The sequence below is a fragment of the Streptomyces sp. NPDC056169 genome (assembly GCF_042268445.1).
In the GTDB taxonomy this organism is placed as follows: Bacteria; Actinomycetota; Actinomycetes; order Streptomycetales; family Streptomycetaceae; genus Streptomyces.
Map to the genome: position 1 here is coordinate 227,448 of NZ_JBHJUO010000009.1, position 115,343 is coordinate 342,790.

General features: G+C 71.2%; 78 protein-coding genes and 2 pseudogenes (2 of these 80 cut by a window edge). 44 read left to right on the forward strand and 36 right to left on the reverse strand.

From position 1 onward, the window contains the following. The 4 genes from ACFC0G_RS16920 to ACFC0G_RS16935 form a co-directional block, all read left to right on the forward strand. Positions 1-196, forward strand: partial view of a phosphonate ABC transporter ATP-binding protein gene (locus ACFC0G_RS16920; protein WP_376403765.1) — the 3' end only. It extends 518 nt beyond the left edge of the window; 196 of the gene's 714 nt are visible here — the last part of the coding sequence; the start codon falls outside the window, past its left edge; its stop codon occupies positions 194-196. Further along, positions 193-1,065 carry a phosphonate ABC transporter, permease protein PhnE gene (gene phnE, locus ACFC0G_RS16925; RefSeq protein ID WP_376403767.1) on the forward strand — a complete coding sequence of 291 codons (873 nt, stop codon included), beginning with the start codon at positions 193-195 and terminating at the stop codon, positions 1,063-1,065. Before ACFC0G_RS16920 ends, phnE begins: the two co-directional genes overlap by 4 nt. Before the next feature lie 22 nt (positions 1,066-1,087). Next, a complete protein-coding gene (locus ACFC0G_RS16930) occupies positions 1,088-1,741 on the forward strand; it encodes a phosphonatase-like hydrolase (RefSeq protein WP_376403769.1) in 654 nt (217 codons plus the stop codon). A 217-nt stretch (positions 1,742-1,958) separates the two neighbouring features. Then, a complete protein-coding gene (locus ACFC0G_RS16935; RefSeq protein ID WP_376403771.1) occupies positions 1,959-3,236 on the forward strand; it encodes an extracellular solute-binding protein in 1,278 nt (425 codons plus the stop codon). Positions 3,237-3,380: 144 nt separating this feature from the next. Here the strand turns inward: ACFC0G_RS16935 and ACFC0G_RS16940 are convergent, their stop codons facing one another. Then, positions 3,381-4,580 (reverse strand): S8 family serine peptidase, encoded by a 1,200-nt coding sequence (locus tag ACFC0G_RS16940; protein ID WP_376403773.1) that lies wholly within the window; start codon positions 4,578-4,580, stop codon positions 3,381-3,383. 292 nt (positions 4,581-4,872) lie between these two features. Then, the gene (locus tag ACFC0G_RS16945) at positions 4,873-6,306 is read right to left on the reverse strand and encodes a tetratricopeptide repeat protein (protein WP_376403775.1); all 1,434 of its coding nucleotides are present in this window, start codon (positions 6,304-6,306) and stop codon (positions 4,873-4,875) included. Positions 6,307-6,454: 148 nt separating this feature from the next. Here ACFC0G_RS16945 and ACFC0G_RS16950 point away from each other — a divergent pair, with 148 nt between their 5' ends. The 4 genes from ACFC0G_RS16950 (at position 6,455) to ACFC0G_RS16965 (ending at position 9,967) form a co-directional block, all read left to right on the forward strand. Then, positions 6,455-7,432 carry a hypothetical protein gene (locus ACFC0G_RS16950; protein ID WP_376403777.1) on the forward strand — a complete coding sequence of 326 codons (978 nt, stop codon included), beginning with the start codon at positions 6,455-6,457 and terminating at the stop codon, positions 7,430-7,432. 684 nt (positions 7,433-8,116) lie between these two features. Next, a complete protein-coding gene (locus ACFC0G_RS16955) occupies positions 8,117-8,473 on the forward strand; it encodes a hypothetical protein (RefSeq protein WP_376403779.1) in 357 nt (118 codons plus the stop codon). 121 nt (positions 8,474-8,594) lie between these two features. Beyond that, positions 8,595-8,978 (forward strand): BlaI/MecI/CopY family transcriptional regulator, encoded by a 384-nt coding sequence (locus ACFC0G_RS16960; protein WP_376403781.1) that lies wholly within the window; start codon positions 8,595-8,597, stop codon positions 8,976-8,978. Next, entirely contained in the window at positions 8,975-9,967 is a 993-nt protein-coding gene (locus ACFC0G_RS16965; protein ID WP_376403783.1) for a M56 family metallopeptidase, read from the forward strand. The genes ACFC0G_RS16960 and ACFC0G_RS16965 overlap by 4 nt, the downstream gene beginning before the upstream one ends. A gap of 71 nt (positions 9,968-10,038) precedes the next feature. On the opposite strand, the gene ACFC0G_RS16970 is transcribed toward ACFC0G_RS16965, so the two are convergent. From ACFC0G_RS16970 to ACFC0G_RS16985, 4 genes are all read right to left on the reverse strand, one after another. Then, positions 10,039-10,980 (reverse strand): M56 family metallopeptidase, encoded by a 942-nt coding sequence (locus tag ACFC0G_RS16970; protein ID WP_376403786.1) that lies wholly within the window; start codon positions 10,978-10,980, stop codon positions 10,039-10,041. A gap of 266 nt (positions 10,981-11,246) precedes the next feature. Next, positions 11,247-11,909, reverse strand: coding sequence for a hypothetical protein (locus ACFC0G_RS16975; protein ID WP_376403788.1), 663 nt, complete (start codon positions 11,907-11,909; stop codon positions 11,247-11,249). 83 nt (positions 11,910-11,992) lie between these two features. After that, positions 11,993-12,547: an RNA polymerase sigma factor gene (locus ACFC0G_RS16980; RefSeq protein ID WP_376403790.1), complete on the reverse strand. Its 555-nt coding sequence runs from the start codon at positions 12,545-12,547 to the stop codon at positions 11,993-11,995. Positions 12,548-12,625: 78 nt separating this feature from the next. After that, positions 12,626-13,042, reverse strand: a complete 417-nt coding sequence (locus ACFC0G_RS16985; protein ID WP_376403791.1) for a hypothetical protein — start codon at positions 13,040-13,042, stop codon at positions 12,626-12,628. Positions 13,043-13,645: 603 nt separating this feature from the next. Between ACFC0G_RS16985 and ACFC0G_RS16990 the strand changes: the two genes are divergently transcribed. From ACFC0G_RS16990 to ACFC0G_RS17000, 3 genes are all read left to right on the forward strand, one after another. Then, the gene (locus ACFC0G_RS16990; RefSeq protein ID WP_376403793.1) at positions 13,646-14,665 is read left to right on the forward strand and encodes a cupin-like domain-containing protein; all 1,020 of its coding nucleotides are present in this window, start codon (positions 13,646-13,648) and stop codon (positions 14,663-14,665) included. A gap of 15 nt (positions 14,666-14,680) precedes the next feature. Beyond that, positions 14,681-15,439: an SDR family NAD(P)-dependent oxidoreductase gene (locus ACFC0G_RS16995; protein WP_376403795.1), complete on the forward strand. Its 759-nt coding sequence runs from the start codon at positions 14,681-14,683 to the stop codon at positions 15,437-15,439. 105 nt (positions 15,440-15,544) lie between these two features. Then, positions 15,545-16,696, forward strand: coding sequence for an amidinotransferase (locus tag ACFC0G_RS17000; protein ID WP_376403797.1), 1,152 nt, complete (start codon positions 15,545-15,547; stop codon positions 16,694-16,696). A 52-nt stretch (positions 16,697-16,748) separates the two neighbouring features. On the opposite strand, the gene ACFC0G_RS17005 is transcribed toward ACFC0G_RS17000, so the two are convergent. Then, positions 16,749-18,671 (reverse strand): B12-binding domain-containing radical SAM protein, encoded by a 1,923-nt coding sequence (locus tag ACFC0G_RS17005; protein ID WP_376403799.1) that lies wholly within the window; start codon positions 18,669-18,671, stop codon positions 16,749-16,751. A gap of 258 nt (positions 18,672-18,929) precedes the next feature. On the opposite strand from ACFC0G_RS17005, the gene ACFC0G_RS17010 reads away from it, so the two are divergent. From ACFC0G_RS17010 to ACFC0G_RS17030, 5 genes are read left to right on the forward strand one after another with little or no spacing between them, the layout of a single operon-like run. Further along, a complete protein-coding gene (locus ACFC0G_RS17010; RefSeq protein WP_376403801.1) occupies positions 18,930-20,063 on the forward strand; it encodes an amidohydrolase family protein in 1,134 nt (377 codons plus the stop codon). 10 nt (positions 20,064-20,073) lie between these two features. After that, positions 20,074-21,333 (forward strand): hypothetical protein, encoded by a 1,260-nt coding sequence (locus ACFC0G_RS17015; protein WP_376403803.1) that lies wholly within the window; start codon positions 20,074-20,076, stop codon positions 21,331-21,333. 39 nt (positions 21,334-21,372) lie between these two features. Continuing rightward, positions 21,373-22,230 (forward strand): hypothetical protein, encoded by an 858-nt coding sequence (locus ACFC0G_RS17020; RefSeq protein WP_376403805.1) that lies wholly within the window; start codon positions 21,373-21,375, stop codon positions 22,228-22,230. 33 nt (positions 22,231-22,263) lie between these two features. After that, entirely contained in the window at positions 22,264-23,253 is a 990-nt protein-coding gene (locus ACFC0G_RS17025; RefSeq protein ID WP_376403807.1) for a TauD/TfdA dioxygenase family protein, read from the forward strand. Positions 23,254-23,281: 28 nt separating this feature from the next. Next, positions 23,282-24,505 carry an aryl-sulfate sulfotransferase gene (locus ACFC0G_RS17030; protein ID WP_376403809.1) on the forward strand — a complete coding sequence of 408 codons (1,224 nt, stop codon included), beginning with the start codon at positions 23,282-23,284 and terminating at the stop codon, positions 24,503-24,505. A gap of 22 nt (positions 24,506-24,527) precedes the next feature. Here the strand turns inward: ACFC0G_RS17030 and ACFC0G_RS17035 are convergent, their stop codons facing one another. The 7 genes from ACFC0G_RS17035 to ACFC0G_RS17065 form a co-directional block, all read right to left on the reverse strand. Then, positions 24,528-25,394, reverse strand: coding sequence for an NAD-dependent epimerase/dehydratase family protein (locus ACFC0G_RS17035; protein WP_376403811.1), 867 nt, complete (start codon positions 25,392-25,394; stop codon positions 24,528-24,530). 4 nt (positions 25,395-25,398) lie between these two features. Continuing rightward, a complete protein-coding gene (locus ACFC0G_RS17040) occupies positions 25,399-27,630 on the reverse strand; it encodes an FAD-dependent oxidoreductase (RefSeq protein WP_376403813.1) in 2,232 nt (743 codons plus the stop codon). Beyond that, a complete protein-coding gene (locus tag ACFC0G_RS17045; RefSeq protein ID WP_376403815.1) occupies positions 27,627-29,939 on the reverse strand; it encodes a hypothetical protein in 2,313 nt (770 codons plus the stop codon). The genes ACFC0G_RS17040 and ACFC0G_RS17045 overlap by 4 nt, the downstream gene beginning before the upstream one ends. 41 nt (positions 29,940-29,980) lie before the next feature. Beyond that, positions 29,981-30,862 carry a carbohydrate ABC transporter permease gene (locus ACFC0G_RS17050; protein ID WP_376403817.1) on the reverse strand — a complete coding sequence of 294 codons (882 nt, stop codon included), beginning with the start codon at positions 30,860-30,862 and terminating at the stop codon, positions 29,981-29,983. Next, positions 30,859-31,812 (reverse strand): carbohydrate ABC transporter permease, encoded by a 954-nt coding sequence (locus ACFC0G_RS17055; RefSeq protein ID WP_376403819.1) that lies wholly within the window; start codon positions 31,810-31,812, stop codon positions 30,859-30,861. The genes ACFC0G_RS17050 and ACFC0G_RS17055 overlap by 4 nt, the downstream gene beginning before the upstream one ends. A 7-nt stretch (positions 31,813-31,819) precedes the next feature. After that, entirely contained in the window at positions 31,820-33,160 is a 1,341-nt protein-coding gene (locus tag ACFC0G_RS17060) for an ABC transporter substrate-binding protein (protein WP_376403821.1), read from the reverse strand. 94 nt (positions 33,161-33,254) lie between these two features. Then, positions 33,255-34,256: a LacI family DNA-binding transcriptional regulator gene (locus ACFC0G_RS17065; RefSeq protein WP_376403823.1), complete on the reverse strand. Its 1,002-nt coding sequence runs from the start codon at positions 34,254-34,256 to the stop codon at positions 33,255-33,257. A gap of 204 nt (positions 34,257-34,460) precedes the next feature. Between ACFC0G_RS17065 and ACFC0G_RS17070 the strand changes: the two genes are divergently transcribed. The 5 genes from ACFC0G_RS17070 (at position 34,461) to ACFC0G_RS17090 (ending at position 41,580) form a co-directional block, all read left to right on the forward strand. Continuing rightward, positions 34,461-35,603 carry a mandelate racemase/muconate lactonizing enzyme family protein gene (locus ACFC0G_RS17070; protein WP_376403825.1) on the forward strand — a complete coding sequence of 381 codons (1,143 nt, stop codon included), beginning with the start codon at positions 34,461-34,463 and terminating at the stop codon, positions 35,601-35,603. A gap of 59 nt (positions 35,604-35,662) precedes the next feature. Beyond that, positions 35,663-37,816, forward strand: a complete 2,154-nt coding sequence (locus tag ACFC0G_RS17075) for a DUF6351 family protein (RefSeq protein WP_376403827.1) — start codon at positions 35,663-35,665, stop codon at positions 37,814-37,816. 297 nt (positions 37,817-38,113) lie between these two features. After that, positions 38,114-39,304: an alpha/beta fold hydrolase gene (locus ACFC0G_RS17080; protein WP_376403829.1), complete on the forward strand. Its 1,191-nt coding sequence runs from the start codon at positions 38,114-38,116 to the stop codon at positions 39,302-39,304. A 477-nt stretch (positions 39,305-39,781) separates the two neighbouring features. Then, positions 39,782-40,999, forward strand: coding sequence for a type III PLP-dependent enzyme (locus ACFC0G_RS17085; protein WP_376403936.1), 1,218 nt, complete (start codon positions 39,782-39,784; stop codon positions 40,997-40,999). Then, the gene (locus ACFC0G_RS17090; RefSeq protein WP_376403831.1) at positions 40,996-41,580 is read left to right on the forward strand and encodes a GNAT family N-acetyltransferase; all 585 of its coding nucleotides are present in this window, start codon (positions 40,996-40,998) and stop codon (positions 41,578-41,580) included. The genes ACFC0G_RS17085 and ACFC0G_RS17090 overlap by 4 nt, the downstream gene beginning before the upstream one ends. A gap of 62 nt (positions 41,581-41,642) precedes the next feature. On the opposite strand, the gene ACFC0G_RS17095 is transcribed toward ACFC0G_RS17090, so the two are convergent. After that, positions 41,643-42,983, reverse strand: coding sequence for a glutamine synthetase family protein (locus ACFC0G_RS17095; protein ID WP_376403833.1), 1,341 nt, complete (start codon positions 42,981-42,983; stop codon positions 41,643-41,645). A 226-nt stretch (positions 42,984-43,209) separates the two neighbouring features. Beyond that, positions 43,210-44,244: a 3-oxoacyl-ACP synthase III family protein gene (locus tag ACFC0G_RS17100; protein ID WP_376403835.1), complete on the reverse strand. Its 1,035-nt coding sequence runs from the start codon at positions 44,242-44,244 to the stop codon at positions 43,210-43,212. A gap of 284 nt (positions 44,245-44,528) precedes the next feature. Here ACFC0G_RS17100 and ACFC0G_RS17105 point away from each other — a divergent pair, with 284 nt between their 5' ends. Further along, a complete protein-coding gene (locus ACFC0G_RS17105) occupies positions 44,529-45,620 on the forward strand; it encodes an alpha/beta fold hydrolase (protein WP_376403837.1) in 1,092 nt (363 codons plus the stop codon). Positions 45,621-45,674: 54 nt separating this feature from the next. Here the strand turns inward: ACFC0G_RS17105 and ACFC0G_RS17110 are convergent, their stop codons facing one another. Genes ACFC0G_RS17110 through ACFC0G_RS17125 form a run of 4 tightly spaced genes read right to left on the reverse strand, consistent with a single transcriptional unit; the run spans position 45,675 to position 50,896 of the window. Then, positions 45,675-46,466 carry an ABC transporter ATP-binding protein gene (locus tag ACFC0G_RS17110; protein WP_376403839.1) on the reverse strand — a complete coding sequence of 264 codons (792 nt, stop codon included), beginning with the start codon at positions 46,464-46,466 and terminating at the stop codon, positions 45,675-45,677. Further along, the gene (locus tag ACFC0G_RS17115) at positions 46,463-48,328 is read right to left on the reverse strand and encodes a dipeptide/oligopeptide/nickel ABC transporter permease/ATP-binding protein (RefSeq protein ID WP_376403841.1); all 1,866 of its coding nucleotides are present in this window, start codon (positions 48,326-48,328) and stop codon (positions 46,463-46,465) included. The genes ACFC0G_RS17110 and ACFC0G_RS17115 overlap by 4 nt, the downstream gene beginning before the upstream one ends. A gap of 2 nt (positions 48,329-48,330) precedes the next feature. After that, positions 48,331-49,299, reverse strand: coding sequence for an ABC transporter permease (locus ACFC0G_RS17120; protein ID WP_376403843.1), 969 nt, complete (start codon positions 49,297-49,299; stop codon positions 48,331-48,333). Between the two features lie 13 nt (positions 49,300-49,312). Continuing rightward, on the reverse strand, positions 49,313-50,896 hold the full coding sequence (locus tag ACFC0G_RS17125) for an ABC transporter substrate-binding protein (RefSeq protein WP_376403845.1): 1,584 nt from the start codon (positions 50,894-50,896) through the stop codon (positions 49,313-49,315). Between the two features lie 394 nt (positions 50,897-51,290). Here ACFC0G_RS17125 and ACFC0G_RS17130 point away from each other — a divergent pair, with 394 nt between their 5' ends. From ACFC0G_RS17130 to ACFC0G_RS17185, 12 genes and pseudogenes are all read left to right on the forward strand, one after another. After that, a complete protein-coding gene (locus ACFC0G_RS17130; protein WP_267042172.1) occupies positions 51,291-51,623 on the forward strand; it encodes a DUF5132 domain-containing protein in 333 nt (110 codons plus the stop codon). A gap of 231 nt (positions 51,624-51,854) precedes the next feature. Continuing rightward, a complete protein-coding gene (locus ACFC0G_RS17135) occupies positions 51,855-54,113 on the forward strand; it encodes an ATP-binding cassette domain-containing protein (RefSeq protein WP_376403848.1) in 2,259 nt (752 codons plus the stop codon). A 103-nt stretch (positions 54,114-54,216) separates the two neighbouring features. Further along, positions 54,217-78,174: a non-ribosomal peptide synthase/polyketide synthase gene (locus tag ACFC0G_RS17140; RefSeq protein ID WP_376403850.1), complete on the forward strand. Its 23,958-nt coding sequence runs from the start codon at positions 54,217-54,219 to the stop codon at positions 78,172-78,174. Between the two features lie 3 nt (positions 78,175-78,177). Next, positions 78,178-78,393 (forward strand): MbtH family protein, encoded by a 216-nt coding sequence (locus ACFC0G_RS17145; RefSeq protein WP_376403852.1) that lies wholly within the window; start codon positions 78,178-78,180, stop codon positions 78,391-78,393. 10 nt (positions 78,394-78,403) lie between these two features. After that, on the forward strand, positions 78,404-79,651 hold the full coding sequence (locus ACFC0G_RS17150) for a cytochrome P450 (protein ID WP_376403854.1): 1,248 nt from the start codon (positions 78,404-78,406) through the stop codon (positions 79,649-79,651). Positions 79,652-79,681: 30 nt separating this feature from the next. Beyond that, positions 79,682-80,440, forward strand: a complete 759-nt coding sequence (locus ACFC0G_RS17155; protein WP_376403856.1) for an SRPBCC domain-containing protein — start codon at positions 79,682-79,684, stop codon at positions 80,438-80,440. Then, positions 80,440-80,640, forward strand: coding sequence for a hypothetical protein (locus ACFC0G_RS17160; RefSeq protein ID WP_376403858.1), 201 nt, complete (start codon positions 80,440-80,442; stop codon positions 80,638-80,640). Before ACFC0G_RS17155 ends, ACFC0G_RS17160 begins: the two co-directional genes overlap by 1 nt. A 427-nt stretch (positions 80,641-81,067) precedes the next feature. Next, positions 81,068-81,349 carry a beta/gamma crystallin domain-containing protein gene (locus ACFC0G_RS17165; protein ID WP_376403860.1) on the forward strand — a complete coding sequence of 94 codons (282 nt, stop codon included), beginning with the start codon at positions 81,068-81,070 and terminating at the stop codon, positions 81,347-81,349. Between the two features lie 522 nt (positions 81,350-81,871). Further along, positions 81,872-82,825 (forward strand): alpha/beta hydrolase, encoded by a 954-nt coding sequence (locus ACFC0G_RS17170; protein WP_376403862.1) that lies wholly within the window; start codon positions 81,872-81,874, stop codon positions 82,823-82,825. Beyond that, a pseudogene (locus ACFC0G_RS17175) lies at positions 82,818-83,984 on the forward strand (acyltransferase). Before ACFC0G_RS17170 ends, ACFC0G_RS17175 begins: the two are co-directional and overlap by 8 nt. Position 83,985: 1 nt before the next feature. After that, a complete protein-coding gene (locus tag ACFC0G_RS17180; RefSeq protein ID WP_376403864.1) occupies positions 83,986-85,308 on the forward strand; it encodes a sensor histidine kinase in 1,323 nt (440 codons plus the stop codon). After that, positions 85,305-85,982 (forward strand): response regulator, encoded by a 678-nt coding sequence (locus tag ACFC0G_RS17185; protein WP_376403866.1) that lies wholly within the window; start codon positions 85,305-85,307, stop codon positions 85,980-85,982. Before ACFC0G_RS17180 ends, ACFC0G_RS17185 begins: the two co-directional genes overlap by 4 nt. A 306-nt stretch (positions 85,983-86,288) precedes the next feature. Here ACFC0G_RS17185 and ACFC0G_RS17190 read toward each other — a convergent pair whose 3' ends face one another. Next, the gene (locus ACFC0G_RS17190; RefSeq protein WP_376403868.1) at positions 86,289-86,729 is read right to left on the reverse strand and encodes a hypothetical protein; all 441 of its coding nucleotides are present in this window, start codon (positions 86,727-86,729) and stop codon (positions 86,289-86,291) included. 799 nt (positions 86,730-87,528) lie between these two features. Between ACFC0G_RS17190 and ACFC0G_RS17195 the strand changes: the two genes are divergently transcribed. Then, positions 87,529-87,885, forward strand: coding sequence for a discoidin domain-containing protein (locus ACFC0G_RS17195; protein ID WP_376403870.1), 357 nt, complete (start codon positions 87,529-87,531; stop codon positions 87,883-87,885). Here ACFC0G_RS17195 and ACFC0G_RS17200 read toward each other — a convergent pair. The 8 genes and pseudogenes from ACFC0G_RS17200 to ACFC0G_RS17235 all read right to left on the reverse strand — a co-directional run. Then, positions 87,863-88,123: a hypothetical protein gene (locus ACFC0G_RS17200; protein WP_376403872.1), complete on the reverse strand. Its 261-nt coding sequence runs from the start codon at positions 88,121-88,123 to the stop codon at positions 87,863-87,865. The genes ACFC0G_RS17195 and ACFC0G_RS17200 overlap by 23 nt on opposite strands. 17 nt (positions 88,124-88,140) lie before the next feature. After that, the gene (locus tag ACFC0G_RS17205; protein WP_376403874.1) at positions 88,141-89,388 is read right to left on the reverse strand and encodes an LLM class flavin-dependent oxidoreductase; all 1,248 of its coding nucleotides are present in this window, start codon (positions 89,386-89,388) and stop codon (positions 88,141-88,143) included. Further along, on the reverse strand, positions 89,385-90,776 hold the full coding sequence (locus ACFC0G_RS17210; RefSeq protein WP_376403876.1) for an NtaA/DmoA family FMN-dependent monooxygenase: 1,392 nt from the start codon (positions 90,774-90,776) through the stop codon (positions 89,385-89,387). Before ACFC0G_RS17210 ends, ACFC0G_RS17205 begins: the two co-directional genes overlap by 4 nt. 883 nt (positions 90,777-91,659) lie before the next feature. Continuing rightward, complete coding sequence (locus tag ACFC0G_RS17215; RefSeq protein WP_266902347.1) at positions 91,660-91,956, reverse strand: DUF2188 domain-containing protein; 297 nt, start codon at positions 91,954-91,956, stop codon at positions 91,660-91,662. 116 nt (positions 91,957-92,072) lie between these two features. Beyond that, positions 92,073-93,194, reverse strand: a complete 1,122-nt coding sequence (locus tag ACFC0G_RS17220) for a glutamate--cysteine ligase (protein WP_376403879.1) — start codon at positions 93,192-93,194, stop codon at positions 92,073-92,075. A gap of 150 nt (positions 93,195-93,344) precedes the next feature. Continuing rightward, entirely contained in the window at positions 93,345-93,518 is a 174-nt protein-coding gene (locus ACFC0G_RS17225) for a CsbD family protein (RefSeq protein ID WP_376403881.1), read from the reverse strand. A gap of 347 nt (positions 93,519-93,865) precedes the next feature. Then, the gene (locus tag ACFC0G_RS17230) at positions 93,866-94,543 is read right to left on the reverse strand and encodes an HAD family hydrolase (RefSeq protein ID WP_376403883.1); all 678 of its coding nucleotides are present in this window, start codon (positions 94,541-94,543) and stop codon (positions 93,866-93,868) included. A gap of 11 nt (positions 94,544-94,554) precedes the next feature. Further along, a pseudogene (locus ACFC0G_RS17235) lies at positions 94,555-95,042 on the reverse strand (LLM class F420-dependent oxidoreductase); the annotation flags it as partial. Between the two features lie 307 nt (positions 95,043-95,349). Here ACFC0G_RS17235 and ACFC0G_RS17240 point away from each other — a divergent pair. The 7 genes from ACFC0G_RS17240 to ACFC0G_RS17270 all read left to right on the forward strand — a co-directional run bounded on the left by ACFC0G_RS17240 (position 95,350) and on the right by ACFC0G_RS17270 (position 100,067). Next, positions 95,350-96,039 (forward strand): HemK2/MTQ2 family protein methyltransferase, encoded by a 690-nt coding sequence (locus tag ACFC0G_RS17240; protein ID WP_376403938.1) that lies wholly within the window; start codon positions 95,350-95,352, stop codon positions 96,037-96,039. Positions 96,040-96,100: 61 nt separating this feature from the next. Next, entirely contained in the window at positions 96,101-96,301 is a 201-nt protein-coding gene (locus ACFC0G_RS17245) for a CDGSH iron-sulfur domain-containing protein (protein ID WP_376403885.1), read from the forward strand. Continuing rightward, positions 96,298-97,383, forward strand: coding sequence for an iron-containing redox enzyme family protein (locus ACFC0G_RS17250; protein WP_376403887.1), 1,086 nt, complete (start codon positions 96,298-96,300; stop codon positions 97,381-97,383). The genes ACFC0G_RS17245 and ACFC0G_RS17250 overlap by 4 nt, the downstream gene beginning before the upstream one ends. Before the next feature lie 2 nt (positions 97,384-97,385). Further along, on the forward strand, positions 97,386-97,871 hold the full coding sequence (locus ACFC0G_RS17255) for a flavin reductase family protein (protein ID WP_376403889.1): 486 nt from the start codon (positions 97,386-97,388) through the stop codon (positions 97,869-97,871). Between the two features lie 104 nt (positions 97,872-97,975). Further along, on the forward strand, positions 97,976-98,131 hold the full coding sequence (locus tag ACFC0G_RS17260) for a DUF6131 family protein (protein WP_376403891.1): 156 nt from the start codon (positions 97,976-97,978) through the stop codon (positions 98,129-98,131). Positions 98,132-98,149: 18 nt separating this feature from the next. Continuing rightward, positions 98,150-98,509, forward strand: coding sequence for a sigma-70 family RNA polymerase sigma factor (locus ACFC0G_RS17265; RefSeq protein ID WP_376403893.1), 360 nt, complete (start codon positions 98,150-98,152; stop codon positions 98,507-98,509). 232 nt (positions 98,510-98,741) lie between these two features. After that, complete coding sequence (locus ACFC0G_RS17270) at positions 98,742-100,067, forward strand: hypothetical protein (protein ID WP_376403895.1); 1,326 nt, start codon at positions 98,742-98,744, stop codon at positions 100,065-100,067. 70 nt (positions 100,068-100,137) lie between these two features. On the opposite strand, the gene ACFC0G_RS17275 is transcribed toward ACFC0G_RS17270, so the two are convergent. Continuing rightward, positions 100,138-100,476 carry a MerR family transcriptional regulator gene (locus tag ACFC0G_RS17275; protein ID WP_332434027.1) on the reverse strand — a complete coding sequence of 113 codons (339 nt, stop codon included), beginning with the start codon at positions 100,474-100,476 and terminating at the stop codon, positions 100,138-100,140. A gap of 970 nt (positions 100,477-101,446) precedes the next feature. Here ACFC0G_RS17275 and ACFC0G_RS17280 point away from each other — a divergent pair. Next, positions 101,447-101,806 (forward strand): hypothetical protein, encoded by a 360-nt coding sequence (locus ACFC0G_RS17280; RefSeq protein WP_376403897.1) that lies wholly within the window; start codon positions 101,447-101,449, stop codon positions 101,804-101,806. 268 nt (positions 101,807-102,074) lie between these two features. Here the strand turns inward: ACFC0G_RS17280 and ACFC0G_RS17285 are convergent, their stop codons facing one another. Together ACFC0G_RS17285 and ACFC0G_RS17290 are read right to left on the reverse strand one after the other, a co-directional pair. Beyond that, positions 102,075-103,067 (reverse strand): helix-turn-helix domain-containing protein, encoded by a 993-nt coding sequence (locus ACFC0G_RS17285; protein ID WP_376403899.1) that lies wholly within the window; start codon positions 103,065-103,067, stop codon positions 102,075-102,077. Between the two features lie 137 nt (positions 103,068-103,204). Then, on the reverse strand, positions 103,205-106,939 hold the full coding sequence (locus ACFC0G_RS17290; RefSeq protein WP_376403901.1) for a S8 family serine peptidase: 3,735 nt from the start codon (positions 106,937-106,939) through the stop codon (positions 103,205-103,207). 1,071 nt (positions 106,940-108,010) lie between these two features. On the opposite strand from ACFC0G_RS17290, the gene ACFC0G_RS17295 reads away from it, so the two are divergent. After that, positions 108,011-108,157 carry a hypothetical protein gene (locus ACFC0G_RS17295; protein WP_376403903.1) on the forward strand — a complete coding sequence of 49 codons (147 nt, stop codon included), beginning with the start codon at positions 108,011-108,013 and terminating at the stop codon, positions 108,155-108,157. Between the two features lie 204 nt (positions 108,158-108,361). On the opposite strand, the gene ispG is transcribed toward ACFC0G_RS17295, so the two are convergent. The 4 genes in view from ispG to ACFC0G_RS17315 are tightly spaced (at most 40 nt apart) and all read right to left on the reverse strand, a layout consistent with a single transcriptional unit that may run on beyond the window. After that, positions 108,362-109,519, reverse strand: coding sequence for a flavodoxin-dependent (E)-4-hydroxy-3-methylbut-2-enyl-diphosphate synthase (gene ispG / locus ACFC0G_RS17300; protein ID WP_376403905.1), 1,158 nt, complete (start codon positions 109,517-109,519; stop codon positions 108,362-108,364). Positions 109,520-109,559: 40 nt separating this feature from the next. Further along, positions 109,560-111,380 carry a 1-deoxy-D-xylulose-5-phosphate synthase gene (locus tag ACFC0G_RS17305; RefSeq protein WP_376403907.1) on the reverse strand — a complete coding sequence of 607 codons (1,821 nt, stop codon included), beginning with the start codon at positions 111,378-111,380 and terminating at the stop codon, positions 109,560-109,562. A 17-nt stretch (positions 111,381-111,397) separates the two neighbouring features. Further along, on the reverse strand, positions 111,398-112,423 hold the full coding sequence (gene ispH, locus ACFC0G_RS17310; RefSeq protein ID WP_376403909.1) for a 4-hydroxy-3-methylbut-2-enyl diphosphate reductase: 1,026 nt from the start codon (positions 112,421-112,423) through the stop codon (positions 111,398-111,400). Continuing rightward, positions 112,420-115,343, reverse strand: the 3' portion of a protein-coding gene (locus ACFC0G_RS17315) for an ABC transporter ATP-binding protein (RefSeq protein WP_376403911.1). Its footprint extends 802 nt past the window's final position; only the last 2,924 of its 3,726 coding nucleotides appear in the window; its start codon lies off the right edge, out of view — the gene reads right to left on this strand; the stop codon is at positions 112,420-112,422. The genes ispH and ACFC0G_RS17315 overlap by 4 nt, the downstream gene beginning before the upstream one ends.

Genomic DNA, 115,343 nt, shown 5'->3' on the forward strand with positions numbered 1-115,343 from the left:
GGTCCTCGCGCTGCTCGCCGAACTCGCCCGGGTGGAACGGCTGGCCGTCCTCGCGGTGTTGCACCAGCCCTCGCTCGCCGCCCGGCACGCCGACCGAGTCGTGGGTCTGCGCGAGGGCCGAGTGGTCCTCGACGGGGATCCCCGGCAGAGCGTCGACGTCCTGTACCAGCCGACGGTCGTGGAGGCCGCGTCATGACCCTCGTCGACCCCGACACCTCAGCCGACCGGGCCGCCCCGGCCGACGACGGCCCGGCCGACCGCGACGTACGCCGTCTGCCGGTGCCGCCCCGACCCCGCCGTCCCCGCAGGGACGTGAAGGTCACGATCGTCGCCGCCGTGGTGGTGGCCGTGCACGTGATCGCGTGGAACGCCACCGACGTGTCCTTCGCCGCGCTGGTCGAGGGGTGGCGCGGCATGGCCGACTTCCTCGGTGAGGCCTTCCCGCCGGACCTCTCGTGGGAGGTCCTCGAACCCAGCCTGTCGGGCGCGCTCGTCACGCTCTGGATCGGCCTGCTCGGTACGACGCTGTCCATACCGTTCTCGCTGGTCCTGGCCCTGCTCGCGGCGCGCGGCACCTCGCCGTCCACCGGGGTCTACCAGGGAGCGCGGTCGGTGCTCTCGTTCCTGCGGGCCGTGCCCGACGTGGTGTTCGCGCTGATCTTCGTCACGGCCGTCGGTCTCGGCCCGTTCCCCGGCGTGCTCGCCCTCGTCTGCCACAACGTGGGCGTGATGGGCAAGCTCTGGGCCGAGGCGCTGGAGGACGCCGACCCCGGGCCGTCGCGCGTCCTGCGATCGGCGGGAGCCGGCCGGATCCAGATCGCCGCGCACGCGCTGCTGCCGACCGTGACACCCCAGCTCGCGGGGCTGCTGCTGTACCGCTTCGACGTCAACGTACGGTCGTCGCTCGTGCTCGGCCTGGTGGGCGCCGGCGGCATCGGGTTCCTGATCAACCAGTCCATCCGGCTGTTCAAGTTCGACGAGATGCTCACCCACATCCTCGTGGTCGTCGTCATGATCGTGGCCGTCGACCGGCTGTCCGCCGCCGTCCGCACCCGTCTGTCCTGACCCCCCTTCCGAAGGAACAACGATGATCAGCCTGGCCGTACTCGACATCGCCGGCACCACGATCGACGAGAAGAACGCGGTGTACGGCGTCCTCGCGTCCGTGGTCGCGGACCACGGCACACGGGTCGAAGAAGCCGACATCCGGCGCTGGATGGGGGCCGACAAGCGCGAGGCGCTCGCCGCTCTGACGGGCGACCCCGACTCGGTGGAGGACCTGCACTCCACGTTCGTCGACCGCCTCCACGACGTCTACGCCACCGTGCGGCCCGCTCCCCTGCCGGGCGTCCCCGAGGCACTCGCCGCGCTCCGCGCCGCGGGCGTGCGCGTCGTCCTCACCACCGGTTTCGACCGACAGGTCACCGACCCGCTGCTCGCGGCGGTCGGCTGGCGCGTGGGCGACCGTCTCGACGCCGTCGTCTGCGCCTCCGAGGTGGCGGCGGGCCGCCCCACGCCGCACATGATCCACCGCGCGATGGAGCTGACCGGGGTCACCGACCCCGCCGAGGTGGTGGTCGCCGGCGACACCGCGCTCGACATCCGGGCCGGGCACGCGGCCCGGGCGGGCATCGTCGCGGGCGTCCTCACCGGGGCCCAGTCCCGCGACGAACTCACCGCGGAACGCCCCACCCACCTCCTCGACGGCGTGCACGAACTCCCGGCCGTCCTGCGCCTCTGACCCACCGTCCGCCGCACCCCCTCCGCGACCCCGCCGGGTTCCCTGAAGAAACGAGGTCTTCTACGCGCGTCCACCGGGCCCCGGCATATCGGAAAACACCATGCGGAATCCCGTCACTTGGAGCTATGACCACAACGTGCGGCAGGGGGCGCAATTCACCCTCTGACCAGGAGAGAATTTCAGCCGCACTGTCCAAAAAGATCCAAAGGAAAGACCCATGCGACGAAGACTCTCCGGTTTGACGACCTCCGTGGCCGCGTTCGGACTACTGGGTTCCCTCGTCACCGGCTGCGGCTCGTCCGACAGCGACGCGACGACGTTGCGCCTGGTGGCACCCGAGTACGGCGCCGGCCCCGCGACCACCTCCAAGGCGTACTGGGACAAGCTGACCACGGCCTTCACCGCCGCTCATCCCGGCTTCAAGGTCGAGGTCACGATCCACCCGTGGGCCGACATCGACCGCCAGGTCACCCGCATGGTGCAGGACGGCAACGCCCCGGACGTGGCGCTGATGGGTGCGTACTCCGACTTCGCCGCGCAGGGCCGCCTCTACGCCGCCAGCGAGGTGATGTCGGTCAGCACGGAGGCGAACTTCCTGCCGCCCCTCGCGGAGGCGGGCTCGTTCGACGGCGACCTCTACGGCCTGCCCTTCGTGGCAAGCAGCCGACTGCTCTTCTACAACGAGGAGCTGTTCGACGAGGCGGGCGCGAAGCCGCCGAAGACCTGGTCGGAGCTGAAGGACGCGGCCCAGGCGCTGAAGCGGGAGGGCGTGCTCTACCCGTACGCCCTCCCGCTCGGCCCCGAGGAGGCGCACGCCGAAGCCCTGATCTGGGAACTGAGCAACGGCGGCGGGTACACCGACGACAACAGCGGCGGGTACAGCATCGCGTCCGAACAGAACGCGCGGACATTCCGCTGGATCAAGGACAACCTGGTCGTGCCGGCCCTGACCGGCCCGGTCCCGCCGGCCGAGCTCAACCGGCAGGACGCCTTCGACGCCTTCCTGCGCGGCGACGTCGGCATGGTCAACGGCTATCCCTCACTCCTCCACGAGGCGACGGCGAAGGGCATGAAGGTCGGCACCCTGCGCATGCCGGTGTCGGACACACTGGACGTCAGGGAGACCCCGCCCGCGGCGGGCGTCGCCGACTGGATGATGGCCTTCAAGCACGACGGCAATCGCGAACTGGTGGGCTCGTTCCTGAACTTCGTCTACCAGGACAAGAACATCAGCGAGTTCGCCGGGCGCTACCACCTGTTGCCGTCGACGGTGTCCGCCACCGAGACGTCCCAGTACGCGACGGACCCCAGCGCCGAGCAGTTCCTCAGCGCACTGCGCACCGCCCGGCTCTACCCGGTCGACGACCCGTCCTGGCTGCAGGTCAGCGACACCATCAAGCGGAACATCGGCAAGGCCGTCGCGCCCTCCGCCGACCCGAAGGCCGTCCTGGAACACATCGCCCAGCAGGCCCGGGACGCAACGCAGCAGAGGTAGCGGTCCCCGAAAGTGGAGGGTCGGGAGATCACCCATGGTGGCCGACACACAAGGAGGTGGCCCTCCATGGCGCGGAGGGCCACCTCTTGTCGGTCGGTTCACCGGCGTGCGGCCGTCACGCCGGGCCGTGGTGCGACGGTGCCGTTACGGGGCGACCTTCAGCAGCTTGTTCGCGGTGCCGGAGGAGGCGTTCTTGATGGCGTCCGCGGTGGCCGCGCCGGTCAGCGCGGCGGCGGTGTCGGCGGGCGTCGCGGACGGGTTGGCCGCCAGGTACAGGGCGGCGGCACCCGCCACGTGCGGGGCGGCCATGGAGGTGCCGGAGATCGTCTTGGTGCCGGTGTCGCTGTCGTTCCAGGCGGACGTGATGTCCGAGCCCGGCGCGTACAGGTCGACCACCGCGCCGAAGTTCGAGAAGTCCGACTGCTCGTCGTCCTTGGTGCTGGACGCCACGGTGAGCGCGTCCGGCACCCGGGACGGCGAGCCCTGTCCGGCGTCGGAGGACTCGTTGCCGGCCGCGACCGCGAAGGTCACGCCTGAGTCGATGGCCCGCTTCACCGCCGCGTCCAGCGCCTCGTCGGCGCCGCCGCCGAGGCTCATGTTCGCGACCGAGGGCCCGGAGTGGTTCTGGGTAACCCAGTCGATGCCCGCCACGACCTGTTCGGTGGTGCCGGAGCCGTTGTCGTCCAGGACGCGCACGGCGACGACCTTGGACTTCTTGGCGACGCCGTGGGAGGTGCCGGCGATGGTGCCCGCGACGTGGGTGCCGTGGCCGTTGCCGTCGTCGGCGGTGTTGTCGTTGTCCACGGCGTCGAAGCCGTGGCTGGCCCGGCCGCCGAAGTCCTGGTGCGAGATCCGTACGCCGGTGTCGATGACGTACGCGGTCACGCCCTCGCCGCCGTTGTCGGGGTAGCTGTACTTCTGGTCGCCCGCCGTGTCGGCCTGGTCGATCCGGTCCAGGCCCCAGGACGGGGGGTTCTCCTGCGTCGCGTTGATGCTGAACCGCTTGTTCTGGACGACCGTTCCGACGGCGGGGTCGGCGGCGAGGCGCTTGGCCTCCTCGACGCTGAGGCCGGACGCGGAGAAGCCGTTGACCTCGGAGCCGTAGGAGCGAACGAGGGTGCCGCCGTACTTCTTCGCGAGGTCCGCCTTGTTCGCGGATGCGTCGAGGATGACGACGAAGCTGCCGGAGACGGCGCCCGGGGCGCCGAGACCGTGCACGGTCCCTTCGGCCGGGGCGGCCGCTCCGGCGATGTTGCTCGCGAACAGCGCCGCGGCGGCGGCGCCTGCCACACCAGTGGCTATGGCCGCGTTGCGAAGACCGTGGGATCGCTTGTGAGTTGCCATGAAAGGGGATCTCTCCTCGTGTTGACGTGTGGGGCGTCAAACGTTCGAGAGAACCCTGTGCAGGTTGGCAGGAGCAAATCAAGTGCGTACCCGGGGTTCGGACTTGTTCAACAAGGTTTCTTAATGATCTCTCCGCACCGTCTCCACGTCGCACACGTGGTCTGGCGAACTCCCGCCTGAAATGGGCACGTTCTCACCGCCCCCGCCGGGCCGGGCTCGCTGCGCGGCGAGCGGGACGGTTACGAGCCCGGCGCCGGCGCCGGCGTCCAGGGTGAGGACGAGGAGTGACGCCTCACAGATCGGTGCCCGGCAGGAGGGTTTCGGCGGCTGCCGCGGCCGCGTCCCTCTCGTGGTCGCGAGCGACGGCGGCCAGGGCTGCGTCGCCCAGGGCATCGGCGAGGCGAGCCCGAGCCGCCCAGTTGTACGAACTGTCGGGCCGAAGCCCGATCCGCTCGCTGATGAGCGCACGGGCCAGTTCGTGCCGTCCAGAGCTGAGCGCGGAGTCGAGCAGGGTCTTCTGGAGCGCGTCGCGCTGCGCGTGACTCCCTCCGAACGCGTGCAGCCTACGGCGCAGCGGCCACAGGAGCTCCACGACGGTGGCGTGCTTCCCTTGCCCGTGCGCCACCAGCGCTTCGCACACGGGCAGACCGATGTCCGCGGTCATCCGCCGGTTGGTGACGGAGTCCGGACCTCCCTGGGCAAGCCATCGCCGCCGGTCGGCGATGAGCCGCTCCGCCTCCCCCAGCCGCCCGGCACCCACATAGGACATGACGGCGTGCACGTCGTTGAACGCGTAGAAGGGGGGATCGGCCCGCGAAGCCCACGCGTCTGCCAGGGCTCCGCAGCGGAGGCCGGAATCCCCTCCCGCGAGTCCGATCCGCCACAACAGCGCTGCGGCGTCCAGCAGTTCCATGGCCTGACCGGCCGACGAGTCGTTGTGCAGGGCGGCGTCGTAGATGCTCAAGGCGGTGCCGGTGTCGCCCGCTTCCAAGGCGTACAGGGCGTAGTGCCACCAGTTGTGGACGTTGAGGTAGTTGCCCCGCGCCCAGTCGTCTCGGCGCGCATCGAGGTAGCCGATGCCTTCCGGCACCCGTCCCTGCATCTCATAGGTGTGCACCACGGCGTGGATCGCCCAGACGTCGCGAGGGTTCTGCTCGACCGCGGCGAGCCCCGCCTCCTCGGCCAGGCGGTAGTGACCCGACTCCTCCAACCCGAACGCGTACATGCCCAACACCAGGCCACGGTGAGGATCGGCGGCGTCCCAGGCCGAGAGGGCTCCACCGATGCGATCACGCAGGCGGACCGAGTCACCGGTGAAGAAGTCCAGTTGGTGCCCCACGGCCAGGGCGAGCGCGTCCCTCGGGTACGCCAGGGACAGCTCCTCCAGCAGCCCGCCGGCGCGAAGCAGATCTCCGGCCAGCCACGCCCCGGCCGCGGCGACGTGCAGGCGCTCCCGCGCGGGCAAGGACGAGACGTCCACGCCGGCCGCGTACCGGTCGAACCGCCGCCGCGCGGCGAGGGCGTCGCCCGGCTCCGTGCCCAACGCCCCCAGATAGGCCGCGAAGGACTGGGCGACGGGCGAGGTCGGCGCGCTTTCGAGAGCGTCGGCGACCGCTTGCTCCACCTCGGGGCTGAAGTGGAGCAGGGACTCGACGGCTCGGTCCAGGTGTGTGGCCGTCTCCTGGGTGCATGCGTGCAACGGGTTGCCGTACTGGTCTGTCACCATCAGGGTTCACCTCGGCGCGTCGACGGGGTGGTGCGAGGAGCACGGCAGCACGAGCGTCACCGCACCTCTCGACCGGGCGCCCCGCCGCCGGACGTCCAGGACCTAGGATGCCCGGGTTCGGACGTGCAGGACATCGGGGGTAAGTGGCATGAGCGGTTACGGCAGCGGTGGGTACGGTGACCCGGCGGACAGCGGCGGCGCGTACCTACGGCAGGGACACCCCCACGCTCCTCCGGTCCCCCCGCCGGGACACCCGAACGCCCACCCCCGTCCGCCGCAGGGATATCCGTACGCACAGTCCGGCCCTCCGCCGCAGTACCCGTACGCGTACCCGTACCCGCCGACCTACACACCGGTCCCGCCGCCGCGCGCAGAGCCCTCACGGGCCCGGAAGATCCTGCGCGGCCTCTACAACCCCCTGTACGCCGCCCAGCGGACCTTCCGTCCCTCACGTCCCGGGATCGTCGACGATCGGGAGGTCCGCAAGCTCCAGTTGTGGCGGACCGGGCTGGGACTCGTCGCCTGGGTGGGTTTGATGCTCACCTACAACGCCATCGCGAGCGCCGACGACGTCCAGGGCGTGGCGAGCGACCGCCTCGACCAGAGCTGGTCCAGTGTGCTGGTGCTGGTCTGCACCTTCCCCGTGGTGGTCGGCGCCTTCGTGGCAGCCGCACGGGACGGCCTGCGCCGGGTGTACCTGCGCCGGGCCCTGCGCCCCCTCGGCTCGGTACTGGCCATCATGGCGTCCATGGGCAACTCCGCCCTCGCCATGGCCCCGGAGTTGGCCGGACTGCGGGAGGCCGTGGGGCTTCCCGGCAGGACCGTCATCATCGTGCTGTGCCTGTGGTCGATCACCTTCGCGCTCTACGGCATCGGACTGTCATTGGTGCACGTGTTCCGCACCGCCGACATCCACGAAGTGCTGCCGCCGATCCTCGCCGGCGTCCTGGTGTGGGAGATGGCCCTGCTGGATGTGATCACCGGTGCTTACGCCCAGGTCCCGACGGGCGCCCGGATGATCTTCATCCTCGGCGCCCCCGTCACGGTGACGGCCCTGTCGTGCTGGGAGCTGTACCGGCTGCGGCGCAACCACGGACTCACGCTGCGAACGGCCCTGCGCCGCTGACCCCTTCGGCCGCGTGCCGGACGACCATGCGCGAGCGGCATCGAGCCGGTCTCGTGCACGGCACGGGTGCGACTCGCGTGCCGCGCAGACACCGACTACAGTGATGTAGACAAACGGTAGAGATGATGCGCGGCGCGCCGGACACATTCGCCCGGCATCCCGACACTCGCGCTCGCGGGTGCGGCGATCGACTCCGCTTCCCTTCTCCGCGGCTCGCACAGAACGCCCCATGAAGGCGATGTGTCCCGAGCTTTGGAGCAGTCGCAACCATCAGCCCCCTCCCCTACGGAGAGCGGCTGTGTTCGCGGGCCACCAGACGGGCCGAATCGGACAGGGCGCCGCGAAGGAGGGTCGATGCAATCCCGGAACAGGGATCCACTTCTGGTCGCGGTTTCCGGTCCGGACGGGACAGGGAAGTCCTCGTTGGTCCGGCGGGAGGAGGCCCTCCTTCGCGAGCTCGGCTGGGCCGTGGGAACCACGTACTGCTACGGCTGCTTCCTCTGCCGCCGGTTCCGTGCGCCCCCGCGGGCCACGCAAGAGGGCCAGGGAACGTCGAGCGCGCGCGGACGCACCCGCAGTTGGCCGTGGCTGCGCCGCGTCCACGCCCTTGTCGACGCGGGCGAGCTGGACCTGCGAACGCGCGTCGCGCGTATGGCGGTGGCGAGACGGGCAAGGGGGCGCCCCATGGCCGTGGTGACAGATCGCGGACCGCTGGACGGACTCGTCAAGTTCGATCTCCGACCGCGACTTCCTTCAGCCGTCTACTTCGCGCGGCTCGCCGACCGCTACGACGTGACGCTCCTCGTCGAGACGACGCCCGCGACCCTGAAGCGTCGCGGCTGGGACGACGCGGCCGGATCGCCCGAGGCATGGTGGGCCCGCTATCACCGCTGGGCGGCCCGGATACCCCGGGTGACGCCCGTCGACGGTGGGCCGGCCCCCGCCACCGTGGCCCTCAGCGCCTTGGACATCGTGGTGTCCGCCGCCGGCGGACCTCCAGGCCCCTACCTGAACCCTGCCGGTGCGTACCAGCAGCGATAGATTAGGTACACCTGAGAAATACGTATATCTACGTACATCATCACAGTTGCCCGAACGGGCGGTCCGAGAGCCGCACGGGGCCGACTGCGCGGAGCAAGGGTGCGGGGAGATCGGGCCGAGAATGTCGGGCAAGGGTCAGGACGAGAGACGGCCGAGCGGCGAGCTCGTCGCGGACGTGCTGGCGGCGCTGTGGAAGTCGGGCAAACCGATGACCACGCAGGAGGTGAACGCCGCCCTCGACAAGGGCCTGGCCAGGACGACGATGGCCACCATTCTGACGCGGCTGTACGAGAAGGGGACCTTGCGCCGAGTCCCGGCCGGGCGGGGATTCGCCTACGAGCCGGCGCAGGACGCGGCCGGGCTCGTCGCCGGCCGGATGCGGCGGGTGCTGGAGAGTGAGCCGCAGCGTGATCTGGTGCTCAAGCGGTTCGTGTCGTCGCTGACCAAGAGCGATGAGGAAACGTTGCGGCGTCTGCTGCTCGAGGCCGAGGACGGACCGTCGTGACGTTCGTCCTCGTTCTTGTGCTGCTGGTCCTGGTCTTTCCCTGGGGCGGAGCGGCGATCGCCAGGCGTCTCGCCTCGGTCCTGCCGCCCCGCTGGGCGTGCTGGGAGCTGACGGGGGCGGCGGTGCTCTTGGCCGGCGGGACGATCGCCGCCCTGATGGGGCTGTTCCATGTGCCGTTCCTGGCATCCCAGGAGCAGGTGCCTCTGCGGCGGGTGGTGGAAGTGTGGCCCGCGGCGATTCCGTTCGCCGGTATGGCCGGGGTGGCGCTGCTCGTTCAGTCGGTGCTGCTGATGCGTCGGTGGATCACGCACCGTTCGCTGCTCAAGCGTGCCTGGCTGACTGCCGAGGAGGGAACCGGAGACGGGGATCTGCTGGTGGTTCCGGGTTCTGACGTGGATGCATTCGCGCTGCCCGGGTACCGGGGCCGCCGCGGCCGGATCGTCGTGACGTCCGGGATGGTCCGGGTCTTGAAGGATGGCGAACGGGAGGTTCTGCTGGCGCATGAGCGGGCCCACCTGGACGGGCGTCACCACCTGCTGTCGGCCGTCGTGGATCTGGCCGCCATGGTGCACCCCGCCTTGCGAAGCCTGCGTGAGGCGCTGGCCTTCCACCTGGAGCGGTGGGCGGACGAGACGGCCGCGGCGGTCGTGGGCGACCGGCGGGTGACTGCCGCGGCCATCGCGCGGGCGGCACTGGCCAGGGCGTCGCGCGGCCGTGCGGACGGTTATCCGCTGCTCTCGGTGACGAGCGGCCCGGTGCCGCAGCGGGTACAGGCTCTGCTGCTGCCGGAGCCTGCCGCACCTCGGGGAGGCGCGCGGCGGGCTCGTGCCCTGGGGATGGCTGCGACGGTGGCCGCCGTGGCGCTCGTTTCGCTGGCTCTGGCGTACGGGCTGCACGAGTACGTGGAGTACTCGGCGAGTCAGCTGCTCGGCGCTCCTTCGGGCCCCTCCGGCCTGTGGAGTGCGCTCGACACGCTGCTCGGCTCGTAGCCGGGCGGATCACGGGCCGAGGACCCGCCGCGCAGCCCTGCCTTCAGCAGGGCCCGCTGCGGTCCGGCCCGTCATTCGGAGGGGTGCTCGCCCTGGGCGATCTCCACCCCTCGGTGCAGCCAGACGGCCCCGGCGGCGGAGGAGACGCTCGCCGCGGAGCAGAGCAGGATGACGGCCGGCAGCGCAGGGGCCACGCGACGCGTGGGTGCCTGAGCGAGGAGCGCCCTGACTCGTGCCGGCACCGGTCCGGTGGTAGCCCGTGCGGCGAGGACGGGGAGTGCCGGTCCCGCCGGACGCGCGCTCACCGCAAGGGCGGCTCGGCCGACGGCACGGGCCGCCAGGCGGCGGTCCCCGCAGGCCCGGGCGGCGGTCTCGTCGGCGGCCCGTTCGACCGCGAAGGAGACGTGTGGGACGACGGCCGCCAGGGCCGGGTGGCACCAGCCGGCCAGCCGCGCGAGCCCGAGGAAGAGGTGGTGCCGGCCGGCCAGGTGGGCGCGTTCGTGGCCGAGGAGCGCCTCGCGCTCGTGACTGTCGAGGGCCCGGAGCATGCCGGCGGTGACGACGATCCGCCCCGTGCCACGAGGCCCGCCGGGCAGCGCGAAGGCGTCCGGGCGGTCGTCGTCGATGACGCACATCCCCCCGGCCTCGGGGAGCCCCGCCACCCTGCGGCGGGCCGTGCGCAGCCGGGCCGCTTCCGCCAGTGCTCCGCGGACGGCGGCCGTCAGGGTCACGGCGAGGGCGCCGGCCGCCACGGCGGACGCCGTGGACACGAGGACCGCCGGACCGGCCTGGAGCGGCTGGAGGAGGTGCAGGAAGGCCGCGAGCCGAGGAACACGGACCGCGAGCGGGAGCAGCAGGACGCCGAGGCATGCGACGACACCGAAGGCCAGTGCGGCGTCGGCGCCCGTGATCGCCACGAGGGCGATGTCCGGCCGCACGCGCTCGACGGTCCTGCGCGCCAGGGCCGGCAGGGCACAGGGCAGCAGGAGGGGGATGAGGAGGAGGGCGATCATGGACGTTCTTCCCGCAGAAGGCGGCGTAGGTCGGCCTCGTCGTCGGGGCTGAGGCCCTCGACGAAGCGGGCCAGAACGAGGCTGCGATCGGGGTACCGGGAGTGGCGTCAGGTCGACATGTCCACACCCGAGTTCATCTACCGCGTGGTGGCTGATCCGCAGTTCGAGCCCTTCTCGATCGCGGCCCTGATACCGGAGCCCTTCTTCGCGCCCGCTCCGGAGAGCACGTTCTGAGCTTGACGTCAGTTCGTCGGACGTGACCGGGCCTACGGACGGCCGGGGTCATTCCTGACCTCGGGGTGGTCCGGGCCGTGGTCCCGGCCGTCGTGTGTCGCCTCGGGAACGCCCTTTTCACGGGCCGGAGATCGGCCCGTGAGCGTCTCGCAATAGACAGGCACGGCCTCTTTCCCACCAGCCGCCTCGGCCAGGCGCCGAAAGGCGGTGGAATCCGAGGACTTGCCCGCGAGCCCGGCCTTCTGCTCGTACGCACGGCACAGCGCCTCGTGGCTCTTCGCGGCACCCGGAGGCACCCGCTCCAACCCCGTCGGCCCCGGCACGGAGGTCTCCCGTACCGGTGCCGTGGACGGAGCCGGTGCCGTGGACGGAGCCGGTTCCGAGGGCGGTGCGGGCTCGACGGCATCCTTGGGCGATGTCGGCACGACCGCGCTGACACTCGGCTCGGGACGGCGTTCCGGCGCATCCGGAAGAGGACTCGGGAGGTGGCCCGTGGCCACTGCCACGCCGCCCAGCGTCATGCCGGAGACCAGCGCGACCAGCACCGCTCGTGGCCAACGTCCCGTACGTCGATCCGCGACCGGCCGCCAGTCGTCACGGCGGCGCGTCCGAGGCGCGCCCGACCCGGAGTGCATGCCCGCGTCGCGAGCGGCGCTGAACGCGGCGACCGCCTGTTGCGCCTCGTTCTCGCTCATGGGCTGGTTCGGACGCAGGGCAGCCCTCAACGCCGCCGCAGCCGCGTCGCTTTCGTGGTCGTCGTCCCCTGCACGGCCCCGCCTCATCTGTCACCTCCCCGTAGCTGGTTCGCCAGTCGCCTCAGTCCGCGATGCGCAGCGGACCGTACCGCACCGGGCCGTTTGCCCAACACTCGCGCCGCGGTCGGCCCGTCGAGTCCGACCACCACCCGCAGGAGCACGGCCTCCGCCTGCTCCCGGGGGAGGCCGGAAACCAGCTCTAACACCCGTCCGGTGGAAAGCGTCTCCATGGCATCGCCCGCGGTGTCCCGCTGCGCGGGCAGTTCCAGCACGTCCTGGTCGAACAGGTCGTGGCGCGGCCGGGAACGCACTCGCCGAAGGTGGTCGAGCGCCCGGTGACGGGCGATGGTCGCGGTCCAGCCGCGGAAGCCCGCGCCGTCACCGCGGAACCGTCCGAGGTCACGTGCTATCTCCAGCCAGGCGTCGGAAGCGACGTCCTCGGCGTCCTGGCCGACCATCCCCCGCAGGTATCCCAACAGCCCCGGGTGCAGGATGTGGTACGCCTCGGCGAACGCCGCCTCGTCGCCGGCTTGGGCTCGCTCGACAGCATGCCCCAGCGCAGCATCGTGAGCCTTCATCGGTGCCAGTCGATCTTCCTGCCGGACGTCGTCTAGGAGCGCGGCGGCTGACAGCGCCGTCAGACCGCTCCCGGCCCGCTACCTTACGCGTCCGGCGGCGCACCCCGTGAGGGGGGACGTCCGGGCTCGCCCCGGGAACAGGAAGGAAAGCTCGTGCATGGACTCGGCGGCGCCCCGCTCGAAGCGGTTCACGACCTTGCCCAGCGGGTTCCAGGCCCGCCCGTCCGTGCTACGGACGCCGACCGGCTGCTGGAAGAGCCCGTAGGTCTCCTCGTCGAAGTCGACCCAGCGCGCGCCGTATCTGCGAACGAACACCTCGCCGGCGTACGCGCCGAGCCCTTGGAGCGTCTGTCTGACGGCGGAAGGGTCGTCGGTCGTCCGTCGCAGCCCGTCCACCACACGGTCCACGATGCGCAGGCTGGTCACCGAGTAGTCCAGCGGCAAACGCGCCCTCGCCGTCGCGCGGGAGACGAACTCGGCGGCATGCCCACTCATCTCGGAGGCTCGTAGCGTCCGACTGTCGCGGTCCATCATTCCCACCCCTCGTACGCGAACCGGCGCGGTGCCCGGTCCTCCGTGGTCCTCGGAGGGCACTGGGTTCTTCGTGGCCCTCGCGGAATCCAGCGGAACGCGAACAGGGATCATCACGGCTTCGCGCTGTGATCACCGCCACATCCCGAGGACAACCGGCAGTGGACAGGGGATCCCGCATCGACGCCGAGTGCTTTTCAGGGACATCACACTCAGCCGGAATCATCGGCGTCCCGGGAAGGGTCGGTGGGGCGGGCGGTCGCGGAGGGGCTGATTCGGGCGCAGGGGGTCGGGGTGGCCCCGGGGCCATTACCTGGTCGTCCCTGCACGGGCGGCCGACGGGGCATCAGCCTGGATGGCCGGTTGACGCCGGTGACGATGCGTCTGATCCCTGGCCTGAAGTGGCCGTCCGTGCTCGACGAGGCGCGTGCTCCCCTATGCAAACCTCACCGCTGTCGCTTACCAAGTAGAGGCCTGCGCCCGGTGAGCGCCCATCGGCGCAGGTGCCCGGTTGCCCTGTCGAGCAGCGAGATGCCCGTATCGAGCACGCGCGAATGGTGAGGGGTCATGAGTCGACTTGATCGAGCACGGAACGGCCCGGGCACACCCGAGGACGGGGAGGCCGTGGGACACCGGATGCGGGCGGCCGGAATGACCGTGCTGCCGGTGCCGCGCATCGCCACCGGGGATCCGCAAGTCCTGCGCCGTGCCGTCGCCGACCGCTCCGGGCCCGTGCTGTGCACCGGACTCATGGACGGCTGGCGCGCGCGCCACGCGTGGAGCCCGACCGAGCTGCGCGGCCGCCACGGGGAGCGGCGGGTGACCGCCCTGGTCGACCTGCCGCCCACGGGCGTGCTCTTCCCCCAGGACCAGCAGCTCTACGAGAAGGAACTCAGCTTCGCCGCGTTCGTGGACACCATGCTCGCGGCCACTCCGTCCACGCCCTGCTACCTCGCCTACCGCCGCGCCCATGAGTTCTTCGACCCCGCCGACTTCGACTTCGACTCCCTCGTCCCGCCCGACGGGCGGCACGGCACGGACACCCGGGTGTGGATCGGCTCGGCCGGCACGCGCTCGATGCTGCACTCGGACCTCAAGGACAATCTGTTCTGCCAGGTCTGGGGGAAGAAGGACGTCACCCTGCTGGCGTGGCAGGACAGCAGAGCCGCGTACCCCTTCCCCGACAATCTGGTGAACAGTCAGGTGGACCTCGGGACTCCGGATCTGAAGCGGTTCCCCCTCCTCGGCCGGGCACGCTTCCACCACGTACGGATGGGGCCGGGCGATCTGCTGTACATCCCGCGCGGCTGGTGGCACGACATCCGTTCGCGCACCGCGTCCGTGTCCATCAACCACTGGTTCGGGGAGCCTCTGGGACTCGCCCAGTACCTGCGACTGCTCGCCGTGCTCGGGCCGGGTTACTGGAAGAGCACCGCCCGCGACTTCGTCGTGCACGGACTCCTGCGTCGCGAGGAGTCCACCCGCTTCTTCTTCAGCCCGGCGTCCACCGGCAAGCGGCTGTACGACGCGCTGCGCTCGGGGAACTTCTCCCAGGGCAACGACCCGAGCACCACCCGACAGCTCTGAGGGGAGAGAGGCCACATGTCGGCTACGGAACAGCCCCGCCGCGTGCTGATCACCGGAGGGGCCTCGGGCATCGGTGCGGCGATCGTCCGGCGCTTCGTTCGGAACGGTGACCGGGTCGGCGTCATCGACCGCGACCGCGCCGGGCTCACGGCGCTCGGCGGGTCCGATCCCGGAGTGGGGTTGCTGCTCCCCGCGGACGTGGCCGAGGAAGAGGAGGTGACCGAGGCCTTCGCCACCGTCGACAAGGAGTGGGGCGGAGTCGACGTGCTGTGCAACAACGCCGGGGTCAGCATCCGCAGCCCCTTCCTCGACACCACGCTCGACACGTGGGAGCGCACTCTGCGCGTCAACCTGACCGGAGTCTTCCTGGTGGCGCGGGAAGCGGCCCGCCGCATGACCGACGCGGCGGGCGGCGTGATCGTCAACACCGCTTCCGTCAGCGGCATGGTCGGCATGCCCCACTACGCCGCCTACAACGCGAGCAAGGCCGGCGTCATCGAACTCACCAGGACCATGGCCCTGGAACTCGCCCCCCTCGTTCGGGTGAACGCGGTGTGCCCCGGCTACGTGCTGACGCCCATGCAGCGGGCCGAGTACACCGAGCGCCAACTCGCGGAGCAGGCCGGGGTCGTTCCGCTGCGACGCCTGGGCGCACCCGAGGAGATCGCCTCCCTGGTCCACTATCTCGCCTCCCCCGACGCCGCGTTCGTGACCGGTCAGTCCTTCGTCATCGACGGTGGCGAGACGGCGGGAGGACTGGCCAGCGCGCAGTAGACATGCCGCGGCGCACACATCGCGCACCGCACAGACGACTTCACCGAACGGCGGCCTCCGCACGGGTCGCCGGGGTTCCGCCTGAGAAGACATACGGAGGATCCGTTGGAACGGACACGCACGTGGGCAGAGACGACCCGTCGCGCCACCGACGCACCCGAGGGGGAGGTCGACCTGTCCGCCGTGGCGCTCAACTCGTACACGGAGTGGGACCCGCTGCGCGAGGTCGTCGTCGGCTCCCTCTCGGGCGGGGTGTTCCCCAGCTGGCAGGAGTCCATGGCGCACACGCTGCCCGAGTCGGCCTGGCGCAACAGCCAGGAGGAGGGTGGGCTGCCGTTCCCGGCCGCCCACCTGAAGGCCGCCGAGGAGGAACTGGACACCCTGGCCGAGGTCCTGGAGGCCGAGGGCGTGCGGGTGGTGCGGCCCGACGCGGTCAGTCACCAGCGGCCCTTCCGGACTCCGCACTGGGAGTCCGCGGGCGGCCTGTACGCGGGCATGCCCCGCGACCTGTTGATGGTGGTGGGGGACGCCGTCATCGAGGCGCCCATGTCCTGGCGGTGCCGGTACCACGAAGGGGACGCCTTCCGGACGCTGCTCAAGTCCTGGTTCCGGCGAGGAGCCCGCTGGATGCCGGCGCCCCGCCCGCAACTGACGGACGAGCTCTACCGGATGCCCGGCGACGCGGCCTCCCCCGAGGGGGAGCGGTGGGCCGTCACCGAGTTCGAACCGGTCTTCGACGCCGCAGACTTCCTCCGGTTCGGTGAGGACATCGTCGTACAGCGCAGTCATGTCACCAACGAGTTCGGCATCGACTGGGTCCGGCGCGCTCTCGGACCGGGGTTCACCGTCTCGGTCGTCGAGACCGATGACCCCCACGCCATGCACATCGACGCCACCCTGGCCCCGCTGGCCCCGGGGAAGCTGCTGGTGAATCCCGAACGGTACGTGCCCCACGAGCTGTTCGAGGGCTGGGAGATCCTGCCGGCTCCGGCGCCGACGCTGCCGTCGGACTGGCCGATGTACTTCTGCAGCCCGTGGGTGAGCATGAACGTCCTGTCCCTCGATCCGGAGACCGTCGTCGTGGAGCGCCAGGAGCAGCCGCTCATCGACGCGTTGACCGCCTGGGGCTTCCGGTGCGTGCCGGTGGACTTCCGGCACGTCTACAGCTTCGGCGGGTCGTTCCATTGCGTGACCCTCGACACGGTGCGCGACGGGGGATCCGCGAAGTACCTGGCCTCCGCGGCGAAGAAGCGCTGACCCGGCGGTGGCGCGGGCGCCGCCCTCGCCACCGTCCTTCTGCGGGCCGCGATCAGGCCGTGAACAGCAGCCGCGCGTAGTCCGGGCGCAGCACCACGTTGTTGTCGTACAGGCAGTACTCCATCGCCAGCAGCGGCACCGTGCCGTCCCCGGGTTCCGTCAGTTCCTGCACGGCGCGCGTCAGGTCTTCGGCGGAGTCGAACCGGCGGGCCAGGGCGGCCCCGACGTCGTACGGGCTCCAGCGCGGCCGCTCGTCCCAGTAGCCGGGCAGCCCGATGGCCGCGAGCACGGTCCGTGTGCGGTCCGGTCGGGTCCCCACGACCAGCTCGACGAGGGACCGCGTGAGCTCCCCGAGGGGGGCGGACGAATCGGCGGGGGAAGCGGCCAAGATGCGCCGCAGCATGTCCTCGGCGTCGGCCGCGAGCGGCCGTGTGAGCGTGCCTCGGTCGAGTTGGCGGGTGAGGAAGGCCCGCCAGTCGCGGCGTGTGCGATAGGCCCGGGAGAGGAAGGTGTCCTCGACGTGGGCGAAGAACTCGTCGACCGCCCGGTTGTCGCCGAGCTCCGCCACGAGCGCCGGCGGATAGCTGAACGTGGGGTAGAGCAGGTCGACGTCGGCCAGCCGGCCGCGGGGGCTCATGGAGTAGGTGGACTCTGCGGAGTCGCCGATCAGCCCATGGCCGAGGTCGAAGACGCGCGTGGCACGAGTGATCAGGGAGTCGTCGAAGCGCTCCCCCAGGCGCAGCTCGTTCACCGCGTGCAGGGTGGTCGAGACGGTTTCGGCGGTGGCGTAGGAGTTGCCGAGGAACATGTCGAGGCGCCGGGGAGGTACGGGCTCTCCGCGCTCGCGCCGGAACCGCTCCTCCTCCTCCATCCAGTACACCTGCGCCTGTACGGCGTGCCGGGCCCGGTAGGGGACGCGCGTCTGCTTCAGGTTGTCGTCGTGGTAGGAGGCGAACTGGTTCCAGCTGGGTTCGAAGTGGGCGTCGAGGAGCGTCCGGATCTCGTCGCGGTCCAGGGCCGGGTTGGGCAGCAGGTAGCAGGTCCAGTCGACGGGTCTGGTCCGGCCCTGGTTGAGCTTCCGCATGCGCTCGGCCATCTCGAACAGCAGCGCGTTGCTGCCGATGTTGATCTCGGAGCACACCAGCCACACCCGGGTCACCCCGCGATCGGCCAGGAAGGTGATGTCGGCCATCACCACGTCGAGGTCCCTGATCCGGTGCTGCCGGCCCTTGACCACCGGCTCGGTGCAGAAGTAGCAGCGGTACGGGCAGCCTCGCTGGATCTCCACCGGGACGTGGGCGGCGTCCGGTCCGCTGAGTCCCTCCGGGCCGTAGAAGGCGAGGAGGTCGTCCAGGACGGCGTCGGAGTACTCCGTGTGGTCCGCGGGCGGCAGGAACACCCGTGGGCCGACGGCGTAGTCGTCGCCCACGGGGTGGGCCAGGTTCGCGATGCCGTCCAGATCCCGGTGGGCCAGCACGTCGTCGAGGCGGGCCATGACCTCGTCCGGCTCGCCGACGACGCCGAAGTCCGGGCGCAGCCGCCTCAGCAGCGCCGGCGCCTGGGTGGAGAAGCCGAAGCCCCCCACCATGACGGGTGTGTCCGTCAACGAGCGCACCAGCGTGATGAGTTGTTCGGTGTCGTCTACCGGCCAATAGCTGTTGCGCACGACCTGCGGCGCGCCCGGCAGGTCGCTCTCGGCGTAGTTCCAGATGAAGATGGAGTCCACCTGACGCAGGTGGATCCCGATGAGTCGGGGCCTGTGGCGGTCCAGGGTCCCGCGCAGCACGTCCTCCCAGCGGTGCTTGGGCGTGTGCAGCAGATCGAGCCGCTCGACCGTCAGACCGTGCCGTGCGGCGATCGCCGAGACCTGCACGAAGGCGTAGGGATAGATGGGCACCGCCGGGTAGTTCGAGGCGCTGAGGAGCAGCAGGTCCACGCTGGTCCGCGGACCGGTCTCCGAGATCTCGACCGACATGGGTCGCCGTCCTTCGGGGGGCATGAGGTGGCTCTGCCGGGATGGCCGATAGGGGGATATCAGGGATACCGAAGGGGTTGGCCGGTCACAAGAGGCGGGTCCCGGACAGGCTGTCCGTATCCCTCTCCCCGTCCGTACGCCGCGGGTGTCCGGATCGGGACTCCGCGCGGTGAGGGGCCCTTGACTGTGCGTCAGGTGCGCCCACAATCGACCAGAGCGCTCGCTGTCGCCCTCCAACCCCGACGCTGGAGCAAGCGTATGACCTCACCTGTCATCTCGGCGGACTCGCATGTCGTGGAGCCTGTCCGGCTATGGGCCGATCGACTCGAACGCAAGTACCAGGACAGAGCGCCGCGGATCCACTGGGATGCCGAGCGCCGTGGATGGTTCTTCTCGTGCGACGGGCTCCAGCCCGCGCTGATCAACTCGCTCTACGCGACGGACAAGTCTCCGGAGGCGTTCGCCGACACCTTGGAGTCGGGCATCGAAGCGGCCCGGGCCGGCGGCAATGACCCGGCGGCGCGGATGAAGGACATGGCACAGGACGGAGTCTCCGCGGAGGTCCTCTATCCGAGCCTGGCCATGAGCCTGTTCTGGCTGCGGGACGCGGAGTTCCAGCGTGCCTGTTTCCGCGCGTACAACGACTGGCTGGCCGAGTTCGTGAGCCACGCGCCCGACCGGCTCGTCGGCCTCGGGCTGATCTCGCTGTGGGATGCCGAGGAAGCCGTCAAGGAGGTGAACCGCTGCCGCGCCATGGGGCTGAAAGGGGCCTCGATCTGGGCCTCTCCGGCACCGGAGCGGGACTTCACGGGTGAGGCGAACGAGCCCTTCTGGCAGGCGGCCCAGGAGCTGGGGATGCCGGTCTCGATGCACTGCCTCACCGGGTACCGGGACAGCCCCAAACTGTTCGACTACAGCACGCCACTGGGGCGGATCCAGCGGAACATGGCATATCCCGAGGAGATGCAGCACTCACTCACCGACCTGATCTTCTCCGGCGTACTGGAACGCTTCCCGCGCCTCCAGCTCGTCCTCGCCGAGAACGACATCGGCTGGATCGGCTACCACCTGCTGCACGCCGACCGCATCTACGACAAGCTCGGCCCAGTCCTGGACACCACGCTGACCATGCCGCCCGGCGAGTACTTCCGCCGCCAGGTCCACGCGACCTTCACCGACGACGGGATCGGCATCGCCACGATGCGCCTGCTCGGCTCGGGGAACTTCCTCTGGGGCAGCGACTACCCGCATTACGAGGGGAGTTGGCCGCACTCACAGGACCTCATCGCGCGGTCCTTCCGGGAGGTTCCCGACGAGGACCGGCGCCAGGTGGTGTCCGGCAACTGCGCACGACTCTACGGGTTGGACCTGGCGGCACTGGACGCCGAATGAGGGAGCCGAAATGGGCGAGCGGACCACGAACCCCTGGTACCTGTTCATCGACGAGGACATAGAGAACAGAACAAGGCAGACACCGGGCTTCACCAACCTGATCTCCGACCGGCCCTACTCACTGGATGCCCCGACGCTTCAGGGGTTCGTCGAGCGCAACGCGCTGATCCGCACCTACCAGCGGATCACCCGCGACCTGTTCATGGCGAGCGTGCACGGCGAAGCCGATCCCGCCATCGCCGCAACCGTACTCTCCGGCCAGCCGCCCGAGCGCGGCCTCGAGTACCACCGCAACCTCACCGAGCGTCAGCTCGCCCTGCCGGTGTACTTCCGCACGGACGAGGCCGCCCCCGGGGCGATCGCCGAGATTCAATGCCCCGCCTCCGGCTGGGAGATCGCCGAGCAGGTGCACAGCATGTACCAGGAGTTCCCCGCCGACTTCGGCACCCCGACCCACGGCTTCGGTTCGTTGATCGGCGGGCTCGCCACCTCCCTGCACAGCCGGCTGGGCCCCGACCCCGTCGCCCACCACCTGACGAACAACGCCTCCCGGCCCCACGGGGTTCACTACACCGTGCAGCGACTGCGCGAGGCGGGCATCCGGCACTTCGGCTGGGACCCGGTCCACTGGAAGGACTGCAACTTCGTCCGGGCCCACGAGTTCTACGACTTGCGGTACAACGGGTTGTTCGACCAGTGGATGGAGGAGTGCGAGAAGGGAGAGCTCTTCTTCGACCATCCGCCGCTCCCCCTGTACGACGCCAAGGTAGCCATGGCGTGGCCCTTCTGGGACAAGACCCGCGCGTACTACTCGGACGAGATCCGCGGGCTCTTCCCGCACACCGAGCTCATCACCCCCGACGGGTTCCACCTGCCCGACGGCTCCTGGATCAGCCTGGACGACTACTGCACCCTGGGCGAGCGCAAGCGCACGTACTACTTCAAGTTCGGCAGCCATCACCCGACGCTCAACTGGGGCAGCCGCGCCGTGTACTACTCCGGCAGCTTCAGTGCGGTGGCCCTGCGGCAGTTGTTCGACCGCATCCTCGCCGACACCGCGGCGGGGCACCTCTGGGTGGCGCAGGACGCACGGATGCACCCTGAGTCGGCCACCGCGGTGACCAGGGAGGGGAACGAACTGAAGATCGACGCCTACACCAAGTTCAGCGGCTTCTACACCCCCGAAGGACTGGTCGGAGTGCTGGCCATGCAGGAGCGGTCCCGCAAGGTCCACGGGTCGCCGCAGACCGTGGTGAGCATCGCCTACTGACGGCCGTCCCGAAACCCCCGACAAGGGAGAACCACGCTCATGACCGAATCGGGCTCCGCCACATCGCCGGCCGGGCGGCAGAAGAGCGCAGAGTACTTCCGCTTCGTGGAGCGGGACGGCGTCGACTGGGACGCGTGGTGGGACGTACTGTGCGGGCGCGTCGCCGGCGCCGTCTTCCGCGGGGCACTGTCGCCGGACGTCTGCGAGCGCACCTGCCGCAGGTTCTGGAGCAGCCCACTGCTCACCAGCCCGAACGCCACCCGCAGTACCGAGCGTGCCGTGGGGCCCCTCCTGCTGGCCTCCGACACCCTGGACGGCTACCTGGCCGAGTCCGAGCGCACCCGCGTCGGACTGGCGGACATCTGCGGCGACCGCGGCCGTACCCTGCCCGCCCTGCTGGACGAGTGGCGCGCCCATCTGGCCGGCCGCGGCGTACGCTTCCGGCTCGCCCAGCACGAGGGCCGGCAGGCCGGCGCGTTCAAGATCCGCTCGCGGGCGGACAGCGAGTCCTTCGGCCTGCTGCCCCACGACGACGCCATGCACAGCTGGTTGCTCCCTCACCTCGTCGGCTTCGAGATCCAGGACGTGCAGCGCGTCTGCAACGCGCTCGTCTGCCTGGAGAACGGCCCGGGCGGTGAACTGCTCTACTGGAACGCCGCGTTCAGCCAGGAGGACCGCAAGACGCTGGGGATCCGGCCGGACAGCTACGGCTACCCGCTGGAAGCGCTGAGCGGCGTGGACCGGATCACGCTGCCGATCCACGCGGGAGACATGTACATCTTCGACGGCGGCAACGTGCACGCCGTCGCACCCAGCGGGACCGAACACGTACGCCGCACCGTGGCCCTGTGGATCACCGGCCCGCTCTCCGACGGGACCGTCCTGCAGTGGGCCTGACCCTGACGGATGAGCGAGCGGAGGGGGAACAGCATGATCTCGACAACGGCGCACCGCGCCGGGATTGACGTACGACAGGTCTCGGGCCACATCGGCGCCGAGATCAGCGGGGTCGACCTCGCCTCCCCGCTGCCGGACGCGGTCCTGGCAGCCGTTCGCGCGGCCCTGCTGCGCCACAAGGTGGTCTTCTTCCGTGGACAGCGGCTCGGCCACGCCGAGCACGTCGCCTTCGGGCGGCGCCTCGGCCGGCTGACCCGGCGTCCGGGCCGCAAGCACGGCGTGCATCCGGAGGGATATCCCGAGATCCTCACCGTCGACCCGGACGTGGAGGACACCCGCTTCGGGCGCCGGTTCGAGGAACGGCTGCGGCCCAAGGAACTGCGTCCCGACTCCGGCTGGCACGTCGACCTGGCCGCCGCCGTCAACCCGCCGGCCATGTCGGTACTGCGGGCCGAGGTGGTCCCCCCGTACGGTGGCGACACCCAGTGGACCAACCTGGTCGCCGCCTACCAGGGCCTCTCGCAGCCGCTGCGCTCGCTCGCCGACGGGCTGCGCGCCGAACACACCCTGTACGCCGCCTGCCAGCTGCTGCTGTCCGACGACGAGGACGTGGAGGTCCTGCGCCGCCTCACCGAGGACACCCTGCTCTCCGTCCACCCGCTCGTGCGCGTTCACCCCGATACGGGGGAACGGGCCCTGTTCGCGCCGCCCGCCTCGGTGACCCACCTGCTGGGACTGCTGCCGTGGGAGAGCCGCCACCTGCTGGAACTCTTCCACGGACACGTCGGCCGGCCCGAACACACCGTCCGCTGGCGCTGGGCACCCGGCGACGTCGCCATCTGGGACAACCGCGCCGTCGCCCATCTGCAACCGTCCGACCTGCACCACACCGACCACCGTCGCACCCTCTACCGGGTGACCGTCCTCGGCGACCGCCCCGTCGGCCCGGACGGCTTCACCTCCGAGGCTGTCCGTGGCGAACCGCTCATCGCCTGGGACATTCCAGAGGAGCGACGAGGATGAGGCGCACCATCCGGCCCTGGAGCACGCCGTGACCGAACAGATCAGCCGTCCGTTCCCGACCGGCCGTGGAGGGGACTACTTCGTCTACTCGCCCGCCTCCTCGTACCCCGTCCCCTACGCCACCCTCATCGACCGGACAGGCGCCGAGGTGCACACCTGGAGCCACACTGCCGCCCAGCACCCGGTGTCGGACGACCCACCGAGCTTCCTGCGAGGCTGGAGCCACGTCGAAGTCGACGCGGACGGCTGTCTGTTCGCGATGGTGCCGCTGCGGGCACTGATCAAGCTGGCGCCGGATTCCACGCTGCTGTGGCAAGCCGACATCCCCGCCCATCACGATCTGGCCCTGCTGCCCGGCGGCGGGGTCCTGACACTGGCCGGGGCGCCGCGTCGGATCGTGCTGGACGGGCTCGCCGCCACCGTGCTGGACAACACCATCGCAGAACTCGATGCCACTGGGTGTCTGCTCCGCGAGGTGTCTCTGTTCGACGTCCTGGCCACCGAACACGCTGTCGTGTCCCTCTTGCGCCAACAGATCTCGCTGAGACAGGCCGTGTTCGCCCGCACAGGCGAGATGCCGACCGGTGAGGCCGGTGACGTGTTCTCCACCGGCTCCTTCAGCGGCCCGGTCACTCGCGCGATTGCGCACCTGCGGCAGTTGCCGGGCTCGCCCTGCGACGTCCTGCACGCCAACACCCTCGAAGTCCTGGCTGAGCACCCGGCCGGGCTGTGGCCGGACGGCGCGCTGCTGGTCTCGATGCGGGATCTCGACCTGATCGCCGTAGTCGATCTGAACGCTCCTCGAGTGCTGTGGTGGTGGGGCCCGGGAGAGGTGTCCGGGCAGCACCAGCCCTCGATCCTGCCCAACGGAAACCTGTTGGTCCTGGACAACGGAAGCACCGTTGGTCGCTCTCGCGTGCTGGAGGTGGATCCGGTGACCCGCACGATCGTGTGGCAGTACGGGACGCGGCCCGGCGAGCAGTTCTTCACCGAGGTGGCGGGTGGCTGCGAACGGCTCCCGAGCGGAAACATCCTGATCTCCGACGCCCTGGCGGGACGGGCCTTCGAGGTCACGTCCACCAGGCACACCGTGTGGCGCTGGCAGACGGGGAAGGAAGCCGACTCCGTCGGTACCAGTCGGGCCACCTTCTACCGCTTGTCCCGCGTCCCCGACCAGGCGGCCGCAGCGCTCCTACAGGGCCGCCCGGCGCCCGTTCCACCACCCGGTCGTGGCCTCGTCCTACCCACCTGAGGGGGTCACTGGAGAGGTCCCTTCAGCAAGAAGGGAGACCCTCGCGGTCGACGAGATTCCTGGCCGTGAACCCCAGAAGCCTGCGCGCCGCAGAGGTGTCGACCGGGGCCGCGCGGCCCGGCAGCGGGCCGCGCAGCACGGTGCCGGGGTGGTAGCGGCGCAGCAGTTCCTCCGTCGGGTACGGGACGATGATCTCGGGGGCGCAGAGGTGCACCGCGTGCGCGCCGCTGCCCCGCACGTCCAGCGCGAGCAGTGCCGCCCTCGCCGCGTCGTGGACCTCGAGGTACGTCCACAGGTCCCTGGCGCCGGCGGCCGGGTCGGCCGTGAGCCGGGCGGCGTGCGCGAGCAGCCGTTCCTCGAAGCCGCCCACGTACGGATAGCGCAGGCACACCACGCTCATGCCGTGGCGTCGCGCCATCATCCGCGCGGTCAGCTCGTCGACCTGTTTGGACAGGCCGTAGGCGTCGGCGACCTGGGAGTCCATCGCCTCGTCGACCGGAACGTACGGCGGATGCGGATTCTCGGCCGCCGTCCAGGGCAGACCGGTGACACCCCACGAGCTCGCCAGTGCCACGTGCCGGATCCCGGCCCGACCGGCCTCCTCCAGCACGGTGAAGGTGGTCAGGCTGTTGGCCGTGAAGACCTCGACGGCGGTGTTGCGTTCCGGAGTGGGGATCGCGGCCAGGTGGACGACCGCGTCGGTGCCCTCCAGGGCTGCCCGTACGGTCTTCGCGTCGGCCGCGTCGCCGGTGACGACCAGGCGGGCCGGGAGGTCGCCGGGGTCGTCGAGGACCAGGGCGTTCGCCTCGACCCCGCGCTCGGCGAGCAGCGTGAGGACCGCTCGCCCGATCCGTCCGGCGGCCCCGGTGACCAGCACTCTCGCGACCATCGCGTCACTCCCCCGCCGCGTAGGCGCGTACGGCGACGAGGTGCGCCGAGTCCGTGCCGTTGGTGGCTTCGACGACGATCCGGACGGCCGATGTGGTGACCGGCTCCGACGGCGTGTGCGACCGGCGGCGTCGTCGGTTCCGCTCCGCGCGGGCGATCACGCGCCAGGTGCCGTCCGCGTCCCGCGCCTCGACGCGGTAGTCGCACAGGAGGGTGGGGAGGGTGTCGAAGGGGGTGCGGTGGTGGTGCAGGTTGATCAGGTCCTCGTTGACGTCGTCGTCGGCGATGACCTCGATGCGGCCCAGGGTGACCGGTTCGGGCCAGGTGAGCGAGAGCCAGGGCGAGGGATCGTCCGCCAGGGGTGCGGAGACCCACATGTGCGGTCCCGCGTACGGGCGGGCGTAGCCGTCGACGGCTTTGGCCGGGGCGTACGCCGCCGTCTCTCCCGCACGGAAGCAGAAGGTACGGCGCAGCAGACCGGCGTCCGTCCACTCGCGCAGCAGCTGTGGGGATTCGTCCTGGGGACGCAGCGGGACACGCGTGAAGCACAGGACGCCGGGGGTCGGCCGGTCGGCGCGGTGCAGGGCGATCGCGTCATTCGCGCGGATGACGAGGAAGGCGTTGCGCGGGGTGTCCGGGGACCAGTCCAGGCCGGTCTTGAGCCATTGCCGGCGGCCGGCGGCGACCGGCAGGGTGGTGGAGGTGACGAGGCGGCGCGGGACGTAGTTCTGGCCGAGTTCGGGGTCGTACAGGTCGATCACGAGCTCGGTTTCACGGTCGGCGTCGACCAGGAGTTCAAGGCCGGTGAGGTCCGGGTCGGCGGGAAGGACGAGTCCGGCGTCCGCCGTAAGCGGCCACGGCTCGTCGGAGTCCTCGACTGCCAGGCAGGACAGGGCAGATGACGCGATTGCGGTCGCCCGCAGCGCCAGGTCCTCCGGGTCCTTCGAAGCCAGCCCGATGAGCGAGGCGTCCTGACGCAGCAGCACCCGGTGCAGCTCGGGTACGGAGAGTTCGCGCGGCGCGAGCTTCCCGGCAGCGCACAGGGCCGCCGCCGTGCCCGCCGCCTGCCCGATCGTGGCGCAGGTCGCCATGACCCGGGTCGAGCCGAACGCGACATGGCTGGCGGAGATGTTCCGCCCGGCGAACAGCAGGTTCTCGGTGTTCACCGAGTACAGGCTGCGGTACGGGATGTGGTAGATCCCGTCCGCGTAGAGCTGCTTGGCCCCCGACTCGGTGGCGTACATGCCCTGCGGCGGATGCAGATCGATCGACCAGCCTCCGAAGGCGACCCGGTCGGCGAACTCCGTCTGCCCGAGAATGTCCCCCTGGTGCAGCACGTAGTCACCGAGGAAGCGCCGGTACTCCCGCTTCCCGGGCACCGAACCGACCCACTCCAGCGTCATGTTCGCCGCGTCGAACTCGCCCGAGTTCTTGATGTGGTCCCAGATCCCGTAGATCACCGACCACAGCTCGTCCCGGATCCGCTCGTTGTCGTGCACCGTGTCCAGCTCGCCGCCGAACTCGATCCACCAGTACGCACACCCGTTGTCCCCCGCCTTGATGATCCGCCGCTGCGGGATGGAGGTGGTGCTGATGTCCTTGGCGAAGTCCGGCGGCACGAACTTCACCGGACGCCCGGCGTCCTTCGTGTAGAAGAGCAGCGTGGAGCCGAGAGTGATGGCGTCGGCCGACTCCGGGGCCCACGCCTCCTCGAACTCGTCGCGCGCCTCACGGCCGATGCGGTGGTGGGCGCCGGCGAGGTGGCCGATCAGGCCGTCTCCGGTGCAGTCGAGGAAGACGGGGCTCTCGAAGCGGATGCGGCGCTCGGATCCCATCATCCAGCCGGTGGCCGAGGTGATCCGCCGGGCGTCGTCCGGGCCCTCGGCCTCGACCTCGCGCACATCGGTGTTGAGGTAGAGCGTGATGCCGGGCTCGGCGCGTACCGCGTCCAGGACCACGGCGTCCCAGTAGTACGGATTCCCGTCCGGGTTGCGGTACTGGTTCTCCACGAGCAACTCGCCCATGATGCCGCCCTCGCGGGCGTGGTGGTTCTTGCCGTGGCCGGTCGCGCCGCACACCCAGACGCGGACCTCGCTGCTCGAATTGCCGCCGAGCACCGGCCTGTTGTTGATCAGTGCGACGCTCCGACCGAGGCGGGCCGCGGCGATGGCCGCGCAGACCCCGGCCAGGCCGCCGCCGACGACGGTGATGTCGTGCCGTGCGGTCTCGTTCCTCATGCGGTACGTCCCCTGGTTCCGGGCTTGCGGTCGGGATCGGCGGCGAGGCCGTAGTAGATGCGCGGGGCGCCGTCGACGGTGAGTGTGATCTTGCCGCCGGAGGCTTTCAGGGAGCGTTCCCGGCCGATGCAGTCGAGCTCGCGCACGGTGCCGGCGGCCGCTTCGGCCACGACCTCGGTCCTGGTCGTCCAGGTGTCGACCCACGGCTCCGGCGACGCGTACCAAGGGTCCTCGCCGTGCTCGGAGTTGAGGATGTAGCCGTCCTTCCGGCTCCAGATGATCGACACCGGCCCATCGGGAGTCGTGAACAGGAGCCCCTTGATGTCCTGGTCCGCGAAGGCGAGATGGCGGACGAACTCGGCCTGGTCCAGGACCCGGGCGGCCGTGGCGAAGGCCAGCAGCGACGGCTTGGCGCTGGTGTCGCGGTTCATCAGGCCGTAGTGGTACTCGGGGTTGGCCGGGTCGGCCTCCTGCGGGTGGTGGATGATCGAGTCGTGCAGCTGGTACCAGTTGACGGCGCGCACGTTCTCCGACTTGGCGAGGGCGAGCGAGAGCAGCGTGTTCTCGGCGGCGTGCCGGTAGGTGTCGCCCCACCAGACGTTCGGGCGGGTGGGCGCGTACGCCTCGGTGAGCCAGAGTTCCTTGTCGCCGCCGTATTCCGCCATGACCTGCCGTGCCTTGCGCAGGGCGCCGAGGAAGTTCCAGTACGTGCCGGACGAGCCCTGGGTCCACTCCTCCGGCGGCGGCGCGAAGTCGGGCGTGAAGTTGCCGCGGCCGGGGTGGAAGGCGAAGACGTCGATGAGGTCCCAGCCGCCCGCGTCGTGGAAGTTCTTGGTCCAGATGTGGTCCATGCCGCCGAGGCCGGCGTTCATGACCTTCATCGTGGAGCCGGCCGCGGCGAGGCGGGTGGTGACCTGGCGCAGGCCGTCGCGGACGTAGGCGTCGGCGCCGCGGCCGGACATCCAGGGCTGGTTGACCTCGTTGCTGACCTCGAAGTACGCGGCGTCGGCGGCGAGGGCCTTGGCGACGTTGGTGTCGGCCCAGGCGGCGATCTGCTCGGGGCTGCCGCCCACGGGGATGCCGCTGAGCTGCACGTTGTGGCCGATGCCGTTGGCGTCGAGGGTCGCGATGTCGATGCCGGGGGCGCCCGCGTAGGCGATCCGGATCCACTTGATGCCGAGCGTCTTGACCAGGCCGAGTACGGCTTCCTTGCTGGGCTGGAGCAGCCAGGGGTAGTTGGCGAGGCCGAACATCGACTCCTTGCCGGCCTGGTACGCGAACTCCGGGAGCACGCTCAGATTGGTGCGGGCGATTGCCGTGTCAGCACCGCTGACCGCCTCCACACCGGTGAACACGATGTTCTGCGAGGGAGAGGTCAGCGGGAAGGAGGCGTTCCAGGCGGCGCCTGCCGCGAGGTCCTTGCAGAGGGTCCCGCCGCCGATCTTCTTGCCGCCGAAGTCCCGCGCCCACCAGGTCAGGGTCACCTTCCGGGCGGCTCCCGACCCGTTGACGACCTGCGCCTTGAGCGTCATCGTCTGCCCGGCCGACGTGTAGAGGTTGAACGGCTGGTCGGTCCACACCTCCACGCCGAGCGGCCGCTTGGCGGCGATCGTGCCCGCCGCGCGCGGCCGCAGGTCGCCGAGGACCAGATCGGCCTCGGTGACGGCGGTGCCCGCGCCGGTCGTGGTGCCGGGCGCATGGATCCATGTGGCGTTCGTGCTGGCGGGGTTGGTGGAGGAGAGGCAGAAGAAGCCCTTCGCCCCCTCCCACGTCTCCACGTACGTCCCGCCCGCGTTCACCTCGTACGGGATGCCGCCCCGGGCGTCCCGCGCCCAGACGGTCAGCGCTTCGTACGACTCCGGCGCGCTCGCCCCGTACACCGTGCGGGAGAACTGGAAGCCGGACGGGGTGAGCGTGCCGGAGCCCGCGACCTCCCACTTCAGGTGCGCCTTGCGCGCGGTGACGTCGAAGGTGCCGCGCACGGTGACGCCGGGCGCGCTGCTCCCCATCGTGTACGTGACCTGGATCGCGGGCCGTCCGTCGGCGAGCGTGATCAGGGCGGGGCTGCCGCCGAAGGTGCGCTGCTGGCCGAGCGCGGTGTCCTTGATCATGAAGTGGCTGAGGAGGACGCGGTCGGTTCCCGCACCGTCCTGGACGAGGACGCTGCCGTCGCTGCGGCCGACCAGTTTGATGCCGTCGGCCTCGACGGTGACCGGGTCGGCGGCTGCATACGCGGGAACGTTCGGCAGCAGTGCGGCGCCGGCGGTGAGGGCCGTGCCCTGGAGGAGTCTGCGTCGGGCGACTGACATGGAGGTGCCCTTCTTTTGTGTCCGGGTGCGGGTGGTGGGACTCAGCCCTTGACGCCGGTGAAGCCGAGCCCGGCGACGATGTACTTCTGGCAGACGACGAAGACAAGGACCGGCGGGGCGACGGCGAGCACCATCGCGGCGATCAGCTGGTCCTGCGGGGCCTGCGTGGCGAGCTGCGCCAGCGCGACGCTGATCGGCTGCTTCTCGGGGTCGGTGATGGCGACCAGCGGCCAGATGAAGTCCTTCCAGGAGTGCATCACCGCGAGCAGGCTGATCACGGCGATCACCGGCTTGCTCATCGGCAGCACGATCCTGGTGAGCAGCTGCCGTGTGTTCGCCCCATCGACCCGTGCCGCGTCGAACAGCTCCCTGGGCAGGGCGTCGAAGAACTGCTTGGCGAGCAGCACCGTGAAGGCGTTCGTGCCGGCCGGGAGCCATATCGCCCAGTACGTGTCACCCAGGTTGAGGTGCAGGAACGGCACGTCGATCACGGTCATGAAGAGGCTGACCATGTTCACCGTGTACGGCACGAACATGGTGGCCAGGATCGCCCCGTAGACGACCTTGCCGAACTTCGGCCTGAGCACGGAGAGCGCGAAGCCCGCCGTGGCCGAGACGAAGAGCTGCACGAACCACGATCCGCCGACCACCAGGAAGGTGTTCATCAGATAGCGGCCGACGCTGAGGTCGGTGTACGCGGTGGCGAAGTTGCCGAGGGCCGCGCGGTCCGGCCAGAGGGCGAGCGGCTGGGTGGTGAGCTCGGTGGGCGGGGAGACCGCGCCCTTGAGCATCCAGTACAGCGGTCCGATGCCGATGAGCAGCAGCAGGATCAGGGTGAACCCCTGGATGGAGCGCACGGCGGCGCGGACGCCGGGCCGTTGCCGGTCGTTCGTCGAGACGAACGTGGTGAGTGCTGTGGTCATGACGTGCTCCAGCTGCGGGTGGCCCGCAGATAGACCGCGGAAAGCAGGGCGAGGGCGAGCACCATCAGGAAGGAGAGGGCGGCGGCCTGGCCGTACTCGCCGTCCTGGAAGGCGTATCGGAAGATCAACAGCAGGACCGTGAGGGTGGCGTTGTCGGGTCCGCCGCCGGTGAAGACGTACGGCTCGGTGAAGACCTGGACCGTGTTGATCAGCTGGACGAGAAGCAACAGGCCGATGACGGAACGGAGTTGGGGCAGCATGACGTGCCAGATGCGGCGCCAGATGCCGGCTCCGTCGACCTCGGCGGCCTCGTAGAGCTCGCCGGGGATGGAGACCATGGCGGCGAGGTAGATGAGGACGGCGCCGCCCATTCCGGCCCAGGTGGCTTCCAGGACGAGCGAGAGCATGGCGCTGTCGGAGGACTCCAGCCAGGGGTACGGGCCGAGGCCGATCTTGCCGAGGATGTTGTTGAAGAGGCCGCTGCCGGGGTCGTAGAACCATTTCCAGAGCAGGATCGCCACGACCGGCGGGATGACGACCGGCAGGTAGACGAGGAAGCGGTAGACGCCGGCGCCGCGTCGCACGGTCGACATGACGGCGGCGAGGATCAGTGGCGCCGGGAAGCCGATCAGCAGGCCGAGGGCCACGAAGAAGAGGGTGTTCCCGACGGCGGTGGCGAGCAGCGGATCGTCGAAGAGCGTACGGAAGTTGTCCAGGCCGACCCAGACGGCCGGCTCCACGAGGTTGGTGCGCTGGAAGCTGAGGAGCAGGCTGCGCACGATCGGCCACCAGGCGAAGAGCCCGAAGACGAGCAGTGCGGGGACGAGGAACAGCCAGGCCGTGAGCTGTTTGCGGGCCCCGGTGCCACGCTCCCGCCGCATCGGCGGCGACTTCGGCACGGGCTCCTTGGACACTGCGGCGGTGCTCCGGGAGGGAGTGAGCAGAGTCATCGGCCGGCTACTTCTGGTCCGCGGCGAGCTGTGCGTTGACGTCCTTCTCGGCCGAGGCGAGGAGGGAGTCGATGTCGGCGTCGCGCTTGGTGAGCACGGCCTGGACCACCGGGTCGAGCGCGGTGTACAGCTTCTGCGCCTGGTACGGCGGCTCCGGCTTCAGCTCCAGTGTCGTGAGCCCGTCGATGTACGGCTTGAAGTGGTCCAGCTTCACGTTCACGTACGGCTTGATCGCGGCGTTGATCTCGGTCTGCCGCTTCCGGTCGAAGACCGGCAGGGTCGGTACGCCCACCGCGGACTTCGGGTCGGCCGAGAGCGCCTTGGCCTGGGCGGCGGCGATCTCGGTGCTGTACTGCGGCTTGGCGTAGGCGAAGGTCAGCCAGTCGACGGCCGCTGCCGCGTGCTTCTTGTCGGCGGACTTCGGGACCATGTAGATGTCGCCGCCGGTGAGGGTCGCGTCGCCGCCGGACTGCGGCATCGGGGCGGCCCCGAAGGCGTCGATGTTCTCCATGCCGAACTGCATCTTCGCCAGCCGGTACGTCCCCGGGCTGCCCATGAACATGCCGACCTGTCCGGCCGCGAACTGCTTGATCACATCGTTCTGGTTGACCAGCAGCGTCTTGCCGAGCGAGTCGTCCTTCCACCGCATGTCCTTGAGCAGCCGCAGCGCCTTCTTCGTCGGCTCCCCGGTGAGCGTGGCGGTGTACTTGCCGCCCTCCTGCTTCTGCAGCTCGCCGCCGAAGGCGTACGAGAGCATGGTCAGCTGCCAGCCGCCCTGGTTGTCCTTGGACTCGTGGACGAAGCCCGCCTTGCCGGTCTTCTCGCTGATCGCCTGCGCGGCGGTGCGGACCTCTTCCCAGGTGGCCGGCGGCTTGTCGGGGTCGAGGCCGGCCTGCTCGAACAGCTCACGGTTGTAGACCAGGCCCTGGGCGTAGGGGTTCTGCGGTACGCCGTAGACGTCGCCGCCGTCGTCGGTGAGCTGCTGGAGGACCTGCGGGTTGAACTCCTTGAAGTGCTGCCACTCCTTGAGCTGCCCGGTGATCGGCTGGACCTGCTTCTGCTGGATGAGGCGCTGCGGCTCGGTCAGCGGCACCTTGATGACGTCCTCGACGTTGCCGCCGGAGAGCTTGGCGGAGAAGGTCAGCGGGTCGAAGACCGTGGTGGAGCCCTTGACCTTGATGCCGGGGTGGGCCTTCTCGAAGTCGGCGACCTGCTTCTTGAAGAGGGCGAGGCCCGGCTTGTCGGTGGCCGGGGGCATTCCCTGCACCCGGAGGACGAGATCGCCGGAGGTGTCGGCGCCGGTCGGGGTGAGGGAGGAACAGCCCGCGAGGGTCACGGTCAAGGCCATGGAGCCACATATGGCGGCATAGCGGAAGGTTCTGGGCATGACGGCTCCAAGAAGGGCAGGGGTGAGCTCGGTGCGGTGTTGTGTTCGCTAGGGATCAGCGGGTGGGCGCGGGGCCCGTGGAAGCACGGGGGATCAGGCGGGAGCCGATCTCCACGATGGGGGACGTGGCATCAAGTCCCTTGGCCTTACGCTCCCTTGAGCTGGCGATCGTCTCGATCAGGAGGTCACCCGCACGGGTGGCGATCTCCTCGGGGTCGATCCTGATCGTGGTGAGGCCGGGGGTGGAGACGGAGGCCAGCAGGGTGTCGTCGATGCCGATGACGCTCACGTCGCGGGGCACGCTCATGCCGAGGTTGGCCATCTGGTGCAGCACGCCGAGGGCGACGAGATCGTTGTGGGCGATCACGGCGGTGGCCTCGTGAGCGGCGACCAGGGTGGCGGCGTGCACACCCGTCTCGAACCTCGGCTCGTACGGGCCGAGTTCGTGCAGGGAGAGGTCGAGCGCCTCGAAGGACTCCTGGATGGACTTGCCGCGGCTCAGTTCGGCGCGGGAGGCGTTGACGAAGACGCAGCGCCGGTGACCGTACGCCTTCAGCAGCTCGGCGGCCTGGGCGATCCCGGCGGAGAGTGAGATGCGGACCTCGGGGATCCCGGGGACGTGGCGGTTCACCACCACCAGCGGCATCCGGCCCGCGAGTTCATGGAGGCGCCCCTCGGTGAGGGTCGAGGCCCACAGGATCAGGCCGTCGACCCGCTTGGACACGGCCGCGATGACGGCCAGTTCGTCCGCCTCGCGCTCGTCGCTGTCGGCGACCAGGACCGTGTAGCCCAGACGGCGGGCGCGGGCCTGCATCGCCTTGATGATCGGCGGGAAGAACGGGTTGGCGATGTCCGGGACGATCAGGCCGAGCGTTCCGGTGGAGCCGCCGCGCAGCGAACGCGCCGCCGGATTGGCGGAGTAGCCCAGCTCGGCCGCGGCGTCGAGGATGCGCTGCCGGGTCGCCGGCTGCACCTGGTCGGGCGCGGTGAACGCACGGGACACCGTCGAGACGGAGACACCGGCGGCACTCGCCACCTCCCGGATCGTGACTCCCACGGACGGCCTCCTCGTCGTCTGAATCCTGCCAACGCGGTTGATGCTTGCGAACGTTCCCGGGAAGTGTCAAGACGTGTGACACGACTTGATCGTCGACAGAATCCCACTCACTGCAAGGGTCTTGCGCTGGGGCTCGACTGCCCCCAATGATGCGTTCCCGAGAATGATGCTGACGTTGCGGGAACGTTTTCATAGAGGAGCGGAATGAAGATCACCGGCCTGGAAGTGCTGACCCTCCCCGACCACGGCGACAGCATGATGCTGGTCGTGGTCGACACCGACGAGGGCATCCACGGTCTGGGCGAGGTCGGCATCAGATCGCGGCAGCGGGCGGTCGCGGGGGGCCTGGAGCATCTCGCGGAGCTGATCGTCGGCGAGGATCCGCGGCGGATCGAGCATCTGTGGCAAGTGATGTTCCGGCGGGGCTTCTTTCCCGCCGACCGCATCCTCGGGGCCGCCATCGCGGCGGTCGACGTGGCCCTGTGGGACATCCGCGGCAAGGCGCTCGGCGTACCGGTCCATGAACTTCTCGGCGGCCGGGTACGTGATCACGTACCCGCCTATGTGCACGTCGGCGACGGCTACCACGACCGCGAGTGGTTCCTGGACCGCTGCCGCGAGTTGGTCGCCGAGGGCTGGCGCCATCTGCGGTTCGCCTCGCCGCACGACGCGGACGACACCCTCGATGCCCGCCGCTGCCTGCGGGACTCGGTGGACCTCTTCCACCAGGTGCGGGACGCGGTCGGCGACGAGGTGGAGCTGATCCTCGACGTCCACACGCGGCTTGATCCGCCGGAGGCGCTGACGCTGTGCCGGGAGATCGAGGCGGCCCGCCCGTACTTCGTCGAGGACCCGTTGCGCTGCGAGAACCCGGACAGCTACCGGATGCTGCGGGCGCGTACCGGCGTACCGCTGGCGGCAGGCGAACAGTACGGCTCCAAATGGGAGTTCAGGACCCTGATCGAGGGCGACCTGATCGACTACGCCCGCGTGGACGTCGGGGTGGCCGCGGGCCTGACCGAGGCGAAGAAGATCGCGGCGATGGCGGAGACCCATCACATCAAGCTGGCCACCCACAATCCGCTCGGGCCGGTGACCGCCGCCTCGTCGCTCCAGCTCAATCTGGCCTGCCCGAATGTGGCGATCCAGGAGCACCAGACCGATCCGGATCCGGAGATCGCCGCGCTGTTCACCGCGCGGCCGACGATCGTTCCGGGTCGGGTGGAGATGAGCGAACTCCCGGGCATCGGCGTCGACATCGACCGGGAGGCCGCACGCCGCTACCAGGCCACCGCGGCCGAGCGGCCTCATCTGCGCGCGGCGGACGGGGCGTTCACCAACTGGTGACCTGCCGCGTCCGGACATCGAGTACGCAATCCCACTCAGGAAGTGAGGCGAATTCCATCGTGACTTTCACCGCAGCCACGAGGAGACCGGCCCGGCTGGGCCTTGCCGGTCTGGCGATCATGGGCGTACTGGTCGGCGCGGCGGCGACGCCGGCCAGCAGCCTGGACGGCGGGCAGCTCCAGGTGACGGCCCTGTCGTCACGGCCCGGCACGGTGTCGGGCGACGACGCCCTGATACGCGTCGAGGTGCCCGCGTCGACACCGGCCGGCACGGTACGGGTCGAGGTGGGCGGCCGGGATGTGACCTCGGCCTTCCGGCCCTCCGGCGACAACGCGCTGACGGGCGTGGTCAAGGAGCTGTCCCAAGGTGACAACCTCCTCACGGCGAGCGCCCCGGGGGCGGAATCCGGGCAACTGACCCTGAAGAACCACCCGGTCACCGGCCCGATCTTCTCCGGACCGCACGAACAGCCGTTCGTCTGTGACACCGCCGAGTTCAAGACGATCACCGGCGTCACCCTCGGGCCGCCGCTCGACCAGGACTGCTCGATCAAGACCCGCGTCGACTACATGTACCGCACCACGGCCGGCAAGTTCGTCCCCCTGCCCGACCCGGCCGTACGCCCCGCCGACCTCGCGACCGCCACGACGAGTACCGGCGTGAAGGTCCCGTACATCGTCCGCGTCGAGACCGGCACCATCAACCGCGCCATCTACGAGACGGCCGTACTGCACGATCCGCAGTCCCCCGACCCCGACCCGCTGCAGCGCGGTCCGGGCTGGAACGGGCGGCTGGTGTACGGCTTCGGCGGGGGCTGTGCGGGCGGCTGGTACGTCCAGGGCCGCAACACCGTCGGCATCATGAACGACGCGTATCTGAGCAAGGGGTACGGCGTCGCGTCGTCCTCCCTCAACGTCTTCGGCAACAACTGCAACGACGTCCTGGCCGCCGAGACCATGAGCATGGTCAAGGAACACTTCGTGGAGACGTACGGCGAACCGGCCTTCACCATCGGCAACGGCTGCTCCGGCGGCTCGTACCAGACCCATCAGATCGCCGACAACTACCCGGGGCTGCTCGACGGAATCCTCTCCGGCTGCAGCTTCCCCGACGTCGGCTTCGGGACGGTCCAGACGCTCAGCGACGCGCAGCTCCTGAACCACTACTTCACTCAGGTCGCGCCCGACGCGTTCACCCAGGAGCAGCAGCGGGCGGTCTCCGGGTTCGGGAAGTGGGAGAGCATCGGCAGCCTGGCCAGGGCGGCCGGACGGATCGACCCGACGGTGTACTGCCCGGCCCAGCTGCCCGCGGCACAGCGTTACGACCCCGCGACCAACCCGGGCGGTGCGCGCTGTGACGTCTACAGCCACACCGTGAACGTGTACGGCAAGGACCCGGAGACCGGGAAGGCGCGCAGGCCGCTGGACAACACGGGGATCCAGTACGGGCTCCAGGCCCTGAACGACGGCACCATCGACATGGACCAGTTCATCGACCTGAACCGGCGTATCGGCGGACTCGACTCCGACGCCAAGCCAGTCGCCGCGCGTACCGCCGCCGATCTCGCGGCGGTGCGGCTCGCCTATCGCACGGGCCGGTTGCTCAACGGCGGTGGCGGGCTCGCGAACGTGCCGATCATCGACTACCGCGACTACGTGGACGATGCGGCGACCGGTGACATGCACATGCGTTTCCACTCGTTCTCCACCCGGGCACGACTGGACAAGGCCAACGGCACCCACGCCAACCAGGTCATGCTGACCCGCTCCAGCGGCCACGGGTTCACGCTCGCCGGGATGGTGTCCGACATGGACCGGTGGCTGACCGCCATCAAGGGGGACGCGGGGGACGGCGCCCCCATCGACAAGATTGTCCGGAATCGGCCGACGGGCCTCACGGATGCCTGCTGGACGCGTGGCATCGGCGCGCAGAAGATCGAGGAGCCGCAGGTCGAGGGCATCGGCAATACGGCGTGCAACACGCTCTACCCGGTGTGGACCTCGCCTCGGATGGTCGCCGGCGCCGATGTGGCCAACGACATCGTGAAGTGCCGCAAGCGTCCCGTGACCCCCGATGACTACCAAACACCGGTGACTGACGTGCAGTTGAGCGCACTGAAGGTGATCTTCCCGTACGGCGTCTGCGACTGGTCCGTTCCCGGGGCGGGGCAGCAGGGGCTTGTCGGAACATGGCTCTCCTTCGGCACGGGCTGACCGGAACCGACAGGGACAGGACCCCCGGCCCGCCGCCCCCCAACGAGGGCCGCGCCGGGGGTCTACTCGTCGGGCCGCGGCGCGACCCAGTCCGTCCCGGCCGCCAAGGGCATCTGAAAGAACGTCAACGTGTGGTCGCAAAGGGGTGATTACCGCATAAAAGGAGTTCAGAGCAAAACGCGACACTCAGGTATATCTACACGGTCGACCGCCCGACCTCGGATAGGTAGTGGATCTTCCCTCTTCCCTGACCGAGGAGCCCTCGTGCTTTGTCGTCGCGCCCTGGGCGGGCGTGCCGTGGCAGCCTTCACCGCCGCAGCCTCCGCCGTACTCACCTTCACCGTGCCCTCCGGCGAGGCGGCCGCCGCCGCAGACCAGCCGCGTACCCTGCGTCCGACGAGCCGGCCCGCCGCGAACGGCGACGCGATCAGCTCGGAGCCGGCCGTGTTCTACCTGGACCCGCTCAAGGCGATCAAGGTCAAGGCGAGCGTGCACCGCATCATGTACCGCACCACCGACCGCACCGGGAGGGCCATCGCCGTCACCGGCACCGTGCTGAGCCCCACGACTCCCCGCGCCGGCCAGCGCCCGATCATCGCCTTCGCCCCCGGCACCCAGGGCCTGGCCGACAAGTGCGCCCCCTCCCGGCAGCTCGCCGAAGGCACCGAGTACGAGGCGCTGCCCATCAAGAAGCTCCTCGACCAGGGCTATGCCGTGGTGGTGACCGACTACCAGGGGCTCGGCACACCCGGAGTCCACACCTACCTGGACCGCGAGGCGCAGGGCCGCGCGGTCCTGGATTCGGTCCGGGCGGCCCAGCGTCTGGACGCCGTGGATCTGCCGGACGCCGGTCCGGTCGCGCTCTACGGTTACTCCCAGGGTGGCGCCGCGGCAGCATCCGCAGCCGAGCTGGCCCCCACCTACGCGCCCGAGCTGAAGATCAGGGGCGCGGTCGTCGGCGCTCCGCCCGCGGACATGAACAAGGTGGCCGCGAGCATGGACGGCTCCGCCTATGGGGCGTTCTTCAACTACGCGCTCTCGGGGCTGGCCACCTCGTACGGCATCGACATCGGCCCGTATCTCACCGCCCACGGCAAGCGCGTGACGAACGACCTGCGGGACAACCTGTGCACGACGCAGGCCCTCGCCAAATACCCCTTCCTCAACTCGCGTTTCCTGACCGTCGACGGGCGCCCTCTGACCGAGCGCCTCGGACGCGTCCCGTGGGACACGATCGTGGCCGAGCAGCAGCTCGGCAAGCGCAGGCCGGCCGTGCCCGTCCTGCTCTCCCACAGCGCCCTGGACGACGTCATCCCCCAGCAGGTCGCCAAGACCCTTGCCGCCGACTGGTGCCGCCTGGGTACGACGGTGAAGTTCTCCGGCAACATCGTCCCCGGCCACATCGCCGCGACCGAAGCCACCAGCGCCGACGGACTGCCCTGGCTCGCGGACCGCTTCGTCAACAGGACCGCACCCACCACCTGCTGAACCCGGCGTCATCCCCCTCTGCCCCGACCCCGGCCACGATCCGCCGGACAGGCCCTAGCCTCCGCAGAGGGGGATCGGCCCCCGAAGTCCTCGATCCGGGATGAGGATGCCCGCGCGTCCGCTGTCAGGCATCGAGGACGGTCACGCAAAGGCCGCTGAGTTCACAGGCCATCTGAAAGTCGTCGACTTTGGCGGTACCGGGCCTCGCTCGCACCGTCTCGCGCAGATACCACGCTCTCCATGACGCGGTGGCGCAGGGAGCGCGGCGAGGTGAAAAGCCGGGGCAGGCGTCATAACCGACCTTCGCCCGTCTCGTTTCCCCTGTGGATGCCGGCAAGCCCCTGGCATCGATCAGACCATCGGATTGGAAGTTCACACGTGAGGCCTCAGGCCACCGACACGCGTCATATCGCCGAGCAGCGCCGGACGGCCGACCGTAGCAGCACCGGCCACCGCACCCTGACCGCGTCGGCCCCAGTGCACGAGCCCCCCGCCCGCCACCCCGGCCGGCACGACCGTCCCGGCCTGCGCGCCGCCCTCGCCGCCGCCACCGAGGACGTCATCATCTACGACCTGGACGGCATCGGCCGCCAGTACACCGCGCTGCGCGCCGAACTACCCGGCGTCGCCATCCGGTTCGCGATGAAGGCCTGCCCCGTGGAGGAGGTGCTCGACCACCTCGCCCGCCTCGGTTCCGGCTTCGACGCGGCCAGCCCGCAGGAGATCACCCAGGCGCTGCGCACCGGGGTGGCCCCCGAAGCGGTCCACTACGGCAACACCGTCAAGTCCGACCGCAACATCGCCGAGGCCTACCGGCTGGGCGTGCGCGACTTCGCCACCGACAGCGTGGAGGACGTCGCCGCAATCGCCGAACACGCCCCTGAGTCGCGGGTGTTCTGCCGGATCGCGACGACCGGCGACGGCGCGTTATGGGGCCTGAGCCACAAGTTCGGCTGTTCACCCGAGGATGCCCTGCGGGTGCTCGTTGCCGCCCGGGCCGCCGGGCTGGTGCCCTCCGGTCTGTCTGTGCACGTCGGCTCCCAGCAGATGACAGCCGAGGCCTGGGGCGAGGCGATCGAGACACTGGCCGCCTTACTGGAGCGGCTCAACCGGCACGGCGTCGTTCCGGACCGGGTCAACCTCGGTGGTGGGCTGCCCGCCCTGGGTGTCCTCGACCGGCGCGGCCGGCCACTGGAACCGCCGCTGGACAAGATGTTCACGGTGATCCGCGAAGGCATGGAACGGCTGCGCGCCGTCAATGCCGCTCCGCTGAACTTCCTGCTGGAGCCCGGCCGCCACCTGGTCGCCGACCACGGCGCGATCCGTGCCCACGTCGCCCGGCTCACGTCCCGCCATCGGCTCGACGGCACCCGTGAGGACTGGCTCTACCTCAGCTGCGGTAAGTTCAACGGCCTTTACGAGATGGACCAGTTGCAGTACCGGCTGGAGTTCCCGGCCCGCCCCGACGGGCAGTTCGTCAACGCCGTGGTGGCCGGTCCGACCTGCGACAGCGACGACGCGTACGCACAGGACGGCATGGTGCGCGTCCCGCGCACGATCGCGTCCGGCGACCCGGTCTGGGTCCACTCCTGCGGTGCGTACGCCGCCGCCTACGCCACCCAGGGGTTCAACGGCTTCTCGCCGCTGCCGTACACCTGCATCGGCGGCACGGCTCCGGAAGGAGACGGCGCATGACCGACACCCGGATCCGGCTGCTACAGGAGGGCGACTGGGACGAGTTGGTGGCGTTGGAGGAACGCACCTACGCGGCGAGCGGCCTGTCCGAGGGAGAGGTGGCGCTGCGCTCCCGGCACCGTGCCTCGCCCTCGACCTGCTTCGTGTTGGAGCACGCGGGCGGCTTCGGCGGCTACCTGCTCGCCCTGCCGTACCCGCTCTTCCGCTGCCCTGACCTGAGCCTGGCCGAGGAAGGCGCGGTGCAGGGGAGCAACCTGCACCTCCACGACCTCGTGATCGCCGAGCGGGCGCGCGGTCGGGGTCTGGCTCGCCGGATGCAGGAGCGCCTGGAAGAGACCGGACGGGCAGCTTCGTACCAGACGCTCTCTCTGGTCGCCGTGAACGGATCGCCCGTGCTGTGGACCACGCTGGGCTACCGCACCCAGCCCGGGATCGGGCTGCCCGCGAGCTACGGCACCGAGGCGGTCTACATGGTGAAGCCCGTGGAGATCGCTGTCACGAGCCGCGTCTCGGGTCCTCTCCCAGAGCAGAAGCGGGCTGACGCGGATGGTTCCGTCCCCGGCGTGGTCCGCCGATCCTGACCGGCCACCGGGGCGCTGTCCTTCCTCTCCGGGTTCCCCTGGGCCGTCGCGTGATCCGCGCGTCAGTACCGCCAGCGCGCCGCCTCGATGACGTACGCGTCGGTACGCGTCGCGAACAGCTCTGCCTCCGCCCGCCGGACGGCAAGCACGGCTTCGTACAGTTCGGCGCCGAGTGCCTGTCGAAGCAGAGTGGACTTCTCGTACGCGTCGGTCGTCTCCGGCAGGCTCGCCGGGAGGCGTTCGACGCTGCCGAGGGCTGCGGGGTCGCTCCGGGTCTCGGGAGGCAGGGGCAGGCCTGCGTCGAGACCGGCGAGTCCGGCGGCCAGCACGCCACCGATCACCAGATACGGGTTGGCGGTGGCGTCGAAGCACTTGAACTCGGCGTTGGCCTGCCCGGCGGTGGAGCCGGCGATCAGACGCAGCGCCGCCTCACGGTTCTCCAGGCCCCAGCAGCGGTAGGCCCCGGCAAAGCGGGAGGGGACCAGGCGCAGGTAGGAGGCGGCGCTGGGCGCGCCGAGGGCGAGGAGAGCGGGCAACTCGGTCAGTACGCCCGCGAAGAAGTGCTCGGCGTCAGGGTGCAGCCCGTGGCGGCCGGGGCCGCCGTGTCCGAGGTTTCGGTCCTGTCGCCAGAGGCTGAGGTGCAGGTGGCCGCCGTTGCCGATCTCACCCTCGGTGAAGACAGGCGCGTACGAGACACGGAGACCGTGCCGGGCGGATACGGCCCGGATGGTGTGGCGCACCAGCATCGTGGTGTCGGCCGCCTCGACCGGCCCCTCAGCGGCGACCGAGACCTCGAACTGGCCGGCGGCGTACTCGGGGTGGAGCTGCAGCACGTCCAGTCCTTGCCTGGTGAGGGCGCGCAGCACCTCCCGCAGGTAGTCGGAGTGCTCGATGAAGCGGGTCATCCCATATCCGGGCCCGACCGTTGCGGGGTTTCCGGCGGCATCGGCCACCACCCACTCGATCTCGATCCCGGCGCGCACCGAGAGCCCGCGCCGCTCGACGGCCTCGGTGGCCCGGCGGGCGAAGCCGCGCTGGCAGCCGGGGTGCGGGGTGCCGTCCTGGGTGTACCGGTCGGCCGGGGCCCAGGCCCAGCCGGGCTGTGCGGCGAGCGGGGTGAGCCGGTCGAGGTCGGGGACGAGCCGCAGGTCGCCCATCGGGCCGGCACTCGAAGGCGCGGTGGTGAAGGAGTCGTCCACCAGGGAGACGTCGAAGCAGGGTAGGGCGCCGACGCCGTACTGGGCGGCGTGTTCGAGCTGGGCGAGCGGGACGGATTTCACCCTGGTGAGCCCGGCGTTGTCGACCCAGCCGAACACCACCCCGTCGATTCCGTCGGTAGCGAGCTGAGCTTCGGCTGCCCGGGCCTGTGCGGCCCGTTCGGCCCGGGATCGTGTGGTGGTCATGCCACCCATGCTGATGCTCGCGACAGCGGGTGCCTCAGGAATTGCCGAGAGTTCACTCGTCCGTGAACGGACAGAGCAGAGACGAGCCACGGGACGGAAAACGACCGTGGAACACAGCGCCTTCCCTGTGCCCAGGGGTTCGCATTCCGGAGGCTCGCGTCGGCCGGGATCGACGGGGTTCGAGGTTCGGCAATCCACCTCGGGGCATATCAGTTCCGTGGATCGGTCAGGCGTGCCGGAGGCAGAGGGTTCCCCACTGGAAGCCTGCGCCGATCCCGGACAACACGTAGGTGTCTCCCGGGAGGAGGGAGCCCTCGGCGACGGTGGTGTGCAGTGCGGTGAACAGGCCTGCCGATCCGGTGTTGCCCAGTCGGTCGATGGTGATGGGTGCCCGCTCGCGGGGAACGCCCAGGGCGGCCATGGCCTCCGTGAGGATGTTCACGTTGGCCTGGTGCAGGAAGAAGTACCGGAGCTGGTCGATCGGCACGCCGGCGCGGTCGGCGGCGCTGGTGATGCTCTCGGGCAGGCGGGTGGTCGCGGCGTTCCAGACGGCGCGGCCGTCCATGGACAAGTAGTGGTCTCCGGCGGCGACGGTGGCGCTGCTGGCGGGCAGCCGGGAGCCTCCGGCGGGGATCTGGACATCGTAGGAAAGCTGGGAGCCCAGGCTGTAGGAGAGCAGGCCCGCTCCAGGGGTGTCGGCACGGGTGAGGACGACGGCCGCGGCGGCGTCCCCGAAGAAGACACCGGTGGTGCGGTCGGTGGGATCGGTGATCCTGGAAGCGCAGTCGGCCGCGAGGAGCAGGACGGTGCTGACGGAGGGGTTCTGCAGGAGGTGGGCGGCGATCAGCATGGCCTGGACGCCGGAGGCGCAGGCGGCTTGGGTGACGTCCAGGGACAGAGCGCGGTGGGCACCGAGGGCGTCTTTGACGATCAGTGCGGTCGACACGAGCGGCTGGTCCCCCGTGTAGGTGGCGACGATGACCGCGTCCAGTTGTGCGGGCTCGATGCCGGCGGCGTCCAGAGCCGGGTGGGCGGCCGCGATACACATGTCGGAGGTCGCCAGATGTGGCTCCAGACGGCGGCGCTCGCGGATACCGGTACGGCTGGTGATCCATTCGTCGCTGGTGTCCAGGGTGCGGGTGAGCTCCTGATTGGTGACGACCGTCGGTGGCAGGTGCATCCCTGTTCCGGCGACGGCGAACGGCACGGGCAGGCCGGCACCGGTCTGGTGGAACAGTGTCCGATCCAGGGCGACGGTCACTCCGCGGCGCTCCTCTCGGGCACGTTCGGGGCACCTCGAAGAATTCCCATATTCCGTCCTCGATATCGATTTGCGAATGCCCGGAACTGCCGGGTCCTTCGCAGGGCAATGCCGCCGCAGCATCTCACGGGACGCGGATCTGAAGTTCACCTTTTAATCAATAAGAGTGCACAAAGATACGACTGCTTGACGTCGCATTACTGGAAAGGCTTCGCCGTGCTCCGAGTGGGCGCGGGGCGGATACTGGCCGTGATCGATTCTCGAATACCTGCGCGGAGGGGCCGATGCGACGGGACCGGCGGGACGGACGAGTTGCGGATTCCCTGCTCGCGCTGTTGAGCCGGGACTGGATCGGGGTGCCGGCCGCGGTGCTGATGGCGGGGGCGGGCGCAGGGCTGGCCGGAGCGGGGGCGGGGTGGGCGACGGTGCTCGGCGCCCTGGTCATGGCGGTCGGTGTGCTGCTGGCGGTGGGAGCCGTTCGTCACCTGGTCCTGATGGCCCGCGAGCGGCGGGAGAACCCGCCGCCGGGGCGGCTGGTCGATGTGGGCGGCCACAGGATGCACCTCCTCGCCGAAGGAGAGGCCGGGAGCGGGCCGACGGTGGTCTGGATACCCGGCGGGCACGCCCCCGGAGAGGACTTCCGGGAACTGCACACGATGCTGTCGGCCGGAGCCCGGTCGGTGCTGGTCGACCGGTTCGGTTCGGGCTGGAGCGATGTCGGGACCTTCCCGAGAACGACGGCGGGTGAGGCGGAGGAGCTTTGGGCAGCCCTGGAGGGAGCAAGGGAGCAGGCGCCCTTCGTGCTCGTCGGGCATTCCTTCGGAGGGTTGCTGGTCGCGAACGCGGCCAGGCGTCGGCCGGATCTGGTGGCCGGTCTCGTCCTGCTCGATCCGACGCCCCCGGAGGTCGTCGCCTTCGCGCCGCGCAGTCGGCAGCTCGCGCGGATACGTCGCGGCTTCCTGCTGACGGCGGTGCGGGATCTGTTCGGTGCCCGTCGCGGCACCGGGAGCCGTGCCGGGCAGAGCTGCGCCGCAGCGTCGATTTTCGCCGAGCTGTCGCCGTCCGGGCTCGCGAGAGTCGGCTGGGAGACAGTGGTGTACGACGGGGATCTCGGGGACCTCCCGCTGGTGCTGGTGATACCCCGGGATCTCATCGGCGGTGAGACGGTGCTGGCCGGCGCCGGGGACGCTGCCGAGGCCGAGCGGATCAGCCGCTTCTACCTCCGGAGCAGGGTCCGGTATCTGGCGACGTCGACGTCCTCACGACTGGTGCACACACCGGAGGGAACGGGCCACGACTTTCCGCACGAGGTTCCCTCGTTCGTGGTCGGCGTGGTCGGGGACCTGGTGCGGGAACTCCGCGCCACCGCCCCCTGACCATCCCGGCGGAGTCGGGCCCGACCGGGCGTCGGCGGGAGGAGGAATCCAGGTTCACGACGGCCTCTCCTCGCGCGGGGAGGTGCGCAGGGACGGCACGGAGGCGAGCAGCGTTCGGGTGTACGGGTGCCCCGGTGTGCGCAGGATCGTCTCGGTCGGGGCGGTCTCGACGATCCGGCCGTGCCGCATGACCGCCACGATGTCGGAAACGTGGCAGACCGCCGGCAGGTTGTGGCCGATGAACAGCATGGACAGTCCGAGCCGTCGCTGCAGTTCGCGGATCGTGTTGAGGACGGAGGCCTGCACCGAGACGTCGAGCGCCGAGGTGATCTCGTCGGCGATCAGCAGGCCGGGGTCGACGGCCAGGGCGCGGGCGAGGGAGACCCGCTGGCGCTGGCCGCCGGACAGCTGCCGCGGCAGGCGATCGGCGAGCCGTGGGTCCAAGCCGACGAGGCCGAGCAGTTCGGTGACGCGCTCAGCGGCGGCGGCCCTGTCGAGTCGGCGGAAGACCGTGGCGGCTTCGACGAGAGTCTGGCGAACCGTCATCCGGGGGTCGAGCGCGGTGTCCGGGTCCTGGAGGACGACCTGGACGAGGCGGCCGAGCCGACGCCGGTCGCGGACGGTGCGGGTGCGGACCTCCTGGCCGTCGATGAGGACCCGGCCACCCTGCACGGGGACGAGGCCGACGATCGCGCCGGCCAGGCTGGATTTCCCGGAGCCGGACTCCCCCACCAGACCGAGCGTCGTACCGGACGGAATCTCCAGCGAGACACCGTCCACGGCGGCCGGGGAGTCGCGGGGGCCGGGGTGGCGGACGGTGAGGTCGGTCACCTGAAGGGTGGTCATGACGCGGTCACCGTCTCCAGGATCCCTGCCACCGGGGCCGGATGCCAGCAGGCGACCCTGTGGTCGGCATCAAGGTCCTCCAGTGGTGGAGCCTGCTCGGCGCAGCGGTCCTGGCGTCGCGCGCAGCGGGGCTCGAACGGGCATCCTGGCGCGAGTGCGAGCGGGTCGGGCGGTGCGCCCTCGATCGTCGGCAGCGGTCGGCCTCGGTCGGCGCCGAGGTTCGGCACCGAGGCGACCAGGGCCTGGGTGTAGGGGTGCTGGGCGCCGTCGGCGAGGCGGTCGACGGGCAGGGCCTCGACGATGGTGCCCGCGTACATCACCAGCACCCGTTCGCAGAACTCGCCCACGAGCGCGATGTCGTGGCTGATGAACAGGATCGCGGCGGAGGTGTCCCGCCGGACGTCCGTGAGCAGCCGGGTGATCTGGCGCTGCACCGTGACGTCGAGCGCGGTGGTCGGTTCGTCGGCGATGATCAGCCCCGGTCGCACCATCAGCCCGGCTGCGACCATCACGCGCTGACGCTGGCCGCCGGAGAGCTGGTACGGACGTGAGCGCAGCAGTGCCGGGGGCAGGGCGACCCGGCGCAGGGCGTCGGCGGCCTCCGCAGCGGCCTGTGCCCGGCTCGTTCCGCGGTGGGCCCGGACGGCCTCGGTGAGCTGGGTGCCGATCCGCAGGGACGGGTTGAGCGCCGAGGCCGGGTTCTGGAAGATCACCGACAGGCCCGTCGCAAGGTGCCGGTCCCGCTCCTTCACCGTCAGGGCTGCGAGGTCGGCTCCGAGCAGGCGGAGCGTGCGCCGGGACACCCGGGCACCGTACGGGAGCAGGTCGGCGACGGCTAGCGCGGTGAGCGACTTGCCCGACCCCGACTCGCCGACGAGTCCGACGATCTCTCCCGGCCGGAGCGAGAGGCTCACACCGCGTACCGGCCGGATCGTGCCGTACGGGGTGGGGAGTTCGACGGAGAGGTCTTCGACCTGGAGGACCAGGCCGTCCTCGGCGGGGCCGCTCGGGGTGGGTGTCCGCACGGGTGTGCGCGGCGCCGGGCCGCGGCGCGCGACGTTCCCGGCCAGGACCTCGCCGAGCAGCTGGAAGGTCAGGGCCGCGTAGAGAACGGCCAGGCCCGGGGCGAGAGCGGGCAGCGGCTCTGCGTAGATCCGGTCGAGCCCCTGGCTGAGCAGCTGCCCCCAGTCGTAGCCGGGCGGTTGGACGCCCAGACCGAGGAAACTCAGCCCGGAGAGCGCGACCAGGGCGGTGCCCGCCGCCGTGGTGGTGCTCAGGAGCAGCGGCTCGGCAATGTTGGGCAGGACATGCCGCCACAACAGCCGGTGGCGGCGCAGGCCGAGGACCCGGGCCGCGGCCAGGTGGTCGGTTCCCGCGACGCCTGCGGCGAGGGTCTGGGCGAGCCGGGCGAAGCCGGGGACGCCCGCCGCCGCGAGGGCCAGTACCGCCCCGGCGGCGCCCGCGCCGAACACGACCGCGAGGAACATCGCGACGAGGAGCGCCGGGAAGGCGAGCAGAAGGTTGATGAGCCCGGCGGTCAGCCGACGGCCGCGCCGGCCGAGGACGGCGGTGCAGGCCCCGAGGAGGACTCCGGCGGTCGCACTGAGCAGTGCCGCCGCCAGCGCGAGCAGCAGGGAGGGCCGGGCGGCCGTCAGGACTCGGGCGAGCAGGTCCCGGCCGAGGTTGTCCGTGCCGATCGGGTGTTCCGCGGAGGGGCCCTGGAGCACGGCCGAGGGGTCGGGGCGGTGTGCTGCCGCCCCCCAGACCAGCGGGCCGAACAGTGCGAGCGCGACGAGCGACACCAGCATGGCCGCGGTGACCCAGGCCATGGGCGAGCGCCGGAGGCCGGATGGAACGCTCATGATCACATCTCCCGGATCGCCGAACGAGGGTCGAGCAAGGCGAGCAGCATGTCGACCAGGAGGCCTGTGAGCAGCACGGTGGTGCCCAGCACCAGCACCATGGCCTGTACCACCGGGTAGTCCTGTGCGGCCACGGACTGGGCCATGGCGGAGCCGATGCCGGGCCATGCGAAGACCTTCTCGACCAGCACGGTGCCGGCGATCAGGCCGGGCAGCAGGCTCCCGGCGACGGTGAGTGCGGCGGAGGCCATGTTCGGTGCCGCGTGCCGGAGGTAGCGGCGTGCGGAAGACAGCCGTTTGCTCCGGGCGGTGCGCAGGTAGTCCTCGTTCAGCACCTTCAGCGCTTCCACCCGGACGATGCGGAGCAGGACGGCGGTGGGGGCGAGGGAGAGCGCGAGGACGGGCAGGACGAAGGACCCGAAGCCCGCCGCACCGGCCACCGGGAGCAGGTTGAGGCCGACGGCCAGCAGCGCGGTGAGTCCGGCGGCGAGGACGAAGTCCGGCACTCCGGTCAGACCGGCGGTGACCGCGACGAACACCAGCTCGGTACGCGGACGGCGGCCGTCGCGGGTGCGGAGTGCCGCCAGCAGGCCGCCGGGCAGGGCGACGGCGAGAGTGACCAGGAAGGCGAGGCCGGCGATCTCCAGGGTGGCCGGCAACCGGGTGCGCACCAGCTCCGCGACCGGTGCCCCGGTGACCAGCGAGGTACCGAGGTCGCCGTGCAGGAGGCCGCCGAGGTAGTGCTGGTACTGGGACAGGAAGGGCGTGTCGAGTCCGAGGGCGTGCCTGCGGGCGGCCACCAGGTCGGGGGCGGCGTCGACACCGAGCGCGGCCCGGACCGGATCGCCGGGGATGAGGCGGATCATCGCGAACGACGCGGTGATCACGACCCCGAGGGAGAGGAACAGCCGGAGGCCGCGGCGGCCGAGGAACACCGTCCAGGGATGACGCAGCAGCTGGGGTACGGACATGGTGGGCCCCAGGTCACTGGTGGAGGCGGATGCTGGTGGGAACGAGCTGGCCGCCGAAGGTGGTGGCGAAGGTGGTGCGGTAGCCGTACACGCTGCTTCGGCCTTCGGCGATCGGCAGCGCGTCGGCCGAGCGGAAGAGCGCGGCGGCGGCCCGGTTCCAGGTGCCGCATCCGGTCGTGTCGGTCTCCCGGAGGGCCTGGGCGACCAGGGCGTCGTACTCGGGATTGGTCACCCCCGCGAAGTTGAGGCCCTGGGCGGGCGTGGAACCGGAGAAGAAGGGGATGAAACCGGCCGGCAAGGCGAAACCCGGGGTGCTGCCGACGACCACGTCGAAGTCAGCGCTCTGGTACATGGCGTTGACGAGGGCGGGCAGGCTCTCGTTGACCAGGTGGACCTCGGCGCCGAGCGCCGTCCACTCCCGGGCCATCAGCTCGGCGACGGAGGCCAGGGTCGGGCCGAGGTCGGGGCTGGTGATCAGGCGGAGCCGGAGCGACCGGCCGTCCTTGGTCAGCGGGCCGTCGGCGGAGCGGGTCCAGCCGGCGGAGCGCAGGGCCTCGACGGCGTTCCGCGCGGGCAGGTTGGCGTCGGCGAGGTCGGCGTGGCAGAGGGCGCCTTCGGCGCCGAAGTCGGTGGCGGGGATGCCGGTGCCGCCGACGGCGACGTTGGCAAGGCCCCGGCGGTCGAGGCCGGAGACCAGGGCACGGCGCAGCGCCGGGTCGGCGAGGACCCGGCCGGGGCGCTGGTTGAAGAAGGTCAGCCCGACTACGGTCGCCACGTCGGCCGTGGCAAGACCGCGGCCGGTGAGCCGGGCCCGGTCGGGCCCGCTCACGCGCGCGATGTCGACGCCCCCGGTGAGCAGCAGGTTCGCCGCCGTGGAGGTCTGGGGCACCACCGAGATGACGATGTGCGCGGGGAGACCGGGTTCCTTGGTCGTCGCCCCGGCGGGTCCCCAGGAGTAGTCGTCGCGGACGGTGAACTCGTACGGCCCGCCCGGGGTGTAGCGGGTCAGTACGTAGGGGCCGGTGCCCTGGGTGGTGCGGTCCAGTGAATCGGGCCGGTCGAGGCCGGCGGGGCAGACGATCGGCAGCAGGCCGAGAGTGCGGGTGAGGAACGGGAAGGGAGCGGCGGCGGTCGCCGACACCGTGCCGGTCCCGTCGTCGGCGCGCGCGGTGAACGGGACGTCAGGGAGGACGGTCCGGGCACCGGCCAGCTGGTTGGCCGGGTCTCCCGCGTAGGTGAGCGCCCGGGCCACCGCCGAGGCGGTGAGGGGGGTGCCGTCGGAGCAGGTGATGCCCGGGCGGAGGGTGAAGGTGGCCGTGGTGGCCGTGGCCTGCCAGGAGGAGGCCAGGCCGGTGACCAGGGTGCCGTCGGGAGCGAGGTTGACCAGGGAGTCGTAGGCGTAGCGGGCCTGGGAGGCGCCGAAGGTCGAGTACGGGTCAAAACTCGGCGTCTCGCTCGCATCGGCGATCCGGACGGTGCCGTGGTCCACCAGGGGGGTGGTCGTCGAGGAGATGGTGCCACCACCACAGCCGGTCAGCGCGACGGCCGAGGCCGTCAGGGCGGCCGCGAGGACGACCGTAGGGGTGCGTCGAAGCATGGCGTCATGCTGCCACCCGGGCTTGGCGGTGGTAAGTCAACCAAAGAGTGAGGCGCGGGTGTTCGAATACCCGGAAATAATGTGGCCAATCTAGGGATACGTAATCAAGCCATCGCGTGAACTCATGTACGAACATGCGGGAATTCAGGTCGCACAGGATGGTCTTGAACACTCACAAGAGTGAACCCAGAGGCATCCATTTGGCCCAGGCGGGCATGGTTCCACTACGGTGATCACGGGATCGGACGGCGCGTTCCGATTTCCGGGAACCCGCTTCGTTAGGTGAATCCCGGATTTCGCGATGGAATGCTTTCACCCACCCGGCTGTGCGCTGCTCCGGTGGTCGCCGTACCCGGGTTCCCTGCCATACGTATCGTGGAGAGGATGGAGCATCATGCTGCCGCCCCTAGTCCCGCCCTTCCTGGTCGGCCTCATCGTCGCGCCGCTGGCCAAACGCCTGCTCAAGCCAGTGGTGAGTGGAGTCGTCAGGGCATCCGTCGGCATCGCGATGGAGGTGAAGAAGGCGGCGGAGGAGGCCGGCGAGAACATTCATGACCTCGCGGCCGAAGTGGCCGCCGATGTGATGGCCGCCCAAATCGCCGCCGGGGAAACCGGAGGACCTTCCGGTGACGGCCAGCGCGCCAATGGGCACGAAACCAAGGGGGAAGCAAGGACCCCCAAGATTCGCACGCCGTCCACCGGTAGCGCCGCCGGAAAGGCGCACTGACGACCCGTAGGAACTCACGGCCGCCGCCAGGCGCGTATGCCGATCGACATTCGGCGGAATGCGCCCGGGCGGCGGCCGTTCGCAGGCCGTTCGGCCGCAGAGATTTGCCGCCTAGAATTTCCCGCTCCGTCGCCGTAATTCCGTCGTGTCCGTGACGGATTCCGCGACCTCCGCAAACAGGTGATCGTACACATGCCATCGCTACTGGGTGCCGCATCCGGATTCCGCTCCGTGGAATTGGGTGCAAGCCCACGCTCGGTCACACCGGGCCGCCAGCGCTGGGACATCAAGCTGATTCTCGGACGACCCCGGACGGCCGAGGTCCTCGCCGCCACGCTGCGCCGCATTCCCGGGATCACCGAGGCCCAGGCCAACCCGGTCACCGGCGGGATGCTCATCCGGCATGACATGCGGCTGCGCGCCACGGACATCGGCCGGATCGTCAGCAGAGCCGTCGCCCGGGTTGCGGAGGAACCGACCGGGGCGGGGCGTCCGGCACCCGCCCACCCCGCCCCCGCGCAGGCCCCGCGGGCGGGCAGCGGCGTGGTCGTACGCCCGGTACTCGCCGTCGGTGGCGGGGTCGCGGCCGGGGTCGCGCTGGTCAAGGGGTCGGCGCTGAGCAGGCAGGTCGTGGCCGTGGCCGGCGTCGCCGCCGCGACCGCGGTCGTCCTCCGGAAGGCGTGGCGCGGAACGGTCGACACGTCCCGGGTCGCGGCCGGGCCCGGTGCCGAACGCCACGCCTTGGTGGAGATCGTCGGTCCGCACCGACGCCGCCTCTACCGCGCCGCCGCCCTGTCCGTCGCCTGCCAGGCCGCGGAGATGGCGCTCGGCACCTTCCTCGGATGGACCGGCCTGGTCCTCATCAAGGGTGAGGCAGCTCCGCTGGTCAGCCTCGGCCTGACCACGGCCTCCGCTCAACTGTGGGGCCTGGCCGGGCTGGTGGCCGCCGCCTGTGCCGCGGTGGCGGGCCTTTCCTACGCCTCGACCCTCCAGTGGCGCCGGCTGGGCCAGGACATCGAACACGACTGGCGGGGCCGCACGTACCGACACGTCCAGCACCTCGAACTGGGGCACCTGGAGGGCGAGCGGACCAGCCGGGTGGCCGGCGCGCTCACCAACGACGTCGGCCAGCTGGGCGCCTTCTTCGCCGGCCCGGCCAACGACGTGCTGCAACTCGTCACCAGCCTGGCCCTCCTGGTGCCGGCGTTCCTCCTGCTGGCACCGCAGATCGCCTGGATCGCGTTCCTGCCGATCCCGGTCATCGCCTGGCTGTCGCTGCAGCACCAGGAGAAGGCCGCGGCGGAGTACGCCGTCACCGGCGAGTCCCGGGCCAGGCTGGGCAGCCAGGTGATCAACTCGCTGGAAGCCGGTGCGACCGTCAAGAGCTTCTGCACCGAGGGCTACGAGGCCGAACGCGTCGACGAGCTGAGCGAGGCGGTCCAGGAGAGCAGCCGGCAGACCGACCGGAGCACGAGCCGCCACGCCGAGACCATCCGGTCCTGCACCACCGCGTCGATGGCAGGCACCCTGCTGATCGGCGGTCGTTCGGTGCTCAACGGCACCCTGCGCTTCGAGGTGTTCAGCCCGCTGATCGGGTTGCCTCAGATGCTGCTGATGCGGATGAGCCGACTCGGCGGCATCGCCGACCAGTACCAGCGCACCCTCGCCTCCTACGACCGGGTCCAGCGGCTCCGCGCCCTGCCCGTCGAGGCCGACGGCGGCGACGGGACGCTCGACCTCGCCGAGGTGCAGGGCGAGATCGTCCTCGACCGGGTCACCTTCGCCTACCCCGGCCGATCGACGGCACTGAAGGATCTCTCGCTGACCGTCCCGGCCGGGCAGGTGACCGCCCTGGTGGGCGCCACCGGCTCCGGCAAGACGACGATCGCCAGACTGCTGATGCGATTCCAGGACGCCCAGTCCGGAAGGGTGCTGATCGACGGACAAGACATCCGGGGCCTGCGACGACACAGCTTGCGCCACGCCATCGGCTTCGTCGCCCAGGACCCGTTCCTCTTCGACGGCAGCATCGCCGACAACATCCGCTACGGCAGCTTCGACGCCTCGGACGAGGCAGTACTCCGGGCCGCCGCCATGGCCGAGGCGCACAGCTTCATCGCGACGCTGCCGGACGGCTACGACACCCTGATCGGTGAACGCGGTGCCGCGCTCTCCGGCGGCCAGCGGCAGCGGATCGCCCTGGCCCGGGCGATCCTCAAGGACTCTCCGGTCGTGATTCTCGACGAGGCCACCTCCGCGGTGGACAACGAGACCGAGGCCGCCATCCAGCGCACACTGCGCGGCTTCGCGGCCGACCGCACGATGGTCGTCATCGCCCACCGCCTCTCCACGGTCCGCCACGCGGACCGCATCTACGTCATGGACAAGGGCGGCATCGTCGCCGAACAGGGCACCCACAACGAACTCCTGGCCCAGCACGGACTCTACGCATCTCTCTGGCAGCTCCAGGCCGGCGAACTCGCCGTCTGACCGCAGAAAGCCGTTCCGCCCGCCGATCGCGTGACACCACCGCGGTCGGCGCGGCCCGGCACGCCCTGCGCGCATGCCCGCCCATACTTCTGGAGGTACCCCCATGTCCCGTCGCGACGGAGACGTCCTTCCCCTGACCGCGGCCCAGCGGGAGATCTGGCTCGCCGAGCAGGGCTCCCGGACGCCCATCCCGGGCTACCGCGTCGGCGAATGCCTGGAGATCCACGGACCGGTCGACCCGGAGCTGTTCGAAGGCGCGCTGCGGCGGGTGGTCGACGAGGTCGACGCCCTGCACGTGACCTTCGTCGACGACGGTGAAGGCCCGCGCCAGATCCTCCGCGAGACCTGGGACTGGGCGCCCGTCCACCTCGACCTCGGCGCAGAGCCGGATCCCCGGTCGGCAGCCATGGACTGGATGGAGCGGGACCTGGCCCGTCCGTTGGACCTCGCCCGTGATCCGCTGTTCGGCCATGCGCTGATCCGGCTGTCGCCGACGGAGTTCCTCTGGTACCTGAACTACCACCACCTGGTGCTGGACGCGATCAGCAGCTCCATGGTCCGGCAGCGGGTCGGCGAGGTGTACTCGGCGCTGGCCGAGGACCGTGTCGTACCGCCTTGCCCGTTCGGCTCGCTGCGGGACCTGGTCGACAGCGACGCCGCCTATCGCTCGTCCGTCGACTTCACCGCCGACCGCTCCTACTGGACCGAGCGCTTCACCGATCTGCCCGCCCCGACACGGCTCACCGACACCTCCGCGACCGACCCGCACCGGACCCTGCGCGTGGCCGGGGAGCTGGAGCTGCGGAGCCCGGAGGCACTGCGGGCGGCGGCGGGCCGGGCCGGTGTCAGGTGGTCCCGGGTGGTGATCGCGGCGACGGCGCTCTACGCCCACCGGCTGAGCGGCGCCCAGGACGTGGTGCTCGCCCTGCCCGTCACCGCCCGTCGGGGCTCCGACCGCGACCTGATGTCGGTGCCCGGCACGATGTCCAACGTGGTGCCGCTGCGGCTGACCGTGCGACCGGACATGCCGTGGGGCGCTCTCCTCGACCAGGTGGCGCGGGAGGTCGAGTCGGCCGTCGCGCACGAGCGTTACCGCAGCGAGGACCTGCTGCGCGACTTGGGCGCGCCGGGCAGCATCGGAACGGCGTTCCCGCTGATCGTCAACATCATGGCCTTCAACGCCAGGCCGAGCTTCGCCGGGCACCCCGCCTCGGTTCACCACTTCGTCTCGGGGTCGACCACCGACCTGGCCATCTGGCTCTTCGACTACCGGGACGGCAATCCCCCGCTTCTCCGGCTGCACGGCGCGCCGGAGGCGTACGGCGACGACGACCTCGCCGCGCACCAGCAGCGGCTGCTCGCCCTTCTCGACGCCGTCGCGGACTACGACCCGGACGAGGCGGTCGGCCGGTTCGAGCTGCTCTCGGCCGAGGAGCGCCGTGAGCTGACGGAGCTGGGCACCGGACCGACGGCGACGCCTTTGACCGAGAGCCTGCCGGAGCTGTTCCGGGAGCACGTCCGGGCGACTCCGGACCGCGTCGCGCTGGTGTGCGGCGACGTGTCGCTGACGTACGCGGAGCTGGACGTACGGGCGAACCGGCTGGCGCACGCGCTGATCGCACGGGGCGCGGGACCCGAGCGGCTGGTGGCGGTGGCGCTGCCGAGGTCGGCCGAACTGGTGGTGGCGATCCTCGCGGTGCTGAAGACCGGCGCGGCGTACGTCCCGGTCGACCCCGAGTATCCGGCCGCCCGCATCGCCTACCTGCTCGACGACGCCCGCCCGGTCCTCACCGTCACCGACACCCACAGCGAGAAGCGTCTGCCCGACGGCGGTGCGGCCGGCCGGCTGGTGCTCGACGATCCCGAGACGGCCGCCCTGGTCTCCGACTGCGCGGCGGTCGACCCGACAGTGGCCGTGGATCCGAGCCAACCGGCGTACGTGATCTACACCTCCGGTTCGACCGGCAGGCCCAAGGGCGTGGTGGCAACGCACGGCGGCCTGCTCGACCTGCTCACCGACCAGAGGCTGGTGCAGTTCGCACCCCTGCTGGAGGACGGGCGGCGGCTACGGGTGGCGCTGACCACCTCGGTGTCGTTCGACGCCTCCTGGAACCAGCTCATGGCCCTCTTCGCGGGCCACGAGCTGCACGTCCTGGATCACGCGACCTGGACCGACCCGGAGGCCTTCGTCGACTACGCGGCGTGCGGCGGGCTGGACTACGTCGAAGCCACCCCTTCCTACCTCCACGTCCTTGTCGCCCATGGACTGCTGGACGATCCGCAGCGCCGTCCCACGCTCGTCGCGGCGGGCGGCGAGGCCGTCTCCGAGCAGCTCTGGGAGCGGTTGCGGGCCTCCGACGGGGCCTCCTGCCTCAACCTCTACGGACCGTCGGAGTGCACCGTCAACTCGGTGGCCGCGCCCACGGCATCGAGCCCGCGCCCGGTCATCGGCCGACCTGTCACCAACGCCCGGCTGTACGTGCTCGACGGCGCCCTGCGGCCGCTGCCGGCCGGTGTGCCGGGTGAGCTGTACATCGCCGGCGCCGGCCTGGCGCGGGGCTATCTGAACCGCCCGGGGCTGACCGCTGGGCGGTTCGTCGCGGACCCGTTCGGTCCCGGCGGCACACGGATGTACCGCACCGGTGACCTGGTGCGATGGAACCCGGAAGGAAACCTGGAGTTCCTCGGCCGCACCGACGACCAAGTCAAGGTCCGAGGATTCCGCATCGAACTCGGCGAGATCGAGACGGTCCTCGCCGAGCACCCTCAGATCGCACGGGCCGCGGTCACGGTGCGCACCGACGAGGAACCCCAGCTGGTCGCCTACGTCGTCCCCGCCGCGGGGCAGGTCGTGCACGCGGACACCCTGCGGGCCCGGCTGCGGGAGCGGCTGCCCGCACACATGGTGCCGTCGGCGGTCGTGGTGCTGGGCGCGCTTCCGCTGACCCCGAACGGCAAGCTCGACCGGCGCGCCCTCCCGGCGCCCGGGCACCAGCCCGTCGCACCGGGTCGAGCTCCGCGCACCGCGGTCGAGCACCTGCTCGCCGGGCTGTTCGCCGAGGTGCTGGGACGGCCGCAGGTCGCTGTCGACGACTCCTTCTTCGACCTGGGCGGGCACTCCCTGCTCGCCACCAGGCTGATCGCCCGGGCACGGTCCGTGCTGGGTGTGGAGCTGAGGCTGCGCGACCTGTTCGACGCGCCGACGGTGGCGGAGCTGGCGGCCGCGGTGGACGCCGCGGGCCGGGCGCGCCCGGCGCTGGGGCGGCGCGAGCGGCCCGAGACGGTTCCGCTGTCCTTCGCGCAGCGCCGACTGTGGTTCCTGCACCGGATGGAGGGTCCGAGTGCCACGTACAACATTCCACTGGCTCTGCGGCTGTCCGGAATCCTGGACCAGCGGGCCCTGGAAGCCTCCCTGGCGGACGTGGTGGAGCGGCACGAGAGCCTGCGCACCGTCTTTCCGGTGGTCGACGGAGTGCCGTGCCAGCGAGTGCTCGGCCTCGACGCGGCACGGCCGCGGCTGCGGGTGACCGAGGCCGACGAGCGCGACCTGCCGGACCGGCTGGCGGAGGCGGCGCGGTACGGCTTCGACCTCTCCGGGGAATCGCCGCTGCGCGCCGAACTCTTCCGGCTCGGCGCCGAGGAGCACGTACTGCTGCTGGTGGTGCACCACATCGCCGGTGACGGCTGGTCGACGGGCCCGCTCTCGCGGGATCTGGCGACCGCCTACGCGGCCCGCAGCGAGGGGGCGAAGCCGGAGTGGCCGCCGCTGCCGGTCCAGTACGCCGACTATGCCCTCTGGCAGCAGGAGTTGCTGGGTGACGGCGCCGACCCGGACAGTCTGCTCAACGGCCAACTCGCGTACTGGCGGGAACGGCTGGCGGACCTGCCCGACCAGGTCGAGCTGCCCTTCGACCGGCCCCGGCCGGCGGCGATGTCCTATCGGGGCGCCCACCTTCCGGTGCGCATCGACGCCGAGCTGCACCAGGGCCTGCGCGAACTCGCCCGCGACGGCGGAGCCAGCCTCTTCATGGTGCTCCAGGCCGGTCTGGCCACGCTGCTGGGCAAGCTCGGTGCCGGTACCGACGTTCCGATCGGCACACCGATCGCTGGGCGCACCGACGAGGCCCTGGACGACCTGGTCGGCTTCTTCGTCAACACCCTGGTGCTGCGCACCGATCTGTCCGGCGATCCGTCGTTCACCGAGCTGCTGGGCCGGGTGCGTTCCGACGCGCTGGCCGCGTACGCGCACCAGGAGGTGCCGTTCGAGCACCTCGTGGAGGCGCTGAACCCGACCCGGACGCTCGCACACCACCCGCTGTTCCAGACCATGCTCACCCTGCAGAACGCGCCGTTCGGCACCTTCGACCTGCCGCGGCTGCGCGTGGCGACCGACCTGGTGCCCACCGGAACGTCCAAGTGCGACCTGACCTTCGTTCTGGCCGAACAGCCCGGCGAGGAGGGCTTGTCGGGCGTGGTGGAGTACAGCACCGATCTGTTCGACGCGGCCACCGTCACCGGGATCGTCGAACGGTGGCTGCGGCTGCTGCGCTCCGTCGTCGCCGACCCCGGCCGACGGATCCGCCAGGTGGACGTGCTGTCCGCCGATGAGCTCCGGGCCCTGCTGCCGGCCCGCACCGACCGGGGCGGGGAGCTGCCGGAGTGCGGCCTGGCCGCGCTGTTCGAGCGGCAGGTGCGGGCGAACCCTGCCGCGACCGCTCTCACCGACGGCGAGACCACTCTGACGTACGGCCGGCTGAACGCGCGTGCCAATCGGCTGGCGCACGCCCTGATCGACCGGGGGGTGGGGCCGGAGCAGCTGGTGGCGCTGGCCCTGCCGCGCTCGGCAGAGCTGGTCGTGGCGGTGCTCGCGGTACTGAAGACCGGCGCCGCGTACGTACCGGTGGACCCGGAATACCCGGCCGCGCGGATCGCCTATCTCCTCCAGGACTCCCGGCCCGCGCTGCTCGTGACGACGAGCGGGACCGGAGACCTGCCGGGAGCGGAGCACGTGGACCGGCTGCTGCTGGACACCGCCGACCTGGACGGGCTACCGGACACGGACCCGGGTGTCGCCGTCGGCCCGGACCACGCCGCCTACGTCATCCACACCTCCGGTTCCACCGGCAACCCCAAGGGCGTGGTGGTCCCGCACCGCAACGTGGTACGCCTGTTCGACACGACACGGGAGCTGTTCGACTTCTCCTCCGATGACGTGTGGACCCTCTTCCACTCCTACGCCTTCGACTTCTCGGTGTGGGAACTGTGGGGCCCGCTGCTGCACGGCGGCCGTCTGGTGGTCGTCGACCACGAGACCAGCCGCTCGCCCGGCCGGTTCCTGGAACTGCTCGCCCACGAGCGGGTGACGGTGCTCAACCAGACGCCGTCCGCCTTCTACCAGCTGATGCAGGCGGACGCGGAGGCCCCGGAGACCGGCCGTCGGCTTGCCCTTCGCACGGTGGTGTTCGGCGGCGAGGCGCTGGAGCACGCCCGGCTGGCGAGCTGGTACCAGAGGCACGCGGAGGACGCGCCGCGGCTGGTCAACATGTACGGCATCACCGAGACCACGGTGCACGTCACGTACGCGGCCCTCGACCGGTCCGGGACCGCCGCCGGCCAGATCGGCGCGGCCCTCCCGGACCTGCGGGCGTACGTGCTCGACGACGGCCTGCGGCCGGTGGCCCCGGGCGTGCCCGGCGAGCTGTACGTCGCGGGCGCGGGCCTGGCGCGCGGCTACCTGAACCGGCCCGGCCTGACCGCGGGGCGGTTCGTCGCGGACCCGTTCGGGCTGCCGGGATCGCGGATGTACCGCAGCGGCGACGTGGTGCGCCGCTCGGCGGACGGCAGCCTGCGCTACGTCGGCCGGGCCGACCAGCAGGTGAAGGTGCGCGGCTTCCGGATCGAGCTCGGCGAGATCGAGGCGGCGCTGGCCGCGCACCCCGGCATCGCCCAGGCCGCCGTCCTGGCACGACAGGACCGGTCCGACGACACCCGGCTCGCCGCGTACCTGGTGCCGGCCGCGGGCGCCGCACCGAGCACCGCCGACCTGCGGGGGCACCTGCGCGAGCGGTTGCCGGAGTACATGGTGCCGTCGGCGTTCGTCATGCTGGACGCACTGCCGCTGACCGTCAACGGCAAGCTGGACCATCGGGCCCTGCCCGCCCCCGACCTCACCCCGGCGGCCACCTGCCGTGCGCCGCGCACCCCGCAGGAGCAGATCCTCTGCCGGCTGTTCGCAGAGGTCCTGGGGGTGGCGTCGGCCGGCGTCGAGGACGGATTCTTCGATCTGGGCGGGCACTCGCTGCTCGCCACCCGCCTGGCCGCCCGGATCCGCGCGACGCTCGGCGTGGAGATGCCGCTGCGCACGCTCTTCGAGGCGCCGACCCCGGCGGGTCTGGCCGCCGCCCTGGCAGCGGCCGGGCCGGCGCAGGCCGCCCTGGTCCGGCGTGAACGGCCCGAGGTGATCCCGCTGTCGTTCGCGCAGCGGCGGCTGTGGTTCCTGCACCAGCTGGAGGGTGTCAGCGCGAACTACCACATCTCCCTGGCCTGGCGGCTGTCCGGTGATCTGGACCGGGGTGCCCTGGAGGCCGCCGTGGCGGACGTGACGGCTCGGCACGAGAGCCTGCGCACCGTCTTCCCGGCGGTGGACGGAGTACCGCACCAGCAGGTGCTGGACGTGGAGGCGGCCCGCCCGCGGCTGCTCGTGAACCGGACCACCGAGGCCGAGCTGCCCGCTCTGATGACGGCGGCGAAGGACCGTCGGTTCGATCTGGCCGCCGATGTGCCGCTGCGGGCCGGGCTGTTCGAGTTGGCGCCGGACGAGCACGTCTTCCAGCTGGTGCTCCACCACATCGCGGGGGACGGCTGGTCGCTCGGCCCGCTCGCGCAGGGACTGACCGCCGCCTACACGGCACGCTGCCGCGGCCAGGAGCCGCAGTGGGCCCCCCTGCCTGTCCAGTACGCCGACTACACCCTGTGGCAGCACGAACTGCTCGGCGACTCCGCCGACGGGGACAGCCTGTTCGCCGGCCAGGCGGACTACTGGACCCGGCAGCTGGCCGGTCTGCCGGAGCAGATCCAGCTGCCCTCCGACCGGCCCCGCCCGGCGGTCGCCTCGCACCGGGGCGCTTCTGTGCTCGCCGGTCTCGACGCCGAGCTGCACCGCGGTCTTCGTGAGCTCGCCCGTGCGCACGGGACCAGTCTGTTCATGGTGCTCCAGGCAGGGCTGGCGGCATTGCTGAGCAAGCTCGGCGCGGGCGACGACATTCCGGTCGGCAGCCCGGTCGCCGGCCGGACCGACCAGGCGCAGGACGACCTGGTGGGCTACTTCGTCAACACCCTGGTGTTCCGTACCGACACCTCGGGCGATCCGACGTTCGCCGAGCTGCTGGACCGGGTCCGGGACACGGCGCTGGCCGGATACGCCCACCAGGACCTGCCGTTCGAGTACCTCGTCGAGGTCCTGAACCCGTCCCGGTCGCTGGCGCACCACCCGCTGTTCCAGGTGATGCTGGTGCTGCAGAACGCGCCCCGGGCCGATTTCGCGCCGCCCGGCCTGCGCGTCGACGACATGCCGTCGACATCCACCACGGCCAAACTCGACCTGATCTTCACCATGTCCGAGCGGCACGCGGAGGACGGCTCCCCAGAGGGGATCGACGGGTCCGTCGAGTACGCCTGCGACCTGTACGACCCGGCCACCGTCGAGACGATGCTCGGTCGGTGGGAGCGGCTGCTCCGTGCCGCGGTCGCCGACCCGCAGCGGCCGCTCAGCCGGTTCGAGCTGCTCTCGGCCGAGGAGCGCCGTGAGCTGACGGAGCTGGGCACCGGACCGGCGGCGTCGGCTGTGACCGAGAGCCTGCCGGAGCTGTTCCGGGAGCACGTCCGGGCGACTCCGGACCTCGTCGCGCTGGTGTGCGGAGACGTGTCGCTGACGTACGCGGAGCTGGACGTACGGGCGAACCGGCTGGCGCACGCGCTGATCGCACGGGGCGCGGGACCGGAGCGGCTGGTGGCGGTCGCGCTGCCGAGGTCGGCCGAACTCGTGGTGGCGATCCTCGCGGTGCTCAAGACCGGCGCCGCGTACGTCCCGGTCGACCCCGAGTACCCGGCCGCCCGCATCGCCTACCTGCTCGACGACGCCCGCCCGGTCCTCACCGTCACCGACACCCGCACCCTGGGCCGGCTGCCCGACGGTGGTCCTGTCGGCCGACTGGTGCTCGACGAGCCGGACACGGCCGCCCTGGTGGAGGGCTGCCCGGCGGCCGATCCGGCAGTGGCCGTCGATCCGAGCCACCCGGTCTACGTCATCTACACCTCCGGTTCGACCGGCAGGCCCAAGGGCGTGGTGGCAACCCACGGCAGCCTGCGAAACCTCTTCGCGGCGCAGAACCCGCTGATCTTCCGGACGAGGACGCGGATGCGTGTGGGGCTGACCACATCCGTGTCGTTCGACGGCTCCTGCGACCAGCTGTTCGCCCTGTTCGCGGGCCACGAGCTGCACGTCCTGGACGAGGCGACCTGGTCCGACCCGGAGGCCTACCTCGAGTACGCCGTACGGGCCGGGCTGGACACCGTCGGCGGCACCCCTTCCTATCTGCAGATGCTGATCGAGCACGGTCTGCTGGACGACCCGCGATGGCGTCCATCGGTGGTCGCGCTGGGCGGGGAGACCGTTCCGGACCAGCTGTGGAAGCGGCTGCGGGCGGCCGACGGAGTGCTCTCGCTCAACTACTACGGGCCCTCCGAGTGCACGGTGGACTCTGTCGTCGCGCGCCTGGAGTCGAGTCCGTGCCAAGTGATCGGCCGACCTCTCGACGGCGTCCGGCTGCACGTCCTCGACGCCGCGTTGCGGCCCGTGCCCGCCGATGTGCCGGGTGAGCTGTACATCGCCGGTACGGGCCTGGCGCGGGGCTATCTGAACCGGCCGGGGCTGACCGCTGGGCGGTTCGTCGCGGACCCGTTCGGTCCCGGCGGCTCTCGGATGTACCGCACCGGTGACCTGGTGCGATGGAACCCGGACGGAAACCTGGAGTTCCTCGGCCGCACCGACGACCAAGTAAAGGTCCGAGGATTCCGCATCGAACTCGGCGAGATCGAGGCCGTCCTCGCCGAGCACCCCGGGATCACGCGGGCCGCCGTGATCGTCCGGCAGGACCGGGCGCAGGGCCCCCGTCTGGTCGCCTACCTGCAGACCGCCACCGGTGCGGAGCTTCGGCCGGAGGACCTCCGGGCGCACCTGCGCGAGCGGCTGCCGGAGTACATGGTGCCGGCGGCGTTCGTCTCCCTCGACGCGCTGCCGCTGACCCCGAACGGCAAGCTGGACCGACGTGCCCTGCCCGAGCCCGAGTCCACCGCGACGCCGGCCGGCCGGGCACCGCACTCTCCTCACGAACATGTGCTGGCCGGGCTGTTCGCCGAGGTACTGGGCCTGTCCCAGGTCGGTGCCGACGACGACTTCTTCGATCTCGGCGGGCACTCCCTGCTCGCCACCCGGCTGGTGGCCCGGGTCCGTGCGACGCTGGGCGTGGAGCTGGCCCTGTCCGCCCTGTTCCGTACCCCGACCGTGGCCGGGCTCGCCGCCGGGCTGGGCGGCGCGGACCGGGCCCGGCTCGCCCTGGAGCGGGCGGAGCGGCCCGAGCTGGTGCCGCTGTCGTCGGCCCAGCGGAGGCTGTGGTTCCTGCGCCAGTTGGAGGGCGCCGAGTCGGTCTACAACATGCCGCTCGCATGGCGGCTCTCGGGACCGCTGGACCTGGCGGCCCTGGAGGCGGCGCTGGGCGACCTCGTCGACCGGCACGAAACCCTGCGCACGGTCTTCCCGGCCACGGACGGCGTGCCCTACCAGCGGGTACTGGCCGCAGGGGAGGCGCGCCCGAAGCTGTCGGTCACCCCGGCCGACGAGCCGGCCCTGCCGGAACTGCTGACGGGAGCCGCTGCGCGCGGATTCGACCTTGCCGTCGAACCACCGCTGCGCGCCGAAGTGTTCGAGGTCTCGGCGAACGAGCACGTACTGCTCCTGGTGATGCACCACATCGCCGGAGACGGCTGGTCGCTGGGCCCGCTGGCCACCGACCTGACCACCGCGTACGCGGCACGCCGCCGGGGCGGGGCGCCGCAGTGGGCACCGCTGCCCGTGCAGTACGCCGACTACACCCTGTGGCAGAACCGGCTGCTCGGCCATGCGGCCGACCAGGACAGCCTGTTCGCCCGTCAGACCGAGTACTGGACGCGGACGCTCGCGGACCTGCCGGAGCAGATCCGGCTCCCCGCCGACCGTCACCGGCCCGCGACCCCTTCCTTCTCCGGCGGCCACCTGCCGATCGAACTGGACGCGGAACTCCACGCCGGGCTCGTCCGGCTGGGCCGGGAGCACGGCGCCAGCGTGTACATGGTGCTGCAGGCCGGCCTGGCATCGCTGCTGGACAAGCTCGGTGCGGGTACGGACGTCCCGGTCGGCAGCCTGATCGCCGGCCGCACCGACCAGGCGCTGGACGACCTCATCGGGTTCTTCGTCAACACCCTGGTGCTCCGCACGGACACCAGCGGCGACCCGTCCTTCGCCGACCTGCTCGTCCGTGTCCGGGAGGGCGCACTCGGCGCGTACGCGCACCAGGACCTGCCGTTCGAGCATGTCGTCGAGGCCCTGAACCCGTCCCGGTCGCTCACCCGGCAGCCGCTGTTCCAGGTACTGCTCGCGCTGCAGAACGTGCCCCGCGCCGAGTTCGAGCTGAGCGGTCTGACCGCCGAGATCGTCCTGGTACGGACGCCGACGGCGATGTTCGACCTTGGCTTCCACCTCCTGGAGCGCGGCGGCACCGGCGGGCCGGCCGAGGGCATCATCGGGCGGGTCGAGTACAGCACCGACCTGTTCGACCCCGCCACGGTGGAGGCACTGGTCGCCCGGTGGCTGCGGCTGCTGGCCGCGGTGGTCGCCGCCCCGGAGCGTCCGCTGAGCCGGATCGACATCCTCACCGCCGAGGAGCGGCGCGAGCTGTTGGTCGACCGCAACGACACGGCCTGCCCGGCCCCTGATGCCACCCTGCCCGCGCTGTTCGAGGCACGTGCCCGGGCGACGCCGGAGGCCCCGGCCGTCGTGTTCGAGAGCACCGTGCTGACCTACCGCGAGCTGAACCGCCGGGCCAACCGCCTGGCCCACGCGCTGATCGCCCGGGGCGTGGGTCCTGAGCAGGTCGTCGCCCTGCGACTGCCGCGTTCGGCCGAGTTGGTGGTCGCCGTCCTCGCCGTGCTCAAGGCGGGCGCGGCGTACCTGCCGATCGACTCGGACTACCCGGCCGCCCGCATCGCGTTCATGCTGGACGACGCCCGCCCGGCCGTCGTGCTCGACGACCTCGCGGCCGTCACGCCGGACGGCGAGCTGCCGGAGCACGATCCGGCCGTCCCCGCGGACGCCCGGCATCCTGCCTACGTCATCTACACCTCCGGTTCCACCGGCCGGCCCAAGGCCATCGAGATGCCCGCCGCCGGACTGTTGAACCTGCTGGAGTGGCACCACCGGACCGTCGGCGGCGAACCCGGCACGCGCACCGCGCAGTTCACCGCGATCAGCTTCGACGTCTCGGTGCAGGAAGTGCTTTCCGCGCTGCTGTACGGCAAGACCCTGGTGGTGCCGACCGAGGAGCAGCGGCGCAGCGCGGAGCTGTTCGCCCACTGGCTGGACCGGCACCAGGTCGAGGAGCTGTTCGCGCCGAATCTGGTGGTCGAGGCACTGGCCGAAGCCGCCGAGGAGGCCGGGCTGGACCTGCCCCGCCTGCGGCTGGTCGCCCAGGCCGGAGAGGCCATGCGGCTGAGCGGTGCACTGCGCCGCTTCCAGGCTCGCCGGCCGGGCCGGGTGCTGCACAACCACTACGGGCCTGCCGAAACGCACGTGATCACCGCCTACGCGCTTCCGGCCGACCCCGCCGACTGCCCGCTGCCGGTGCCGATCGGTCGCCCCATCGCCAACTGCCAGGCGTATGTGCTGGATTCGGCGCTGCGTCCGGTGGCCTCCGGCGTGCTGGGCGAGCTGTACCTGGCCGGAGCGGGGCTGGCTCGCGGCTACCTGAACCAGCCCGGACTGAGCGCCGGGCGCTTCGTCGCCCATCCGTACGGTCCGGCGGGCGCGCGGATGTACCGCACCGGCGACCTGGTGCGCTGGCGTGCCGACGGCGAGCTGGAGTTCGCCGGCCGGGTCGACCACCAGGTCAAAGTGCGCGGGTTCCGGATCGAGCCCGGTGAGATCGAGGCCGAGCTGACGGCGCACCCGGGCGTGTCCCAGGTCGCGGTGCTCGCCAGGGAGGACCGGATCGTCGCGTACGTCGCCCCCTCGGACGCGACCGCGGCGACCGCGTCGGCGCTGGCGGCGTTCCTGCGCGACCGGGTACCGGAGTATCTGGTTCCGTCCGCGTTCGTCCTGCTCGACGCGCTGCCGCTGACGCCGAACGGAAAGCTCGACCGGGCGGCGCTGCCCGCGCCGGAGCCGGGCACGACCGCCGGTGGCCGGGCGCCGCGCACGCCCCAGGAGCAGATCCTGTGCGAGCTGTTCGCCGAGGTGCTGGGGATCGCGCGGGTCTGGGTCGACGAGGACTTCTTCGAGCTGGGTGGGCACTCCTTGCTTGCCACCCGGCTGGTCTCGCGGGTCCGGGCGACCCTCGGAGTCGAGCTGCAGCTGCGCGCTCTGTTCCGGACCCCGACCCCCGCAGGACTGGCGGCCGGGCTGGCGGCCGGGCTGCACGACGCCGGAACCCCACGGCAGGCTCTGGTGCCCCGGCCCCGCCGCGAAATGATGCCGCTGTCGTTCGCGCAGCGCCGGCTCTGGTTCCTCCAGCAGTTCGGGGCGCCGAGCGCCACCTATCACATGCCGCTGGCCCTGCGGCTCTCAGGAGACCTCGACCGGGACGCGCTGAGCTCCGCGCTCGTGGACGTGGTGGCCCGGCACGAAACCCTGCGGACGGTCTTCCCGCACACCGGCGGAATTCCGTACCAGCGGGTGCTCGATGCCGCCGAGGTCGCCGTCCCCCTGGCCGTGCGCAAGACCGGCGAGAGGGAGCTGTCCGCGGTGCTGCGCGAGGCGGCCGTGCGCGGCTTCGACCTGACCTCGGAGGTACCGCTTCGGGCGGAACTGTTCTCGGTCGCTCCGGACGAGCACGTGCTGCTGCTGGTCATGCACCACATCGTCGGAGACGGCTGGTCCATGGGCCCGCTCGCCCGGGACCTGGGCGCCGCCTACAGCACCCGGCAGGGCGGCGGGGCACCGGCCTGGCCACCACTGCCCGTGACGTACGGCGACTACACCCTGTGGCAGCACGAGATCCTGGGCGACGAGGACGACGCCGAGAGCCTGTTCGCCCGCCAGGTCGCCTACTGGACGCAGACACTGGCCGGTCTGCCCGACCAACTGCAGCTGCCTGCCGACCGGCCGCGCCCGGCCGCCATGACGTACAGCGGTGACCTGCTGGAACTCCGCATCGGTGCCGAGCTGCACACCGCGCTCGTGGAGTTGGCACGACGATCGGGGGCGACCCTGTTCATGGTGCTGCAGGCGGCACTGGCGGCGCTGTACACACGGCTGGGTGCGGGTACGGACATCGCGATCGGGAGTCCGATCGCGGGGCGCACGGATGAGGCCCTGGACGATCTGGTCGGCTTCTTCGTCAACACGCTGGTGCTGCGCACCGACACGAGCGGTGATCCGAGCTTCGCCGAACTCCTCGGCCGGGTGAGGGAGACCGCGCTGTCGGCGTACGCGCACCAGGACGTGCCGTTCGAGCACCTCGTGGAAGCGCTCAACCCGTCTCGTTCCCTCTCCCACCACCCGCTGTTCCAGACCGGTCTGGTCGTGCAGAACGCGCCGGGCGGCGCCTTCGAACTGCCGGGCCTCCAGGTCTCCGGGGTGGCCGTGCTCACCGGGACCGCGCGGCTCGACCTGACCTTCGGGTTCGCGGAGGAGTACGGTCCCGACGGCGAGCCGGCCGGACTCAGCGGTGCGATCGAGTACAGCACCGACCTGTTCGACCGCGCGACGGTCGAGACCCTGGCCGCCAGGTGGACCAGGATGCTGGCCGCGGTCGCCGCCGCTCCCGACCGGCCGATCGGCGGGATCGACCTGCTGTCCGCCGAGGAGCACGGCGAGCTGCTGCCCTCCGTCGAGGAGGAAGCGGGCGGGGAAAGCCTGCCTGAGCTGTTCGCGGCGCGGGTTGCGGCGGCACCGGACGCGATCGCATTGGTCTGCGGCGAGGACGAGCTGACGTACCGACAGCTCGACGCGCGGGCGAACCGGTTCGCACACGCGCTGATCGCCCAAGGTGTCGGTCCGGAGCAGGTGGTGGCGGTCTCCCTGCCACGGTCGCTGGAATCAGTGGTGGCGGTCCTCGGCGTACTGAAGGCCGGGGCGGCCTACCTGCCGGTGGACCCGGCCTACCCGCCGTCCCGGATCGCGTACATGCTGGACGACGCCCGCCCGACCGTCCTGGTCGACAACCCCGCCATGGTGACCGAAGGCGACTGGCCCGACACCGACCCGCAGATCGCACCCGACATCCGACACCCGGCCTACGTGATCTACACCTCCGGCTCTACCGGCCGCCCCAAGGGCGTCGTCGTGAGCCACGCCGGTGTGTCGGGCCTGGTGGCGGTGCAGGTCGAGCGGCTCGGCGTGGCACCGGGCAGCCGGGTGCTCCAGTTCGCCTCGCCCAGCTTCGACGCGTCCTTCTGGGACCTGTGCAGCGCGCTGCTCACCGGTGCCTCCCTCGTACTGGCTCCCGCCGAGGCCCCGCTGGAGGCCCTCACGGACCGCCGGTTCTCCGTCACCCATGTGACGCTGCCGCCCTCCGCCCTGGCCGCGCTGGACGGCGCCGAACTCACGGCGACCACCCTGGTGGTGGCGGGTGAGGCCTGCCCGCCGGAGCTGGTGGAGCGCTGGGCGCCCGGGCGCCGGATGATCAACGCGTACGGCCCCACCGAGACCACGGTGTGCGCGACGATGAGCGACCCGCTGTCCCCGGGGTCCGGCGCGCCACCGATCGGCCGGCCGGTCGCGGGCTTCCGGACGTACGTGCTGGACGAGCGGCTGCACGTCGTACCACCGGGCGTGCCCGGAGAGCTGTACATCGCCGGCCCGGGTCTGGCACGCGGCTACCTGGACCGGCCGGGCCTCACGGCGGGGAGGTTCGTCGCCTGCCCGTTCGGGCCGGCGGGTGCCCGGATGTACCGCACCGGCGACCTGGTGCGGCGTCGGCCCGACGGCGAGTTGGAGTACGTCGGCCGGGCCGACCAGCAGGTGAAGGTCCGCGGCTTCCGCGTCGAGCTCGGCGAGGTCGAGGCCGCACTGGCCGAGCACCCCGCCGTCGCCCAGGCCGCCGTCTCGGCCCAGGACGACCGGCTCGTCGGCTACGTGGTGGCCCGGCACGACCTGACCGCCCGTCCTGCGGAGCTGGCGGCGCACCTGCGCGAGCGGCTGCCGGACTATCTGGTTCCGACCGTCTTCATGGTGCTGGACGCGTTGCCGCTGACGCCCAACGGCAAGCTGGACCGGGCGGCGCTGCCCGTGCCCGACGCCGCTCCTGCGGGGAGCGGGCAGGTACCGCGCACGCCGCAGGAGCAGATCCTCGCCGAGCTGTTCGCGGAGGTGCTCGGCGTGCAGCGGGTCTCGGTCGACGACGACTTCTTCGAGTTGGGCGGGCATTCCCTGCTCGCCACCCGGCTGGTCGCCCGGGTGCGCTCGGTGCTCGGCGTGGAACTCGGGCTGCGCGCACTCTTCCAGGCGCCCACCGTGGCGGGCCTGGCCGAGGCGCTGGCCGAGGCCGGCCGTGCCCGCCCGGCGCTGACCCCGTACGAGCGGCCCGAGGCAGTGCCGCTCTCCTTCGCCCAGCGCCGGCTCTGGTTCCTGCACCGTATGGACGCCGCCGCCGCGACGTACCACATCCCGCTGGCACTGCGGCTGACCGGAACGCTCGACCGCCCCGCACTGGATCAAGCGCTGGCCGACGTGGTGGCCCGGCACGAGAGCCTGCGGACGGTGTTCCCGGAGGTCGGCGGCGTACCCTGCCAGCGCCTGCTGGACCCGACCGCGGTCCGCCTCCGGGCCCGGCCGACCGAGGTGACACAGGGCGAACTGCCCGAGCAGCTCGCCGAGTCCGCCCGGCAGCCGTTCGAGCTCGCGACGGAGCCGCCGCTCAGGGCGGAGCTGTTCGCTCTCGCGCCTGACGAACACGTGCTGCTGCTGGTCATGCACCACATCGCCGCTGACGGCTGGTCCACCGGGCCACTCGCCCGCGACCTGGCCGAGGCCTACGCGGCCCGTTGCGAGGGCCGGACGGACAGCCGCCCGGCCTTGCCCGTGCAGTACGCCGACTACACGCTGTGGCAGAGCCAGCTGCTCGGCGACGCCGCCGACCCGCAGAGCCTGTTCGCCGAGCAGCTCGACTACTGGAAGCGGCAACTGTCCGACCTGCCGGAGCTGCTCGCCCTGCCCACCGACCGCCCCCGCCCGGCTGTCGCAGGCCGGCACGGGGACCACGTCGACCTGGAACTCGGCCCCGAACTGCACGCCGCGCTGGCGGAGTTGGCGCGGAGTACCGGGACGAGTCTGTTCATGGTGCTGCAGGCGGCACTGGCGGCGCTGTACACACGGCTGGGTGCGGGCACGGACATCGCGATCGGGAGTCCGATCGCGGGGCGCACGGATGAGGCCCTGGACGATCTGGTCGGCTTCTTCGTCAACACGCTGGTGCTGCGCACCGACACGAGCGGTGATCCGAGCTTCGCCGAACTCCTCGGCCGGGTGAGGGAGACCGCGCTGTCGGCGTACGCGCACCAGGACGTGCCGTTCGAGCACCTCGTGGAAGCGCTCAACCCGTCCCGTTCCCTCTCCCACCACCCGCTGTTCCAGACCATCCTCGCCGTGCAGAACGCGCCGATGGGCCGCTTCTCGCTGCCCGGCCTGGACGTCGCCACCTACGCGGTCGCGACCCGAACCGCCAAGTTCGACCTCGGCGTGAGCATGGTCGAACAGTTCGGTCCAGACGGGAGCCCGGCCGGAATCGCCGGCGCGGTCGAGTACGCCACCGACCTGTTCGACCGCTCGACGGTCGCCGCCCTGGTCCGGCGCTGGACACTCCTGCTGGAGGCCGTCACCGCCGACCCTGAGCTGCCGATCGGAGGGATCGAGCTCCTCGGCGCCGACGAACGGCACCGGCTGCTGGAACGCGACAACGCCACCGCCCGTGACGTGGGCGCCGTCCCGCTGCCGCAGGCCTTCGCGGCGCGGGTGGCGGCGACACCGGACGCGATCGCACTCGTCTGCGGCGAGGACGAACTGACGTACCGACAGCTCGACGCACGGGCGAACCGGTTCGCGCACGCGCTGATCGCCCAAGGTGTCGGTCCGGAGCAGGTGGTGGCGGTATCCCTGCCACGATCGCTGGAATCGGTGGTGGCGGTCCTCGGCGTACTCAAGGCCGGAGCGGCCTACCTGCCGGTGGACCCGGCCTACCCGCCGTCCCGAATCGCGTACATGCTGGACGACGCCCGCCCGACCGTCCTGGTCGACAACCCCACCACGGTGACCGAAGGCGACTGGCCCGACACCGACCCGCAGATCACACTCGACAACCGACACCCGGCCTACGTGATCTACACCTCCGGCTCTACCGGCCGCCCCAAGGGCGTCGTGGTCGGCCACGGGGGTGTCGCGAGTCTGGTCACAGGACAGATCGAGCGCTTCGCGATCGAACCCGGCAGCCGGGTGCTGCAGTTCGCCTCGCCCAGCTTCGACGCCTCGGTGTCGGAGATCTTCACCGCGCTGCTGGGCGGCGCCACCCTGCTGCTGCCCCCCGCCGCCGATCCGGTCGCCGCCCTGACCGATCCGACCCTCGGCGCCACCCACGTGACGGTGCCCCCGTCCGTGCTCGCCGCCGTGCCGGACGGCACGGTGACCGTGTCGACGCTGGTGGTGGCGGGTGAGGCGTGCCCGCCGGAGCTGGTGGAGCGCTGGGCGCCCGGGCGCCGGATGATCAACGCGTACGGCCCCACCGAGACCACCGTGTGCGCGACCATGAGCGACCCGCTGTCCCCGGGGTCCGGCCTGCCGCCCATCGGCCGGCCGATCGCCAACGCCCGTGTGTACGTGCTGGACGACCGTCTGCGACCGGTGCCGCCGGGTGTGACGGGCGAGCTGTACGTCGCGGGCGCGGGCCTGGCGCGCGGATACCTTCACCGGCCGGGCCTGACGGCGGGGAGGTTCGTCGCCTGCCCGTTCGGACCCGGTGAGCGCATGTACCGCACCGGCGACCTGGTGCGCCGGCTGGGCGACGGCCAGCTGGAATACGTCGGTCGCGCCGACGACCAGGTGAAGGTCCGCGGCTTCCGCGTCGAACTCGGCGAGGTCGAGGCCGCACTGGCCGAGCACCCCGCCGTCGCCCAGGCCGCCGTCTCGGCCCAGGGCGAGTCGCTCGTCGGCTACGTCGTCCCGCGCCAGGACACGGCCCGGGACAGCGGCCTGGAAGCGGACCACGTGGGCGAGTGGCAGGACGTCTACGACGCCCTGCCCATCGCCCCCGACGAAGCGGCCTTCGGTCACAACTTCGTGGGCTGGAAGAGCAGTTACGACGCCGGCCCGATCTCTGTCGAGCAGATGCGGGAATGGCGGGACGCGACGGTGACCCGCATCCTGGCCCTGAAGCCGCGCCGGGTGCTGGAGGTCGGAGTCGGCACCGGTCTGCTGCTCTCGCAGATCGCACCCCACTGCGAGACCTACTGGGCGACCGACTTCTCCGCCACCGCGATCGACGCCCTGACCGCCCAGGTCGCGAGGGAGGAGCGGCTGGCCGGGCGCGTGGTGCTGCAGACCCGTCCGGCGCACGACACCGACGGGCTGCCGGCCGAGGAGTTCGACACCATCGTGATCAACTCGGTGGTGCAGTACTTCCCGTCCGCCGACTACCTCGCGGACGTGATCGGGAAACTGATGAGGCTGCTCGCCCCCGGCGGCGCGCTCTTCGTCGGCGACGTCCGCAACCTGCGGCTGCTGCGCCCGCTGGCCACCGCCGTCGAGCTGCACCGGGCCGGCGCCGGCGCGGACCGCGCGGCCGTGCGCCGCGCGGTGGAGCGGGCTCTCCGGGTGGAGAAGGAGCTCCTGGTCGACCCGGACTTCTTCACCGTCCTGCGCCAGAACGGCACGGACATCGGCGCGATGGCCGTGGAGGTCAAGCGCGGCCGCCACCACAACGAGCTGACCCGGTACCGCTACGACGTGACGCTGCACAAGTCACCCGTCGCCCCGGAGACCCCCACCGGGTCCGTCGAGCTGGCGTGGGGGCGGCAGATCACCGGACCGGCCGAGCTGCGCGAGCTGCTCGCCCAGCCGCCCGCCGAGGTGCTGCGGATCACCGGGGTGCCGAACCGCCGTGTGGTGGGGGAAGCCGCGCTTGCCCGGGCGCTGCAGGACGAGGACGGACCGCTCGCGGAACTGCTGGAGCGGCTGCACGCCTCGGAGGGAAGCGACCTCCCCGACCCGGAGGACTTCCACGCCCTCGGCGGGGAGTTCGACCACACGGTCGCCGTCACCTGGTCGGCCACCGCTGCCGACGCCGTGGACGTCGTCCTCGCCGGTCCCCGGGCGCTCCACGGTCCGTCGGTCGAGCCGTGCCACCCGGCCGGTGCCTCCGGCCGGGCGCTGTCCTCGCTGACCAACCGCCCGGCCGGCAGCCGTGGCACCGGCGCCCTCCTCGGCGAACTCCGGGACTGGCTGCGCGAGCGGCTGCCGGACTACCTGGTTCCGTCGGCGTTCGTCGCGATGGACGCGCTGCCGCTGACGGCCAGCGGCAAGCTCGACCGCCGCGCGCTGCCCGCCCCCGACCTCGGTCCGGTCGCCGCAGGACGGGCGCCTCGCACTCCGCAGGAGCAGGTCCTCGCGGAGCTGTTCGCCGAAGTGCTCGGGCTGGCACAGGTCGGGGTCGACGACAGCTTCTTCGACCTCGGCGGACACTCGCTGCTGGCGACCCGCCTGGCCTCCAGGGTCCGGGCGACCCTCGGCGCGGAGCTGGAGGTCCGGACCCTGTTCGAGAGCCCGACCGTGGCCGGACTGGCGGCCCACCTGGACGGTTCCGGAGCAGCACGGCCCGCGCTGGTTGCCCGGCCCCGCCCGGAGCGCCTGGAACTGTCCTTCGCGCAGAGCCGCTTGTGGTTCCTGCACCGGATGGACGGACCGAGCGCCACCTACAACATGCCGCTCGCGCTGAGCCTGACCGGCAGCCTCGACCGGTCGTCCTTGCACGCCGCACTCGCGGACGTGATCGCCCGGCACGAGAGCCTGCGGACGGTCTTCCGCGAGACCGACGGCGTCCCGCACCAGGTCGTGCTGAGCACCGAGCAGGCGCACCCGGCGCTGCCGGTGGTCGAACTCGACGAGAGCCGGCTGGCCGAGCGCCTGGCGAACACGGCCCGGCGCGGCTTCGACCTGGCCGCGGAGCCGCCGGTCCGGGCCGAGCTCTACGCGCTCGCCCCCGACCGGCACGTGCTGCTGGTCGTGGTGCACCACATCGCCGCCGACGGCTGGTCGATGGGGCCGCTCTCCGGCGACCTCGCGACGGCCTACGCGGCGCGCTGCCGGGGCGAGGAGCCGCAGTGGTCGCCGTTGCCGGTGCAGTACGCCGATTACACCCGCTGGCAACGCGACCTGCTCGGCGACGCCGCCGATCCCGACAGTCTGTTCGCCCGCCAACTGGCGTACTGGAAGGACGAGCTGACGGGAATTCCGCAGCAGGTGCAGCTGCCCGCCGACCGGCCCCGGCCGCCGGTGGCCTCCCAGCGGGGCGACCGGGTCGTGGTCCGGCTGGACCCCGAGCTGCACCAGGCACTGCGGGACCTGGCCACCGCGCGCGGGGCCAGCATGTTCATGGTGCTCCAGGCAGGTCTCGCCGCTCTCCTCGACCGGCTCGGTGCCGGTACGGACATCCCGATCGGCAGCCCGATCGCCGGCCGTACCGACCAGGCACTGGACGAGCTCGTCGGGTTCTTCGTCAACACCCTGGTGCTGCGCACCGACACCAGCGGCGACCCCGGCTTCAGCGAACTGCTCGGCCGGGTGCGGCAGAAGGCGCTCACGGCGTACGACCACCAGGACGTGCCCTTCGAGTACCTGGTCGAGGTGGCCAACCCGGTGCGGTCGCTGGCCCACCACCCGCTGTTCCAGGTCATGCTGGCCCTGCAGAACGCGCCGCTCGGCGAGTTCGCCCTGCCCGGACTGGAGACGGGCCATCTGGAGGCGCCGACCGGCACTTCCCGCGTCGATCTGACGTTCAGCCTGGCCGAGCAGTTCCGCCCGGACGGCGGCGCCGACGGTCTGGTCGGCGCGGTGGAGTACGCCACCGACCTGTTCGACGCGTCCACGGTGGAGCTGCTGTTCGAGCGCTGGGCCCGCCTGCTGCGCGCGGCGGTCGCCGAGCCCGACCGGCCGATCAGCCGGATCGACCTCATGTCCGACGCCGAACGCCACCGGCTGCTGTACGGCTTCAACGACACGGCCGTGGAGCTGCCGTCGGCCTCGGTGCCGGAGCTGTTCGCCCGTCAGGTGCGGGCCAACCCGGACGCGGTCGCGGTCGTGGCGGGCGACACCGAGCTGACGTACGCGGAGCTCGACCTGCGGGCCGACCGCCTGGCGAGGGCGCTGATCCACCAGGGCGTACGGCCGGAGACGCCGGTCGCGGTCCTGATGGACCGCTCGGCAGAGCTGGTCGTGGCCCTCCTGGCGATCGTCAAGGCGGGTGGCGCCTACGTACCGCTGGACTCCCGCTTCCCGTCCTCCCGGATCGACCTGATCATGCGGGAGAGCGGGGCCGCCCTGGTGCTCACCCCGGAGGTGCTCGCCGCGCTCATGCGGTCCGCGGCCGCCGACCCGTCCGACGTCGACGTCTCCTGTGAACCGGGACAGGTGGCGTACATCATGTACACCTCCGGCTCGACCGGCCGGCCGAAGGGCGTGGCCGTCACCCACCGGGACGTGGTGGGCCTGGCGCTGACCCCCGAATGGCGCGGCGGCGGACATGAGCGGGTGCTGATGCACTCCCCGACGGCCTTCGACCTCTCGACCTACGAGCTGTGGGTTCCGCTGCTCAACGGGGGCCGGATCGTGATCGCACCGCCCGAGCAGCTCGACCTCGACCTGCTGCAGCACACGATCGCCACGCACGGGGTGACCGGACTGTGGCTGACCGCCGGACTGTTCCGTCTGGTCGCCGAGGAGCGACCGGGCCTGCTCGCCGGGGTGCGGGAGGTGTGGACCGGCGGCGACGTGGTCTCCCCGGCCGCCGCCGCCCGGGTGCTCGCGGCCTGCCCGGGCATCGAGGTGGTCAACGGCTACGGGCCCACCGAGGCGACCACCCTGGCCACCCGTCACCCGGTGCGCAGCCTTCCCGAGAACGCCGCGACCGTGCCGATCGGCGGGCCGATGGCGAACATGCGTGCGTACGTGCTCGATGACCGGCTGCGGCCGGTGCCGACCGGCATGGTCGGTGAGCTGTACCTCGCGGGAACGGGTGTGGCCCGCGGCTACTTCGGCCGGCCGGGCCTGACAGCGGAGCGCTTCACCGCCGACCCGTTCGGGCCGGCCGGGAGCCGTATGTACCGCACCGGTGACCTCTCCTGGTGGCTGCCCGACGGCACGCTGGAGTTCGCCGGACGCGTCGATCACCAGGTCAAGCTGCGCGGTCTGCGGATCGAGCCCGGAGAGGTCGAGGCCGTCCTGGCGGGCTGCCCGGGGGTCGCCCAGGCTGCCGTGGTCGCCCGTGAGGACCGGCCGGGAGAGAAGCGGCTGGTCGCCTACCTGGTGCCCGCGCCCGAGGGCGCACCCGAGACGACCGAGCTGTCCGGCCGACTGCGTCGAGAACTGCCCGACTACATGGTGCCGGCGGCGTTCGTCACCGTGGACGCGCTGCCGCTGACCGCCAACGGCAAGCTGGACCGAGCCGCCCTGCCCGCCCCCGACTACGGGGCGTCGGACGCCGGGCGCGGCCCTCGCACGCCGCAGGAGCAGCTGCTGTGCGGCCTGTTCGCCGAGGTCCTCGGTCGGGACCAGGTGAGCATCGACGACGGCTTCTTCGACCTGGGCGGGCACTCGCTGCTGGCCGCCCGGCTGGCCTCCCGGGTCCGCGAGATCCTCGGCCTGGAGTTGGGACTGCGCATGCTGTTCGAGGCGCCGACCGTGGCCGGACTCACCGAACGCCTGGCCATGAACGATCCGGACGACGCGTTGGACGTGCTGCTGCCTCTCCGTTCGACCGGGGCGGACACACCGCTGTTCTGCGTCCACCCCGGCGGCGGCATCAGCTGGTCCTACAGCGGGCTGCTGAACCACGTCGGTCCGCAGCACCCGGTCTACGCGATCCAGGCACGCGGCCTCGGCCGGCCCGAGCCGCTTCCCACGTCCTACGAGGAGATGGCGGCCGACTACGCCGACCACGTCCAGAAGATCCAGCCGGAGGGCCCGTACCTGCTGCTCGGCTGGTCCGCGGGCGGGCTGATCGCCCACGCGCTGGCCTGCGAACTGCAGGCGCGCGGCGAGCGGACCGCACTGCTGGCGATCCTCGACGCCTATCCGGTGAAGGACGTGCAGTTCGAGGAGGAGCCGGTGCCCACCGTGCGGGACGTGCTCGTCGGGGTGCTCGACGTCGACCCGGACGAGCTGGGCGACCGGGAGATCACCTACGCCGAGGTCGCCGAGGTGCTGAACCGGCGGGGCAGCGCGCTGGCCGGCCTGAACGAGCGGCAGGTCGAGGTGATCGTCCAGATCATGATCAACAACGCGAAGCTGGCGGTCGACTTCGTCCCCGGCAGGTACGACGGCGACCTGTTGCTGTTCAACTCCACGATCGACCGGGGCCACGACGACGCCGGTCCGGAGGTCTGGCGCCCGTACATCACGGGCCGGATCGAATCCCACGAGATCACCACCCGGCACGACCAGATGACCCAAGCGGGATCACTGGCCCAGATCGGACCGATCCTGGCCGCCAGGATCGCCGAGGCCACCGGCGACGCCGGTGTCACCACCCTTTCCCACCAGGAGGACTGACCCATGACCAACCCCTTCGACGACCAGGACGGCACCTTCCTCGTCCTCGTCAACGACGAGAACCAGCACTCGCTCTGGCCGGAGTTCGCGGACGTCCCGCCCGGCTGGACCGTCGCCCACGGCCCCGACTCCCACGCCGCCTGCCTGGAACACGTCGAGCAGTCCTGGACCGACATGCGGCCCAAGAGCCTCGCCGACGCCATGAACGCCCAGCGGTAACGCGGCCGACGTGACCTCCACCGAAACACTGGACGGGGCCCGCGACACCGCGGGCCCCGCCCGGCCCGACGACCTCGCCGCGGCCCTGCTCACCCCCGGGGCCCGGCGGGACCCGTACCCGTTCTATGCCCGCATGCGACGCGAGGACCCGGTCCACCGCAGCCCCCAGGGCATCTGGTACCTCACCCGGTACGCCGATGTCGAGGCGGCGCTGGGCGACCTGCGGCTGTCCAACGACCGGGACCGGATGACCCGCGCCTACAGCGCGCTCGGCGGCGACCTCAAGGCCTTCAGCCGGCTCACCGAGCGACTCGGCCGGGTGATGACCAACACCGACCCGCCGGACCACGCCCGGCTGCGCAAACTGGCCAGCAGAGCCTTCACCGCCCGGCGGGTGGAGGCCCTGCGCGACGGCGTCCAGCGGATCGTCGACCAGCTCATCGACGAGGCGGTCGCCGCCGGAACGACCATGGACCTGATCGAGGCGGTCGCCTCTCCGCTGCCGATGTCCGTCGTCTGCGAGCTCTTCGGCATTCCGGACGAGGACCGACCGCAGGTCAAGAGCTGGTTCCGCCGCTTCGGCCGGCTCAGCGAGGACATCGACAAGTCCGAGGCGGCGATCGACCAGTACGAGGAGTACCTGTCCGGGCTCATCCGGCAGCGCCGGCGTGACCCGGGCGACGACCTGATCAGCGCCCTGGTCGCCACCCAGGCACAGGACGACCGGCTCACCGACTCCGAACTGCTGTCCACCTGCTTCGTCCTGATCACCGCCGGCGACGAGACCACCACCCACCTGATCGGCAACGGCATGCTGGCCCTGCTGCGCCACCCGGACCAACTGGCCCGGCTGCGCGCGGACCCGGGCCTGATCCGCGGCGCCGTCGAGGAACTGGCCCGCTACGACACGGTCACCCAGGCGATCGTCCGGGTCGTCGCGCAGGACCTGGAGATCGGCGGACGGACGCTGCGGGAGGGCGAGCTGGTCTACCTGTTCCTCGGCGCGACCAACCGCGATCCCGAGCGCTTCGAGGACCCCGACCGGCTCGTCCTGTCCCGCCCCGCCAACCGGCACCTGAGCTTCGGTCACGGACCGCACTTCTGCCTCGGCGGCCCGCTGGCCAAGCTCCAGGCGGAGGTGGCCGTCGGCACGCTGGTGCGCAGGCTCCCCGAACTGCGGCTGGCCGACGGGGCGGCACTGGACTGGCGGGACAACCCGCTGCAGCGGCGGCTGACCGCCCTTCCGCTCGCCTACTGACACCTGAACGACGACGAAGGAGAACCGACCATGGCCCGAGAGTTCGAGGTCTGCCGGGAGCAGGACCTGCCCGTCCCACCCGACCAGGTCTGGGACGCGGTCGCCACCGGCCCCGGCAACCTCGGCTGGCTCTATCCGATGGAGATCGAGCCGCGCGTCGGCGGAAAGGCCACCCGGGGAGACGCCACCGTCGTGGCGTGGGAGCCGCCGCACCATCTCGCCCTACGGGCGACCCAGGAGGGCGGGTTCTCCAACACGCTCAGCTACCGCATCACGCCGGCCGACGGCGACACGAGCCACCTGCGGATGGGAATCCACTGGGTCCACACGGGGATCGTCGACGACGCCTGGAACTGGGACGCCAAGACGGACGTGGCCGAGAAGTACGTCGACTTCCACCAGCACGCCCTCGCCGAGTACCTCCGGCACTTCGCCGGCCGCCCCGCCGTCTACGTCAGGTCTCAGCGCCCCGAACCCACCGCCGACCCGGCGGACTTCGCCGCACTGCGCCGACGCCTCGGACTCGCCGACGACGCGGCCGTCGGCGACCGGTTCACGCTCCTCGCCCCCGGCCCGGACCCTGACCCCGTGGAAGTGGTCGTCGACTGGCTCAGCGCCGACTTCGTCGGCCTGCGGGGCCCGGACGCCCTGTACCGGTTCTTCAACGGCAGCACCTGGAACGTGCCGATCTGGCTCGGCCACCACCTGTTCGCCGAGGACACCGATGAGGAGCAGGCCACCAAGGCCTGGACCGCCTGGCTCGACGACACCCATGCCCAGGAGCTCTGATGGAAACCTCCACGCAGACACTGCTCTTCGCCGCCGAACTCGTCGAGGAGAACGGCACCTACTCCCTCGTCGTCCAAGACGTGAGGCGAGACACCGTCCAGTCCACCCCGGTCCCCAAAGCCATGGTCGACAAGCTCCCGTCCTTCCTCTCGGCACTCACCGCCAAGCTCAACCCGGTTCCGCCGCGCCGCCGCTGGTGACCCGTCCGGGGAACCGGCCCGGGCGCGGAAGCGCCGGGGCCGGTTCCCCTCCGACAGGTGCAGCACGGCAGCCCCTCTCCGAGCCCCTCGCAGGCCTACGGCCGCCGCAACTCCCTCCCTGGTGCCGGGCCCGGAGATTCCCATGCGCAATGTTTCAACTGCACCCCACGGGCGTAAATCGGGACATCGTGGTTCGAAATTCGGTCGCGCGCGGCCAAGTTGATTGCATGGCGCACCGACCGCATAGCAACCTCGGTGTGCAACCGCGAACGTCTTTGCCTGGGTGTCGCGGTGTGGTTGTTCGGCGTACCTGCGGTGCGGGGCGCCTTCCCGGTCGATTCCCTTGAATGGAGAGATCGTGCTCTTGAGGTCGACAAGGTTCGTTCGTTCGGCTGCCGCGTCGTTCATCGCGGCGGCATCCCTGACCATGGCCATTCCCGGCAACGCCTACGCCATCGATCACGTCGAGTGCCGGGGCGGCGAGAACTTCCTGAAGATCTGGTCCCACAGCGGTGGCCGGCAGAGCGTGGACTGCTACGCGAACAGGGGACGGACCGACTTCGGCGGCTGGTGGGTCGACAAGATTTCCACGGGCAACAACGACTTGATCTACTACGACGTCAACGGCGACTCCGTACGTATCAACCGCTGGACGGACATCACGTTCCCGAACCGGCCGCCGCAGGTCAGGTCCATCGAGATCCTGTAACTCCCTGACGCCCCCTCCCAGGGGCCGGGCTCCTTGACCGGCCCCTGGGAGGGGGCAGGACCACCGGAACATGGACGCCCGCTTCGGCCCCGCCCTCTGGGGCCTGGCCGGCGGATCACGTGACCTCCTCTTGCTTGTGGCGTTGGGCGCCTGCGTAGAGAGCCGACGGAAGGGCCGCCGGCCAGGGGGCCGAACCATAGGTGCGGGGGCTGCCGCCGAGTCCATACCTGCGGACGGCCCGGACCGCACGGGTGCCGAATGCGGCTGGACCGGGCTCTGCCGCACGGTGCTGACGTGGTTCCTCTCTTCCACCGGCTCTCGGTGGCCCGGTCGATGTCCTGTGGCGGTGAATCCAGCGTGGTGGCGGTCCAGGCCCCGCGGCGCCCCCGTACCCGTACCCGTACCCGTAGTACTCCAGAGCTACGTGGCAAGTGTCCTCCCTGGTGGGACGTCGGTTACCCGGCGTGATCCATAGGTTCGGCACCGGAATCGAGAACCACCCCGGTACGGAAGGACCACTCCATGGCGTCCCGCCCGCGCAGCCGTCGCCTGCGCCGCACCCTGCTCGCCGCCCTCGTCGCCGCCTCGGTGGCGGTGCCCACCGTCGGTGCGGTCGGCCCGGCCGCCGTACCCGCGCCCGTCCCCGCCCCGCTCGCTCCCCTCTCGCTCGCCCTGCCCGGCGAACTCGCCGGGCGGTACGCCGCCAACCGCTCCGCCGTCCAGGCCGCCGAGGCCATGGCCGACGCCCACGGCGACCACGGACGCGCCGCCACCCTGCGGGCCATGGCCGGGGAGGACCACCGGCTCCTCTCCTTCGACGGCCGAGACGGCGGCCGCAGCGTCGAGGTGTTCGGCGACCTCGCCGGCGCCACCCGGATAGCCGTCCTCGTACCCGGCTCGGACACCCGGCTCGACAGCCACCGCTTCCGGTCCGGCGCCGCCGAGCTGCAGCGCGAACTGGGCCGCGGGACGGCCGTCCTGGCCTGGCTCGGCTACCGGACCCCCGCCACTCTCAGCGCCGCCGCGACAACCCCCGGTCGCGCCCAGGAGGCCGCCCCGCTCCTCGCCTCCTTCGTCCGTGAACTGGCCGCCGCCGCACCGCGGGCGCGTCTGACGCTGCTGTGCCACTCGTACGGCTCCGTCGTCTGCGCCGAGGCCGCTGACCGCCTCCCCGTCGCCGGCCTCGTGCTCTACGGCAGCCCCGGCACCCGCGCCGACCGCGCCGCCGACCTCGGCACCACGGGCACCGTCTGGGCCGGCCGCGCCACGGACGACTGGATCGCCCATGTCCCCCACGTCCGCGTCTCCCTGGTGTTCGGGGAACTCGGCTTCGGCACCGACCCCGTCGCCCCGGAGTTCGGCGCCCGGGTCTTCGACGCCGGTGCCGGCGGCCACAGCGACTATCTCCGCCGCGGCTCCGTACCCCTGCGGAACATGGCCCGGATCGTCGCGGGACGGGATCCGGCCGATGCGTGACCTCGCCTGCCGGATCGACGCCGCCACCCCGCCCGGCCGCGACCGCGCCCTCGACGCCCTGCGCGCCCTCGCCATCCTCGGCGTGGTCTTCGGACACTGGCTCGTCACGGCCCTGACCACCGACAGCGGCACCTTGCGGGCCGTCAGCCCTCTGAGCCGGCTGCCCGAATTCACCCCGGTCTCCTGGGTGTTCCAGACGCTGGCCGTCTTCTTCCTGGTCGGCGGACGGGTCGCCGCCACAAGCCACACCTCCGCCCTCGCCTAGGGCACGTCCTACCGCGACTGGCTGACCGCGCGCCTCGGCCGGCTGTTCCGGCCCGTGGCCGTCGTCATCGCCGTGTGGGCCGCCACGGCGCTCGCGATGACCCTGGGCGGGGTGCCCTGGCAGACCGTGCACACGCTCGGAAAGCTCGTCCTCTCCCCGCTCTGGTTCCTGCTGGTCTTCGCCGCCCTCACGGCAGCGACCCCGCTGGTCGCCAAGGTGCACCCGCTGTGGCCGCTCGCCGTCGTCCTGCACGTCGACGTGATCCGCTTCGGCTTCGGCGGACCCGACTGGCTCGGCTGGACGAACGTGGCGGCCGGCTGGCTCGTTCCGTACTGCCTGGGCGCCCTGTGGGCCCGCCACGGCATCAGGGAACGGCCCGTCGGGTGGACCCTGCTGATCACGGGCGCGCCGGCCACCGTGCTGCTCGTCGCCCTCGCCGGCTATCCGGCGTCCATGGTCGGCGTGCCCGGCGCGGCCGTCTCCAACCTCAACCCGCCCACGCTCGCCGCCGTCACCTTCGGCATCGCCCAATGCGGAGCGGCGTTCCTGCTCGTCGGCCCGCTGCGCCGGGCCCTGAGCCGGCCGGCCGCCTGGGCTGCCGTGGCCCTCCTCAACCTCACTGCCATGACGGTCTTCCTGTGGCACCAGACCGCGATGATGGCCGTCACGATGCTGGGCCTCCTCGCCGGCGGACTGACCGGGCACGGCCCGCTGACCGGTCTGCACACCCTCCCCGACGGATACGACTGGATCCTCGCCCGGCTCGCCTGGCTGCCCGTTTTCGGGCTCGCGCTGCTCGCGTGCGTCGCCGTCTTCCGTACGTACGAAGCGGGCGGACGCCGTCCGCCCCGGGCGCGGCCACCCGCCGCTCGAACCCAGGTACGGAGTGCATAGGGTGAACGTGATCGACAAGGGGGAACGGGTGGGGGACAGTTACGGGCGCGCGCTGGGCGCCGCCCTGCGCAGGGCGCCGAGCACGCTGCGCCGCGACCTGTGGACGACGGCCCGCGACCCGCTGCCCCGCCAGACCTGGTTCGGCTGGCTGCCGCACGGACACCTCGTGCTGCTCGCCGTCTTCGCGGGCGCGGCCAAGATGGCCGAGTACGGCGAGGCGATGACCGTCCTCACCGCCCCGGTCGAACTCCTCGTCGTCCTCCAGGCCGCCTCCCTCGTCCTCGCCCTGAGCCGACCGGTGCCGGCCTGGTGGCTGTCCACGCTCAGCCTGATCCTGACCGCCGAGATCACCGACGCGACCGTCGGCCCCGACCTGCTCTGGCCCTGGAGCATCTGGGGCATCGTCATGCACACCTTCGTGGTGCTGCTCCTCGCGCTGCGCGTCCCCCCTCTCGTCACCGCCGTCACGCTCCTGCTCACCGTGCTCTCCGGACTGGGCAGCACGGCCGTGCCCTCGGGCATCGTGCACAACGAGGACGTGGCCGGCGGCACGCTCGCCTTCGCGATCGCGGCGGTCGTCGGCGCCTCCCTCCGGCTGAGCCGGGTGGCCCGGAACAAACTTCTCGAACAGGAGGTCCTCACCGCCGAGGAGCGGGCCATGCGCACCGTCCTGGAGGAGCGCGGACGCATCGCCCGCGAGCTCCACGACGTCGTCGCCCACCACATGTCCGTGATCTCCATCCAGGCGCAGGTGGCCCCGCACCTCGTCGAGAACCCCTCCGAGGAACTGCGGGAGAACCTGGCGGGCATCCGCCAGAACGCCGTCGAGGCGCTGACCGAACTGCGCCGCGTCCTCGGCGTCCTGCGCGCGGAGGACCCGGCGTCCGACTCCGTACGGCACGCCCCGCAACCCACCCTGGACCGGCTCGACGACCTGCTCGACAACGTCCGTGCCGCCGGCCTGTCCGTCGACACCGCCACCAGCGGAGAACGCCGCCGGCTCTCGCCCGGCGTCGAGCTGTCCGCGTACCGCATCGTCCAGGAGGCGCTCAGCAACGCGATGCGGCACGCGCCGGGAGCCCCGGTGCGGGTGGAGACCGGCTACCTGACCACCGGACTCACCCTCCGGATCGCCAACGCCCCGGCCACGCGCCCCGTAGACCCCGCCACCCTCCCGCTCTCGCCGGGACTCGGCCACGGCCTGCTCGGCATGCGGGAACGCACCGCCATGCTGGGCGGCGACCTGGTCGCCGGTCCGACCCCGGACGGCGGCTACGAGGTGGCCGCCACCCTGCCCCTCGACACCCCCAAGGACGGCACATGACCAGCGGCACCATCCGCGTCCTCATCGCGGACGACCAGATGATGGTCAGACAGGGGTTCACTGTGCTGCTCAACGCCGAACCCGGCATCGAGGTCGTCGGTCAGGCGGTGGACGGTGCCGACGCGGTGACCAAGGTCGCGGAACTCTCGCCCGACGTCGTCCTGATGGACATCCGCATGCCCGGCACCGGCGGCATCGAGGCCACCCGCGTCCTCACCGCGGCCGCCGGCTCCACCGTGAAGGTCCTCGTCCTGACCACCTTCGACCTCGACGAGTACGTCTACGAGGCCCTGCGGGCCGGCGCCTCGGGATTCCTGCTGAAGGACGCCTCCGCCGACGAACTTGCCGAGGCGGTACGGGTGGTGGCGCGCGGCGACGCCCTGCTCGCCCCGGACCTCACCAAACGTCTGATCACGGAGTTCTCTCGGCTCAGTGCCACCCCGCGCAGCCCCCTGAAGGACCGCGTCGGCGTACTGACGGAGCGGGAGACCGAGGTCCTGACCCTCGTCGCCCAGGGCCTGTCCAACGCGGAGATAGCGACCTGTCTCGTCGTGGCCGAACAGACCGTCAAAACCCATGTGAGCCGCATCCTGGTCAAGCTGGGGCTGCGTGACCGCACCCAAGCGGCCGTCTTCGCCTTCGACACCGGTCTCGTCCGCCCGGCCGCCCACTGAACGTGCCCTGACCGCTGACGAGCTCGGTACTCGGCACTCGGCACTCGGCACTCGGCACTCGGCACTCGGCCGGAAACGCTGTGTTCACGGTCGGGGGGGCGGTGCCACGCGGCGCGCAGGACGCACACCGGTGGTCACCGTGGGGACGGCCCGCTCCCCGGAGCCGGCCGATGCGCCTTCGAGAGTGCCCAGGTGAGCGACCGACAACCCGCCTTCAAGGACAGTAGCGGGGCATCGCAGGACCGTTCGCCTTGTCCGGCTACCGCGCCCCGGCGGCGCCCGTCCTGGGCTGAAGGTGATCCGCGATCAGCGGCGGCCAGTGGCCAGGACGACGAGGAACTGGCCGCCGCCCGCCTCGATGCCGGCGGTCACCGGCAGCCCCGGCAGCAGTCGGGAGAACCGGTCCACCAGCCAATCCGCCGCCTCTTGGGCGTCCTTCCTGGTCGGACAACGGCCCACCATCTCGCGGCCCCCCTTGCGCTCCAGCCTGTCGGCAACAGCGATCAGCGGCGCGGGTTCGACCACGTACAGGCGCTCCGGCCAGGCGATGACCACCTTGACCGCACCCTTGCGGCTGTTGCACCCGCGGTGCGCGAGCCGCTCGGCGACCTTGGCCTTCCGGTCAGCGGTCCGGCTGTCGACACTGGGCCCCCGCGGGTCGTTCACCGACTCGTCGGGGTCGACCGGTTCGTCACATACCCAGCATCGCCAGCCGTCGCGCTCGGCCACATCATCAAGAAGACTCATCCCAGCAAACTAGCCTGCCCGGCCGCCACTCGCGCACCAGGGCCCGGGCATCGTCTCAACACCGGCCAACAGCGCTGCAACACCAGGCCGGCTCCATGGACGACCGACCGAGCCGCCCTCGTCCTCTGCTACCTCGCCGAGCACCTCTCGGGCCGGCCTCTGGGCATGACGCAGCCCCGCTTCGGCCCCCTCCTCGATGCTGGACCCCGAAGAGCAAGCCGTCCCGTGTCGGCTGCGCCGGGCAGCCGGTTGGCCGCCCGCTTGGTAGTCCAAACCTTGGCGCCTCTCTCTGACGGCCTCCACCAGCAAGCGCAACCGTTCGGGAGTCGCCGTCGACGGCCAGCGGCGGGTGGTCACCCGAGAGGACCACCCGCCACGGAGTGCTTCCCGTCGGCGATCTGTCCGGCCCTGCCTCGCACGCGTCACGCGTCAGGCGTCAGGCGCCAGGCGTCAGGCGTCGCGTGGCGGCCCGGCGGGCTCGGGCCGGACGACCGCGAGGAGAGCTTCCACGTCGTCGAAATCGATGGGGACGAAGGGGAGTTTGGCGAGCTGGCTGAGCCTCATGTCGGCGATCATCCGGTACCGGGGGCTGCCCTCCTTCGGGTAGGCGTCCCGCAGTCGGCGTGGGCCGTGACCTTCAGAGGTTCCACCTCCAGGGGCACAACTGGAGCGAGGGCGCCACGCACCAGGGGCGTCGACAAGCCCCTCCGCAGGCCGAAGTGTGCCGCCCCGACCTGGGCGCAGTCCAGCACTCCGTCTCCCAGACCGTGTCAACCATGCTGGGCACCTCGGGGGCACCTTGAACGATGTCGCCGACGGAGACCCCGACACCTCGTGGGCATCGCGGGACAGCGGCGTGAACTCGGGTCTCTTCGTCGATCCGGGCGCGCCGCAGACCGTGAAGACAATCACGCTGTCCACAGCCTGGGGCATCGGTGAGGGCCCGACCCGTGTCCGGGTCGAGGCCTATCTCGACGGCGAATGGACGCAGGTCCTGGGCTCGACGGCACTGAGCTGCTCGTCGAACACCTCCACGGTCGAATCCCGGACCCTGACGCTCCCCACGGCGGCGACCGGCACCACGTTCTCCGTCGTCGTGGCGCAGGCCAACCTGACGTGGGGCCACCACGCGATCAACGAATGGTGGCCTCGTTGACCTTGACGATCAGCGCGGTCACCACGAACGAGAACAGGCCGAGCACCACGGTGGCGGTGAGCTGCTTGCCCAGCAGGTTCCATGAGCCGCCGCGGAAGAGGCCCTTGTGACCCGTCGGGTTCCCCGTCGCGCAGAGGCCGGCAGCAGGGACCTCCGGGCTGCGCTTGGCCTTGCCGTTCCGCTTCTGGCCGTCGAGGTCGCACTGAGCTTCACCCCGGGACTGGCGTGTGGTGTCCATCCCACGGCGAGGGCTCGTCAACCCGCCGTCGCATAGCGGCTCGCAGGGCGTGCGAGGCCCAAGTGGCCGCGGAGTGTCGTGGATTCGTACTCCGCGCGGAACACACCGCGCCGTTGCAGCTCCGGGACCAGGCCCCGGGTGATCGCCGTCAGGTCGTGCGGCAGGGTGCCCGGCCGCAGGCGGAAGCCGTCGAGACCGGCCGAGCGCCAGTCGAGCAGCAGGTCGGCCAGTTCGCCGGGCGTGCCGGTGAATATCTCTGCGTCGGAGGCGAGTTCGGCACCGGCCACCTCGTCCAGGCGGGCCTTGCGCCGGGCGGCGGCGCCGGGTTCGTCGTCCAGGAGGACGACAAGGTCCGCGAAGGTTCGCAGTGGGCGTTGCGTCACGTCCCTGCCGGTGCGCCGCACGGCCTCGTCGACCTGGGCGAGGATCGCCACCGTGTCCGCCCGGTCGTGCGGCGTGACGTGGACGACGTCGGAACTCAGAGCGGCGAACTCGAACGGGGTGGAGGCGTGCGCGAGGCTCACCACCAGCGGCTGGCCCTGAGGGGGGCGCGGGGTGATCGAAGGTCCCTTCACGCTGAAGTTCGCGCCCTGGAAGTCGATGTGGTGGACCTTGTCACGGTCGATGAAACGGCCTGTCGCCGCGTCCCGTATCTCCGCATCGTCCTCCCAGCTGTCCCAGAGCCGCCGCGCCGCCTCCACCACCTCGGCGCCCTCCGCGAACAGTTCGCGCATCCGCCCGGCAATCAGCTCCGAGTCGGTCACGTCCTGCTCGGTGAGCTGGGGGGTGGTGCGACGGCCGAAGTGGGCGGCGTCGGCGGCGCGCGACGATATCTGCGGGCGCCATCCGGCGCGGCCCTTGGTGGCGTGGTCGAGCGTGGCGATGCCGATGGCCAGGTGGAACGGCTCGGTGTGGGTGACGTTCGTGGTCGGGATCAGGCCGATGCGGGTGGTGAGCGGGGCGAGGTGGGCCGCGAGCAGCACCGCGTCCAAGCTGCCCCTGACCTGATCAGTACGGTCGTCGGGCCGGTGGAAGGCGGCGGACTGAAGCCCGAGGGCGTCCTCGAAGGTGACGAAGTCGAGCAGACCCCGCTCGGCCTCCGCGACCAGGTCTGCCCAGTACGCGGCGGTGAGCAGCTCGCCGGGCCGGGCGCTTTCCTCGCGCCAGGCCGCCGGGTGCCAGCCGGCGCCGTCGAGCGCGACGGCGAGGTGCAGCGGGGGTCCGGGGATACCGGTCGGGTCGGTGGCTCCGGTGGTGCCCGTCATTCGGAGGTCTCCTTCTCGTCGCGCGGGGCGGGTCCGCCCCATGCGGCCGGGCGGGGCGCGTCGGCGAGGCCCAGGTGGTCGCGGAGCGTGTTGCCGGTGTAGTCGTCGCGGTGGACGCCCTTCTCCTGGAGCAGCGGCACCACCCGGTCCACGAAGTCGTCCAGGCCGCCGGGGGTGAGGTGGGGCACGAGGACGAAGCCGTCGGCGCCCCCGGTCTGGACGTAGTGGTCGATGGCGTCGGCAACCGTACGCGGGCTGCCGACGAAGGTCTGGCGGCCGCCGACCTCGATCACCAGTTCCCGGATCGACAGGTTCCGCTCCTCGGCGAGCTTGCGCCACCGCCTGGCCGTCTCCCCCCTGCCCTTGCGGAACACGGAGTGCCCCTTCAGAAGGTGGGAGTCGTCCTCGGGCTCGATGTCGGGCAGCGGCCCGTCCGGGTCGTACGCGGACAGGTCGCGGCCCCAGACGGCCTCCAGGTGGGCGATCGCGGTCTGCGGGCTCACCAGCTCACGGCTGATCTCCGCGGCGTAGGCGGCGGCTTCCTCGTCGGTGTCGGCGACGACCGCGTTGGCGGTGGGGAGGATCAGCAGATCGTCGGGACCACGGCCGTACGTGGCGAGGCGCCGCTTCACGTCCCGGTAGAAGTCCCGGGCCGCGTCGAGCTCGGTGTGCTTGCTGAAGATGACCTCGGCGTCGGACGCGGCGAACTCTCGGCCCGCGTCGGACTCCCCCGACTGGATGATCACCGGATGCCCCTGCGGGCCGGGCGGGGTCGTGAACCGGCCGGATATGTCGAAGTGTCGGCCCCGGTGGTCGAAGCGGCCGGCCCCGGCGGTGGCGAACTCTCCCGTCGCGGCGTCGGCCCGCAGGTCGCCGTCGGCCCAGCTGTCCCACAACTGCCGCGCTGTGCCGAGGAACTCGGCGGCCCGGGTGTAACGGTCGGCCTCGGGCAGGAAGCCGCCCCGGCGGAAGTTCTCGCCGGTGAAGGCGTCGTAGCTGGTCACCACGTTCCATGCGGCACGCCCGCCGCTGAGCCGGTCCAGTGTGGCGAACCTGCGCGCCACCTCGTACGGCTCGTTGAAGGTGGCGTTGACCGTGGCGGCGAGGCCGAGGTGCGTGGTGACGGCCGCCAGCGTGCTGAGCACGGTCAGGTTCTCCGGGCGCCCCGCGATGTCCAGGTCGTAGACGTGCCCCTTGTGCTCGCGCAGCCGCAGCCCTTCGGCCAGGAAGAAGAAGTCGAACTTGCCGCGTTCGACGGTCTGCGCGAGCCGGATGAAGGAGTCGATGGAGATCTGGCTCTCGGAGCGCGGGTCCGACCAGACGGTGACGTTGTGGACACCAGGCAGCTGCGCTGCGAGGTGCACCTGTTTCTTACGGGTGGTGGGCACGGCTCGGTCTCCTCCTGCGAGGTCGGGCTGCGGGACGGGCTGGTCGCTCTCAGAGCGTGCACAGGCCGGGCGGCGTCTGCACAGCTCGACCGGCCCTGCTTCACGAGGTGTTCATGCCGCGGTGACAGGCTCCGTGCCATGTGCGGCGAGGGGCGCCGGAGCTGCGGCCGGGTGGTGGACGGGGTCGGGGAGACGTACCGCACCTGGTTCTCGAAGGCCACGCCGTGGCTCTTCACGTCGATGGCTATGCGGTCGCCGTCGGCGATCCGGAACCCGTCGCGGAAGCTCGCCTCGTCCACGCCCGGGGAGGACGTATGTGACCAGCCCGGGCCGCCGCACCGCCGGGAACGTGAACAGGTGGTCGACCATGCCCTGTACCCGGTAGTAGAGGACGTCGTCGCCGCAGCCGAAGAGGCACTCCCAGGCGATCGAGCCATCCCCGACGACGCTCTCCGAGATCAAGGACGCGTCCTCGCCGAGCCCCGCGCCCTGGCACTCTCCCTGGAGGGCTCGCAGGCGCGGCGCCCCTGCTCGGCCATGGGCCCGCCCACACAGTGAGTGCTCGGGGGCAGTAGAGCACGGCGTCGAGCAGCAAGGGCGAACCCGAGTACGCGAGCCAGCGACACATGCCCACCGTCCCCTTCGATGCCTCCCTCGAACCTACGCCGATGAGGACCCCCACCCCGCCGCTGCCCGGTCTGGTGGGCTTCCACCTTCACCAACGCATCGACACGGCATTTGCGGACTAACTGCCAGGTACGTCGGGCAAGCGACTACATGAGCCCCACGGGCGGGGAAGCCGAGCGACCATCACGCATCGTCGCCCGCCTCAGTCGCGGGGTCCCATCGACTGGCATCCTGAGTATGACCGGAAAGACACTCCCTAGAAGAGGCCCCCGCGCGCCCCTGCCCTGCGGCCGCGTTCATCGGGGGACGTCATGGGAGCGTCGCCGTAGGTGTAGGCGGTTCGGATGTGCCCGTCGCGGGCATGGACGATGACCTGTGCGGGGGTGTGCTCCTTGGCATGCCGCCGTGCGGAGTCGATCGCGTCCCTCTGGGTCCGGTGCGGCTCGTGCATCAGCCGGCGGCCCTCCCTGCCCTCGACCTGCCACTTCACACCCGCAGCCGCTGCCCGCTCGCCGGACGGTGCGACGTGGTAGACGGTCCGTTTCGCTGCCATGGTCCTTCTCCTCGCATGTCAAGCGGACTTCCGACGCCGGAGCGTCGCCGGCTTCCACGTAGCCGACTCCGTGGCCCGGGCCTTCTTCCCGCCCGCCTCCTTCGTCGGTCTTGGCATCAGGCTCGGGAGTCGCTCGTGATACGCGCGCAGTGGGTGACCACCGAGGTGAGACTGCCATGAGTGCGCAGGAGCTCGCGCTGGATGCGAGCCCCGTTGCCCCCTTCCAGCAGACCGGCGATGCCTCCGCGGACCCGTTCGTCGTCGCCGCACTCGACCAGGACCTCTCGGACATGGGCGTACAGCGCCTGGACGACCTCCGCCGCCGGCGCCTTTCGCATGGTTCCGGGATGGAGGAGGGGGCCGTCCAGGCCCGATCGACCCGCCTGCCATGCCGCCAGCCGAAGCAGGTCCGTGCTGACGCCGGAGGGCGGATCCCCTCCGCGCCAGGACCTGGCGGCAGTCTCGACGAGGGCGCGGACCAAGGAGGCGAGGAGTACGGGCGTCGACGCTTCGAGGCACACGTCCGCCACTCTGACCTCCACAGTGGGGTAGGTGGCCGACAGCCGGGCGTCGAAGTAGATCATCCCCTCGTCGCGCAGGACTCCGGTGTCGAGCATGGCACGGACCTGCTCGTGGTAGCGATCGGCGGAACCGAAGACGTCCATCGGGCCGGCCGAGGGCAGCCTGTTCCACACCCGGCTGCGATAACTCGCGTACTTGCTGTCCTGCCCCTGCCAGAAAGGCGAGTTCGCGCTCATCGCGGTCAGAACGGAGAGCCAGGGCCGGATCCTGTCCAGTGCGGCGACACCTTCCTCGTCCGACTCGACCGATACGTGGACGTGGCAGCCGCAGGTGAGTTGTTCCTGCGCGGTCAGGCCGAACTGTTCGCCCAGCCACGCGTATCGCTTGCCCGGGTTCAGCGAGGGCTGGGCGGGCAGCGGCGAGGTGGCGAGGGCCGCCACGAGGGCGCCCGCGGATGCGGCGTGCCGACCGGCCTCGGCGCGGCACCGGGTGACCTCATCCCCGAGTTCACCCATCTCCGTCACCGGTTTGGTGGCGAACTCCACTTGTTCCTTCTGCAGTTCCTTCTCGAGGGCGTGTCCTGGCGCGCCGTCACCTCGCGGCTGCCGACCTACCGACCGGTCCGCAGCCGCGAGGACAGCACCGGCCAGAGCGAGGGGCTCCCCACTGCGGGCATGCACGAGAAGCAGCTCTTCCTCCACACCCACGCTTCTCATTCGGCCACCGCCGTTCGCCCTTGCCGTGAGCGGGAAGACCTCCGTCTCACATGGGTGCCCCTGAGGTGTTCGTGGGCGACAGCTCTTCGCCGGCCCATCGTGCTCGACACCCACCGCGGCTCCTCGACCACGGCTCACACCGTCGGCGGGTCAGCCCTTGAAGACGTCCTTGATCTTCTCCTTGGCCTGGCGGGCGTTCCCCTTCGTCTTCTCGGCACGCCCCTCGGCGGTCATGCGTTCATTGCCCACCGCACGGCCCGCCGTCTCCTTGAGCTTGCCCTTGGCCTGCTCAGCCTTGGCCTGGCCCTTCTCCTTGCTCGACACGAGCGATCACTCCCTGGAACATAGGAACAAAACCGTACATATAAGTTCTGACCGGCATTCCGACCGTCAAACCTGGGGAAGCTCCCGACGCCTCCCGACGGGGGGAACGGACAGTAACCATGGCCGCCCCTCAGTGCCCACCGGATGGTTCCGCTCCGCTGCACAGTCGCCACGGTCCTGTTCTCATCAGACGCGAGTACACGGCAGCCCTGGCAGCACAAGGAAGGGGAGGCCACCTGCCTCGTGGATCGAGTCCGAAGCGGACTGTACGAAGAGGCCAAGCGCCGCAACATCTGGCCGATCGTCCATGAACAACCGCTGGGGGCGTCGGAACACCCACTCACTGATCACCCGGCTCTGGCCGACACGGCAGCGAGCGGGCTGTCAGCGAGATGGGCCAGCAGATCGCCGGGATCGCGGTACACGGCGGCGGCACCGGCTTCTTCCAGGTCGGCCCGCGGGATTCCGCCGCAGAGCAGGCCCACGGCAGTCACACGAGCGCGGGTGGACGCCTTCATGTCCCACACGGTGTCGCCGACGAACACGGCCCGCTCGGGTGGCACCTGGGCCAGTCGGAGGGCGTGCCGGACTGGCTCCGGTGCGGGTTTGCCTTCCTCGACGTCATCGGACGTACTGGTTTCGGCGATGGCGTCGTCCGCGTCGATGGCTCGGCACAGGGCCGAGAGTTCGCTGTCCTTCGCCGACGTGACGAGGACGACCCGCCAGCCGCTGCCGGCGAGCGTGCGCATCAGGTCGGCGGCCGACGCCAGGGCGGGCAGGCGGTCGAAGAAGGTGGCGTACAGGGTGTGGTGCGCGGCGCTCAGTCGGTCGTCCTGCGCTGGGTCGCGGTCGTCTCCCAGGAGGTGATCGAGCAGGTCCTCGCCGGGCAGGCCGATCGCCCGGTGGACGGAGTGCATCGGTACCCGGTGCCCGGCTTGGCGCAGTGCCTCCCAGCATGCCACCACGTGAAGGTAGTTGGTGTCGGTAAGGGTCCCGTCGACATCGAAAAGCACGGCACGGTCCATGGTTTCCCTCTTCACAGTTCCCGCAGAGCAGGGAGCAGCTCCGCCTGTGCCCAGCGGAGGAAGGGCTCCTGCTGGTCGCCGCCGACTTGGACGAGTGCGATCTCGGTGAACCCCGCGTCGCGGAACGGACGTACCGCGTCGACGAACACGTGGACGTCTGCCCCGCAGGGAATGACGTCCGCTACGTCCTGGGGACGTATGTGCGTGCCGGCCTGTTCGAAGCCGGCGGGCCCGGGGAGTTCCGCGTTCACCTGCCAGCCACCGAGGGACCAGCGGAACTGGTCGTGTGCCCGTGCGATCGCCGCGTCGCGGTCGGTGTCGTAGCAGACGCGTGGCTGACCGTGTCCCCCGCCGGCAAGGAACGGATGATGCCGACGGCCTCTTCGAGCATCCCCGGACGCACCGGGACCGCGGGCCAGCCGGCGCCGACGATGTGCTCGTTGAGGTTCTCGCCCGAGCCGAGGCCGAGCCGAAAACGGCCCCCGGACAACATCTGCATGGCCACTTTATTACTTTTCCCCCATTCTCACGAGTCACCGACAACCTCTTCCTCTCGCGCAGTCCGCAGCCCGCCGTCCCGTGGCCGAGTAGCCCGGATGCGTCGAGCGGCGGACGAGGCGGCCCGGCGCCACAATGGAGCGTGTTCCGACTGGAAGGAGCCCCTCCCGCATCACAGTCGCCGAGCGGGAGACAATCCCGTTCCGGGTCATCGGAAACGGCGGGCCAGGAATGGGGGCGAGATCTCGGACATGCGTTCCCTCGCCGACGACGGGATCCTCTCCGCGAACTCAGAGATCCGGAGGTTCATGGTGCCCAGTACGGCTCTGGCCTTCGACCCGCTTCCCAGGCGGCTGATCGCCCTGCCCGGCGTGTACCGCCCGCAGGCCGACACCTGGCTCCTCGCGGAAGCCCTCTCCCATGAACCCATGGGCGCGGACAGCGACATCCTGGACATCGGCACCGGAACAGGTGCTCTCGCCCTGTCCGCGGCGCGTACCGGGGCCCGGGTCGAGGCCGTCGACGTCTCGTGGCCCGCGGTCATCGCGGCCGGCCTGAACGCCTTCCGGCAGCGACTGCCACTGAGAGTGATGCACGGTGATTTCGAGACCCGAGCCCAGGGCCGGCGCTTCGACGTCGTCCTCACCAACCCGCCTTACGTGCCCTCGGCCCGAGCGCGCCCGCCGTCGCACGGGGCCGCCCGCGCCTGGGACGCCGGCCCCGACGGGCGGGCGGTCATCGACCGCGTCTGCGCGTGCGCGCCGGCCTTGCTGCGCCCCGGCGGGGTCCTGCTGATGGTGCACTCCGGGATGTGCGGTCCACCGGCCACTCTTGCCCGTCTGGAAGCGGGCGGGCTGTCCGCCGGGGTGACCGCACGGGCCTCCGTCCCATGGGGGCCGGTACTGCGTGCGCGGCGGACCTGGCTGCGGAGGCAGGGCCTGGCGTGCGACGGCGACGAGCGCGAGGAGCTGGTGATCATCCGTGCCGAGCACCCCTGACGGCGTGACGCAGGCGGCCACCTCTACGACGGCCCGGCCCCCACCCGGACCCTCACGCCGGGTGGCCATCGACCCGCAGGGCCCGATCCTGGTCGAGGGCCCGGTGGAATTCGTGCTGGACGACGGGACCCTCGCCCGATCCGAGCGGTTCATGGTCGCGCTGTGCACGTGTCGCCGCAGCCGTGCGTATCCCTGGTGCGACACCAGCCACCGCCGCCGGGAACGAGCTGTAGCACCCTCCGAGGACAGGAGCCTCACATGACCCCGTCCAGCAGGAGCGTCACGGAATCCGGCCCCCGCCTCGTCGCAGCGCGGGGTGACCTGTCGGGCGCCGTGGAGAGGGCCCTGCGGAGCGACCGGCCACCCGCGTACACCGAGGCCAGCATCCGAAGGGCGGACCCCTGGGGAGAGGACCTCCAGCTCGCGCTGTACCTGCTGTACGAACTCCACTACCGAGGCTTCGAGGGCGTCGACGACGCACGCGAATGGGACCCGGACCTGCTGCGTCTGCGACGGGAGGCGGAAACCCTGTTCCTCCACGCGCTGCGCATCGCACTCCCCGATGCGCCCCGAACCGTCGAGGAGACCTTCGCCCCGCTCCTCGTCGAACAGGTGAATCCGGCCGACAGCGTCAGCCACTATCTGGAATCCAAGGGCGAGCTGTGGCAGTTGCGCGAGTACGCGGCCCTGCGCTCCCTTTACCACCTCAAAGAGGCGGACCCGCACGCCTGGGTCATCCCGCGGCTGACCGGCCGGGCCAAGGCCGCGATGGTGGCCGTCGAGTACGACGAATTCGGCGCCGGGCGCCCCGAACGCATTCACGCACGGCTCTTCGCGGACCTCATGACCGACCTCGACCTCGACCCGGCCTACGGCCACTACCTGGACCACGCTCCTGCCCCGCTGCTCGCCACCGTCAACCTCATGTCCCTCTTCGGACTGCACCGATCCCTGCGCGGCGCGCTGGTCGGCCACTTCGCCTGCGTCGAGGTCACCTCCCCGCCCGGCTCCCGAAGGCTCGCCAATGCCATGCGCCGCTGCGGCGCGGGGCCCGCCGCCGAGCACTTCTACGCAGAGCACGTCGAAGCCGACGCCGTCCACGAGCAGGTCGTACGGCGCGAGGTCATCGGCGGCCTCCTCGCCGACGAACCCGGACTGGAGCCGGACATCGCCTTCGGGTGCGCTGCCACCGTCCTGCTCGAGAACGAACTCGGCGCCCATGTTCGCGCAGCGTGGTCGGCAGGGCGCTCCGCGCTCCGTAGCCCCCTGCCCCCGACCCCACCCCCGGACCCGGACCCGGACCCACCCCCGGACCCGGACCCGGACCCGGACCCGAGGAGCTGACCGTGGCCGGCCTCGACGGCTTCACCGACGTGCTCGACTACCCGATGTACGTCGTCACGGCGGCGGCCGACGGCGAGCAGGGTGGCTGCCTGGTGGGCTTCGCGTCACAGTGCTCGATCGACCCACCCCGTTTCATGGTGTGGATCTCCACCGCCAACCGCACCTATCGCATCGCTCGCCGCGCCTCCCACCTCGCCGTACACGCGCTGCGCCGCGACCAGACGCAGGTCGCCGAGCTGTTCGGCAGGCGGACCGGCGACGACATCGACAAGTTCGGCAGGGTGGCCTGGCGGCCGGGAGAAAGCGGAGTGCCGGTACTGGAGGACTCCTGCGCCTGGCTCGTGGGCCGAGTTCGGGAACGCGTCGACGGAGGAGACCACGTCGGCTTCCTGCTCGCACCTGTCACGCAGAGCCCACCCGGCCCTGCAAGGCCGCCACTCCTCCGGTTCAGTGACGTCGCGGACCTCTCGCCAGGGCACCCGGCCTGAGATCACGGGACAGAACCTCCCTGCTCAAGCTCCGTTCCCGGAGGCCATGAGCGGAAGGGACGCCTACCCTGGTATGGAAGCAATCAGCAGAATCGGAGGACACCATGATCGTCCTCGGCGTCATCTTGCTCGTCATCGGATTCGTGGCCAGCATCAGCATTCTCTGGACAATCGGGATCATCCTCGTGGTCATCGGTGCCATCCTCTGGATCCTCGGTGCGGTCGGTCACCAGGTCGGCGGGCGTCGGCACTACTGGTAGAGAGTCAGAACAGCCTCAATGCGACCGGGAAAAGCGCCGAACCCGGCATGCTCGAACGACTCCGGCAGTGAGAGTTCCGCACGTTCGCCCTCACAGGGCGCCGCCCTCAGCCGCAGCACCGCCACGGAACCCGCGTACGAGCTGATCGACGACCTGGAGTCGCTGGGATCGCTGATCGCCCGACTCGACCGGCGTGACCGAGAGATTCTCGCCCTCCGCTTCGCACAGGAGCTGACCCGGGCCGAAACAGGCCGACGCATCGGCCTCTCCCAGATGCACGTCTCACGCCTCCTCGCTCGCATCCTCAGCGAGCTGCGCGCCGGCCTGCTGCACGATGAGACCAAGGGCACGGACAGGAGGCAAGACCGCGACGGCTGAACGGAGGGCTCCGGCCATCCGGCCAAGGGCCTGAGCGCGGCGCCTGCATGATCAGGGGTGCCTCGCCGCGGCCGTCGGCGCCTGCCCGGGTGCGGTGGGACACACACGCGGGCAAGCTGCGGGTCGTGGGTGGATGGGGAACCATGGAGTCAGGCACCGGATGGTCGGCGGCCGTCTCACCACGTGGGCGGAGTGCCTTGGCGCTCCGAGTGCCGCACCCGGAGGGAGTCCCATGGGCGCACCTCACGACTTCGGTCCGCGGAGGCCCTCGCCCGACGAGCCGGGGCGCCCTCTGGACGCATCTGAGCGCTCGGATTACGAGCGCCTTCGCAAGGACGCCGACCTCCGTCACGGCAGGCTGCGCATGGTGGTCGCCTCCGGGCTTCTCGCCCTGGCCGTACTGCTGGCTCCCGTCGCCGTGGTGGCAGCATGGGCGAGCTCGCAGATCAACGACGTCGACCGCTACGAACAGACGGTCGCGCCGCTGGCCCGCGATCCGGCCGTCCAGGACGTCGTCATCGACCGTGTGACCGACGGAGTGGTCGCGCGCGTCGACGTCCGAAAGATCACCGACGCCCTCGCCGACATCCTGGCCGACCGCGACGCACCCCCCTTCCTGGTCGACGCGGCCAGATCGATGGACGAACAGCTCAAGAGCGGCCTGACGACCGGCGTCCGGTACGTGGTGAAGAAGGTGGTCACCAGCGACGCCTTCGCCGAGGCCTGGGACAGAGTCAACCGGGGCGCCCACACCGCCGCGACGAACGTCCTGACCGGCGACGGCGGTGGCGCGATCGAGGTCAAGGGAGATGCCCTCGTGCTGAACGTGGGGGTCGTGGTGGAGGAGATGCAGAAGCAGTTCGTCGGCACGACGATCGTCGATGCGGATCAGATTCCCGGGGCCGACACATCGATCGTGCTGACGAGGAACGACCAGCTGGGTGAGGTTCAGAACGCGGCCCGCTGGCTCGGTGTGCTCGGTCCCTGGCTACCCGCGACAGTCGTTGTTCTTGCGGGCCTCGGGGTCTGGGCAGCGCCTCGGCGCCGCAAAGCGGTGATGGCCCTGGGGGTCGGCATCGGCGTGATGATGTGCGCGCTGCTCGTGGTGCTCTCCGTCCTGCGCCAGGTGTACCTGGACGCGGTGGCCCCGGTCGCGAAGTCGCAAGAGGCCGCGGCGGATGTCTATGACACCCTCGTGAGGTTCCTGCGGCAGTCGACGGTGGCGACGCTCGTCATCGCGCTGATCGCCGTGATCACGGCCTATCTGTACGGGCCTGGCCGCGGAGCCGACGCCGTCCGCTCGGCCACCGGCCGGGGCGTCGACGCCGCCGGTCACGCGCTGGCCCGCACCGGGTGGGACAGCGGCCGGGCCGGCGACTGGCTGCGCGCGCACCGCCCCTTGACCACAGCCACCGTGATCGCGGCGGGAACTCTCGCCCTCGTCCTGTGGAGCTATCCCACGCCTGTGGTCGTCGTCCTCGTGCTCCTGTGCGCCGTGCTCGTCCTGGTGCTCCTCGGTGTCCTGTCGGCCGCCACGAACGATGTGGAGGATTCCTGAGCTGCGCGAAGCCCTGCGGGAAGGGGTTGTATGCGCGGGACCCGCCGGTGTCCGACGGGCTCGCACCGTCTCAGTCCGCGGGCGCCGGCCCGGATGATCCGGCGGCGCGGCGGTACTCGGCGTTGATGCGCTGCGCTTCTTCGAGCTGGTCTTCGAGGATGATGATGCGGCAGGCGGCCTCGATGGGGGTGCCCTGGTCGACGAGTTCGCGGGCGCGGGCGGCGATGCGCAGCTGGTAGCGGGAGTAGCGGCGGTGGCCGCCCTCGGAGCGCAGCGGGGTGATGAGGCGGGCTTCGCCGATGGCGCGGAGGAATCCTTGTGTGGTGCCGAGCATTTCGGCGGCCCTGCCCATCGTGTAGGCGGGGTAGTCGTCGTCGTCGAGACGGCCATACGAGTCGTCTGCTGTCATTGCACCTCTCTCGTGGAACGCGTTGAGGGGCCCTGGTGCCAGTACTGGCACCAGGGCCCCGAAGGAACTACTACACCACCTGCCGGCCCTGACACTGCGCCGGCCTTCTGTGTCCGCGTACCCGACCTGGCTGCTGTCGGGGGTGCGGGGATCGCGGTTGCTTGACCGGAGACCACCTCGTTATCGATGTCCTGCGGTACCCGGGCTCAGACTTCCGCCCGGGCGATCCTGATGGCGCGGGTTCCTCCGTTCTTCCTCGGTGATCAACTACTTACTACGGGGTACTGCGTACTGCCGGTACTGATTCACTGCGGGTACTGCTGGTGATGCGAACCACTCGGTGGCCTGTGACAGCGCCACACTTCGGCAGCCAGCCCCGTCGCCCGTCCTGCGTCTGCTCTGGCTTAGAACCCCACTGCCGAACTTCCCGGTGCGCGCGTCCGCAGCCGACGCCTTCACCAGGGGTACTGCTCACTGACTTCACTGCTGGGTACTGCGCACTGCACTCACGGGTACCGCACCTGCCATGACCGCGGTCCCGCTCACGGCGGCCCCTGATCACTGCGGGCCACCCGGTCCGGCCGTCAGTCCCGTCGCCGTCCTGCGAAAACTCTGGCTTCGAAACTCCACCGCCGCACCGTCCTGCTCACTGCAACTACCTGTACTGCTGGTACTGCTTGCCGGCAGTTCGTCCCTGCCAGGCCCTGCTGTCTCTCTGGGCTACGAGAGAAACCATAACCACGCCACCGACCAATGTCTACTCCGGCCGACATAGATTTCCGTGTGTCCGGTAGACAGGTAATCGACCTCGAACAGTGATGCGAAGGTCGCGGAGCGGTCTCCGGCAGTCCCGTGGGATGCCTCGATGCTCACGCGGCGCATTCCTGACGGGAAAGCGGTGACGGCCGTTCTCGCCCGGTGGCACGACCGGTTGACGGGACGGGACGGCCCGTGAATAGGATCGGCTTTCATGTCGAAGCTTGACGAGCTGCTCGTTGACGTCGCCACGCTGGTGGAGTCCGGGCAGAGCAATCAGATGTCCCTGACGGTGGTCACCGGTGGCGCTGTCATCACCGGTCGGCTTGCGACCGAAGCGGTGTGGAGGCAGCGGGTCTCGGAGGTCCTGGCGGAATCCGCCCGCTTGGGCGAGTTCTCCGCCGTCTTCACCGCTGCGACACGGAGGGACGGGCCGCCCGCCTATCTGCACTTCCACATGGCGCGGATCCTTCAGGGCACGGTGGGGATCCCGGAGACGGGTGGGATGTACCGCGTCTCGATCGCGGACGTCAGCGCCTGGACCATGGGCGACTTCAGCTACTCCGATCACTGACCCCGCGCCGCGTCACGGACCACATGCCAACTACCAGCACGCGCTCGAAGTCCGTGAGAGGCCCTCGGATCCCACCTGAGGCCCCCACGGTTCCGTAGCCGATTCCTGTGAGTGGACTTCCCCTGCCGCCGAGGAAGGTGACCGAGCCGGGGTACGTTCCCGCCCGTCGGTCGGCGGCGCGGCCGAAGGCGTCGAGCCCTCGTCGACACGCCCTGTCCGGGGCGCCGATCGGCATCCGTGTGCGAGGGCACCCGGGGTACCCACTCGTTCAAGGAACCTCTGCCCACCCGTTTCGCACGGCGTGGGCGCCGAGCTGCATCCGGGTCCTGACTCCGGCCAGATCCATGAGGTGGCGGAGGCGCCGGTGCAGCGTACGCGGTGACAGACCGAGTTGTGTCGCGGCGGTCAGGTCCGTCAGGCCGGCCAGGAGCAGGGCGAGAATCCTGCGGTCGAGGTCGGTGGGGTCTTCCGCGCCGACCTCGACGGTGCGATCGGCCTCTCCCCCGGCGCCCGACAGTTCGAGAGGGCGGGCGGTGCGCCACACCGTCTCGAAGAGAGCGTCCAACGCGTCCAGCAGGCCACTGCGGTGCAGCAGCACCGCGCCGGGTTCTCCCGCCGCCGTGACCGCGAGCGGGACGAGTCCGAGGTCGGCGTCGGCCAGGACGAGTTTCATCGGCAGCTCGTCGGCGACCCGCAGGTGCACACCTTTGCCCAGGGAATCGATCGCGTCGTCGACGATGCCGGGTTCCGCCAGTACGGCCCGGTCCAGCACGGCGCGGAAGTGCACGCCCCGACCGATCGCCACGGGTTCGGCCGTGTTCTCGTCGGGTGGCAGGGCGACGAACGGCGCGGTGATGAAGGAGCGGACCTGCGTGCGGGCCGCCTGCTGCACCTGAAGAAAGCGATGCCGGATGGCGTCGACGCCCGTGACGACCTCGATCAGGTCGCTGATGCTGCTCCCGGTCATCGCCGCCCGGTGTTCCTCTGCGAAGGTCACCAAGGCGTGCTCCGCCATGCGCAGCCCGTCCCGGCGCTGGCTGATGAGGGCGCCGAGCGCCATGGCCGGCGGCGCGGCGGTGAAGCGCTCGTCCGCCGACCTGGTGACCAGTCCCCACTCGACGAGGCGGGACAGTGCCTTGTCGACGTGGGCCTGCGACAGCACGCTCGGATCGGCGAGGAGGTACGCGGTGGAGTTCGGCCGTCCGAGCAGCGCCCGGTAGACGCGCTCGTCATCGGGTTCGAGGCCAAGAACATCCAGCATCGGCGATCGACTCTCCTCCGCTTGCCGCAGCGGGGAGAGTATGCGCCATGGCGGCGGACCTTGAATAGTCCCTGCTGGGAGCGGGTGTGAGGGGAAGGGCCCCGGGGAGTCGCCTCCCCGGGGCCCGACTGTTCCGTTCATCGCAGGCCGTACGCCCGGAGGATCTCGTGCTTGACGCCGAAGCCGCTGTCCGTCCCGGCGCTCGCGCGGAGCGAGACGAAGCCGCCGGGCTTCTTGGGTGTTCTGAACGAACCCGCCCAGGAGCCGTCGGCCCGCTTGGTCAGGAGTACCTTCTGCCAGCCGGCGCCGTCGTCGTACGAGACGTCCAGCGTCACCTTGGTGACGGTGCCCGGCACGGTCCCGAGGTCCATGGACACGGGCTTGAGCGCTATCTTCCGGGTCGTGTCGGCCCTGACGTCGCCGTGCAGGTCCGTCTCCAGCTCGTAGTCCAGGTTCAGCACCGAGAACGGCTCGAAGAAGTCCGAGTCGACGGTGTCGGACATGAAAGTCCACTCGGTGTGGGTGCGGGTCGACAGCCGGAAGACGTCACCGGGCCGTTCCACGTCGAGGACGGCGCGGTAGGGCCGGTTGCCCGCCGGTACCTCCACCCACTGCATGTCGCCACTGACCGGGTTGTCGTGGATCAGCGTGTCGCCCTGGAAGACCTGAAGGTGGGACGGTGTCTCACCCCACGGCAGGTAGCCGCCGAGACGCATGGTGTCGCTGGCGGAGGCCCACGCCTGCACGTTCCAGGTCATGTAGTTCTGCCAGCGGGAGTTGTACACGCCGAAGGACTCGCTCTGTGCGGGCCGGGTCGCCGGAGCGAACCAGTCCAGGCGGGTGGTGCTGCCCTTGGCGTACGTGTTGTCGCCCGACACCATCGACCACGGCAGCGGTCCGTCGACGCCCTGCGTGTGGAACTCCCGCCAGACCTGGCCCGGGGTCACCCACTCCGTGCGGGTGCCCGGGTGCCACTCCAGCTCGGGCATGTTGAACGACGGGCTGAGGGTGAAGTCGGACCGGTAGCCCTCCGCGAGCCGCCCGCCCGCCGCCGCGTAGTAGCGGGCGTCGATCCGGGCGAGGTCACTCCTGCTCGGCTTGTAGACCAGGGCCCGGTCCGGCACCTGGCCCGGGTAGTCCCGGGTCAGGTCGTAGACGAACGGCGTGTACTCGGTCTGCTTCACGGTCAGCTTGAGGAGGCCTGTCCTGGCCATCGAGACCAGGCCCTTGCCCGCGTCGCGGTGCACGGCGGCGACCGGGATGGCCGACTCGCCGACGTACTCCATCAGGCCACCGACACCGTCGTTGACCACGATCAGCGCCTTCGCGCCCGCCGCGACCGCGGCCTCGGCCCGCTCCTGCGGCGAGACCTCGTCGCTGCGCTCGACGACGACGATCCTGCCCTTGGCCGTGACCTTCTCGTACGCGGCCGTCGCGCCGTCGCCCGCGTAGACGGCGCGGAGCGTGTCCGTGGCGGTGCCCAGGGCGCTGCCCGCCTGCACCCGCGCCTCGAACGGGAGCCGGCCTCCCAACGCGCTCAGGCCGAGCTGCGGCTCGCCCTTGCGCCAGCGGGTGATCAGCATGAACTCGCCCTGCTTCATCGCCTCCGTCGGCGCGACGTAGACGTCGTCGTACGTCGGCGGCAGCACGTACGCGCTGCGGTAGTCCATGTACGGGTCGAGGCCCTTGTAGTGGACGTTGAAGTCGACCTTGCGCTGGCGGTCCTCGGTGCGCTGCGGCGCCTCGGTCTGGAGCAGGCGTGCCTTGCTCGCGTCCAGCACGACCTCCGCGGAGCCGTCCTTGAGCACCGTCTCCGGGTCGACGAGCACGGCCAGACCGGAGCGGTCCGCCTTCTCCCCCGCCACGTCGATGTACCCCGCGACGGTGTACAGGCCGGGTGCCATGCGCATCGTGGTCGAGCCCTCGACGTAGACGTTCCACGGCCAGGGGTCGCCGGCGAGGTTGATGCCGACCCAGCCGCTGGCGGGCTTGCCGTCCTTGCCGACCAGCTTGATGTTCAGGTCGTAGCGCTCCTCCTCCTTGAGCAGTGCCACGGAGGTGCGGGTCACCTGCCGGCCAGTGGCCGTGTCGGTGGCTGTCACGTAGCCGGCGTGACGGCCTGCCGAGGCGGTCCGCGGGTCACCGGTGACGGGGACGGTGGCGGTGCCGCGCGCGGGGACGGTCACCTCGACCGCCCCCAGAGTGAACGGCCCGTCGTCATCGGTCAGCGCCAGGTTCAGGGTGACGTCGGAGGAACCGGCGTTGGTGAAGGTCAGGTCCTTCGTGACGGCGACGTCGCTCGGCTCGTGCGGCCAGGTGTAGTTGCCGAAGAAGAGTGACCCGGTCGCCCGGACCGTGGTCCGCACGGCGGCGGCCACGTCGAGGCGGCCGGTGCCGACCTCGTACGGCGAGTACCCGCCTTCCAGGCCCTTCGCGGTGCTCGTCAGGTGTTCCTTGAGCTGCGCGCCGGTCCAGTCCGGGTGCCGCTGGGCCAGGATCGCCGCCGCGCCCGCGACGTGCGGGGTGGCCATCGACGTGCCGCTGATGGTGCGGTAGAGACCCTCCCCACCATCGGTCATCGCCTGTGACCTGGCGGCGGTGATGTCCACGCCCGGCGCCGCGATGTCCGGCTTCATGCCACCGGACCAGGCCAGCGGGCCGGTGCTGGAGAAGGACGCGAGCCGGTCCTGCTTGTCCGTGGCTGCCACGGTCAGCGCCGCGGCGGCCGCACCCGGGGCGGAGATGCTCTCCGGGCCCGCGTTGCCGGCGGCTATGACGAACAGCGTGCCGTACTGCGCGGAGAGCGCGTCGACCGTCTGCGACATCGGGTCGCTGCCGTCGGTCGGGTAGGAGTCGCCGAGGCTCATGTTGACGACGTCGGCACCGGACTCGGCGGCCCACTGCATGCCGGCCATGACCCAGGAGTCCTGGCCGTATCCCTCCGCGCCACCGAGCACCTTGCCGACGTACAGATCGGCGCCGGGCGCGACGCCCTTGTTGTCGCCTCCGGAGGCGGCGCCCGAACCGACGATCGTGCCGGCCACGTGCGTCCCGTGCCCGTTGACGTCGGTGACGCCTTCACCCGGCACGAAGCTGGCCGTGCCGTCGATCAGACCGGCGAAGTCGGGGTGGTCGGCGTCGATGCCGGTGTCGAGCACGGCCACCTTGACGCCCTTGCCCGTGTAACCGGCCGCCCAGGCCTCGGGCGCGCCGATCAGCGGCACGCTCTCCTTCAGGCTGGCCTTCACGCGACCGTCGAGCCACAGCTTCGCGACCCCCGCACCGAGCGTGCCGCCACCCTGGGGCGCGACGGAGGTCCAGAAGGTGCGGGTCTGCCGCTTGTCGGTGCTGAGCACCGCGCCGCGGATGCCCTTGAGTCTGCGGGTCAGCCTGCTGCCGCGGGGAGCCGTCGGCTCGGTGGCCGCCCGGGACGTCGGCTCGGTGTAGGTCGCGATCAGCGGTACGGCGGCCGACTTCGCGTCGTCGTACCCCATCTCGATCAGGTCGGTGACGTTGAACAACCGCCGGTCCAGCTTGTCCGTTCCCAGCAGCGGTACCGCCTCGTCCGGGATGACGAACAAGTCGCCCTTGATCTCCTGGAGTCTCACGCCGCCGACGGCGCTGTCGGGCCGGTCGACGTCGGCGATCTGCTTGCCGTCGGCGGTCGTCGTGACCGTGACGACGTCGCCGGTGACAAGGGTGACCTTGTGGGTCACCGAGGGCTTGGCGGAGACGGTGGGCTCAGCCGGAGCAGCCTGCGCGGGAACCTGCAGGGCGAAGAGCCCCGAGGTCAGCAGGGGCACCACGGTGGCCGCCGCGATCAGTTGCCGGCGCCCGCGCCGGAGGGCGGAACGATGAGAAGGGGAGTCCATGGCATGGGTCTATCGACCGGTGAACACGGTCGTGAAGGTCTCATGACGGCAAGTCATCGCCATGGCAAAGGCTTGCCAGCCGTGAACCGCGCCATTCCGGGCGGAAAGACGCAGTGCGGCCCAGCCTCCGTGTTGGAGGTCGCGGGTACCGACATACGCCGGGGGACGACGGGGCCAGATCGGAGATACCGAGCAGCCGGACGGGGCTGCATCGGCGGGCGGACGACATGGAGTCCCGGCTGACCCCGCGCCACGTCATTTCTTCCCGGCGGACCTGCTGAAGGGCCAGCGCGATCTCGACTCCGACGGGCTGGGCGCAGGCGCATCCCCCGCGGCACACTCCCCAGTCGTGCGCGGCTGTTCGGGAAGTCGTACGACTCGAACCAGCCTCCGCGAACGGCTGCCCGCCGCACGGGGCCGGCAGCGCCACACATGGGGGATCGCAACCTACGACCGACCTTGGCGCATCCATCGGAACCGGCCTGTCGCAGATGCCGGAGTTCAACGCTGCGTAGTCAGCACCAGGTCAGCACGGGAGGGGTCGGCAGGGGTGCTGACATGGGACTTCGGTCAGCACCACACCAGCACGGGAGTCAGCACCGCACCACCAAAACGGGCCCGATCAGTGCAACCCGGACAGCCCCTCCCCAGGCCCCTCGAAGGCGTTCGGCAGGGTCGCAGCTGTAGGCCACGGAGGCCGGGGGCACACGACCCACCCGAACTATGGTGTCCCACCACATACGCCGCTGACCTGCGTCTTCCTATGGTGTGGCGACACGAACACGTCCCCGCCCTTGCCTGGGAGTGGTGCACATGGCCGCCGCGACTCCCTCCCCGACGCCGCCCGGATCGCTGAAGCGCATCGTCGCCGCCAGTCTCATCGGGACCACCATCGAGTGGTACGACAACTCATTCGATCAGGGCTAGGACCTGCGCCTTTCTCGTCTTCAACCCCCCGAATTCGGCACCGAACCAGCACGGGAGAATTGCCGTGCTGACCGCGGGTGCGAAGCAACCTCTCCCCCGCCGAGCTCGCCGAGGACGAGCTGTACGCGGCGGTACGGGCGGTGTGTGAAGCAGACCGCGGAGATGCCGGGCTGCCTGATCGAGGTCATCCCGAAGCCGTTGTACACCGACCCGATGCCCCAGCGCGCCCGCGTCCGCGTGACGGACGGCCGGTTCATCGTCGAAGTCGACGTAGGCCGCCCCTCGCCCTAGCTGGTGCCCACCCCGTGAGGTGACGTGTCGGTGTCGAGGTTCGAGAAGCTTGCTCCGCGGCTACCCGCGACTGCAGGCCGTCCAGGCCCGTCCCGCTGCCTGAGCCCACTGTCGGTACCGGCGCGGTTCGGCAACGCCCTGCTGGGCGCGCTCGGCCTGACGCGCGGGGGCCCGGCCGTCCGGCCCGGGCCCCCGCGGACGGCGTCAGCCCGCGGCCACGACCTCGGGCGTGCCCGTGCCGAGGGCAGCGGTGTCGAAGGTGTCGGCGAGCCGCAGCGCCTCCTCGATCAGGGTCTCGACGATCTTCGACTCGGGGACGGTCTTGATGACCTCGCCCTTCACGAAGATCTGGCCCTTGCCGTTGCCGGAGGCGACGCCGAGGTCGGCCTCGCGGGCCTCGCCGGGGCCGTTGACGACGCAGCCCATCACGGCGACGCGCAGCGGGACCTCCATGCCCTGCAGGCCGGCGCTCACCTCGGCGGCGAGCTTGTAGACGTCGACCTGGGCGCGGCCGCAGGACGGGCAGGAGACGATGTCCAGCTTCCGCGGGCGCAGGTTGAGCGACTGGAGGATCTGGGTGGCGACCTTGACCTCCTCGACCGGGGGCGCGGAGAGCGAGACCCGGACGGTGTCGCCGATGCCCTGGCGCAGCAGCGCGCCGAAGGCGACGGCGGACTTGACGGTGCCCTGGAAGGCCGGGCCGGCCTCGGTGACGCCGAGGTGCAGGGGGTGGTCGCAGGCCTCGGCGAGGAGTTCGTAGGCGCGGACCATGACGACGGGGTCGTTGTGCTTCACGGAGATCTTCAGGTCGTGGAAGTCGTGTTCGGCGAAGAGGCTCGCCTCCCACAGCGCCGACTCCACCAGGGCCTCGGGGGTGGCCTTGCCGTACTTCTTCAGCAGCCGGGCGTCCAGGGAGCCGGCGTTGACGCCGATGCGGATGGGGGTGCCGTGGTCCTTGGCGGCCCGGGCGATGTCCTTGACCTGGTCGTCGAACTTCTTGATGTTGCCGGGGTTGACGCGGACCGCGGCGCAGCCCGCCTCGATGGCGGCGAAGACGTAGCGCGGCTGGAAGTGGATGTCGGCGATCACCGGGATCGGCGACTTGGCGGCGATCGCGGGCAACGCGTCCGCGTCGTCCTGGGAGGGGCAGGCCACCCGCACGATGTCGCAGCCCGCGGCGGTGAGCTCGGCGATCTGCTGGAGGGTGGCGTTGACGTCCGAGGTGAGCGTGGTCGTCATGGACTGCACCGAGATCGGGGACCGGCTGCCCACGCCGACCTTGCCGACCTGGAGCTGGCGGGTGGGGCGGCGGGCGCCGAGGACCGGGGCAGGCATCGACGGGATGCCGAGCGCGACCGTCATGGGGTGTCTCCTGCTCTGGTACGGGTGAGGGGCGGGCGGTTCACTGGTCGGCACCGACGGGCTGCGGGGCCAGGTCGCCGATCGAGACGGAGTCGTCGCGGCCGGCGAGGGCCTCGACGACGGCGCGGGCGATGTGACGCCCGGTCAGGCCGTGGGCGGCGAGGATGTCGTCGCGACGGCCGTGCTCCAGGAAGCGCTGGGGCAGTCCGAAGGTACGGACAGGGGCGCGGGCGCCCGCGTCGGCGAGGGTCTGGGCGATCGCGGCCCCGGCTCCGCCGCTGCGGCCGCCGTCCTCGACCGTGGCGACCAGCGAATGGCCGAGGCCGAGCTCCACGAGGGCGGCGGGGACGGGCGCGATCCAGCGCGGGTCGACGACGGTGACGCCGAAGCCGTGCTCCGCGAGGCGGTCGGCCGCCTCCAGGCAGACCCCGGCCATCGCGCCGACGGAGACGAGCAGGACGTCCCGGGCGCCCGAGCCCGCGCGGCGCAGGACGTCCATGCCGTCGAGGGTGGCGACGGCGGGGATGTCGTGGCCCGCGGAGCCCTTGGGGAAGCGCAGCGCGGTGGGGCCGTCCTGGACCGCGAGGGCCTCGCGCAGGGCGCGGCGCAGGGTGGCGGCGTCGCGCGGGGCGGCCACTCGCAGGCCGGGGACCATCTGGAACAGCGACAGGTCCCACATGCCGTTGTGGGAGGCGCCGTCGTCGCCGGTGACGCCGGCCCGGTCGAGGACGAAGGTGACCGGGGCGCGGTGCAGGGCGACGTCGAGCAGCATCTGGTCGAAGGCCCGGTTGAGGAAGGTCGCGTACACCGCCACGACGGGGTGCAGTCCGCCGAGGGCCAGGCCGGCGGCGGAGGTCACGGCGTGCTGCTCGGCGATGCCGACGTCGAAGGTGCGGTCGGGGAAGCGCTCGGCGAAGGCGGTGAGGCCGGTGGGGGCGAGCATGGCCGCGGTGAGGGCGACCACGTCGGGGCACCGGGCGCCGAGTGCGGCGAGCTCCTCGCCGAACACGTCGGTCCAGGCGGGTTCCGGGGCGGGGCGGGGCGCGGTTCGGGCGGCGGGGCGGGGGCGTACGGCGTGGAAGCGGTCGGCCTCGTCCTGTTCGGCGGGAGCGTGGCCGCGGCCCTTCTCGGTGAGGCAGTGGACGACGACGGGCCTGCCGAGTCCGGCGGCGTGGCGGAGGGCCTCTTCGAGGGCCGCGACGTCGTGTCCGTCGACGGGTCCGACGTAGGCGAGGCCGAGGTTCTCGAAGACGGAGTGCGGGGGGCGGTCCTCGCTGCGCAGCTGCGCCAGGTGGGCGGGGATGCCGCCGACGGTGGGGGCGTAGGAGCGGGTGTTGTCGTTGAGGACGACGACCACCGGGCGGTCGGCGCCGTCGGCGAGGTTGTTCAGGGCCTCCCAGGCCATGCCGCCGGTGAGGGCGCCGTCGCCGATGACGGCGACGACGGCGCGGTCGGTGGCGCCGGTCAGCCGGTGGGCCTTGGCGAGGCCGTCGGCGTAGGACAGGACGGTGGAGGCGTGGGAGTTCTCGATGAGGTCGTGCGCGGACTCGGCGCGCGAGGGGTAGCCGGAGAGTCCGCCGGGTTGGCGCAGGGTGCCGAAGGCGGCCGCCCGGCCGGTGATGATCTTGTGGGGGTAGGTCTGGTGCCCGGTGTCCCACAGGATCTGATCGCGCGGGGACTCGAAGACCCGGTGCAGGGCGAGGGTGAGCTCGACGACGCCGAGGCTGGGGCCGAGGTGACCGCCGGTGCGGGTGACCTCCTCGACGAGGAGGCGCCGGATGTCCGCGGCGAGCTCCTCGGTCTGCGGGAGGGTGAGGGCGCGCAGGTCGTCGGGTCCGTGGACCGATGCGATCGACGTCATGACAGATCCTGTTCTGGTCACAGGGCCTCATCGGCCAGGGGGGTCCGGGGTACTCGGCCGGTGACGGGGTCGGCGAGCCGGGCGGGCATGGAGAAGACGACGTCCTCGGCGATGCCGTCGTCCAGTTCGACGTCGCGCCAGCCGAGTGCGGCGAGCCGGTCGACGAGTCCGCGGACGAGGATCTCCGGGGCGCTGGCGCCGGAGCTGACGCCGATGCTCGACGCCCCGGCGAGCCAGCTCTCGTCGAGATGGCCGGCGTCCGGGACGAGGTACGCGGCGCTGCCGTGCTCCCGGGCGACCTCGACCATGCGGATCGAGTTGCTGGAGTTGCGGGAGCCGACGACCAGGACGAGGTCGTTGCGGCGGGCGAGGGCCTTGACGGCGTTCTGGCGGTTCTGGCTGGCGTAGCAGATGTCGCCGTCGGCGGGGCCGGCGAGGTCGGTGAAGCGGGCGCGCAGCGCGTCGACGACCCGCCGGGTCTCGTCGAAGGACAGGGTGGTCTGGGTCAGGTAGGCCACCGGCGCGTCGTCCGGCAGGTCGAGGGCGGCGACGTCGGCCTCGTTCTCGACGACGACGGTGCGTTCGGGGGCCTCGCCGCGGACACCCTCGACCTCCTCGTGGTCGGCGTGGCCGACCAGCAGGATGGTCCGGCCGTCGCGGGCGTAGCGGACGGCCGCCTGGTGGACCTTGGAGACCAGCGGACAGGTGGCGTCGATGATTTCGAGGCGGCGCTCCGCCGCGCCGCTGCGTACGGCGGGCGAGACGCCGTGGGCGGAGAAGACGCAGACGGCGCCCTCGGGCACGTCCTCCTCGCTGTCGACGAAGCGGGCACCGCGCTTCTCCAGCTCGGCCACGACGTGGTGGTTGTGCACGATCTCCTTGCGCACGTACACCGGGGCGCCGTGGAGGTCGAGGGCGCGTTCCACGATGCCGATGGCGCGGCGCACCCCGGCGCAGAAGCCGCGCGGCTGGGCGAGGACGACGCGCGGGGGCCGGTCGTCGGCCGGGGCGTCCGGGCCGGCCGGCTGGATGGTGGCGCTCATGAAGCGTTCCGTTCGTAGGAGTCGTGGGTGAGGGTTGCGGGCCGAGGGACGGTGGCCGCGGGCGGGCGCCCCTGCGAGGCGCGCCACAGTGCGGCGTAGATCCCGTCCAGGGCGAGGAGTTCGTCGTGGGCGCCGTCCTCCCGGATCCGGCCGTCGTCGACGACGACGATGCGGTCGGCTCGGGAGGCGACGCTGAGGCGGTGGGCGACGATCAGGGCGGTGCGGCCGCTGACGAGGCGTTCGGTCGCCCGGTTGACCAGCGCCTCGGTGGCGAGGTCGAGGGCGGCGGTGGCCTCGTCGAGCAGGAGGACGTCGGGGCGGACGAGTTCGGCGCGGGCCAGCGAGATCAGTTGCCGCTGACCGGCGGAGAGGTTGCGTCCGCCTTCGGTCACACGGTGGTCGTAGCCGCCGTCGAGGGCGCTGAGGGTGTCGTGGGCGCCGACCCGGCGGGCCGCGTCGGCTATCTCGGCGTCGGTGGCGTCGGGCCGGCCGTAGGCGATGGCCTCGCGGACGGTTCCGGCGAAGAGGTACGGCTCCTGGGGGACGACGCCGAGCCGTTTGCGGTAGCCGGTGAGGTCCAGGTCGCGCAGGTCGGTCCCGTCGATGCGGACGGCCCCGCGGGTCGGGTCGTGGAAACGGGCGGCGAGCTTGACGAGGGTCGACTTGCCGGCGCCGGTCGTGCCGACGAAGGCGACGGTCTGGCCCTGCGGGATGCGCAGCCGGACCCCGGTCAGCGCCGGGCGGCCGTCGCGGTAGTGGAAGTCGACGTCGTCGAAGACGAGTTCGCCGCGCAGGGAGCGGACGGGGAGCGCGTCGGCGGCGGCCGGGGTGGTGCTGCGCAGCCGGAGCAGGTCCCGGATCCGCAGCAGGGACACCCGTGCCTGCTGATAGCCGTCGAAGAGCTGGGAGAGCTGCTGCACCGGGACGAAGAACAGGTCCAGGTAGAGGAGGTACGCGACGAGGGCGCCGACCGTCATGGTGCCCGCGGCCACCCGGTGTGCGCCGACGGCGAGGACCACGGCGGCGACGCAGGCGGCGAGGAACTGGATGAACGGGAAGTAGCGGGCGGACAGGAGCTGGCCGCGGACCCGGGCGCGCCGGTAGGCGTCGCTGTGCCGGGCGAAGGCGGTGACGACGGACTCCTCGCGGCGGAACTCCTGGACGGTGCGCATGCCGGCCGCGCCTTCCTGGAGCGCGCCGTTGACGACGGCGAGCCGTTCCCGGGCGTCGGCGTAGCTGCGGGCGGAGGCCCGGCGGAAGACGACGGTGGCGAGAGCGATCAGCGGGAGGACGGCGAGGACGACGAGGAGCATCCCCGCGTCGGCGACGCCGAGCGCGACGAGGACGCCGAGCAGGGTGAGGGCGCTGACGAGGACGCTGAGCAGGCCGGTCTGGAGGAAGGAGGAGAGCGAGTCGACGTCGGTGGTCATCCGGGTGAGAGTGCGGCCGGACGCCTCGTTCTCGAAGTGATCGAGCCCCAGGCGGTGCAGGTGCGCGAAGACCCGGATCCGCAGCCCGTACAGCAGCCGCTCCCCCGTGCGTCCGGTGACCCGGACCGCAGCCCGCTGGACGGCGTACTGGGCGAGGACGAGGGCCAGCGCGGCAAGGGAGGCCGTGGCGACGGCGGTGAGGGCGAGGTGGTGGGCGCCGCCCTCGATGCCGTGCCGCAGCACGAAGGGCAGGGTGAGTCCGGCGAGCGCGTCGGCGACGACCAGGGCGAGGCCGAGGGCGAGCGGCAGGCGGTGGCCGCGCAGCAGGTGGCGCAGCCCGAACTCGCTCTTGCCGTCGGCCCGGGGGTCGCGGGCGGCCTCCGCCTCGTCGATGAGGGGGAGATCGAGGGCCGGCGGCAGCGCCGCGACCCGGTCCTGCATGCGCGCGGCGGCGGCGGAGGGCGGAGCGGGAGCGGGTTTCGGGGCGTCCGGGACGGGGGGCCGCCGGTCCCCTGCGGGGGCCGGGGGTTCGGCGGCTGCTGCCTCGGCCGGAGGCTCGGCGGGGTGGTGCTGGAGGATCGTGCGGTAGAGCGGGCAGCGAGTGGTGAGTTCGCGGTGAGTGCCGAGGTCGATGATCCGTCCGTGGTCGAGGACGGCGATCCGGTCGGCGAGCGCGAGAGTCGAGCGGCGGCGGGCGACGATCAGGGTGGTGCGGCCGTCTGCCCGGGCGCGCAGCGCGTCGTGAATGCCCTGCTCGACGCGGGCGTCGACGGCGGAGGTGGCGTCGTCGAGGACGAGGACGCGGGGCGCGGCGGCGAGCGCCCGGGCGAGGGCGAGGCGCTGGCGCTGTCCGCCGGACAGGGCGCCGCGTTCGCCGAGCACCGTGGCGTAGCCGTCGGGCAGGGCGGTGACGAAGGCGTGCGCCTGGGCGGTGCGGGCCGCGGCGTGGATCTCCGCGTCGGTGGCGTCCGGCCGGCCGTAGGCGACGGTCTCGCGGACGGTTCCGGCGAGGAGGGCGGTGTCCTCGGGGACGCCGGCGACCGCGCCGCGCAGGGAGTCGAAGGTCAGGTCGCGGACGTCGGCGCCGCCGATCCGTACCGCGCCCTCGGAGACGTCGTGGAACCGGGAGAGCAGCAGGGCGAGGGTGGACTTGCCCGATCCGGGGGCGCCGACGACGGCCAGGGTCTCGCCGGGTTCGATGCGGAGGGAGAGGTCGGTGAGGACGGGCCGCCCGGGGCCGTACGCGAAGGTGACGTGGTCGAACTCGACGCCGAGGGGGCCGTCTTCGGGCAGTCGGCCCGTGCCCTCGGTCAGCAGCGGGCGGGTGTCGATCACTTCGAGGACCCGCTCGATCCCGGCGCCGGCCTGCTGGCCCATGGTGAGCAGTGCGGCGAGGGTCTTGACGGGGCCGACGAGCTGGGCGAGGTAGGCGGAGAAGGCGAGGAGGGCGCCGAGGCTGAGTTCGCCGCGGGCCGCCAGCCAGCCGCCGA

What these genes read in the sequence shown, in the direction of transcription:
- ACFC0G_RS17265 (WP_376403893.1), top strand. Translation starts at nt 98,150, where the DNA reads ATGCGACCGGGAAAAGCGCCGAACCCGGCATGCTCGAACGACTCCGGC.
- ACFC0G_RS17275 (WP_332434027.1), bottom strand. Translation starts at nt 100,476, where the DNA reads ATGACAGCAGACGACTCGTATGGCCGTCTCGACGACGACGACTACCCC.
- ACFC0G_RS17160 (WP_376403858.1), top strand. Translation starts at nt 80,440, where the DNA reads ATGGAAACCTCCACGCAGACACTGCTCTTCGCCGCCGAACTCGTCGAG.
- ACFC0G_RS17070 (WP_376403825.1), top strand. Translation starts at nt 34,461, where the DNA reads ATGAAGATCACCGGCCTGGAAGTGCTGACCCTCCCCGACCACGGCGAC.
- ACFC0G_RS17260 (WP_376403891.1), top strand. Translation starts at nt 97,976, where the DNA reads ATGATCGTCCTCGGCGTCATCTTGCTCGTCATCGGATTCGTGGCCAGC.
- ACFC0G_RS17050 (WP_376403817.1), bottom strand. Translation starts at nt 30,862, where the DNA reads ATGACCACAGCACTCACCACGTTCGTCTCGACGAACGACCGGCAACGG.
- ACFC0G_RS17025 (WP_376403807.1), top strand. Translation starts at nt 22,264, where the DNA reads ATGATCTCGACAACGGCGCACCGCGCCGGGATTGACGTACGACAGGTC.
- ACFC0G_RS17105 (WP_376403837.1), top strand. Translation starts at nt 44,529, where the DNA reads ATGCGACGGGACCGGCGGGACGGACGAGTTGCGGATTCCCTGCTCGCG.
- ACFC0G_RS17090 (WP_376403831.1), top strand. Translation starts at nt 40,996, where the DNA reads ATGACCGACACCCGGATCCGGCTGCTACAGGAGGGCGACTGGGACGAG.
- ACFC0G_RS16970 (WP_376403786.1), bottom strand. Translation starts at nt 10,980, where the DNA reads ATGATCGCCCTCCTCCTCATCCCCCTCCTGCTGCCCTGTGCCCTGCCG.
- ACFC0G_RS16995 (WP_376403795.1), top strand. Translation starts at nt 14,681, where the DNA reads ATGTCGGCTACGGAACAGCCCCGCCGCGTGCTGATCACCGGAGGGGCC.
- ACFC0G_RS17010 (WP_376403801.1), top strand. Translation starts at nt 18,930, where the DNA reads ATGACCTCACCTGTCATCTCGGCGGACTCGCATGTCGTGGAGCCTGTC.
- ACFC0G_RS16955 (WP_376403779.1), top strand. Translation starts at nt 8,117, where the DNA reads ATGGCCGTGGTGACAGATCGCGGACCGCTGGACGGACTCGTCAAGTTC.
- ACFC0G_RS17250 (WP_376403887.1), top strand. Translation starts at nt 96,298, where the DNA reads ATGACCCCGTCCAGCAGGAGCGTCACGGAATCCGGCCCCCGCCTCGTC.
- ACFC0G_RS17165 (WP_376403860.1), top strand. Translation starts at nt 81,068, where the DNA reads ATGGCCATTCCCGGCAACGCCTACGCCATCGATCACGTCGAGTGCCGG.
- ACFC0G_RS17110 (WP_376403839.1), bottom strand. Translation starts at nt 46,466, where the DNA reads ATGACCACCCTTCAGGTGACCGACCTCACCGTCCGCCACCCCGGCCCC.
- ACFC0G_RS16960 (WP_376403781.1), top strand. Translation starts at nt 8,595, where the DNA reads ATGTCGGGCAAGGGTCAGGACGAGAGACGGCCGAGCGGCGAGCTCGTC.
- ACFC0G_RS17290 (WP_376403901.1), bottom strand. Translation starts at nt 106,939, where the DNA reads ATGGACTCCCCTTCTCATCGTTCCGCCCTCCGGCGCGGGCGCCGGCAA.
- ACFC0G_RS17045 (WP_376403815.1), bottom strand. Translation starts at nt 29,939, where the DNA reads ATGTCAGTCGCCCGACGCAGACTCCTCCAGGGCACGGCCCTCACCGCC.
- ACFC0G_RS17145 (WP_376403852.1), top strand. Translation starts at nt 78,178, where the DNA reads ATGACCAACCCCTTCGACGACCAGGACGGCACCTTCCTCGTCCTCGTC.
- ACFC0G_RS17190 (WP_376403868.1), bottom strand. Translation starts at nt 86,729, where the DNA reads ATGAGTCTTCTTGATGATGTGGCCGAGCGCGACGGCTGGCGATGCTGG.
- ACFC0G_RS17230 (WP_376403883.1), bottom strand. Translation starts at nt 94,543, where the DNA reads ATGGACCGTGCCGTGCTTTTCGATGTCGACGGGACCCTTACCGACACC.
- ACFC0G_RS17130 (WP_267042172.1), top strand. Translation starts at nt 51,291, where the DNA reads ATGCTGCCGCCCCTAGTCCCGCCCTTCCTGGTCGGCCTCATCGTCGCG.
- ACFC0G_RS17125 (WP_376403845.1), bottom strand. Translation starts at nt 50,896, where the DNA reads ATGCTTCGACGCACCCCTACGGTCGTCCTCGCGGCCGCCCTGACGGCC.
- ACFC0G_RS17215 (WP_266902347.1), bottom strand. Translation starts at nt 91,956, where the DNA reads ATGGCAGCGAAACGGACCGTCTACCACGTCGCACCGTCCGGCGAGCGG.
- ACFC0G_RS17005 (WP_376403799.1), bottom strand. Translation starts at nt 18,671, where the DNA reads ATGTCGGTCGAGATCTCGGAGACCGGTCCGCGGACCAGCGTGGACCTG.
- ACFC0G_RS17015 (WP_376403803.1), top strand. Translation starts at nt 20,074, where the DNA reads ATGGGCGAGCGGACCACGAACCCCTGGTACCTGTTCATCGACGAGGAC.
- ACFC0G_RS16930 (WP_376403769.1), top strand. Translation starts at nt 1,088, where the DNA reads ATGATCAGCCTGGCCGTACTCGACATCGCCGGCACCACGATCGACGAG.
- ACFC0G_RS17115 (WP_376403841.1), bottom strand. Translation starts at nt 48,328, where the DNA reads ATGAGCGTTCCATCCGGCCTCCGGCGCTCGCCCATGGCCTGGGTCACC.
- ACFC0G_RS17185 (WP_376403866.1), top strand. Translation starts at nt 85,305, where the DNA reads ATGACCAGCGGCACCATCCGCGTCCTCATCGCGGACGACCAGATGATG.
- ispG (WP_376403905.1), bottom strand. Translation starts at nt 109,519, where the DNA reads ATGACGGTCGCGCTCGGCATCCCGTCGATGCCTGCCCCGGTCCTCGGC.
- ACFC0G_RS16980 (WP_376403790.1), bottom strand. Translation starts at nt 12,547, where the DNA reads ATGAAGGCTCACGATGCTGCGCTGGGGCATGCTGTCGAGCGAGCCCAA.
- ACFC0G_RS17040 (WP_376403813.1), bottom strand. Translation starts at nt 27,630, where the DNA reads ATGAGGAACGAGACCGCACGGCACGACATCACCGTCGTCGGCGGCGGC.
- ACFC0G_RS17020 (WP_376403805.1), top strand. Translation starts at nt 21,373, where the DNA reads ATGACCGAATCGGGCTCCGCCACATCGCCGGCCGGGCGGCAGAAGAGC.
- ACFC0G_RS17055 (WP_376403819.1), bottom strand. Translation starts at nt 31,812, where the DNA reads ATGACTCTGCTCACTCCCTCCCGGAGCACCGCCGCAGTGTCCAAGGAG.
- ACFC0G_RS17035 (WP_376403811.1), bottom strand. Translation starts at nt 25,394, where the DNA reads ATGGTCGCGAGAGTGCTGGTCACCGGGGCCGCCGGACGGATCGGGCGA.
- ACFC0G_RS16950 (WP_376403777.1), top strand. Translation starts at nt 6,455, where the DNA reads ATGAGCGGTTACGGCAGCGGTGGGTACGGTGACCCGGCGGACAGCGGC.
- ACFC0G_RS17120 (WP_376403843.1), bottom strand. Translation starts at nt 49,299, where the DNA reads ATGTCCGTACCCCAGCTGCTGCGTCATCCCTGGACGGTGTTCCTCGGC.
- phnE (WP_376403767.1), top strand. Translation starts at nt 193, where the DNA reads ATGACCCTCGTCGACCCCGACACCTCAGCCGACCGGGCCGCCCCGGCC.
- ACFC0G_RS16945 (WP_376403775.1), bottom strand. Translation starts at nt 6,306, where the DNA reads ATGGTGACAGACCAGTACGGCAACCCGTTGCACGCATGCACCCAGGAG.
- ACFC0G_RS16985 (WP_376403791.1), bottom strand. Translation starts at nt 13,042, where the DNA reads ATGAGTGGGCATGCCGCCGAGTTCGTCTCCCGCGCGACGGCGAGGGCG.
- ACFC0G_RS17060 (WP_376403821.1), bottom strand. Translation starts at nt 33,160, where the DNA reads ATGGCCTTGACCGTGACCCTCGCGGGCTGTTCCTCCCTCACCCCGACC.
- ACFC0G_RS17140 (WP_376403850.1), top strand. Translation starts at nt 54,217, where the DNA reads ATGTCCCGTCGCGACGGAGACGTCCTTCCCCTGACCGCGGCCCAGCGG.
- ACFC0G_RS17205 (WP_376403874.1), bottom strand. Translation starts at nt 89,388, where the DNA reads ATGACGGGCACCACCGGAGCCACCGACCCGACCGGTATCCCCGGACCC.
- ACFC0G_RS17155 (WP_376403856.1), top strand. Translation starts at nt 79,682, where the DNA reads ATGGCCCGAGAGTTCGAGGTCTGCCGGGAGCAGGACCTGCCCGTCCCA.
- ACFC0G_RS17095 (WP_376403833.1), bottom strand. Translation starts at nt 42,983, where the DNA reads ATGACCACCACACGATCCCGGGCCGAACGGGCCGCACAGGCCCGGGCA.
- ACFC0G_RS17305 (WP_376403907.1), bottom strand. Translation starts at nt 111,380, where the DNA reads ATGACGTCGATCGCATCGGTCCACGGACCCGACGACCTGCGCGCCCTC.
- ACFC0G_RS16990 (WP_376403793.1), top strand. Translation starts at nt 13,646, where the DNA reads ATGAGTCGACTTGATCGAGCACGGAACGGCCCGGGCACACCCGAGGAC.
- ACFC0G_RS17270 (WP_376403895.1), top strand. Translation starts at nt 98,742, where the DNA reads ATGGGCGCACCTCACGACTTCGGTCCGCGGAGGCCCTCGCCCGACGAG.
- ACFC0G_RS17200 (WP_376403872.1), bottom strand. Translation starts at nt 88,123, where the DNA reads ATGGACACCACACGCCAGTCCCGGGGTGAAGCTCAGTGCGACCTCGAC.
- ACFC0G_RS17170 (WP_376403862.1), top strand. Translation starts at nt 81,872, where the DNA reads ATGGCGTCCCGCCCGCGCAGCCGTCGCCTGCGCCGCACCCTGCTCGCC.
- ACFC0G_RS17220 (WP_376403879.1), bottom strand. Translation starts at nt 93,194, where the DNA reads ATGAGAAGCGTGGGTGTGGAGGAAGAGCTGCTTCTCGTGCATGCCCGC.
- ACFC0G_RS16935 (WP_376403771.1), top strand. Translation starts at nt 1,959, where the DNA reads ATGCGACGAAGACTCTCCGGTTTGACGACCTCCGTGGCCGCGTTCGGA.
- ACFC0G_RS16940 (WP_376403773.1), bottom strand. Translation starts at nt 4,580, where the DNA reads ATGGCAACTCACAAGCGATCCCACGGTCTTCGCAACGCGGCCATAGCC.
- ACFC0G_RS17240 (WP_376403938.1), top strand. Translation starts at nt 95,350, where the DNA reads ATGGTGCCCAGTACGGCTCTGGCCTTCGACCCGCTTCCCAGGCGGCTG.
- ACFC0G_RS17280 (WP_376403897.1), top strand. Translation starts at nt 101,447, where the DNA reads ATGTCGAAGCTTGACGAGCTGCTCGTTGACGTCGCCACGCTGGTGGAG.
- ACFC0G_RS17285 (WP_376403899.1), bottom strand. Translation starts at nt 103,067, where the DNA reads ATGCTGGATGTTCTTGGCCTCGAACCCGATGACGAGCGCGTCTACCGG.
- ispH (WP_376403909.1), bottom strand. Translation starts at nt 112,423, where the DNA reads ATGAGCGCCACCATCCAGCCGGCCGGCCCGGACGCCCCGGCCGACGAC.
- ACFC0G_RS16975 (WP_376403788.1), bottom strand. Translation starts at nt 11,909, where the DNA reads ATGAGCGAGAACGAGGCGCAACAGGCGGTCGCCGCGTTCAGCGCCGCT.